At 63.1% G+C, this 86,704-nt stretch carries 75 protein-coding genes and 6 pseudogenes; 36 read left to right on the top strand and 45 right to left on the bottom strand.

Annotation, left to right across the window (positions count from 1 at the left end; genetic code table 11):
• The first annotated feature begins 139 nt into the window (after positions 1-139).
• The 13 genes and pseudogenes from rnz to O7A05_RS26775 all read left to right on the top strand — a co-directional run bounded on the left by rnz (position 140) and on the right by O7A05_RS26775 (position 14,906).
• Positions 140-1,044: pseudogene (gene rnz / locus O7A05_RS26835) on the top strand (ribonuclease Z).
• A 9-nt stretch (positions 1,045-1,053) separates the two neighbouring features.
• Complete coding sequence (locus O7A05_RS26830) at positions 1,054-1,521, top strand: metallophosphoesterase family protein (RefSeq protein WP_337096009.1); 468 nt, start codon at positions 1,054-1,056, stop codon at positions 1,519-1,521.
• Positions 1,522-1,875: 354 nt separating this feature from the next.
• Positions 1,876-2,785, top strand: a pseudogene (locus O7A05_RS26825) (tyrosine-type recombinase/integrase).
• A 2-nt stretch (positions 2,786-2,787) separates the two neighbouring features.
• Positions 2,788-3,981 (top strand): IS91 family transposase, encoded by a 1,194-nt coding sequence (locus tag O7A05_RS26820; protein ID WP_337096008.1) that lies wholly within the window; start codon positions 2,788-2,790, stop codon positions 3,979-3,981.
• A complete protein-coding gene (locus O7A05_RS26815; RefSeq protein ID WP_337096007.1) occupies positions 3,978-4,208 on the top strand; it encodes a hypothetical protein in 231 nt (76 codons plus the stop codon). The genes O7A05_RS26820 and O7A05_RS26815 overlap by 4 nt, the downstream gene beginning before the upstream one ends.
• A gap of 271 nt (positions 4,209-4,479) precedes the next feature.
• On the top strand, positions 4,480-6,270 hold the full coding sequence (locus O7A05_RS26810) for a DUF1963 domain-containing protein (protein ID WP_337096006.1): 1,791 nt from the start codon (positions 4,480-4,482) through the stop codon (positions 6,268-6,270).
• 256 nt (positions 6,271-6,526) lie between these two features.
• A complete protein-coding gene (locus O7A05_RS26805) occupies positions 6,527-8,164 on the top strand; it encodes a methyl-accepting chemotaxis protein (protein WP_337096005.1) in 1,638 nt (545 codons plus the stop codon).
• 23 nt (positions 8,165-8,187) lie between these two features.
• Entirely contained in the window at positions 8,188-8,652 is a 465-nt protein-coding gene (locus tag O7A05_RS26800) for a chemotaxis protein CheW (RefSeq protein WP_337096004.1), read from the top strand.
• Positions 8,652-9,878, top strand: a complete 1,227-nt coding sequence (locus tag O7A05_RS26795) for a CheR family methyltransferase (RefSeq protein ID WP_337096003.1) — start codon at positions 8,652-8,654, stop codon at positions 9,876-9,878. The genes O7A05_RS26800 and O7A05_RS26795 overlap by 1 nt, the downstream gene beginning before the upstream one ends.
• Positions 9,878-10,579, top strand: a complete 702-nt coding sequence (locus O7A05_RS26790; RefSeq protein WP_337096000.1) for a chemotaxis protein CheW — start codon at positions 9,878-9,880, stop codon at positions 10,577-10,579. The genes O7A05_RS26795 and O7A05_RS26790 overlap by 1 nt, the downstream gene beginning before the upstream one ends.
• Positions 10,576-12,843 carry a hybrid sensor histidine kinase/response regulator gene (locus O7A05_RS26785; RefSeq protein WP_337095999.1) on the top strand — a complete coding sequence of 756 codons (2,268 nt, stop codon included), beginning with the start codon at positions 10,576-10,578 and terminating at the stop codon, positions 12,841-12,843. Before O7A05_RS26790 ends, O7A05_RS26785 begins: the two co-directional genes overlap by 4 nt.
• A 22-nt stretch (positions 12,844-12,865) precedes the next feature.
• The gene (cheB, locus tag O7A05_RS26780) at positions 12,866-13,885 is read left to right on the top strand and encodes a chemotaxis response regulator protein-glutamate methylesterase (RefSeq protein WP_337095998.1); all 1,020 of its coding nucleotides are present in this window, start codon (positions 12,866-12,868) and stop codon (positions 13,883-13,885) included.
• Between the two features lie 13 nt (positions 13,886-13,898).
• Positions 13,899-14,906 (top strand): PleD family two-component system response regulator, encoded by a 1,008-nt coding sequence (locus O7A05_RS26775; RefSeq protein WP_337095996.1) that lies wholly within the window; start codon positions 13,899-13,901, stop codon positions 14,904-14,906.
• Between the two features lie 402 nt (positions 14,907-15,308).
• Here O7A05_RS26775 and O7A05_RS26770 read toward each other — a convergent pair whose 3' ends face one another.
• The 4 genes from O7A05_RS26770 to nanR form a co-directional block, all read right to left on the bottom strand.
• A complete protein-coding gene (locus tag O7A05_RS26770) occupies positions 15,309-16,151 on the bottom strand; it encodes a sugar phosphate isomerase/epimerase family protein (RefSeq protein ID WP_337095995.1) in 843 nt (280 codons plus the stop codon).
• Positions 16,152-16,211: 60 nt separating this feature from the next.
• Positions 16,212-17,057, bottom strand: coding sequence for a phosphogluconate dehydrogenase C-terminal domain-containing protein (locus tag O7A05_RS26765; RefSeq protein ID WP_337095994.1), 846 nt, complete (start codon positions 17,055-17,057; stop codon positions 16,212-16,214).
• A 37-nt stretch (positions 17,058-17,094) separates the two neighbouring features.
• The gene (locus O7A05_RS26760; RefSeq protein WP_337095993.1) at positions 17,095-18,360 is read right to left on the bottom strand and encodes a ribulose-bisphosphate carboxylase large subunit family protein; all 1,266 of its coding nucleotides are present in this window, start codon (positions 18,358-18,360) and stop codon (positions 17,095-17,097) included.
• Between the two features lie 103 nt (positions 18,361-18,463).
• Positions 18,464-19,177 (bottom strand): transcriptional regulator NanR, encoded by a 714-nt coding sequence (gene nanR / locus O7A05_RS26755; RefSeq protein ID WP_337095992.1) that lies wholly within the window; start codon positions 19,175-19,177, stop codon positions 18,464-18,466.
• Positions 19,178-19,504: 327 nt separating this feature from the next.
• Between nanR and O7A05_RS26750 the strand changes: the two genes are divergently transcribed.
• From O7A05_RS26750 to apnL, 10 genes are all read left to right on the top strand, one after another.
• Positions 19,505-20,527 carry an ABC transporter substrate-binding protein gene (locus O7A05_RS26750; RefSeq protein WP_337095991.1) on the top strand — a complete coding sequence of 341 codons (1,023 nt, stop codon included), beginning with the start codon at positions 19,505-19,507 and terminating at the stop codon, positions 20,525-20,527.
• 75 nt (positions 20,528-20,602) lie between these two features.
• Positions 20,603-23,083: an ATP-binding cassette domain-containing protein gene (locus O7A05_RS26745; protein WP_337095990.1), complete on the top strand. Its 2,481-nt coding sequence runs from the start codon at positions 20,603-20,605 to the stop codon at positions 23,081-23,083.
• Positions 23,080-24,111: an ABC transporter permease gene (locus O7A05_RS26740; protein ID WP_337095989.1), complete on the top strand. Its 1,032-nt coding sequence runs from the start codon at positions 23,080-23,082 to the stop codon at positions 24,109-24,111. The genes O7A05_RS26745 and O7A05_RS26740 overlap by 4 nt, the downstream gene beginning before the upstream one ends.
• 107 nt (positions 24,112-24,218) lie before the next feature.
• Positions 24,219-25,046, top strand: coding sequence for a phosphogluconate dehydrogenase C-terminal domain-containing protein (locus O7A05_RS26735; RefSeq protein ID WP_337095987.1), 828 nt, complete (start codon positions 24,219-24,221; stop codon positions 25,044-25,046).
• Between the two features lie 308 nt (positions 25,047-25,354).
• A complete protein-coding gene (locus O7A05_RS26730) occupies positions 25,355-26,296 on the top strand; it encodes a D-ribose ABC transporter substrate-binding protein (protein WP_337095986.1) in 942 nt (313 codons plus the stop codon).
• Positions 26,297-26,376: 80 nt separating this feature from the next.
• Positions 26,377-27,024, top strand: coding sequence for a DUF2291 family protein (locus tag O7A05_RS26725; RefSeq protein ID WP_337095985.1), 648 nt, complete (start codon positions 26,377-26,379; stop codon positions 27,022-27,024).
• On the top strand, positions 27,021-28,574 hold the full coding sequence (locus tag O7A05_RS26720) for a sugar ABC transporter ATP-binding protein (RefSeq protein WP_337095984.1): 1,554 nt from the start codon (positions 27,021-27,023) through the stop codon (positions 28,572-28,574). Before O7A05_RS26725 ends, O7A05_RS26720 begins: the two co-directional genes overlap by 4 nt.
• The gene (locus tag O7A05_RS26715; RefSeq protein WP_337095983.1) at positions 28,571-29,632 is read left to right on the top strand and encodes an ABC transporter permease; all 1,062 of its coding nucleotides are present in this window, start codon (positions 28,571-28,573) and stop codon (positions 29,630-29,632) included. Before O7A05_RS26720 ends, O7A05_RS26715 begins: the two co-directional genes overlap by 4 nt.
• A gap of 1 nt (position 29,633) precedes the next feature.
• Positions 29,634-30,668 carry a Gfo/Idh/MocA family protein gene (locus O7A05_RS26710; RefSeq protein WP_337095981.1) on the top strand — a complete coding sequence of 345 codons (1,035 nt, stop codon included), beginning with the start codon at positions 29,634-29,636 and terminating at the stop codon, positions 30,666-30,668.
• Positions 30,665-32,569: a D-apionate lactonase gene (gene apnL, locus O7A05_RS26705; RefSeq protein ID WP_337095978.1), complete on the top strand. Its 1,905-nt coding sequence runs from the start codon at positions 30,665-30,667 to the stop codon at positions 32,567-32,569. The genes O7A05_RS26710 and apnL overlap by 4 nt, the downstream gene beginning before the upstream one ends.
• 6 nt (positions 32,570-32,575) lie before the next feature.
• Here apnL and O7A05_RS26700 read toward each other — a convergent pair whose 3' ends face one another.
• Positions 32,576-33,289 (bottom strand): transcriptional regulator NanR, encoded by a 714-nt coding sequence (locus O7A05_RS26700; RefSeq protein ID WP_337095976.1) that lies wholly within the window; start codon positions 33,287-33,289, stop codon positions 32,576-32,578.
• 179 nt (positions 33,290-33,468) lie between these two features.
• Between O7A05_RS26700 and oiaX the strand changes: the two genes are divergently transcribed.
• From oiaX to dhaL, 6 genes and pseudogenes are all read left to right on the top strand, one after another.
• Positions 33,469-34,719, top strand: a complete 1,251-nt coding sequence (oiaX, locus tag O7A05_RS26695) for a 3-oxo-isoapionate-4-phosphate decarboxylase OiaX (RefSeq protein ID WP_337095974.1) — start codon at positions 33,469-33,471, stop codon at positions 34,717-34,719.
• A gap of 2 nt (positions 34,720-34,721) precedes the next feature.
• A complete protein-coding gene (locus O7A05_RS26690) occupies positions 34,722-36,053 on the top strand; it encodes a four-carbon acid sugar kinase family protein (RefSeq protein WP_337095973.1) in 1,332 nt (443 codons plus the stop codon).
• A gap of 55 nt (positions 36,054-36,108) precedes the next feature.
• Positions 36,109-36,875 (top strand): annotated as a pseudogene (locus O7A05_RS26685) (triose-phosphate isomerase).
• 11 nt (positions 36,876-36,886) lie between these two features.
• A complete protein-coding gene (gene derI / locus O7A05_RS26680) occupies positions 36,887-37,342 on the top strand; it encodes a D-erythrulose-4-phosphate isomerase (protein WP_337095972.1) in 456 nt (151 codons plus the stop codon).
• 120 nt (positions 37,343-37,462) lie between these two features.
• A pseudogene (locus O7A05_RS26675) lies at positions 37,463-38,469 on the top strand (dihydroxyacetone kinase subunit DhaK).
• A gap of 5 nt (positions 38,470-38,474) precedes the next feature.
• Positions 38,475-39,083 carry a dihydroxyacetone kinase subunit DhaL gene (dhaL, locus tag O7A05_RS26670; RefSeq protein WP_337095971.1) on the top strand — a complete coding sequence of 203 codons (609 nt, stop codon included), beginning with the start codon at positions 38,475-38,477 and terminating at the stop codon, positions 39,081-39,083.
• A gap of 59 nt (positions 39,084-39,142) precedes the next feature.
• Here dhaL and O7A05_RS26665 read toward each other — a convergent pair whose 3' ends face one another.
• The 14 genes from O7A05_RS26665 to O7A05_RS26600 form a co-directional block, all read right to left on the bottom strand.
• Entirely contained in the window at positions 39,143-39,994 is an 852-nt protein-coding gene (locus O7A05_RS26665) for a 3-methyl-2-oxobutanoate hydroxymethyltransferase (RefSeq protein ID WP_337095969.1), read from the bottom strand.
• Positions 39,995-40,031: 37 nt separating this feature from the next.
• A complete protein-coding gene (locus O7A05_RS26660) occupies positions 40,032-40,346 on the bottom strand; it encodes a MocE family 2Fe-2S type ferredoxin (protein ID WP_337095968.1) in 315 nt (104 codons plus the stop codon).
• Positions 40,347-40,375: 29 nt separating this feature from the next.
• Positions 40,376-41,461, bottom strand: a complete 1,086-nt coding sequence (locus O7A05_RS26655; RefSeq protein ID WP_337096015.1) for a fatty acid desaturase family protein — start codon at positions 41,459-41,461, stop codon at positions 40,376-40,378.
• A gap of 82 nt (positions 41,462-41,543) precedes the next feature.
• Positions 41,544-42,725 (bottom strand): aldose 1-epimerase family protein, encoded by a 1,182-nt coding sequence (locus O7A05_RS26650; protein ID WP_337095965.1) that lies wholly within the window; start codon positions 42,723-42,725, stop codon positions 41,544-41,546.
• A 4-nt stretch (positions 42,726-42,729) separates the two neighbouring features.
• Complete coding sequence (locus O7A05_RS26645; protein ID WP_337096013.1) at positions 42,730-43,506, bottom strand: ATP-binding cassette domain-containing protein; 777 nt, start codon at positions 43,504-43,506, stop codon at positions 42,730-42,732.
• A 2-nt stretch (positions 43,507-43,508) separates the two neighbouring features.
• Complete coding sequence (locus tag O7A05_RS26640) at positions 43,509-44,510, bottom strand: ABC transporter permease (protein WP_337096012.1); 1,002 nt, start codon at positions 44,508-44,510, stop codon at positions 43,509-43,511.
• Positions 44,511-44,572: 62 nt separating this feature from the next.
• Positions 44,573-45,514 carry a sugar ABC transporter substrate-binding protein gene (locus O7A05_RS26635; protein WP_337095963.1) on the bottom strand — a complete coding sequence of 314 codons (942 nt, stop codon included), beginning with the start codon at positions 45,512-45,514 and terminating at the stop codon, positions 44,573-44,575.
• A 66-nt stretch (positions 45,515-45,580) separates the two neighbouring features.
• A complete protein-coding gene (locus O7A05_RS26630) occupies positions 45,581-46,495 on the bottom strand; it encodes a sugar phosphate isomerase/epimerase family protein (protein WP_337095962.1) in 915 nt (304 codons plus the stop codon).
• Positions 46,496-46,540: 45 nt separating this feature from the next.
• Entirely contained in the window at positions 46,541-47,629 is a 1,089-nt protein-coding gene (locus O7A05_RS26625) for a Gfo/Idh/MocA family protein (protein WP_337095961.1), read from the bottom strand.
• Between the two features lie 35 nt (positions 47,630-47,664).
• A complete protein-coding gene (locus O7A05_RS26620) occupies positions 47,665-48,729 on the bottom strand; it encodes an ABC transporter ATP-binding protein (protein WP_337095960.1) in 1,065 nt (354 codons plus the stop codon).
• Positions 48,730-48,732: 3 nt separating this feature from the next.
• Complete coding sequence (locus O7A05_RS26615) at positions 48,733-49,818, bottom strand: ABC transporter ATP-binding protein (protein ID WP_337095958.1); 1,086 nt, start codon at positions 49,816-49,818, stop codon at positions 48,733-48,735.
• Entirely contained in the window at positions 49,815-50,771 is a 957-nt protein-coding gene (locus O7A05_RS26610; protein ID WP_337095957.1) for a carbohydrate ABC transporter permease, read from the bottom strand. Before O7A05_RS26610 ends, O7A05_RS26615 begins: the two co-directional genes overlap by 4 nt.
• Complete coding sequence (locus tag O7A05_RS26605; protein ID WP_337095955.1) at positions 50,768-51,628, bottom strand: carbohydrate ABC transporter permease; 861 nt, start codon at positions 51,626-51,628, stop codon at positions 50,768-50,770. The genes O7A05_RS26610 and O7A05_RS26605 overlap by 4 nt, the downstream gene beginning before the upstream one ends.
• 81 nt (positions 51,629-51,709) lie before the next feature.
• Positions 51,710-53,323: an extracellular solute-binding protein gene (locus tag O7A05_RS26600; RefSeq protein ID WP_337095954.1), complete on the bottom strand. Its 1,614-nt coding sequence runs from the start codon at positions 53,321-53,323 to the stop codon at positions 51,710-51,712.
• 352 nt (positions 53,324-53,675) lie between these two features.
• Between O7A05_RS26600 and O7A05_RS26595 the strand changes: the two genes are divergently transcribed.
• Positions 53,676-54,704 carry a LacI family DNA-binding transcriptional regulator gene (locus tag O7A05_RS26595; RefSeq protein ID WP_337095953.1) on the top strand — a complete coding sequence of 343 codons (1,029 nt, stop codon included), beginning with the start codon at positions 53,676-53,678 and terminating at the stop codon, positions 54,702-54,704.
• Here the strand turns inward: O7A05_RS26595 and O7A05_RS26590 are convergent.
• Positions 54,673-55,542, bottom strand: coding sequence for a LytS/YhcK type 5TM receptor domain-containing protein (locus O7A05_RS26590; RefSeq protein ID WP_337095952.1), 870 nt, complete (start codon positions 55,540-55,542; stop codon positions 54,673-54,675). The two genes, O7A05_RS26595 and O7A05_RS26590, sit on opposite strands and share 32 nt — an antisense overlap.
• Positions 55,543-55,710: 168 nt before the next feature.
• Positions 55,711-56,055 carry a response regulator gene (locus O7A05_RS26585; protein ID WP_337095951.1) on the bottom strand — a complete coding sequence of 115 codons (345 nt, stop codon included), beginning with the start codon at positions 56,053-56,055 and terminating at the stop codon, positions 55,711-55,713.
• Positions 56,056-56,303: 248 nt separating this feature from the next.
• Between O7A05_RS26585 and O7A05_RS26580 the strand changes: the two genes are divergently transcribed.
• Positions 56,304-56,675, top strand: a complete 372-nt coding sequence (locus O7A05_RS26580) for a hypothetical protein (RefSeq protein WP_337095950.1) — start codon at positions 56,304-56,306, stop codon at positions 56,673-56,675.
• A gap of 987 nt (positions 56,676-57,662) precedes the next feature.
• Here the strand turns inward: O7A05_RS26580 and O7A05_RS26575 are convergent.
• From O7A05_RS26575 to O7A05_RS26550, 6 genes are all read right to left on the bottom strand, one after another.
• On the bottom strand, positions 57,663-58,034 hold the full coding sequence (locus tag O7A05_RS26575) for a response regulator (protein ID WP_337095949.1): 372 nt from the start codon (positions 58,032-58,034) through the stop codon (positions 57,663-57,665).
• Complete coding sequence (locus O7A05_RS26570; protein ID WP_337095947.1) at positions 58,027-61,137, bottom strand: CheR family methyltransferase; 3,111 nt, start codon at positions 61,135-61,137, stop codon at positions 58,027-58,029. Before O7A05_RS26570 ends, O7A05_RS26575 begins: the two co-directional genes overlap by 8 nt.
• Positions 61,138-61,601: 464 nt before the next feature.
• Positions 61,602-61,829 carry a hypothetical protein gene (locus O7A05_RS26565; protein WP_337095946.1) on the bottom strand — a complete coding sequence of 76 codons (228 nt, stop codon included), beginning with the start codon at positions 61,827-61,829 and terminating at the stop codon, positions 61,602-61,604.
• Complete coding sequence (locus O7A05_RS26560) at positions 61,830-62,057, bottom strand: hypothetical protein (RefSeq protein ID WP_337095944.1); 228 nt, start codon at positions 62,055-62,057, stop codon at positions 61,830-61,832.
• 9 nt (positions 62,058-62,066) lie between these two features.
• Positions 62,067-62,312: a hypothetical protein gene (locus O7A05_RS26555; RefSeq protein ID WP_337095942.1), complete on the bottom strand. Its 246-nt coding sequence runs from the start codon at positions 62,310-62,312 to the stop codon at positions 62,067-62,069.
• A gap of 83 nt (positions 62,313-62,395) precedes the next feature.
• Positions 62,396-63,097, bottom strand: coding sequence for a Crp/Fnr family transcriptional regulator (locus O7A05_RS26550; protein WP_337095940.1), 702 nt, complete (start codon positions 63,095-63,097; stop codon positions 62,396-62,398).
• Positions 63,098-63,370: 273 nt separating this feature from the next.
• Between O7A05_RS26550 and O7A05_RS26545 the strand changes: the two genes are divergently transcribed.
• On the top strand, positions 63,371-63,547 hold the full coding sequence (locus O7A05_RS26545; RefSeq protein WP_337095938.1) for a hypothetical protein: 177 nt from the start codon (positions 63,371-63,373) through the stop codon (positions 63,545-63,547).
• A 249-nt stretch (positions 63,548-63,796) separates the two neighbouring features.
• Here the strand turns inward: O7A05_RS26545 and scpB are convergent.
• The 4 genes and pseudogenes from scpB to O7A05_RS26525 form a co-directional block, all read right to left on the bottom strand.
• A pseudogene (gene scpB, locus O7A05_RS26540) lies at positions 63,797-64,474 on the bottom strand (SMC-Scp complex subunit ScpB).
• A 2-nt stretch (positions 64,475-64,476) separates the two neighbouring features.
• Positions 64,477-65,558: pseudogene (locus tag O7A05_RS26535) on the bottom strand (DUF1403 family protein).
• A 32-nt stretch (positions 65,559-65,590) separates the two neighbouring features.
• Entirely contained in the window at positions 65,591-66,991 is a 1,401-nt protein-coding gene (locus O7A05_RS26530; protein WP_337095937.1) for a hypothetical protein, read from the bottom strand.
• 157 nt (positions 66,992-67,148) lie between these two features.
• Positions 67,149-67,874, bottom strand: coding sequence for a helix-turn-helix transcriptional regulator (locus O7A05_RS26525; protein ID WP_337096011.1), 726 nt, complete (start codon positions 67,872-67,874; stop codon positions 67,149-67,151).
• A 420-nt stretch (positions 67,875-68,294) separates the two neighbouring features.
• Between O7A05_RS26525 and O7A05_RS26520 the strand changes: the two genes are divergently transcribed.
• Both O7A05_RS26520 and O7A05_RS26515 read left to right on the top strand, forming a co-directional pair.
• Entirely contained in the window at positions 68,295-69,287 is a 993-nt protein-coding gene (locus tag O7A05_RS26520) for a class I SAM-dependent methyltransferase (protein WP_337095936.1), read from the top strand.
• Between the two features lie 60 nt (positions 69,288-69,347).
• Positions 69,348-70,316, top strand: coding sequence for a LysR family transcriptional regulator (locus O7A05_RS26515; RefSeq protein WP_337095935.1), 969 nt, complete (start codon positions 69,348-69,350; stop codon positions 70,314-70,316).
• A 15-nt stretch (positions 70,317-70,331) separates the two neighbouring features.
• Here O7A05_RS26515 and O7A05_RS26510 read toward each other — a convergent pair whose 3' ends face one another.
• From O7A05_RS26510 to trbB, 11 genes are all read right to left on the bottom strand, one after another.
• On the bottom strand, positions 70,332-70,556 hold the full coding sequence (locus O7A05_RS26510; RefSeq protein WP_337095934.1) for a DUF2274 domain-containing protein: 225 nt from the start codon (positions 70,554-70,556) through the stop codon (positions 70,332-70,334).
• 1 nt (position 70,557) lies between these two features.
• A complete protein-coding gene (locus O7A05_RS26505; RefSeq protein ID WP_337096010.1) occupies positions 70,558-71,760 on the bottom strand; it encodes a TraB/TrbI/VirB10 family type IV secretion system protein in 1,203 nt (400 codons plus the stop codon).
• A 68-nt stretch (positions 71,761-71,828) separates the two neighbouring features.
• Positions 71,829-72,968, bottom strand: a complete 1,140-nt coding sequence (gene trbG, locus O7A05_RS26500; protein WP_337095932.1) for a P-type conjugative transfer protein TrbG — start codon at positions 72,966-72,968, stop codon at positions 71,829-71,831.
• Entirely contained in the window at positions 72,965-73,648 is a 684-nt protein-coding gene (gene trbF, locus O7A05_RS26495; protein WP_337095931.1) for a conjugal transfer protein TrbF, read from the bottom strand. Before trbF ends, trbG begins: the two co-directional genes overlap by 4 nt.
• Before the next feature lie 2 nt (positions 73,649-73,650).
• Positions 73,651-75,015: a P-type conjugative transfer protein TrbL gene (trbL, locus tag O7A05_RS26490; RefSeq protein ID WP_337095930.1), complete on the bottom strand. Its 1,365-nt coding sequence runs from the start codon at positions 75,013-75,015 to the stop codon at positions 73,651-73,653.
• Positions 75,016-75,017: 2 nt separating this feature from the next.
• Positions 75,018-75,401 carry a putative entry exclusion protein TrbK-alt gene (gene trbK-alt, locus O7A05_RS26485; protein ID WP_337095929.1) on the bottom strand — a complete coding sequence of 128 codons (384 nt, stop codon included), beginning with the start codon at positions 75,399-75,401 and terminating at the stop codon, positions 75,018-75,020.
• Positions 75,402-75,423: 22 nt separating this feature from the next.
• On the bottom strand, positions 75,424-76,182 hold the full coding sequence (gene trbJ / locus O7A05_RS26480; RefSeq protein WP_337095927.1) for a P-type conjugative transfer protein TrbJ: 759 nt from the start codon (positions 76,180-76,182) through the stop codon (positions 75,424-75,426).
• Positions 76,179-78,677 (bottom strand): conjugal transfer protein TrbE, encoded by a 2,499-nt coding sequence (gene trbE, locus O7A05_RS26475; RefSeq protein ID WP_337095926.1) that lies wholly within the window; start codon positions 78,675-78,677, stop codon positions 76,179-76,181. The genes trbJ and trbE overlap by 4 nt, the downstream gene beginning before the upstream one ends.
• A 12-nt stretch (positions 78,678-78,689) precedes the next feature.
• Positions 78,690-78,956, bottom strand: a complete 267-nt coding sequence (locus O7A05_RS26470) for a VirB3 family type IV secretion system protein (protein WP_415927059.1) — start codon at positions 78,954-78,956, stop codon at positions 78,690-78,692.
• 29 nt (positions 78,957-78,985) lie between these two features.
• Entirely contained in the window at positions 78,986-79,318 is a 333-nt protein-coding gene (locus tag O7A05_RS26465; protein WP_337095924.1) for a TrbC/VirB2 family type IV secretion system protein, read from the bottom strand.
• Positions 79,315-80,331: a P-type conjugative transfer ATPase TrbB gene (gene trbB / locus O7A05_RS26460; RefSeq protein WP_337095923.1), complete on the bottom strand. Its 1,017-nt coding sequence runs from the start codon at positions 80,329-80,331 to the stop codon at positions 79,315-79,317. The genes O7A05_RS26465 and trbB overlap by 4 nt, the downstream gene beginning before the upstream one ends.
• Positions 80,332-80,704: 373 nt before the next feature.
• Between trbB and O7A05_RS26455 the strand changes: the two genes are divergently transcribed.
• Positions 80,705-81,289: a helix-turn-helix domain-containing protein gene (locus tag O7A05_RS26455; RefSeq protein ID WP_337095922.1), complete on the top strand. Its 585-nt coding sequence runs from the start codon at positions 80,705-80,707 to the stop codon at positions 81,287-81,289.
• A complete protein-coding gene (locus tag O7A05_RS26450; RefSeq protein ID WP_337095920.1) occupies positions 81,282-82,514 on the top strand; it encodes a type II toxin-antitoxin system HipA family toxin in 1,233 nt (410 codons plus the stop codon). The genes O7A05_RS26455 and O7A05_RS26450 overlap by 8 nt, the downstream gene beginning before the upstream one ends.
• A gap of 59 nt (positions 82,515-82,573) precedes the next feature.
• Here the strand turns inward: O7A05_RS26450 and O7A05_RS26445 are convergent, their stop codons facing one another.
• From O7A05_RS26445 to O7A05_RS26435, 3 genes are all read right to left on the bottom strand, one after another.
• Complete coding sequence (locus tag O7A05_RS26445) at positions 82,574-83,029, bottom strand: CopG family transcriptional regulator (RefSeq protein ID WP_337095919.1); 456 nt, start codon at positions 83,027-83,029, stop codon at positions 82,574-82,576.
• 5 nt (positions 83,030-83,034) lie between these two features.
• Positions 83,035-85,026 (bottom strand): conjugal transfer protein TraG, encoded by a 1,992-nt coding sequence (locus O7A05_RS26440; protein WP_337095918.1) that lies wholly within the window; start codon positions 85,024-85,026, stop codon positions 83,035-83,037.
• 23 nt (positions 85,027-85,049) lie between these two features.
• Positions 85,050-86,704 (bottom strand): relaxase/mobilization nuclease domain-containing protein (locus O7A05_RS26435; RefSeq protein ID WP_337095916.1); only part of this gene is annotated, 1,655 nt, incomplete at its 5' end.

Genomic DNA, 86,704 nt, shown 5'->3' with positions numbered 1-86,704 from the left:
AGTCTGATCAACCGTCGTCTCTGAGCTCCACCCCCAGCCCTGTGCAGCTTCGGCCGATCCGACTGCTTCGCAAACCTGCCAAGCAGGTGAGCCTTCTTGCCTTCAACCTTGACAGGGAACATGAGAGACTAGCTCCATGATTTTCAGACTGACGTTTCTTGGCACCTCGGCCAGCGTACCCTCTGCCGAGCGAAATCACCCTGCCCTGCTTGTCGAGGCCGGAGGCCAGCGAATTCTGGTCGACTGCGGGGAAGGCACGCAGCGCCAGCTGCTGCGCAGCGGCGCCGGCTTCGGCGGCTTCACCGCCTACTGCTCACGCATGCGCATTTCGACCATATCCTTGGGATCCCCGGACTGTTCTCGACACTCCGGTTGCGGCAAAGCGAGGATCTCCTGACCATCCATGGAGGCTCGGACACCCTCGACGTCGTTGTGCGTATGCTCGCTGGTCTGTGGGGTGAAGGACGAGCGCCGATCCCACTAACGCTTGAGCCGCTGAGGCCCGGCCGGTTATTCGACGCGGACGAATTCATGATTGACTGCTTTCAGGTTCGTCACCGCGACACAGATAGCTACGGCTTCGTGCTCGAGACACCACCGCGCCGCCACCTTCGCGCCGAGCACCTCACGTCTCTCGGTGTGCCCGACGGTCCAATCAGGAAGGAACTGGCAGAAGGCCGGTCTATCACCCTCGCGGATGGCCGAACAGTTGCTTCCGAAGACGTGTTGGGTCCGCTGGAAGCAGGCAAGAAGCTGGTCATCGTCGGCGACACGGAGTCGACTGATGATCTCGCGGAACATGTCCGCGGCGCCGACCTTCTGGTGATCGAGGCCACCTTCCTGGAACGGGATGCGGCCGTGGCGCGTGACTATGGTCATCTCACGGCTGCGCAGGCAGCATCTCTGGCAGCGACTTCCAATGTGAAGCAGCTCGTTCTTACGCATATCTCTGGCCGCTATGCCGATGAAGAAATCCTCGCGGAAGCCGTGCGGGCGTTTCCGAACAGCCGCATTGCGGCTGATCTCGATGTGCTCATCATATAACGGCCGACAATGACATTCAGGATAGGCATTATCTCTGACACCCACGGACTGTTGAGGCCTGAGGCGGAACGACGCCTGGCCGGGGCAAACCACATCATCCATGGCGGAGACATTGGCAGTCCTGACGTTATTTCCGCGCTTCAGCAGATCGCACCGGTTACCGCGATCAGAGGCAACGTGGATACGGCCGGGTGGGCTTCGACCTACGCCGACACGGTGTTGGTACGGCTGGCAGGCCGAACATTTTACGTCCTCCATGATCTGAACACACTGCAGGTCTCACCAGCGGCACTCGGTATCGACATGGTCGTGTCCGGCCACTCCCATGTGCCGAAACTCAAAACCGTTGACGGTGTGCTCTACCTCAATCCGGGGAGCGCCGGCCCCCGTCGTTTCAAGTTGTCGATTACGCTTGCGACGGTTGATATCACGCCTGTCGGTCTACAGCCGGTCATTCACGATCTCAGTAGCGGCTAAGGCGGGCTCAAGGCGATCGCATGTCGAGCCGGACGGCCGGCGTCGGCTCAATGAAGGCCCGCGACGACCAAGCACCTGAAATTGACTTCTTGCAACGCCCCGGGATGGAAAATTCGACATTCCTTTTATGCGACTTTTTGAGCACACAAGGCGAACATTGATGACATCAATAGGCCCGTCATTCCGTCAGTTCCGGTGATCAATAGCAATGGCTGGAACGGCCGAAGAACGAACCCGCTACGCGGGAGGGCGCCTGGGGTTGAGGTAGAGATCACGAGCCGGTCGTCGCGCTCGCATTGAGGGTGGTTCGGTAGCGGCAGAGCATCACGGGCTTCTTCAACAAGGAGCCCGACCATGCCCTATCCTGTTCTCGATGCACCTATCAGTCCACTGCGTCAGCGGCTGATCGACGACATGAACATGCGACGTTTCTCACAGGAGACGCAGCGCAACTATCTCCGCGACATCGGACGCCTGGCGACGTTCCTCGGCCGGTCGCCAGATACAGCGACCACCGACGACCTGCGCCGGTTCCAGATCGAGCAGCAGGACGACGGTGTTCCGGTGCCGACGATGAACAGCATCGTGTCGGCGCTGCGCTTCTTCTTCACGCATACGGTCGATCGTCCCGATCTGGCGCGCAAGCTCGTCCGGCTGGCGCACCCGCGCAAGCTGCCGGTGGTCTTGAGCCGCGACGATGGTTGCCCGGCTGCTCAACGCCACCACCTGCCTCAAGCACCAGGCCGCGCTGTCGGTCGCCTATGGCGCCGGCTTGCGCGTCGCCGAGGTCTCGGTACTGAAGGTCGCCGACATCGACAGCGAGCGCATGCTGCTCCGGGTGGAGCGCGGCAAGGGCGGGCGGTACCGGAACGCCATGCTGTCGCAAGACCTGCTCTTGTTGCTGCGCCAGTGGTGGAAGGTCGGACGCCAGCAGGGGGTGATGCATCGCGACGGCTGGCTGTTCCCGGGGCAGCATGCGATGAAGCCAATCAGCACCCGCCAGCTCTATCGCGTGGTCGTCGAGGCGGCACAGGCCGCCGGCATCGCCAAGCGGGTCGGACCGCACACGCTGCGTCACAGCTTCGCCACCCACCTGCTGGAGGACGGCACCGACATCCGGATCATCCAGGTCCTGCTCGGGCACGCCAAGCTCAATAGCACCGCCTTCTACACCAAGGTTGCCACCCGCACGGTGCGCACCGTCACGAGCCCGCTCGACAAGCTTGGCCTCTTCAAGCCGGAAGGGATCTCACCCGACGGCTGAGCGTGCGCGCCTCGATCGAGGTTGCCGACATCTTCCGCACTGCCGGGCCCGCCTACCGGGTCGCCCATGCCGGGCATCTGAGCCTCGCCGAGCTCAAGGTCATGTCGGCGATCGAGCACTGCCGCACCGCGGCCCTTGGCGGTCACGTCGAGGCCTGCGAGGACTGCGGCCAGTGGCGCATCGCCTACAACTCCTGCCGCAACCGGCACTGCCCGAAGTGTCAGGGTACGGCCGCACGGACATGGTTGGCCGAGCGCCAGGCCGACCTGCTGCCGGTCGGCTACTTCCACGTCGTGTTCACGCTGCCCGCCGAGGTCGCCGAGATCGCCTTCCATAACAAGGCGCTAGTCTACGACCTGCTGTTCCGCGCCGCGTCGGAGACGATGCTGACCATCGCGGCAGATCGGAAGCATCTCGGCGCGCGCATCGGCATCACCGCCGTCCTTCACACCTGGGGCTCGGCGATGACACACCATCCGCACGTGCACATGATCGTGCCGGGTGGCGGCATCGCGCTCGATGGGAAGCGCTGGGTATCGTCGCGTCCAGCATTCCTCCTTCCGGTGAGGGTACTCGGCAAGCTGTTCCGCCGCCTGTTCCTCACCCCTCTGGTCGCGCTGCGCGACGCCGGCCGGCTCGTCTTCTTCGGATCGATGGCGCACCTCACCGACCGGCGGGCATTCCTGCGCCACCTGTCGCCGGTCCGGAAGAAGCGCTGGGTGGTCTACGCCAAGGCACCGTTCGCCGGCCCGGAGGCGGTGCTCGCCTACCTGTCGCGCTACACGCACCGTGTCGCCATCTCGAACCGGCGCCTCATCCGTTTCGACGAGGACCGCGTCACTTTCCGCTACAAAGACTACCGCCGCGGTGGCGCAGACCGGCAGCAGCTCATGACGCTTGCCACCGACGAGTTCATCCGCCGCTTCCTGCTCCACGTCCTGCCGCGCGGCTTCCACCGCATCCGACACTATGGGTTGCTCGCAGGCTCCGCCCGCAAGGCCAGCCTCGCACTCGCGCGCGAGTTGCTTGCGGCCGCGCCTCCCACCATGAACGATCCATCGGAGGAAACGGACGACTTCCGCCCACCATGCCCCTGCTGTGGTGGCCGCATGATCATCATCGAGACCTTCGAACGATGGAGGCAGCCGCGCGGGCCGCCGGGCGCACGGACGACAAACCGGGAGACCGCCCCATGACCCGGCATGGCATGATCCAGTCTCAAGTCGTAGGCGCACAGCCTCCGGCACCGGATCCACGCCTGTCCAGGGTGATCATCAACGCCGACAGAGCCGCGGCCAGCCGCGTGCCGGGCCGACAACATCGCCTGGAGGCGCATCGAAGCGGCCTGTCGGCATCCATCTCCGCCCTCCTTGGCGAGGTCCCAGCCATCGCCGACATCAGCCGCAAATCGAAATCCCCATAGCCGTCGCCTGTGGCCCGCGGGTTCCTTCCTCGGGGACTTTCGTACGCCTGCCGGCGCCCGAAACTCTTCACGTGAGCAGACCGGCAGCTTCGGTCTCCTAATCTTGAAGAGCAGACATTAGGTTGGGCGGAGGCTTGGTCGTAACATGACCAACCCCCGTTTTGGGCGGCAACGAAGCCGGTCGAGTGCGATACGCTGGACTTGACGTCGCAGCCATACGATCTTCGGGGCGGGGTCGCTTTCGACGCGACAGCTCGTGGCGGGGACACAAATGCTCGATGCCATCCTTACCTTCGTCGCCACGTTGTTAGTCGCGGTATTCGCGATGATAATGCTGCTGGCCGGCGTCGAGACATGGAACGGCGCGATGATCGAGCCGTTTCTCCTGCGTCGAACGCTCCTGCTTCTCATCCCGATAGTAGGGATCGGCCTGGTGTTTCTTCGGGCTCGCCGTAGCCTGCGTAAAGCTCGAGCGAAACGCGAGGCGGGGGATTCCCGCGAGAATGCCCGCGCGGCCGGGCAGGCTCGCCCTGCCTTGGACCTCGCTCGCCGGCGCACCAAGGCTGCCGGCGGCGACGCCGCCGCAAAGATAGTGGCGGAGTCCCAGGCGCAGGCCAAACGCTCCGATGATGCCCACAGGGCGAAGATCCGCGCGCATGTCGAGCGCAAGGCACCGCCCGCCAGCGATGCCGACCGTGCGGCGATCGCCCTCGCCTCGCGGGCCTGCCTTGCCATCCGCCACGTCTTCCCGCCGCGCCACCCGCAGCGTTTGATGAGCTTTTTCGGCGGCGTGCCGCTGGCGCCCGACGATCTGGACTGGCCGATGATCCACAACCGCAAGGGGCTGCTCGAGCCGCTCACCTTCATGGGCCAAGTCGACCTCGGCGCGCTGCCCGACGGGCCGGCACGCTCGCTGCTCCCTGCCCACGGGTGTCTTTATTTCTTCGCGCCGATGTCGGGCAATTTCGACGGCGATGCGAGCCACTTCGTCGTCCGCTACGTCGAAGGCAAGGCCCGCAAGGACTGGGGTCCTCAGCACAATCCCGGATTTCTGGAGCCGATCGACGGCGCCGAGAACGCCCGCTACCGATATCCCTGGCTGACCTGGCACGACAAGCCGGAGAAGGTCTATCCACGCTTTTATCCGCGCATCGAGATCGAGCTCGGCTGGTTGGAGGACGTCGCCGAGGTGGAGGAAGGCGATCCCGATGCCGGCGACGGCTTCCCATGGGAGGTCGCCAAGCAGCGCCGCCGCCAGCAGCTCGTCGCGTTTCACGGCGAGCCAGTCTCCTGGAACGACGCGCTCTCCGCGCACGGCAAGCCCACGGACCGGCTCTGGATCCCGTTCGAGGGTTTTCCGACCAACCGTCGGACCGCCGAGGTTCTGCTCGGTTACCTGAAGTCATACATCAAGGAGGAGACCATCGGGATCAAGGCTCGGCTCGACACCCTGCCGGCGGGGTCCGAGGACCCGGAGCGGTCGGCGCTCTCCGCCCTGCTCGAACGCTTTGCGCAATTCGAAAAGGACCGCTGGCGGATTTTTCAGCTCGCAACGACCGGAGAGGCCCAGCGTGGCAAGGCGCTCGACGAGAACCAGCGGACCGAACTCCTTGCGCTACTCGAGGAATTGCGCGCCGGCGCGCTGCCGGAAGGTGTGCTCGAGCGCCACTATATGCACAAGCGCCTGCCTATGGTGCTGAACGACTGGATCGCGAGGGCGGCGGTCGAAGGCGCCGAAAGCGCGCTTGCCGATCCGGACGGGATCGCGCAGGTGCCCGACGCTGTCGTCGAGGCGCTCCGCTACCGGCACAGCGTGCTGCGCGATCCAGACTTCAGCAAGAACGGCTCATACGCACAGCACCAGATGCTGGGCCGCGGAGTCGCCATCCAGGACGCGGCCGAGTTGATGGCGCCCGAGCACATCCTTCTGCTCCAGCTTCGCTGGGACAATGCGCTCGACTGGCACATGGGCGACGCCGGCGCGGCGCAATACTGGATCCGTCCCACCGACCTGGCGGGGCGGCGCTTCGAGAACACCGTGCTCACCTTCGAGAGCCACTGAAGCGAGGGCGCCTCCCGCGGGCGCTGGTCGGCCCGCTGGATCGCGCGTCGTCCATCGGGCGTTTGCCGATCAACTGGCGGACACGGTGCCCGAGGCTCAGACAACCACTTCGTTTGGCGAGCCGATTAGCCGTCATCAGCGGTTGAACGGAAAAGAAACCATTCAGCATCAAACTACTGCTTTTTGATGAGCCTTTCCAACGTCGGAACGAGCGTTGTCGAGCCGACAAAGATGCCCCCATTGGTGAACCGGTTCTATGAAGAGTCTGACAATACGCCACCGCATCCTCGTCAGTTTCGCTGCCGTCCTGGTGGTCATGTCCGTGATAGCTGTCATCGCGTACGCCTGGTTTCTTCAGGCGGAGCAGGAGGCGACTGAGGTTGAGAAGGGTATCCTTCCAGACCTCTATCACAGCACCGAGATCATGATGGGCCAAATGACGGCTCATAGCCTGCTTCAGGAATACGCCCTCCAGGACAACCCTTCGGATAGACGCGCGCTTGAAAGCACGATCGCGACCAACCGCGACCAAGTGCAGCGTCAGATGGACGGCTATGAGGCGACAATTGTCTCCGATATCGACAAGGAGAATTTTGCTGTCGTCAAGGAGCTTGCCAACCAGTTTCGTCAAGCCGAAGCAACCGTGCTGGACGCTAGCCGGGCTGCCCTGTCGAAGGGTGAAACGCCCAATGAAGGCCCGGCCATCAAGAACACCGTGGAGCCGATCTTTCTGAAATTGCAGACCGCTCTGCAGGCCATGGTCGAGGATCATCGGGGCGAGGCAAACAGCGCGACACAGCGGATCGGTTCGATCGTCAGTACAGCAGAAGTGGGCTTGAGCGTTGGCTTGTTGGTCGCTCTCGGGCTGGCCCTCCTTTTGGGTTACCAGCTGTTTCGCGCCATCACGGGTCCGCTCACCCGCCTGATCGACGCGGTTCGTTTGATGCGGCAAGGCGACTTCAGCGAACGAATCGATCTCAGACGTCGAGACGAATTCAGCGTGCTTGCCGACGGCTTCAACGCGATGGCGGACGATCTCACCACCCTCATCGGTCAGGTTCAAAGGTCCAGCATACAGGTCAGCACGTCGATCACGGAGATCGCCGCCACCTCCAAGCAGCAGCAGGCCACCGCGACTGAAATCGCAGCGACCACCACGGAAATCCGCGCCACAGCCAAGGAAATCTCCGCCACGTCGAACGAGCTGGCGCGCACGATGAACGAAGTCTCGACGGTTGCCGAGCAGACGGCTGCCGTCGCCGGCGGAGGGCAAGCTGGTTTGACCCGCATGGAAGAAACCATGCATCAGGTCATGGAAGCGGCCGGCGCGATCAATTCCAAACTCGCGATCCTGAGCGAGAAGGCCGGCAGCATCAACCAGGTGGTGACGACCATCACCAAAGTCGCCGACCAGACGAACCTGTTGTCACTCAACGCATCCATCGAAGCAGAGAAGGCAGGCCAATACGGCCGGGGCTTTGCAGTGGTGGCGACCGAAATCCGAAGGCTCGCGGACCAGACGGCCGTCTCCACCTATGACATCGAGCAGATGGTCAAGGACATTCAGTCGGCGGTGGCGGCCGGGGTGATGGGCATGGACAAGTTTTCCGAGCAGGTCCGCCGGGGCATGCAGGAAGTCCAGCAGGTCGGCGGGCAGCTCTTCGAAATCATCCAGCAGGTTCAAGGCCTGGTGCCACGTTTCGAAGTCGCCAATGAAGGCATGCAGGCCCAGGCGACCGGCGCGGGACAGATTAGCGACACGTTGACCCAGCTGAGCGAGGCAGCTCAGCAAACAGTCGAATCTCTTCAGCAATCGACGCTTGCGATCGACGAGCTCAATCAAGTCTCAGGCGGGCTGCGAGGCAGCATTTCAAGGTTCAAGCTGAGAGCATAGCGAGCTGGCAGTCGGAGGTGACAATGCTATTCCTCGCCTTCAGCATGGGTACGGATCGCTACTTGCTCGATGCGCACCAAATTGAAGAGGTGTTGCCCTACATCGAGGTCAAAGCGCTGCCGGGAGCGCCCACCGGTGTGGTCGGTCTGGTCAGCTATGACGGAATACCCATCCCGCTTATCGACGTTACTCTTCTGGCGCTTGGCCGCCCATCCGAGCCGCGGTTGAGCACCCGCATCGTTGTTACGCGCTATCCAGCGCGAGATGGCGAGCCACGCCTGCTGGGGCTGATCGCGGAACGGGTGACGGACACGCTCGAGCGGGACCCTGCCGATTTCGCGCCGTTCGGACTCGAGCCGGGAACGCCGACCTATCTTGGTCCGGTGACTTCTGATGGCGCGGAGATCATCCAATGGGTCAAAGCGGAAGCGCTGCTTTCGGAGGAGATCCGTACCGCATTGCTCCGCCAGGCCGAGATGGGTGGTTGATGACGTTCGCAGTCGAAAAGCTCTTGACGGAAACCATCGGTCTGGACAGTGCCAGCATTGGTCCGACAGTGGTCCGCCAGGCGGTCAAAGAGCGGATGGCAGCATGCCGGATAACCGACACTCAGGCGTATTGGGAACATCTGACCGGTTCCGCGCAGGAGCTGCAGGAGCTGATTGATGCGGTGGTGATCCCGGAGACCTGGTTCTTTCGCGACCGGGAAGCGTTCACGATGCTGGTGCGACATGCGCGCAGCAGCAAGCGTGCTCAGCCGATAAGAGTCCTGAGCCTGCCATGTTCGACCGGCGAGGAGGCTTATTCAGTCGCCATGGCCATGTTCGATGCCGGCTTTGCGGCGCACGAGTTCAACATCGATGCTGTGGACGTCAGCAGCCGCAATGTCGCGATGGCTGAACGCGCCGTCTATAGGCGCAATTCCTTTCGCGGCAGCTATCTCGAATTCAAGGATCGCTATTTCGAAGCGACCGGGGGCGGATTGCGGCCGAATGCTGCGGTGCTGAAACAGGTTCGGTTCAGGGTCGGAAACCTGTTCGATCCTCGCGCGTCTTTCGGGCAAGAACTCTATGACATCCTGCTCTGCCGCAATCTGCTGATTTATTTCAATCGCGAGCTGCAGGATCGCGCAATGATCTGCCTGAAGGACCTCCTGGCCAAGGACGGACTTCTCTTGGTCGGTCCCGCGGAAGCAGCTCTTCCAAGGTTGCATGGCTTCATTTCCGCTGAATGGCCATTGGCCTTCGCCTTCCTCAAGTCGGAGCGCGTCAATACCGCGGCCCCGAGAGTTTCCGCCGGCATTCCGGTGCGGCCGCCCATCCCGAAGGTCAACCGGAGCAAGCCTGCTCTTCCCCGACCGGCAATCGGTGTGCAAGCTCCAACCAAGCCGCTTGATCAGGTCTCGGAAAGCCTGATCGCGGTTGAACGGATCGCCAATGCGGGACGGGTAAAGGAGGCACAGGAAGTCGCCCTGGCGCATCTCAAGACGTTTGGTCCTTCCGCAGAAATTTTCTACTTGCTGGGTCTCGTTCAGGATGCAGATGGCGCTGCGCCCGAAGCCGCGCAAAGCTATCGCAAGGCGCTGTATCTCGCGCCAAATCATCGGGAAGCTCTTGTCCATTTGGCTTTGCTGCTTCGCAAGCAAGGCGACCATAGCGGCGCCGAGGCATTGGCCGGCCGGCTGGATCGGGCTCAGAAAAGGAGCGGCACCTGATGGCGGCTTTGACAGGGATCGCCCAGCCAGTGGGGGAGATTGAAATCGACGACTGCTGGCGCCAGATCGGGGTGCGCGGTGACCGGTCATGTCCGCTACTGGACCAGCATCTCCATTGCCGCAATTGCCCGACCTACAAGAAGATTGCACGGCGCCTCCTCGACCGTGCGGCACCCTCGGCCTATCGCGGCGGATGGCCACACAAGCCTAGTGCCGAGTTCGGTTCGGCAGACGAGGAAGCGCTGCAGACTGTCGTTCTCTTTCGCGTGGGGGAGGAATGGCTGGCTCTTCCGGTCGGCATTTTTCATGAAGTGGCTGAATCTCGCCGCGTTCATTCGCTTCCGCACCGCAGGAACAGTGCGGTGCTCGGCATTGCCAATGTCCGCGGTGAATTGCTGATCTGCCTGTCGCTCTCTGAATTGCTCGGGATTGACGAGCGCAAAGAGGGGGGACAGGGCACACGAAGCAAGGCATTTCGCCGCTTGGTTATGGTAGGCGAGCGCGACAAGCGGGTTGCTTTCACGGTTGACGAGATCCATGGCCTGCATCGCTACCGGGAGCGCGACGCGCTCGCCGTGCCGGCCACGATCGGCAAGGCGCTGTCGGCCGCCACGGTTGCCGTGCTGCCGTGGCAGGGACGAGCCGTTGGCTGTCTCGACCCGGTACAATTGCTGACGATGCTGGATTGGAGCATCGCATGAGCGACGAGGACTTCAGCCAGGTTTCGATGCTGAGCCTCTTCCAAGCCGAACTGGAGACGCAGTCGCAGGCTCTGACCTCCGGCCTTCTGGCGTTGGAACGCGATCCTGTCGCCGCCGATGCCCTGGAAGCATGCATGCGCGCCGCGCATTCGCTGAAGGGAGCCGCCCGCATCATCGACCTGATGCCCGCAGTCAAAGTTGCAAATGCGATGGAAGATTGCCTGGTCGCCGCGCAACGTGGGCATCTGAGGGTGCGGCGAGAGCATATCGATGCGCTCCTGCAAGGCACCGACCTTCTGAAATTGATCGCATCGGCACCATCGAGCGAGAGCGTCACCTCTGAAGTTGAAACCTTTCTTGCCAAGCTCGAGGGATTGTCCCTCCCCGAGCCTGCGAACGTGTCCCGCAATTCCGCGGCTGATTTCGCAGATCATGCGCCGGAGGAGCTGGCGGCGACCCGTTCAGCGAGCCATCTCGTTGGGACGGAACCGCAAGCCTCCGCAAGCATCGGCTCCGACAGAATGGTTCGGGTGACGGCAGACAGCCTGAACCGATTGCTCGGGCTGGCCGGCGAGTCGCTGATGGAAGCGCGGCGGCTCAGGCCGTTCGCCGACGGGTTGCTGCGGCTAAAGCGGCTTCAATCGGACCTCGCTGGTGCATTCGACGATCTCCATGCAATGCTGCCGCCCGTTTCAAAGGACGAGGTGGTGGCGGAGGCGCTGGCCGAAGCGCAGCGAAAGCTTCGGCTGAGCCAGGCGTTTCTGGCGGAGCGCCTCGAAGAGCTGGATTCAGTCGATCGAAAAGCCACAGATCTTGCCAACAGATTGTACGACGAGACGTTGGCGAGTCGGATGCGGCCGTTTGAAGACAGCGTGCGGCACTATGCTAGAATGGTCCGCGACCTTGGTCGCACCCTCGGCAAGCGGGTGCGGCTAGAGATTGTAGGCGGCTCGACCGGCATCGACCGTGACATCCTCGAGCAACTCGATGCACCTCTCGGGCATTTGCTGCGTAATGCCGTTGATCACGGGCTTGAAACGCCCGAGGAGCGCCTCGCTTTAGGCAAAACCGAAGAGGGGCTCATTAGGCTCGAAGCGAGGCACTATGCCGGCCTGCTGCAAATAGCCGTGGTGGACGACGGCAGGGGGATCGAGCTCGCGAGGCTACGCGAGACGATCGTCGCCCGGCAGCTCGCAACCCGGGAAAGTGCCGAAACACTCAGCGAAACGGAATTGCTCGCCTTCCTGTTTCTGCCGGGCTTTTCGATGAAGCAGGGCGTTACCGACGTCTCCGGCCGTGGCGTGGGACTCGACGCCGTGCAGGCCATGACCAAGGAAGTTCGCGGCATCACCAGCGTCTCCTCGGAATTTGGGCACGGAACACGTTTTCAACTGCAATTGCCGCTGACGTTGTCGGTTCTGCGCACGCTGCTCGTCGATGTGGATGGGGAGCCTTATGCATTTCCGCTCGCTGGCATTTCCAAGACGATGAAATTGCAGCGAGCGCAGATCAACCTCCTGCAGGGCCGGCCGCATTTTCGTTTGAACGACCGACAAGTCGGGCTGGTCACGGCACGCGAGCTGCTGAACCGTGGCGAGCCCGCATCGGAGCCCGACGATCTTTCGGTTGTCGTCGTTGATGCCGGCCAGAGCGAAGCATACGGGCTGATCGTCGATCGCTTCCTCGGCGAACGCGAGCTAGTCATCCGGCCTCTCGATCCACGTTTTGCCAAGATCAAGGACATCAGCGCTGCCGCTCTGATGGAGGACGGTTCGCCAGTCCTCATCTTTGACGTCGACGACCTGCTACGGTCGGTGGAGAAGCTGGTGTCATCCGGCGGGTTGCGAACCCTTCGCCGCGCCGCAGGCGGTCCCGAGACTGGCAGGCGCAAGCGCGTGCTGGTGATTGACGATTCACTGACCGTTCGCGAACTCCAGCGCAAGATGCTGGGCAATCACGGGTATGAGGTCGAAGTGGCGATCGACGGCATGGACGGGTGGAATGCCATCCGCTCCGGCCCCTTCGATCTCGTGGTCACCGACATCGACATGCCGCGCATGGACGGCATCGAGCTGGTGAACCTGATCCGAAATGACGCTCATCTTAAGAACACGCCGATCATGATCGTTTCATACAAGGATCGGGAGGAAGACCGCTCGCGCGGGCTGGACGCCGGTGCCGACTACTATTTGACCAAGGGCAGCTTTCAGGACGAAGCGCTGATCCATGCCGTCGTGGACATGATTGGCGAGGCGACTGGATGAGATCGAAATTGGAAGCCAACGAATGAGAATCGGCATAGTCAACGACATGCCGATGGCGGTCGAGCTTCTGCGCCGGCTGGTCGTATCGACCCGCGAACATCAGGTCGCATGGATCGCGACCAATGGGAGTGAGGCAGTCGAGGCCTGCAGACGCGATCTGCCGGATCTGATACTCATGGACCTAGCAATGCCAGAGATGGACGGCGTGGAAGCGACCCGCAGAATCATGGCAGAGACCCCGTGCTCGATCCTGCTGGTGACCGCAAGCATTGAAGCCAACATCGCCGGGGTCTACGAAGCAATGGGTCACGGAGCGCTCGACGCAGTCGATATTCCCTCAGTGGGCATGGAAGGTAACGCGTCCTCGCAATCCGCCCGGCTTCTCACCAACAAGATAGCAACGATCGGTAAGCTAGTCCGCGATGCGCCATCCAAGGCAAACGGCCGGCTGTCGGCTGGGGACGAGAAATCCCCTCGACGCCTGGTTGCGATCGGCGCCTCGGCGGGCGGGCCGGCTGCTGTTGCAGCGGTGCTCAGCGCATTTCCCGTTGATTTCGCCGGCGCAATCGTGCTCGTCCAGCATCTCGACGCCCAGTTCATTCCGGGCCTTGCCGATTGGCTGGGGCAGCATACCCCGCTTCCGATCCGTGCGGCGCGGGAAAAGGACAAGCCTCAGGTGGGCACCGTTCTTATCGCCACTTCGGAAGATCATCTGGTTTTCAAGTCGGCCCAGCAACTTGGCTACACGCCCAGCCCCAGGGACAACGTCTATCGGCCGTCTGTCGATGTGTTTTTCGAAAGCGCGGCGCAATGGTGGCCGGGCCCGGTGATTGGCGTCCTGCTTACTGGCATGGGTAGAGATGGTGCGCGCGGGCTGAGACAGCTCCGCGACAAGGGGCATCTCACAATCGCGCAGGATGAAGCAACCAGTGCCGTTTATGGCATGCCGAAGGCCGCCGCTGCCATCGGTGCGGCTGTCGATATTCTGCCCTTGAGTGCGATCGGCCCACGCATAATCAACGCCTGCGAGCGCTCCACGTGAAAGGGCTCGTCCGATGACGCAAGAACTAGACCTGGTGCCGCCGCTGGCGGAAAATTATTCATCGATGGTTCTGCTCATCGACGATCAGGTCATGGTTTGCGAGGCGGTCAGGCGCGCCCTAGCGAACGAGCCTGACATCGCCCTGCACTTCTGCACCGATCCGCTGAAGGCGATGACGGTCGCGGAGGAGGTGAAGCCAACGGTTATTCTGCAGGACCTTGTCATGCCCGGAGTCGATGGGCTGCATCTGGTGAAGGAATACAGGAAGCACTCCTCGACACATGCGGTTCCAGTCATTGTGCTGTCGAGCAAGGAAGATCCAGCCACCAAAGGCGAAGCCTTCGCTTCTGGAGCCAACGACTATCTTGTCAAATTGCCGGATCGCATCGAGCTGATTGCACGCATTCGATATCACACGCGGGCCTATTTGGATCACGTCCAGCGAGACGCGGCCTACCGCGCGCTGAGGGAAAGCCAGCGGCAGCTGATCAGCGCCAACCTCGAGCTTGAGCGTTTGACGCGGATCGATGGCCTGACGGGTCTCGGCAACAGGCGCTATTTCGACGAATATCTGGCGGCCGAGTGGAACCGCGCTCTTCGCACGCAGTCTCCATTGTCGCTGTTGATGATCGATGCCGACAACTTCAAACGATACAACGATGCCTATGGCCATATGGCCGGCGATGAGGTGCTCAAGCACATCGCCCGGGTAATTCAGGGTGGTTCCGGCCGCTCCACCGATCTCGCAGCGCGCTACGGAGGCGAAGAGTTCGTCATCGTGCTGGTCGACACATTACTGGAACAATCGAGCGCGATCGCGGAGCGCCTTGTTCAGAGCGTGCGCGACTTGGACATACCGCACGGCGCGGGTCGCGTGACCATCAGCGTCGGTGTCGCGGCAACCGTGCCCGTTGAGAACGAGACGCCGAACGATTTCGTCAATGCTGCCGATCTTGCACTCTTCCGAGCTAAGGCGGAGGGGCGAGATCGTGTGGTGGTGCATCGCACGCCCCGCAAATAGAGAAGCTCGATGGACGTCCGAAGAACGGCATCCAGTTCGGTCTGCACGAAACACCTTGATGAATAGACGGCGGCTTTTGCGTCGTTGCCAGAAGCGCTGCTTTTGGGCGCATTGCTGCCCGGCAGCCAAGCGGTCTATCTGCTTGCAAGAGGAATTTGACGACGAACGGATCGTTCGGCTTCCGAGAGTGAGGAGAGGTCCGCATTTCTACTTTGCTGGGAGTGCGACATCCGAACTTGGTTGCAACATCGAAGCGGAAAAATGCGAACATGTAGTTGCGGGTTATTTGTTTTCGACGTTAACAGCTCTTACTCAGTTCGGTGACGCGCGGGCTCGTGAATGGGTCGGACGAGCGCGGGATCGGACCGGTAGCTTCTGGCCCGAAAAACGCGATAGCAGCCATTAGTCACGGCTAGGCTGCGTCGTTTGAACCAGACATTTTGGGTCAGCAGCGCTGTTTGACTTGGAATCTAGCATAGTTACGAAATGCAACGAGCGCTGCAAAGCGCTACGGATGGCGGTGATATCGACAGGGGTGTCTCGCCGTTGCGGATCGCGGCGCTGCGGGCGCACCAGTCGTAATGGCATTTCGATGCTGACCGGAAGCGCCGACGGCAGGGCGGCCCAGTACTTTTGGTAATCGACGGCGCCTTCGCCCAGGGCACAGAACGCCCATCCCCCATCGCGACTGACAAGGTCCTTGAGATGAGCGTGGCCAACCGCGTCAATGGCTGGCGCGATATCTTCCGCCGGCTGCGTTGCCTCATGGCTGTAGGTGAAAACATTTCCGGCGTCATGGTTCAGGCAGACGTGCCGCGATCTGATTTCGCGTATGAAGCCTGCCCCAGATCGAGCACTGCCCAACAGATCGTCCTTACCATGTCCCGGATTCTCGAGCGCCAGAGCGATATCGGCCTGCTCCAGTCTCGGCAGAACGGCATCGATCGTCCTTCGGACGTCCGCCCGATTCCTCATCGGGCCGGCATTGGTAATCAGGAAGGATGCGCCAAGGCCGGCAGCAAAGGCGACACGCCGGGATAACGCATCCACCGCGTCTCGCCCCGACAGGTCGAGATGAGCCGATATGGCCTTGATCCTGAGCCCGGCAGTTTCTGCTGCTACCCGCAGCTTCGAGGCGTTCGCGCTGGTGAATATGTCCTCATCGAAATCGACATATCCGCTAATGAAGGCCGGCTCGACATGCATGGCGCCGGCCCGCGCGATTTCTTCGACGGCCAGTTCCATCGAATAGCCATCGAAGAGCGCGGTCGATACCGATACGGTCCTGGGCATCGGAGGCAGCGCTCAAGCTCCTTTGCCGTAAACGATCAGCTCGGAGGCTTCCTTCACCTTGGCCGGAGTCAGGGCGTCGCGCCAATCGTCGCGGACCACCACGCCCTTGGCGAAGCGCATAAGGCGCAGCGCCGCATCCGACGGCACTTTCGGAGAGAAGCCGAACCACATGGCGATCTCGACATTCAGGTGGCCGATCAGGAAATCGAGAGCGGCCTTTCTGGGAATGCCATATTTGCGTTCGCATTCCTCGACGGCCTCGACCATCGTGTCGACAAATGGCATCGCGACCATTTCAGACAGACCCGGCTCGAGTATCGCCAGTTGCTCGACTGTGACCCGGTGGCATTCGATGATCGGCGACCACATCGCTTTGCACACTTCCTCGCCAAGCGCGTAGTGCTCCTCCGGGCCTTGCATCAGGGCGCAGACGATCGACTGCCTGGCTATGCCGCCGTGATAGTCGCGGCGAGCCGCCCACTCCGCCTCGTCGTTGAAGAGCGGAGGATGGCAGGGATGGCCGACAAAATAGGTCAGATCCGGCCGATCCTTCGGCAGATCGCCGGCGTAAGGAGCCGCCGCATCGAGAATGAGAAGCATGGTGCCTTTGGCCAGCATCGGGGAGAGCTGCCGCGCCACCTGACCGATGATATTGTCCGGCAAAGCCATCACCACGACCTTGGCCCCGGGAACGCCCTCTTCCATGGCGACGGCGCTGATGCCGGCCTCCGCCAGTCGCTTGCGGCCCGGCTCGCCGATTTCCACGGCGCGGACGCCGTAGCCCGCCTCGACCAGCTTGCGGGTCACGCGAAAGCCCATCTTCCCCCCTGCTCCAAGCACAGCTACGGATGTTGTCATTGGTTTTCTCCCATGATGGTGCGCCGACGGCGCGAATTCAGCCGAACGCTTGCAGCGCGGCCTCGAGCTCAGGATGCGTGGCTGCATAATCACGCGCGGAAATGCCTGCGGCCGCCGCGTCAAAAGCATCATGCAGGCTTCGCACACCCGCAGCCGGCCCGCCTGGATGCGCCATGATGCCGCCGCCGCAGCAATAGATGAAATCGTTCGAGCCAAGCCCGCCGAAGGTGTCGGCCGCCTGTACCGCGGTCTGCCCGGACGAAAACACCGGCATGACCGTATCGGGCCGGCCCGCCCGTTCGAACATCGGGGTCAGACAGGCATGGGCCGAGGCCATTACGGACTCATCCTGCTCGCAAAATTTGTTGGACAGCCCGTTGACATGCATGTGGTCGATCCCGGCCAGCCGCCAGAATTTCTGATAGGCGAGATAGCTCATGCCGATGTCAGGAGAGCGGCTGAAGAGACCCCAGCCAGCGCGATGGCCATGCAGGGCAACGGCGGAATGTCGGCGAATCTCGATCACGCCGGACAGACCGACGGAATTCAAGACGAGCATCGCGCAGGTCCCGCCGCGCCGGTCGATCAGGTCCAACTGACGCCTCATGACGTCGACATCTCCCGAGATGTTGGCCGCATACATGACCTTGCGGCCGGTTCTGTCCGCATGCCTGTCTATCACCGCCATGACCGCTTCAAACCGGCGCTCGAACGGCGAGTGCGGAGGGTTCCCCATCAGTTCATCGTCCTTGATGAAATCGAGGCCCGCGGCAATCAGCGTGTCGGCAAGGGCCGCCGTCTCTTCCGGTGTGAGACCAACGCTCGGCTTGATGATCGTCCCGATCAGGGGACGCCCCTCCACGCCTGTCAAATGGCGCGTTCCCCCGACGGCGAAGGCCGGCCCCGGATAGGCGTCCGCGAAAAAATCGGGAAAGGTGACGTCCAGCAACCGCATCGCCGAGAAATGGTGCAACTCGAACAGATTGCCGAGAACCGTTGACCAGACCGAAGCAAGCACGGTCCCGGTATTCTCGACACTCCAGGAAAGCCCGACCCTTGCCCGGCGCGGTTTTGTGGCTTTCGCCGCTTGCGGGGAACGCGAAAACGGCAGCGCCTCGTTTTCGACCTCCATGACGTCGTCGATGAATTCGACGCGTGCCCCAAATCTCTTCAGCAGCTCCGGCGTCTCTCCGGGAATGGCGCGGAAGGTCCCGCTGGATTGTTCACCCGCCATCGCGGCTGCCGCAACCTCCAGGGGGTAGCGGGTTTCGATGAGATAGGTGGCGAAGATTCGATCGGTCAATCGGGACTTCCCTGTGGGGCTGGCGCCGGAAGCGTTAGCAGCAAAAAGATATCATGTCATCATATGACCTTTAAGGCGCAAATTTTTTTTCGGGGTAGAAGTTTCAGCCGGCACGATCGGCGGAAAGTTTCGAATACAGCTCGTTCGCCCGACCAATATGCTCGGCCATGGCAACGCTCGCGCCTTCCGGATCGCCGCTGGCGATCGCCTTGTAGATCCGTTCGTGCTCCTCGATCGTCAGGCGCTCGGCACCTTTTACCGCCACAAGATCCCGTTTGAACCGAGACAACCATTCGAGCATTCCCTTCGACACCGCCGCAATCATCGAGTTGCCGCTCATTTCCGCAATGACCGCGTGGAACTCCATATCGGCAGCCACAAATCGGGGCTGATCGCCCTTTGCATCCCGCAACGTGCGCAGCGTCTCGGCAAGTCGTTCCAGGTTTTTGGCCGTGGCCCGGCGCGTAGCAATCCGCACTAGGCCGGTTTCCAGCAAGAGCCTGACTTCCTTGAGCTCTTCCAGACCACGAGAGTTAGTCGCCAACATCATGATCATCGCCGCGGAGACCTGGTCGACAATCACCTCAGGCGTCGGATTGATCACGCGCGCGCGTTCTCCGTGGGAGATCTTGATAAGTCCCATCTGCTGGAGCGTCAGCATCGCCTCCCGGATCGAAGGGCGCCCCACGCCGATCATCGTCATCAATTCCTTTTCCGACGGCAATTGAGAGCCGGGCGGAAACTCGGACGTGGAGATCGCCGCCATCAGGCGGTCAAGCACCTCCACATACAACTTCTTCTTCTGGACCGGCTCCATGCGTCCCTCCGCGATCATTCTTCGGCATATCGGCCCTGAGTCGTTGCCGGAAACAAGGCCAAGCCGTCGATTGACATGACATATATGATGACATATCGTTCGTCCATGGCCGCGCCGATAGTGAATGCGTGCGCCGGAGCAATTGGCCGCGCACGCCACTGAGCTTCGCTCCCGTTGATGCAAAGCGGCGAGATTCCGGGAACGGCTTGCGCATCAGAGGTATGCTGGTATAACATGTAGATGGTATGGTGTCCGCGGGAAGGCTCGCCGTAAAGAAAGTGCAAGCAGGCCGACCGTGTTGGCGGTACATTTTGGGAGGAAATAATCATGAAGTTTGCAATAGTGGCGGCGCTTGTCGGCGCCGCGCTGACCAGCGTTGCGGCGCTGCCGGCGATGGCGTCCGAGGATAAGCCGGTCATCGCGTTGGCGAACGCCTATTACGGCAACACCTGGCGGCATCAGATGGTGGAAGCCTTCGAGGCTTCGGCCAAGGAAGCGAAAGCCGCCGGCCAGATCGCCGACTACATCGTCATGAACGGCGATGGTTCGGTCGCACAGCAGAACAGCCAGATCGCGGAACTGATCCTGAAGAAGGTCGATGTGCTGGCCGTCGATGCTGCGTCTGAGACCGCCGTCAACGGCGTCATCGAGAAGGCCTGCAAGGCCGGCATCATCGTGATCTCCTTCGATTCCGTCGCTTCCGCGCCGTGCAACTACCAGCTCAATTTCGACTTCAAGGGCTACAAGGCGGCCCAGGCCGAAGCCGTCTTCAAGATGCTCGGCGGCAAGGGAAACGTCATTCAGGTGCGCGGCGTGAAGGGTTCGGCGCCCGACAACGACATGTTCAACGCACAGCAGTCGGTGCTGGCCAAGTATCCTGACATCAAGGTGGTGGCCACTGTCTACGGCCAGGCAACGGCCTCCGTGGCGCAGGCGGCAATCGCCAATGTCCTGCCCTCCCTGCCGCATGTCGATGCCGTGCTCGGCCAAGGCGGCAGCGACGATGTCGGCATCGCTCAGGCCTTCGTCCAGTATGGCGGCGAGTACAAGGACAAGATGCCGATCATTGAAGGCGGCGGCGGCACCGATTTCGTCAAATGGTGGGCCGAGGAAAATGCCAAGAACGGCTATCAGACCGTGTCGATGAACACCACGCCGGGCATTGGCGGCGCCGCGTTCTGGCTCGGCTACTCGTTGCTTAAAGGGGGCAAGGCACCCAAGCTGATGATCATGCCGGTGGCCACCGTCGACGCCAGCAACCTCAAGGAATATGCCAAGCTTCCGGGTGGCCAGATCATCAGCCCGAGCTATTCGCTGGACTGGGTCAAGCAGCACCTGCTCAGCAAGTAAGGCTGTCAGCCGATTTCGATCGGGCACTAGCGAAGGGCTATGCCCGATCGAGCCGTTGAAGAAAACGGAGGACGAATGTCCCACCTTGCCGTTGCCGATCAGGATGGCGCCGCATCGCCGACGCATGCGACTCCTGCCCGGCCAAGTGTCGTTTCGCTCAGCGGGATCACCAAGAGTTTTGGACCGACGCTCGCCAATGCAGGGATCGATCTTACCGTCCGCGCAGGCGACGTGATCGGGCTGGTCGGCGGCAATGGTGCCGGCAAATCGACGCTGATGCGCATCCTGTGCGGCGCGATGTGGCCGACGCTCGGCTCGATCTCCTTTGCCGGCGAGGAGGTGGCCTTCACCGGATACAACACCGGCGAAGCGCAGCGGCGCGGCATCCGCATGGTGCACCAGGAGCTGTCGCTCTGCGCCAACCTGTCCGTTGCCGAGAACTTTTTCCTGGAAACGCCCGGCGACTCGGCGAGCCGGCCTGGCTGGCGCGCGCTCTACCGCACCCGCGCCCGCGTGGCGCTCGATGCCGTTTTTCCCGGCAACGGCATCGACGCCGACGCCGAGGTCGGACACCTCACCATTGCCGAACGACAGATGGTCGAGATCGCGCGCGCAGCAGCGACACCGGGCGTCAAGCTGATCGTGCTCGACGAGCCGACCTCCTCGCTCGACCTCGACCGTTCCAAGCAGCTCAGGGCCTTCATCCGCGAACGAGCGAAGGCCGGTCTCGCCTTCATTTTCATCAGCCACAAGCTGCAGGAGATCATCGACATCGCCACCGAGGTGGCGGTGCTGCGCAACGGCCGCACCGCCTGGCAGGGTCATGCAGCCGACGCTTCGATCGGCAAGCTTGTGCAACTTATGGGCGGCGACGCCAATCCGGTCCACCAGCACACCGTGTCCGCCGCATCCTCAAAGGACGTTCTGGTTCGGCTCTCCGGGCGGCTGACAGCCGGGCTCGGCCGCGATATCGAGATCGTGCGCGGCGAGATCGTCGGGTTGGCCGGTCTCGAAGGCAGCGGCCAGAAGGAGTTGCTGCACGCCATCTTCAACCCGGACCGCAAGCAGCATGCGGTGGTCAGGCATGCGCAAGCCGGATTCATCGCTGGCGACCGGCAGAAGGAAGGCGTGTTCCCGCTGTGGAGCGTGCTCGGCAACATCGGCATCGGCGCGGTTGCCCGCCGCCCGGCGCTGGGCGTCGTTTCCGACCGTGCCAGCCACGATATCGCCAAGGGCGCTGCCGCCCGGCTGCGGCTCGACGACAAGCGCTTCCAGTCCAATATCACCGAGCTCAGCGGCGGCAACCAGCAGAAGGCGCTGGTCGCGCGCGCGCTGGTCGCGGACACGCCGATCATCCTGCTCGACGATCCGACGCGCGGCGTCGACATCGCCACCAAGCAGGATTTCTATCAGCTGTGCAACGAGGTGGCACGCAGCGGCCGCGCACTGGTCTGGCACACGACGGAGGACGCCGAACTGCTGGCCTGCGACCGGGTTCTGGTCTTTTCTGGGGGCCGGATCGTCAGCGAACTGGCTGGTGACGCGGTCACGGAATCGGCGATCGTCGGCGCCTCCTTCGCGCAGCCGGAAGACAAGGCCGCCGGCACCGGGCACAAACGGACCGCCATCGCCGGATTTGGGCGACGCTTGGTCAACGCGGCGCCTTTCATCGGGCTTGCCGCCGTGCTCGCCATCATGATCGCGATCAATGCGGCGGTCGCTTCGACGTTCGGGCTCGACCTCCTGCTGATGCCGGCGCTGTCGCTGGTGCTGGTAACGGCAGCGCAGATGTTCATCGTCGGCGGCTCAGAGATCGACCTCGGTGTCGGCGCCTTCGCCGGCCTGATCAGCGTGATCAGCGCCACGCTGCTCTACGACCAGCCATGGCTCGGCGCGCTGGCGCTGGTGGCCGCGCTCGCCGCCTATGCGGGGCTTGGCGGCGTCATCCAGGCCCGCAAGATCCCGGCCATCGTCGTCACGCTGGGCGCATCCTTCATCTGGGTTGGGATAGGCTATGCGCTGCAGCCGACGCCCGGCGGCGCCAGCCCCGATTGGCTGTCGAGCCTTTTCAACTGGTCGCTCGGCTTCATGCCGACCTCGGTCATCCTGATCGCCGCCGTGGCGCTGATCGTGCTCGTCATCGACCGGCTGCCGCTCGGCGTGGTGCTGCGCGGCTTCGGTAACAACCCGGCGGCGATGATCCGCTCGGGATGGTCGCCGACGCGTTACGCGCTGGTGCGCTATCTCATCGCTGGACTGTTCGCCGCCGCTGCCGGGCTGTCGCTGACGGCCATCAACACGGCAAGCGACATCAATTCCGGCAATTCATACACCTTGCTCAGCGTTGCCGCCGTGGTGATGGGCGGTTGCTCGCTTCTCGGCGGCATCATCTCGCCGATCGGCGCCGTCGCCGGCGCCGTGACGCTGTCGCTGATCGGCGCGCTGCTCGGCACGCTCAGCGTCAGCAGCGATTACAACGCTGCCACGCAAGGGTTGATCCTGATCGCGCTGCTCACACTGCGCAGCCTGACCGCAGATCGCAGGAGCGAGCAATGAACGCACTCGCCGGCTTCGGCATCTGGGCGCAGCGGAACCGCTGGATCTGGGCGGCGATCGGCGTGCTGCTTTTGTGGCTGGTGCTTTCCGTCGTCACCAACCGCTTCAGCCTGTCCAGCCTGTCCGGCGTCATTTTGTCGGCATCCTTCCTGACGGTCGTCGGCATCGGCCAGATGTTCGTGGTAACCACCGGGCGCGGCAACATCGACCTTTCGGTCGCCTCGGTGATCACGCTCAGCGCCTTCGTTGCGCTGCTTACCGTCAAGGGTCAGGACGCCAACCTCGCCATCGGCGTGGTCGCCGCCATCCTGCTTGGCCTTGCCGTCGGCGCGCTCAATTCGCTGCTCGTCGTCGGACTTGGCATCCCGGCGATCATCGCGACATTGGCAACCGGCTATGTGCTGGCGACGGCAACGCTGTTGTCGAACAAGGCGATACCAGGCTTCGCCGTCAGCCCGGCGCTGAAGGAACTGGCGACGGGGCGCGTTTCCGGCGTGCCGATCATGGCCATCATAGCCGTCATCGGTGTGACGGCGGCGTCCTTTGTGCTGCGCCGCACCGTGTTCGGGCAGTTGCTGTCGGCAGTCGGCCAGAACCGCGCCGCGGCACGGCTCGCCGGCATCCGCAACGGTCCGGTGATCGCATCGGCCTTCATCATTTCCTCGGTGCTGGCGTCGCTCGACGGGCTGCTGCTCGGCGCCTATATCGGCGGCGCATTTCTCGAAATGGGCCAGCCCTATCTCCTGCAGTCGATCGCCTCAGTGGTGCTTGGCGGAACGCTGATCTTCGGCGGTTCGGCGACGGCTTTGGGCACACTCTTCGCCAGCATCCTGCTCATCCTCATCGTCACCACCATGCAGATCGTCGGCCTGCCTCCGGGCGCGCAGGACATCGTGCAGGGGATCGTCGTCATCTTCGTGCTGGCGCTTGCCGGCCGTCAGGCCCTGGCGCGGCGTGCATCCGCCGACCTTGCGGACGCCGACAAGGAGACAACGGACGTCCAGGCGGCGCCAGCCCGGCCGAAATGACGGACCAACAACGATTTCTCTTGCCAAAGCCTTGGTAGAGTGATCATACCAGCATGTAAGATGACGATTGGAATAGTACCGTCGTCTGAACATCAGGAGCAGATTAGATGACAACGATCGCGCTATTCGGTGCCGGCGGCAAAATGGGCTACCGCCTGTCGACCAATTTCCGCGGTTCGCCCTACACGATCCGCCATGTCGAGATCAGCGAAGCCGGCAAGGAGCGGCTCAAGGCCGGTCTTGGCGTCGATACGATCGGTGTCGACGAGGCGCTCAAGGGTGCCGAGGTGGTGATCCTGGCAGTTCCCGACACGCATATCGGCAAGGTCGCGGCCGGCATCGAAAGCAAGCTCGCGCCGGGGACTATGGTGATCGTGCTCGATGCCGCGGCGCCCTTTGCCGGCCATCTGCCGAATCGTCCGGACCTGACCTACTTCGTCACGCATCCCTGCCATCCGCCGATCTTCAATGACGAAACCGATATGGCGGCCAAGAAGGACTTCTTTGGCGGCGTTAACGCCAAGCAGCATTTCGTCAGCGCCCTGATGCAAGGCCCGGAGGAAGACTACGCCAAGGGCGAAAAGATCGCCCAGATCATCTGGGCGCCGGTGATGCGCTCGCACCGCGTCACCGTCGAGCAGATGGCGCTGCTCGAGCCTGGCCTCTCCGAGACGGTCTGCGCTTCGCTGCTCGTCGTTATGAAGGAAGCGCTCGACGAGGTCGTGGCGCGCGGCGTCGACCGGCAGGCTGCGCTCGATTTCCTGCTCGGCCATATGAACGTGCTCGGTGCCGTCATCTTCGGCCAGACAAAGGGCGTGTTCTCGGACGCCTGCAACAAGGCAATCGAGTTCGGCAAGCCGGCGCTGATGCGCGACGACTGGAAGCGTGTCTTCGAGCCGGAGGAGATCGCCGCCAGCATCCAGCGCATTACCTGATCGCTGCCCCGCTTCCATCCATCCAACGGCGGAAGGCAATGGTGACGAGCACCAGTGCATAGATGTCACCTGAATTTGTGGTTGACTCATTATACCAGTTGGCTTTAGCTGTTCTCCGGCTCGGATCGATGACGCTTCGCTGAAAAACGAGGCCGGGACACGGGCGGTTGGCGGGGATGGCAGCGGGGTTCGGGGGGAAGCCGGCAAAGGGCTTTCGGTCCCGAGCAGCACGCGGCAAGCACTGCCTGGCGAATTCAGATGCAGACCTTTGTCTCGATCGAGGCAGAGCTTTTCAAGGGAGGACTTCAATGAAACTTACTCGCAGAATGACGCTCGCGGCTTTCGCCGGCATGCTGGCCATCGGCACGGCGATGCCCGCCTATGCGGCGGACCTGATCGCCATCATCACCCCCTCGCACGACAATCCGTTCTTCAAGGCGGAGGCGGTAGGCGCCGAAGCCAAAGCCAAGGAGCTTGGCTACGACGCTCTGGTGCTGGTCCATGACGACGATGCCAACAAGCAGTCGCAGCTGATCGATACGGCGATCGGCCGCGGCGCCAAGGCGATCATCCTCGACAACGCCGGTGCCGACGCGACCGTCGCCGCCGTTCAGAAGGCTAAGGACGCCGGCGTGCCCTCCTTCCTGATCGATCGCGAGATCAACGCGACGGGCGTCGCCGTGGCGCAGATCGTTTCCAACAACTACCAGGGCGCGCAACTCGGCGCGCAAGAATTCGTCAAGCTGATGGGCGAGAAGGGCAATTATGTCGAGCTAGTCGGCAAGGAGTCCGACACCAATGCCGGCATTCGCTCCAAGGGCTATCACGACGTGATCGACGACTATCCGGACCTGAAGATGGTCGCGCAGCAGTCTGCCAACTGGAGCCAGACGGAGGCCTATTCCAAGATGGAGTCGATCCTGCAGGCCAACCCCAACATCAAGGGCGTGATCTCCGGTAACGACACGATGGCCATGGGCGCCTATGCGGCACTCGCCGCCGCGGGCCGCAAGGACGTCATCGTCGTCGGTTTCGACGGCTCGAATGACGTGCGCGACTCCATCACCTCCGGGGGCATCAAGGCGACCGTGCTGCAGCCGGCTTTTGCCCAGGCCCAGATGGCCGTCGAACAGGCCAACGACTACATCAAGAACAAGAAGTCGCCAGAGAAGGAAAAGCAGCTCATGGACTGCGTCCTGATCAATGGCGACAATGCTCCCAAGCTGGAGACCTTCGCGCTCAAGAACTGAGCCGGCGCGATGCAAGCTGCGGGGGGCGAACGCTCGTTCGTCCCTCGCCTCCATTTCACTTTCGGGTATCCTTGATTGCCATGACTAAGCAGAGTTGGCTGATCCTTGCGCTCACCGCCGCCGTCGGCCTCAGCGCCTGCAAGATCCTGCCGACGCCGTCCGCGCAAGGTGGCGATAGCGCCAGCAGCTCCGCCTTCAACCCCGACAGGATGGTCGAAGAGATCTGGACCTCGAAGGTCAGTCCCTATCTGCAGCAGAAGGCAGGCCCGTTCGCCGAGGTCCATGCGCTGGCAAAGACCGACCCCGCCGCTGCCGGCGCGAAATACGGCAATCCGAAGAAACAGGCGAACTCGCCATGGACCTTCGCCGTGCGCGTCGAAGGCAAGATCGTTGCCGCCAACACGCAGTCGCGCGCGGCAAGCATCGATATCGACGTCGACGGCGACGGCAAGGCGGATGCGCGGGTGCAGATCGGGCCGGCGATGCGCGGAACGGCGCTGCGCGACAGTCTGGACTTTGTGCAGTTCAACGATTTCACGAACCAGATCGATTTCGCCCAGTTCGGCAAGGCCTTCAATGCCTATGCCGACAAGACGGTGCTATACAAGTTGCCGCGCGAAGGGCTAGAGGGCCGGACCGCGAAGGTGCTCGGCGCCTACACGATCGAAGGCGGGCAGGACCTGCCGCTGGTGACTCCGGCGGAGGCCGAGATCGGGCCGAAGCCATGAGTGCCTCACCCGACCACGACGTCATCCTCAAGCTCGAGGACATCTCGAAAGTCTATGCCGGCACCGTTGCGGTCAAGCATGCCAATTTCGAGGTGCGCATAGGCGCGGTCAACGTTCTGGTCGGCGAGAACGGTGCCGGAAAGTCAACGCTGATGAAGATCATCGCCGGCGTCGAACAGCCTACCGCCGGCCGCATACTGCTCGACGGCAATGAGGTCTCGTTCTCGTCTTCGGGAAATGCCGTGAGCCACGGCATCGGTATGGTATTCCAGGAACTGAACCTGTTCGGCAATCTCTCGGTCGCAGAGAACATCTTCGCCACGCGAGAGCTCACCAACCGCTTCTATAAGATCGACCACAAGAAACAGCAGCGACGCGCCGCTGAATTCCTCGAACAGCTTGAAGCCGGCATCCGGCCCGACATGCTCGTCGAGGACCTGCGCATCGGCCAGCAGCAGCTTGTCGAAATCGCCAAGGCGGTCTCGCTCGACGCCCGCATCCTGATCATGGACGAGCCGACCTCGGCGCTGAGCGCGGCCGAGGTCGAGATCCTGTTCAAGGTCGTTGCCGATCTCAAAGCGCGCGGCGTGGCAATCGTCTACATCTCGCACCGGCTGGAAGAGCTGATCCGCATCGGCGACTACATCACCGTGCTGCGTGATGGCCGCATCACCGGCCACGAAGAGATGAGACAAGTCGACACGCAGTGGATCGTGCGGCAGATGATCGGCTCCGATGCCAAGGACTTCGCCAAGGCTGATGGCCACAAACCCGGCGAGGAGGTCTTCCGGGCCGAGGAGATCACCCTGCCGCGCGTCACGGGCGGACTTGCGGTCGATCATGTCTCGCTCTCCCTGCGCGCCGGCGAAATCCTCGGCATCTACGGATTGATGGGGGCCGGACGCAGCGAGCTGTTCGACTGCATCATGGGTCGCCACGGCCAGGCTGGCGGCAGAATTTTCATCGACGGAAAGCAGGTCAAGGAGCGCGACACGACCCGGCGCATCCAGCGCGGCCTGGCGCTGATCCCCGAAGATCGGCAGCGCGAAGGGCTGGTGTCCATTCTCTCCGTCGCCAGCAACCTGACGCTGGCGAGCCTGTCGCGCTTCGTCAGCCTGTTCCACATCCGTGGCGGCGCCGAAAAGCAGGCCGTCGCGCAGATGGTGCGCGAGCTGGCGATTAAGGTCGCCGATCCGGCGCAGGAGGTGTCGTCGCTGTCGGGTGGCAACCAGCAGAAGGTGGTGATCGGCAAGGCGCTGCTCACCGGTCCGAAGGTGCTTCTGATGGACGAGCCTAGCCGCGGCATCGACGTCGGCGCCAAGGCCGATGTGTTCCGCACCATGCGCAAGCTTTCGCGCGATGGGCTGGGTATTCTCTTCGCCACCTCCGACCTCGATGAGGTGATGGCGCTGTCGGACCGCATCGCGGTGATGAGCAACGGAAAACTGGCGGGCATGTTCGATCGCGCCGAGGCGACGGAGGCGGCGATCGTCGCCGCATCGGCGCTTGGCCATGGACCCCAGCCCGAACACGGAGAAAAACGCCAATGACTGACGTTTCGGCCAAGGCGCCCGCCCCCTCCGCATCCGGCTCCGTTCTCCTGACGCTGATGAAGCTGCGGACCTTCATCGCGCTGATCGCTGTGCTGGTGTTCTTCTCGATCGCGGCGCCAAATTTTCTCTCGGCCGCCAATCTGATCCTGATGGCGAAGCACGTTGCGCTCAACGCCTTCCTTGCCATGGGCATGACCTTCGTCATCATCACCGGTGGCATCGATCTTTCAGTCGGATCGATCGTCGGCCTGTGCGGCATGGTCGCCGGCTACCTCGTGCTCAATGGCATAGACCTGCAGATCGGCTACACGGTCTATTTCAACGTCGTCGAGATCGCGGTCATCACGCTTTTGGTTGGCGTCGTGATCGGGGCCGTCAACGGGCTGCTGATAACAAGGCTGAATGTCGCGCCCTTCATCGCCACGCTCGGCACGCTCTATGTCGCGCGCGGCCTGGCGCTTTTGTCGTCGGACGGCCGCACCTTCCCCAACCTGGTCGGCAAGCCGGAGCTCGGCACCACTGGCTTCGGCTATCTCGGCGCCGGCAAATTGCTCGGCCTGCCGGTCTCGATCTGGATCCTGGTCGTGATGGCGCTGGGAGCCGCCTATCTCGCCCGCTTCACGCCGCTCGGCCGCCATATCTTCGCCGTCGGCGGCAATGAGCGCGCGGCACGGATCTCGGGCGTTCGCGTCAACATGGTCAAGATGTTCGTCTACATGTTCTCCGGCTTCTGCGCGGCCATCGTCGGCCTCATCATCTCGTCCGAGCTGATGGCATCGCACCCGGCGACGGGCGAGAGCTTCGAGCTCAATGCCATCGCGGCGGCGGTGCTCGGCGGCACCTCGATGTCGGGCGGGCGCGGCACGATCGGCGGCACCATCGTCGGCGCCTTCGTCATCGGCATTCTCTCCGACGGGCTGGTGATGATGGGGGTGAGCTCGTTCTGGCAGATGGTGATCAAGGGCCTCGTCATCATCGTCGCGGTGGTGGTCGACCAGGCGCAGCGCCGGCTGCAGAGCCGCGTGACGTTGATGCAGATGGCGAAGGTGGGCTGATATGGCGGAATTGCGTGGAGCGCTGATTGGCTGCGGCTTCTTCGCCGTCAACCAGATGCATGGCTGGCGCGACATCGACGGCGCCTCGATCGTCGCGATTTGCGACCGCGATCCGGAGCGGCTCAGGATCGTCGGCGACCAATTCGGCATCGCGCGGCGCTATAGCGATGCGGCTGAAATGTTTGCCGGCGAGACGCTCGACTTCGTCGACATCGCCACCACCGTCGGCAGTCATAGGCCGCTGGTCGAGATGGCCGCCGCCAACCGCGTGCCGGTGATCTGCCAGAAGCCGTTCGCGCCGACGCTTGCCGACGCCAAGGCCATGGTCAAAGCCTGCGCGGAGGCCGGCGTGCCGCTGATGGTGCATGAGAACTTCCGCTGGCAGTCGCCGATCCAGGCGGTGCGCGCAGTGCTCGACAGCGGCGAGATCGGCAAGCCGTTCTTCGGGCGCATCTCCTTCCGCTCGGGCTATGACGTATTTTCCGGCCAGCCCTATCTCGCGACGGGCAAGCGCTTCATCATCGAGGATCTCGGCATTCACATTGTCGACATCGCGCGCTTCCTGCTCGGCGACGTGTCGAGCCTCACCGCGCGTACCATGCGCGTCAACCCCAACATCGCCGGCGAGGACGTGGCGACGATGCTGATGGACCATGAAAGCGGCGTCACCTCCGTGGTCGATTGCAGCTATGCGACGAAGCTCGCCGCCGAGCCGTTTCCCGAAACGCTGATCGAAATCGATGGCAGCGAGGGCACGATCCGGCTGGCGCAAGGCTACCAGCTCACGGTCACCGGCAAGGGCGGAACCAGGATCGGCGATGTGTCGCCGCCGCTGCTCTCCTGGGCGTCGCGGCCGTGGCACAACATTCAGGAAAGCGTCGTGGCGATCCAGAAGCACTGGGTGGACTGCCTGACGAGGGCCAAGGAGCCGGCGACATCCGGCGCCGACAATCTCAAGACATTCGCCCTGGTCGAGGCCGCCTATGCCGGCGCCGCCAGCCGGCAGCCGGTGCGGATCGAAGACCTGCTCAAATGACCGTCGATCCGTTCCTCCTCTATGGCACGCGCGCGCTCGAAGCCGAGCCGGTCCGGCTTATAGCCGGGCCGCTCAGCGCCGATTTCGTCAACGGCAATCTGCGCACCATCCGCCATGGCGGCATCGAGGTGCTGCGCGCCATCGCCTACATCGTGCGCGATCGCGACTGGGGCACCTATGAGCCGGCGCTGGCGGACCTGATCGTCGAACAGGGCAGTGACGGTTTCTCCGTGCGCTACTCGGCAAGCTGCGAACGGCCGGGCGGAAGCCGGCTCGGCTTCAGCGCCAGGATCGAAGCGCACGCCGACGGCCGACTGATCTTCGATGTGAGCGCGCTGTCCGAAAGCGATTTCGAGACCAATCGCTGCGGCTTCTGCATCCTGCATCCAATCGCCGGTCTCGCCGGCAGTCCGGTCAAGGTCGAGCACACCGATGGCAAGGTGGTGGAGACGGAACTGCCGCTGCTGATCGACCCCTGGCAGCCCTTCAAGGACATGCGCGCCATCACTCATCAGGTCGCCCCCGGCGTCAGCGCCGAGTGCCGGATGGAAGGCGACGTTTTCGAGATGGAAGACCAGCGCAACTGGTCGGACGCTTCCTACAAAACCTATGTGCGGCCGCTGGCTCTGCCCTGGCCCTATGTGCTACCGGCCGGCCAGCCGGTGCGCCAGACCATCAGCCTGCGCATCACCGGCAGCGCTGAGGCGGCTGCGGCGACGACCGGCGCCGATCCGGTGCGCATCGAACTCGGCGAGGCCGGAGCGAAGCTGCCCGATGTCGGCGTGGTGATTTATCCGGAAGATGTCGAGGGAGCCTTGGGCAACCTTTCGCTGCTCAGCAAGCTTGGCCCGCAGCAGCTTCTCCTCCATTACGATCCGACGCGCGGCCATGGCCTGGACGCCTTGCAGGCTCATGCCAAACTCGCCTCCGCATTCCCCGCCAAGACGACGCTCGAATGCATCGTGGCCTGCACCGGCGATCTCGACGCTGAGCTCTCCGGCGTCGCCGACATGGTGCGCCAAGCCGGCCTGCGGCTCAACGCCATTGCGGTCTCGCCGTCGGTCGACCGCCAGTCGACGCCGCCCGGCAGCGCCTGGCCGGCCTGCCCGCCGCTGGAAGACGTCTACGCCGCGGCACGGCGCGCCTTTCCGGATATCCGTCTCGGCGGCGGCATGTTCAGCTATTTCACCGAGCTCAACCGCAAGCGCGTTCCGGCCGGCGCGCTCGACTTCATCACCCATTGCACCTGCCCGATCGTGCACGCGGCGGACGATCTCAGCGTCATGCAATCCCTGGAGGCGCTGCCTTTCATCACCCGCTCGACGCGCGCGATCTACGGGGCAAAGCCTTATCGCATCGGGCCCTCGACGATCGCCATGCGGCAGAACCCCTATGGCGGCGCGACCAAGGACAACCCAGACCACCAGCGCATCGCGATGGCCAACCGCGATCCGCGCCATGCCAGCCTGTTCGCCGCCGCTTGGACGATTGGCTATGCCGCGCGAGTGGCGCCGGCCGGGCTTGAGATGCTGACGCTCTCCGGCTTCACGGGACCGTTCGGCCTGCTGGCTGCCGCCGGCGAACCAGCCGAGGAAGGAACGCCGCGGCCGATCTTTCACGCGGTGCAGGGCCTCGCCGCCCTGGCCGGGCATACGCATCTGTCCGTCCGGGTCAGCGACGATCGCGTCGCCGTGCTGGCGGGCCGCTCGTCGGCTGGCGCCGTCACGGCCTGTCTGGCAAACCTCACGGCGCACGACGTGCCCGTCGACAGCTCGAAGCTGGTTGGCGAGGCCGCGAGTCCGGTTGCGATCTGGGACGGAGCGGGTGTGCGCGAGTCTGGTCCAGGCGCGGCTTCGGAGCGCTTGACTATGCCGGCCTACGGCATGGCCAGGATCGGCTGAACGAAGTTATTTCTCCGAGTTCATCACGTAGAGGGCGCGCGAGCGCTCGAGATGCTTGATCATCGCCTTCTCGGCGCCTTCGACGTCCTTCTTCTCGATGCGGCCGACGATCTCTTCGTGCTCGGTCAGCGTGAACTTTTCCTTGCCGGTCCAGATCAGCACTTCCGTGTGGTATTCCTTCAGCCAGCCGAGCATCGCCTCGCTGACCGCGACATAGATCGGATTGCCAGAGATCGCGGCGATCTGGGTGTGGAACCGCATGTCGGCGGAGATGAACGCCTCCGCATCGCCACGCGCGGCACGCTGCTCGGCGACCGTTGCCCTCAGCCGCTGCACGTCTTCGGGCGTGGCCCTCTCGGCCGCTTCCCTGACCATGCCGCGCTCGAAGAAGATGCGCGCGCTCTTTAAATGCTCCAGCGTGTCCTTCGACGACGACAGGATGATCTTGGCCGCGCCGTCCACCTGCTTGATGATCGATTTCGCGGTGAGCTGCAGCACCTTGGCGCGCTCGCCATGCGAGATGGCGACCAGGCCCATGTTGCTCAGCGCCTGCATCGCCTCGCGGATCGCCGGCCGGCCGACCTCGAAGCGCTCCATCAGCTCGCGCTCGGACGGCATGTCGTCGCCCGGCTGCAACTCGCCGCTGGTGATGAGGCGCTTCAGCCTGACAAAGACTTCATCGGAAAGCTTGCGCCGGACGATCGGCTCCGAACGGTTCATCGCCGCGAATCACTCCTTTGACCCAGTCCCAATCTAGCACTGCGGCCGCAATTCCCGGAATGCCCGTCGTCTTTGCCGTGGCGCTCATGGCGGATATTGCTTGCAATGCTCATGTACTCATTATACCAGATTTCGCGTGCAGGGAATTCATTTCCTGCTTCTCTACCAGGCGGCCGGCCATGATCATTCTCACCTATCGCATCGAGAGCTCTGGCAGCATAGAGGCCCTGGCCACCAAGATCGCCAGCGACCAGTCGACCGGTACCTTCGTGGCGTTGCCCGGCGAGACCGAGGAGCTGAAGGCGCGGGTGGCGGCGCGCGTGTTGGCGATCCGGCATTTGCCGGACGCGGCGCAACCTTCGATACCCGAGGCCGGCAGTGGTCCCTTCAAGCGCGCCGATGTCGACATCGCCTTTCCCTTCGGCGCGATCGGCACCGACCTCGCGGCGCTGATGACGATTGCGATCGGCGGCACCTATTCGATCAGGGGGTTGTCCGGCATCCGCGTCGTCGACATGAAGTTGCCGGAGCAATTCAGGGGCGCCCATCCCGGCCCGCAATTCGGTGTCGCGGGCAGCCGCAGGCTGACCGGGATCGAGGGCCGCCCGATCATCGGCACCATCGTCAAGCCGGCGCTCGGCCTCAGGCCCGAGGACACGGCCGCGATGGTGGGCGAACTGATCGAGGCCGGCGTCGACTTCATCAAGGATGACGAGAAGCTGATGAGCCCGGCCTATTCTCCGCTGGCGGAGCGGGTGAAGGCCATAATGCCGCTGATCCTCGACCACGAGCAGAAGACAGGCAAGAAGGTGATGTATGCCTTCGGCATCTCGCATGCCGATCCGGACGAAATGATGCGCAACCACGACATGGTGCTCAATGCCGGCGGCAATTGCGCCGTGGTCAACATCAACTCCATCGGTTTCGGCGGAATGGCATTCCTGCGCAAACGCAGCGGACTGGTGCTGCATGCGCATCGCAACGGCTGGGACATCCTGACCCGCCATCCCGGCCTCGGCATGGATTTCAGTGTCTGGCAGCAGTTCTGGCGGCTGCTCGGCGTTGACCAGTTCCAGATCAATGGCATCGCATCCAAATACTGGGAGCCGGACGACTCCTTCATCCGATCCTTCAAGGCGGTGACGACGCCGATGTTCTCGCCTGAGGATTGCGCGTTGCCTGTGGCCTGTTCCGGTCAATGGGGCGGACAGGCGCCGGAGACCTACCGGCGCACAGGGCGCACGGTCGACCTGCTTTACCTGTGCGGCGGCGGTATCGTCAGCCATCCGGACGGGCCAGGAGCGGGCGTGCGCGCCGTGACACAGGCCTGGCAGGCGGCAGTCGAGGGCATTCCGCTGACGGAGTTTGCCAAAGACCACGCCGAGCTCGCGCGCTCGATCGAAAAATTCGCTGACGGCAAGGCGGCTTGAACATGCAGAACTTGCTTCTCAGCTATTATGGCGACGACCTGACCGGCTCGACTGATGTCATGGAGGCGCTGGAACTCGGCGGCGTGCCGACCGTGCTTTTCATGCGCAAGCCGGATGCTGGACTGATGGCGCGCTTCGCGCATTGCCGCGCCGTCGGTCTTGCCGGCACCAGCCGAAGCGAATCCCCGCAATGGATGGACACGCACCTCAAGGAGGCGTTCACCTGGCTGAAGTCACTCGAAGGCGATATCTGCCACTATAAGGTCTGTTCTACCTTCGATTCCGGCCCCGCGATTGGCAGCATCGGCCGCGCGATCGAGATCGGCCGCGCAGTGTTCGAGCAAGACTGCGTCCCGCTGGTGGTCGGAGCACCGCAGCTCAAGCGCTACACTGCCTTCGGTCATCTGTTCGCCGCCTATCGCGACCGCTACTATCGCATCGACCGCCATCCGGTGATGAGCCGCCATCCGGCAACGCCGATGGACGAATCCGACCTCCTGGTGCATCTTTCACGGCAGACGGACCTTCCATCCGAATTGCTCGACCTTGCGACATTGCGCTCGCCCAACCGGCCTGCGGTCTTCGATAAGCTGGCTGGGAGTTCGGCGATCCTGCTCATCGACGTCGACAGTCCGGAGACCCAGGCGCTGGCCGGCAAGGAGATCTGGCGCGCCCGCACGCCAGGCGGATATTTCGCCGTCGGCTCGTCCGGCATCGAATATGCCCTGCTTGCCGAGTGGAAAGAGAGCGCGGCTTCCGGCGCGAGCACCCAGTTCGAGCCCCCAGGCTCCGCCGGGCGCGTCGCCGTGGTGTCGGGCAGTTGCTCGCCGACGACGGAACGGCAGATACGGCATGCGATGAGCGACGGCTTCGACGGCGTCGAGGTCGACCCGGTCGAGCTGGTCTCAGAGCGTTCCGACACGACGATCGCGCGCGCCGCGGCGGCTGGCAAGGCCAGCCTCGAGGCCGGGCGCAGCGTCATCCTCTATACAGCACTAGGCCCCGCAGCCGACCGCGGCGCGGAGATTGATCGCCAGGAAGGTGCCCGCCACAAGCTCGGTCGTAGCCTCGGCGAACTGCTTCGCGCATTGACAGTGGACCAGAAACTGGAGCGTGTGATCATCGCCGGCGGCGATACGTCCAGCCACGCACTTGGCCAGATGGGCGTCGACGCGCTGACCCTGCGCATGCCTCTGCCCGCATCGCCTGGCTCGCCGCTCTGCGTCGCCCATTCCAGCGTCGCGGCGATCGACGGGTTGGAAATCGCGCTGAAGGGCGGGCAGGTCGGAACCGACCGCTATTTCTCGGCCATCCGTGATGGTCTCGGCGATTGACAGCACCATGCCGCTCTCGCCTGCATTTGGCTCGCTGCCGCCAGGGAACTGACCAATGACACACAAGTCCCAAGTCTGGATCGGAACGAGCTGGAAGATGAATAAGACGCTCGCGGACGCGCGTGTCTACGCCAGGGGACTGCTTGCCGACGCCGACGGCGACCCGCGGGTCCAGCGCTTCGTCATCCCGCCCTTTACGGCCGCGCGTGAGGTCAAGACCATGCTGAAGGACACGTCCGTCAAGGTCGGAGCCCAGAACATGCACTGGGCCGACGAGGGTGCATGGACGGGCGAGATTTCGCCGGTGATGTTGAAGGACTGCAATCTGGATATCGTCGAGCTCGGCCATTTCGAGCGGCGCGAGCATTTCGGCGAGACGGACGAAACCGTCGGGCTCAAGACGGAGGCTGCCATTCGCCACGGCCTTACACCGTTGATCTGCATCGGCGAGACTCTGACCGAGCGACAGGCCGGCCGTGCCGGCGAGGTTCTTGACAGGCAGGTGCGCGGCGCGCTCTCCAGGCTCGACACAGCGCAGAAGCGCGCGCCGATCCTGTTCGCCTATGAGCCGCTCTGGGCAATCGGCGTCAACGGCATTCCGGCGACCTCGGACTATGCCGAGGCCCGTCAGGCAGGGACCATCGCTACTGCCCACGACGTGCTCGGGCGGCGTGTCCCCTGCCTCTATGGCGGCTCGGTCAACCGGGACAATTGCGCCGAACTCATCGCATGCCGCATATCGACGGGTTGTTCATCGGGCGCGCCGCATGGGAAGTCGGGGGTTACCTCGACATCCTGTCCAGATGCCGCGCCAAATTATGAAGGAGACGATCATGAAGCTCGCGATTGCAGGGGACAGTGCAGGCGAAGGCCTGGCCAGGGTTCTGGCCGACTATTTGAAGGACAAACACGAGGTGTCGGAGGTGTCGCGCACCGAAGCCGGCCCGGACCCCTTCTACGCCAATCTGTCCGACCGGGTCGCGAGCGATGTGCTGGCCGGCAAGTATGACCGTGCCATACTCATCTGCGGCACGGGGATCGGCGTCTGCATCTCGGCCAACAAGGTGCCTGGCATCCGCGCGGCGCTCACCCACGACACCTACTCCGCCGAGCGCGCCGCACTTTCGAACAACGCCCAGATCATCACCATGGGCGCGCGTGTGATCGGACCCGAGCTGGCAAAGTCGATCGCCGATGCCTTCCTCAAGGAGACGTTCGATCCCGAGGGCCGGTCGGCCGGCAACGTCGCCGCCATCGACCAGGTCGACGCCAAGTACAACGCACGTTGACCCTTCGGATTCGCTCCTTGCATCAGCTTTGATTTTACGCATGTCTTTGTCCCGAAATCGGTTCCCACTTTCGGGAGACATCTTTAGTCTCATGGCTGAGGACGATGCATGGAGATGCGAATGAGCCTGACGCAGAAGCTGATCAACGACGGCAACGCGGCGGTCGACGAAATGCTGGCCGGCATCATGGCCGCGCATCCCGAGCACCTTTGGCGTCCGGATAATGCACCGCGTGCGGTCGTCGCCAAACACGGTCCGCGGACCGGCAAGGTGGCGCTGGTAATCGGCGGCGGCTCAGGCCACGAACCCACCTTCCTCGGCTATGTCGGCAAAGGCCTGGCGGATGCCGCCGCGATCGGCAACGTCTTCGCCTCGCCTCCTCCGCAGCCGGCGGTCGACGCGGCCATGGCCGCGAGCGGCGGCGCCGGCGTCCTGTTCATGTATGGCAACTATGCCGGCGACGTGATGAACTTCGACATGGCAGCAGAACTGCTGGAGATGGAAGGGATCGAGCACGCACCGTGCTGACCACCGACGACATCGCGTCGGCGCCGCGCGACCAGCGGCAAAAGCGCCGGGGCGTGGCCGGCAACGTGTTCATCTTCAAGGCCGCGGGCGCGGCCGCCGACATGATGATGCCGCTGGACGAGGTCGAGCGGATCGCCCGTCACGCCAACGACCGCACCTTCACCATGGGCGTGGCGCTCTCGTCCTGCTCTCTGCCGCAGACCCGGCGGCCAAGCTTCGATCTGCCGGTTGGCGAGATGGAGATTGGCATGGGCATCCATGGCGAGCCAGGCGTGCGGCGCGGGCCGTTGCGTTCGGCCGACGATGTCGCCGACGAAATCATGGATGCGATCCTGGCGGAAATGAACGCGCCCGCCGGCGATCGCGTGGCGGTGCTGGTCAACTCGCTGGGCGCGACGCCGCTGATGGAACTCTACATCCTGAACGCCCGGATCGCGAACCGCCTGAAAGCTGTCGAGCTGGGCGTCCACAAGACGCTTGTCGGCCCTTATTGCACCTCGCTCGACATGGCTGGCGCGTCGATCACCGTCATGCATCTCGATGACGAATTGCAGCGCATGATCGACCATCCCTGCGATTGCGCAATGTTCCGGAGCTGAGCGCGATGGAGTTCACGGCCAAGGACTTGAGAGCCCTTTTTGGTGCCTTCGCGGAACGGATGTCAAATGAGCGTGACAGGCTCTGCGCGCTTGACGGAGTGATCGGCGATGCCGATCACGGCATTGCGATGGAACAAGGGATGAAGGCTGCGGCCGGCGCGGCCCGCACCACCGAGGGCACGCTGCAGGATATCTTCAATGCCGCCGCCAAGGGCTTTCTCAACGCGGTCGACGCCTCCTCGGGACCGCTCTACGCGACCGCGCTTCTGCGCGCCGGCAAGGCGGCGGGTCCGCGCGCGTCCATGCCGAGAGCCGAGTTGCGAACCGTCATTGCGGCCATGCGCGACGGCATCGCCCAGCGTGGCAAGGCGGAACCCGGCCAGAAGACAATGCTCGATGCCTGGGCTCCGGCCGCGGATGCGGCAATTGACGGCCAGAATGTCGATGCCATAGCCGCCGCCGCCTGCCGGGGAGCAGAAGCGACACGCGATATGGTCGCCACCGTCGGGCGCGCCGCGCGTCTCGGGGAGCGCTCACTTGGTCATCCGGACCCTGGGTCTATATCGGCGGCAATGTTGGTCGAAGAAATTTGCAACGAGATGAAGACTTCCTAGCCGGTGCTAAGGCAACTCGCAGTCACCGCCGCACCGACTCTCGGCCGGTCATTGCAAGATCAAAACAGACCCGATGCCGCCTCGCCCGTTGAAGCAATTGGTCTTGAACTTTCATCCTCGTCCATCTTCTTCATGAAGAGGGCAAGTTCGTCCGGGTCCATGTGCACGATATGCCTGTCTTCCGGGTAGGCGCCGCTGTTGACGTCGGCGACATATTCGGAAAACGCCGCGATGCGCTCCTGCTGCAGCCGGTCATATTCGGCGGCGAAATTGCGGTAGACTTTCGAGTGGCGCGGCATGTGACCGCGATTGGTGCCGAGAATATCTTCGGCAAACAGATATTGCGCGTCACACCCCGTGCCGGCTCCCATCGACAGCATGATCAGCTGGGTGCGCTCGGAGATCGCTTTCGCCACCTCGACCGGCACCACCTCGATCTCGGCGCCGATGGCGCCGGCGGCTTCCAATTGCTTGACCGCCTCGAACACCTGCATGGCGGTGTCCGCCGTCTTGCCGACGGCCTTGAAGCCGCCCGTCCAGGTGGCTCGCGACGGGATCAGGCCGACATGGCCGATGACGGGGATGGCGTCGTCGGCCATGCGCTTGATCGTGGCGTAGCCGGCACTGCAATAGACGGCGTCGGCGCCGGCCTTGTACAGCCGGAACGACCAACGCACGAAATCGTCGGCCGTGCCGATCTCGAAGAAGTTCTCGCCGGGCATGGTGAAGAGGCTGGGCGCCGCGTCGCGGTATTGCGGATTGAGCACCAGCGCCGGCGGCACCGAGACGATGTCTACCCCTGCCCGCTCGGCGGCCTCGGCTTCGTCCAGCGTCAGCACGCGCAGCATGGTCAATTGCCGCTTGCCCTTCATGGCGCGCAGGTCGGCGACGGTCGGTCTCTTTCGGCTCATCGGTGTATATCCCCCGTTTTTGTCTGCCTGACGGCTCTCAGCCGATCTCGATCATCACCTTGCCGGCTTCGACCTTGACCGGATAGGTCTTGAGATTGACGCAGACCGGCGCGCCCTTGGCCTGGCCGGTCTTGTAGTTGAAGCGGCCATTGTGCTTCGGGCATTCGATGATGTCGTCCATCACCAGCCCGTCGGCGAGATGTGCCTTCTCATGCGTGCAGAAGCCGTCTGTCGCGAAGAAGGCGTCCTCCGGCGAGCGGTAGATCGCGAAGCTGCGGCCGCCATGGTCGAAGCGGATCACATCCTCCTCGTCCACGTCGTCCACCGCGCAGGCTTCCACCCAGTCCGCCATCGTCTGTCTCCCGGATTTCTGTGCACAGCCTATTCGGCGGCTGCGGCCGTTATGTCGAGCTCGTGGAATTCGCCGCGATAAGGCTTGGCCGTCGGCGGCAATTCGCGCTTGAGATAATAGTCCTCGTATTTCAGCTGCCGGATCAGCACCGGCCAGACCTCGCGATAGGCATGCCACATAGACGGGTTCGGCAGCGGCAAATCGTGCTTGATCAGCTCATGCAGCTTCGGCAGCGCGTGATAAGGCACCATCGGGAACATGTGATGCTCCACATGGTAGTTCATGTTCCAGTAGATGAAGCGGCTGACCGGGTTCATGTAGACGGTGCGCGTGTTAAGCCGATGGTCGGTGACGTTGTCGGCGAGCCCGATATGCTGCAACAGCCCCGTCAATACCATGTGCCAGGTGCCGTAGAGGCGCGGCAGGCCGATCAGCGCCAGCGGTATCCATGATTGAAACGCGATCGCGACAGCGATCGTCGCGGCGTACACGACCATGTGCCAGCGCGCCGCGGTCACCGCTTTGTGCTGCTCCATCTCCGGAATGTAGCTCTTCTCGTCGTCCGACAATGTGCCGAAGGCCTGGCGCACCAGCGTCGGCAGCGAATAGCGGAAGTCGAGAATGCCGGTGAAGGCCAGTGCCGCCTTGAGCAAATCCGGCGGCCGCATCACCGCGATCTCGGCGTCGCGGCCGACGATGATGGTGTCGGTGTGATGGCGCGCATGGCTCCAGCGCCATTGCACCGGATTGCGCATCAGCATGAAGGAAGCGATGTGATAAACGACATCGTTCATCCAGCGCGTGCGGAAGGCGGTGCCGTGGCCGCATTCGTGCCAGCGCGAGTCGCTCGACGAGCCGTAGAGCACACCATATACGAACAGGAACGGCACCACCCACCACGTACCCCAGAACCAGACGATGCCAGCGGCCGAGCCCAGGATCGCGACAATCCAGATGATGGTGTCGCGGATCGCCGGCCCATCGGAGCGCTGCATCAGTTCCTTCATGGTCTTGCGTGGCACGTCGGTGTGATACCACTCGGCCGAGGCAAGCCCGGTCTCGATCGCAAGCCGAGTGCTTTCGCCGACAAGGCTGTAGTCGCGCTTCTTTGCCATCGTCACATCGGCCTCCAATCTTCATTGGGCGCTGGCAATCCGGTCCGCCGGCCGGAGGGCTTGCTATGGATAAATGTCGCGATCATGCCCTGCCCGCCAGTTTTGGGAACTTGCCGGAGGGCTGAGGATAATCCTGCTCGGGCTGGCGGGCGATGGCCGCGATCCTGCGTTCCGCATCGACGATCGCATCCTTGCCGTCGAGCACGCGGAACACCGCGTCATAGGCACAGGTTTCGCCGTGCTCCAGCCAGATCATCTCGCCACGCTCGCGCGCGGCAAGATTGCCGAGCACATGGTGCGTCGAAGGCTCGATGCCAAGCGCATACTGCCCGGCCTGGAAATTCTGCCATTCGTAGCAACAAGGCAACTGGTCCTTGCGGGTGACGACCTCGAAGCCCAGGCCAAGCCGATCGTTGACGACGGCCACCGGCACCTCGCCCTTGGCGTCGGCACCAAGCTCATGCTGCCAGACCTGTTCGCTGAAGCCGCGCAGCGGCTCCGGCGCGGCGCGGTAGCCGACCTCCTGCGCCTGATAGCGCTCGCCGGCATGCGCGGCCCAGACCACGTCGCGGATCGGTGCCAGATAGCGCGAGCCTTCGTCGAGCAGCGGATGCCCGACATTGACGTGGTAGAAATACATATGCGGCGTGCGGTGGAAGCCGTGATTGACGACGCGGTCCGAGAGCCGGATCTCGTTGCCACCGACATCAGCCTCTATGCGGCGGATAAGGTGCAGGTCCTCGCCGAACACGCTTGCCTGCTGGACGATGCCTTCCGCCCACAAAACGCACCGGTCGCCGTCCCAGCTTTCGCCATAACCAGTAAGCCGCGCGGGGATGGTGCCGACGCGCCCATGCAGCGAATGCGTCACCGTCTTGCGTCCAGGATAATTGTAGTTTTCGGCCGGCACCTCGTTGCGGCCGAGAATGTGGTCGAGACCGCAGGTGACCAGCAGCCCGGAGAAGGACCGTCCCCAGGCAAAGCCGTCCTCGCCCTCATAATCGTGCAGGCCGGGGTTGCGAAAGCCGCTCGGCGAATGCCAGCCGATCGCCTGGCCCTTGTATTCGCAATCGGCGATGTCGAGCGCGCGGTCGACGAGCGCGGTGAAGCGCAGGCCCGAGCCGGTTCGGAATTCGAGCATGCGGATGCCGCGTTCGACGCCGTCGCCGAGCGTCATGAGCCGCACGCCGGCGAATTGCGACAGCATGCCGGAGCGTTCGGCGACCTGCCGGCGCGAAAGCGTCTGTCCGTAGAGCTTCACCATGCCGTCACTGCGCCCTTTTCATCAGGGCCGACAAATCGGCGCCGGTTATCAGGCTTTCCACCGTCAGGAGGTCGGTGTCGGCGACCGTCTGCTCGGCGACGATCTCGCCGCGACGCATGACGATGATGCGGTCGGCAACCTCGAAGACATGGTGGATGTTGTGGGTGATCAAGAGCACCGAATGCCCGGCCTCGCGCATCTCCTTGACGAAGCGCAGCACGCCATGCGTTTCCTCGACGCCGAGATTGTTGGTCGGCTCGTCGAGGATGATCACCTTGGCGGCGAACTGCATGGCGCGCGAGATCGCGATCGACTGCCGCTCGCCGCCGGACACCGTCGAGACCAAGGCGTCGGCGTCGAGCTTCTTCGAGATGCCGACGCGCTTCAGCAGCGCCGAGGCGGCATCCCGCAATTTGGCGAGGTCGAGCGGCGCGAACACGCCGAGCCATTTCAGATTGACCGGCTCGCGGCCGAGGAACAGGTTGCGCGCGATGCTGAGATCGGGCGCAAGTGAAGTGTCCTGGTGGATGGTCTCGATGCCGAGGTCCATCGCCTCGCGCGTGGTGCGGATCGAGACCTTCTCGCCGCGCACATAGATGTCGCCGCGATCGATCGGGAAGACGCCCGAGATCGCCTTGATCAGCGTCGACTTGCCGGCCCCGTTGTCGCCGAGCAGCGCGACCACCTCGCCCTCCTTGAGCGTCAGCGAGGCATTCTTCAGCGCGCGCACGCTGCCGAAGGATTTTTGTAAGTTCTGCAGCCGGAGCACTTCCTGCATTATCGTCAGCTCCTTCCGGCGTTTTTCTGCAGCAAAGCGTGCAGAATGAGCATGGCGAGGATGATGACGCCGACGAAGATGTTGTAGGCGAGCCCGGGCACGCCGACGAGCACGATGCCGTTGCGGATCGCGCGCAGCATCAGCGCGCCGACGATGGTGCCGAGGATCGTGCCGCGGCCGCCCGTCAGCGCCGTGCCGCCGACCACCACCATGGCGATCACCTCAAGCTCATAGCCGGTTCCCGCCACCGGCGACGCCGCCGAGATGCGGAAGGCGCTGATCATGCCGGCGAGCCCTGCCAGCACCGACGTCAGGATGAACAGCCAGATCTTGACCGCGTCGGCCGGGACGCCGCGCGCCACCGCCGCGTTGCGGTTGGAGCCGATGGCGCTGATCCAGTTGCCGAGCTTGGCGTAGCGCAGCACATAGACCGCAAGCAGCGACAGGCCGATGAACCACCAGAGCGAGGTGTAGAAGCGGAACGCGCCGACATTGAAGCTGCCGGCGAGCAGCGTGACGAAGAAGCCCGGCTGGTCCCAGGATTTCAGCGGAAAGCCCTGCGTGATGTAGAGCGCAGCACCGCGCACGATCAAAAGCATCGACAGCGTCACCAGGAAGGACGAGATGCCGATCTTGGTGACGATCACGCCGTTGATCGCGCCGATCGCGATGCACAGCAGAAGCCCGGCCAGCAGCGCCAAGCCGATATCGACCCCGGCGTTCTGCGCCAAGAGCATCACCACCACCGGCGCCAGGCCGAACACCGCGCCGACCGACAGGTCGAATTCGCCGGCGGTCAGAAGCAGCGTCATGCCGAGCGCGATGATGCCGAGCTCCGGCAGGAACGCCATCATGTTGGAGATGTTGAGCGGCGACAGGAAATTGCTGTCGGCGACGCCGAACACGACAAGAAGCACGATGAGGATGACGAAGGACGAGAACTGTGGCGAGCGCATCAGGCTCGACCTGCTTTTCGCGCGCCCCGCGCCATCCGCTGTAACTGCCATCAGTTGCTGAACCATGCTTTTCTGCATGGCGTCCGCCTCTGGAACGGCGGGCGCCGATTTCCTTACTTCTTGTCGTAGAGCTTCAGGATCGGCTCGACGCTGGACGCGTCGTAGAGGCCGAATGTATGGATGTCGTAGCCGATCGGCTCGCCCGAGGCGGCAAGACCGAGCACCGCGACCGGCATGAAGCCTTGCGCCGAGGGATACTGCCAGGCGGCGGCGTTGACGAAACCGTCCTTGACCGCCTGCGCCGTCTCCTTGGAATTGCCCCAGCCGACGACCGGAATCTTGCCGGCCGGAATCCCGGCGCCGTCGAATACCCGCTTGACGCTGGCCGCCACGGAATCGCCCAGCGCGATGATCGCCGGCGGATCGTTGGCGACCATATAGTCGGTCATCTTGGCGATGATGCCGGCCGGATCGGTGCCGCAGTCGACCACGTCATATTTGATGCCGAGCGGATCGAAGACGCCGGCAATGCCTTCGGTCTCGAGCTGCTGGTAGCTGGCGCCGGGCACCTCGACTGGCAGGAACACCTTGTCGCCCTGCTTCACCATCTTGTGGTCGACGAGATACTTCGCCCAGATGGCGCCGGCTTCCTTGAGGTCTGCGCCGACATAGGCCTGGCGGCCGGTCGCCGGGTCGTCCGTGTTGAAGAACACGATCGGGATGCCGGCGGCCTTGGCCGCCTTCACTTCCTCGGTCCACAGTCCGGGCTGCGCCGAGGTCGTGGCGATGCCGTCCGGCTTGGCGGCGAGCGCCGAATTGAAGGCTTCTTTCTGCGCCGCCATGTCGCCGCCGCTGAAGGAGATCTTGCAGGTCACCTTGAGCTGGTCGCAGGCCTTGGTCGCGCCTGCATTCCAGTCGATCCAGAACGCATCCGACGGGCCGCCATGCGACAGAAGGTAGAACGTCTTCTGGCCGTCCTGCGCTTGCGCGGCCGGGCCGAAGGCGATGCCGGCAAGCACCGTCGCGGCCGCCAGCTTCAATCCAAACTTCAACATATCGTTTCCTCCACTGCGTATCTTTGCGTAGAGGCGCCGCTCAAAAACGGGCGGCGCCTCGCGATCTCACAGGCCGTTCTCGCGGAACTTGCCGTCGAGGAATTTCTTGGCGCGCGGCACGTCGTCTTCCGACAGATGCTCGATGATCATCGGGATATTGGGGTGCTTCTCGGCCAGACGCTTCAGGTAGAGGTCGTAGTTGAGCGAGCCGAGGCCCGGCGCCGGCAGTTCGATCTCGCCGACACCGCGGAAGGTGTGGCTTTCCATCGCATCGGCGTCGCCGATATCGGCGTGCTTTTCCGACTTGTCGTCGCCGGAACGCTTCACGTCCTTGGCATGCGCTATTCTGATCTTGTCGGTCAGCGTGTCGAAGACCTGGTTCAGGATCTGGTCCATCCGGTCAATGTTGTGGGTCTCGAAATAGTTGGTCGGGTCCATCAGCAGGCCGAGGCCGGGATGATCGACCTGGGCGAACATCTTCACCGTCTCTTCGACCGAGCCGACGACGTTGTTGACATAGGTTTCGAGCAGGAAGACCGCACCATGGTCGTAAGCCGTCTGGGCAAGGTCGGCGATCACCTTGCGGCATTCCTCGAAACCTTCCTCGGTCTTGTTCTTCGGGTGATGCACCCAGTCGGATTCGGTGTTGTAGGTGCCGGTTTCCGAGATCACGTAGGGCGAGCCGAAATGGCGGGCGTTGCGGATGATCTCCTTGAGATAGCCGACGCGCTTCTCGCGCTCGGCCTTGTCGGGATGGATGATGTTCGTATAGCCCGACACGCAGCAGACCGGCAGATTGTGGTCGCGGAAGGTGTCGCGCACCTTCTTCGCCTTGTCCTTGGTGATCTGCCCGGCCGAGAGATCGATGTCCTTGAAGTGCAGGTCGAGCTGCACCGTGTTGAAGCCGAGGCCGCGGATCTTCTTCGCCGTCTCTTCGAGGCCGTACGGGAAATAACCCGTGAAAATACCTGCCTGCATCATGATCTTGAATTCCTCCCTGTAAGCGATTCAGTTGATTAGGTTGATTCAGTTGATCCGGATTTCGGAGAGCTTGACCGTGCGGCCCGACGCGATGGAGCGGTAGCCCGCCTCGACCAGCGCCATGGTCTTGACGTTGTCGGCGACGGAGAGCGCCGGCGGCGTGCTGGTCTTCACCGCGTGCTGCAGCTGCTCCATCACGCCGATGAAGGCATGCGGGAACCACATCGTCTCCCAGCTCGGGCTCACCCATTCGCCGCCGGTCGTCTCGGCCGAAGCGTAGGTCAGTGTCGAGGCGGCACCTGTCGGCCAGCCGATCGTGCCCTTGGCGACGCCCTTGGTGCCGTCGACGCGCCAGTTGATGTGCTGGTCGTCTCGATAGCCTTCCTGGCGCGGGCCGGACCAGACGTCCTCGAGCGATACCGCGAGCACGCCCGATGGGAAGCGCAGCGTCGACACGGTGATGCCGTCGGAATGGTCGAACTGGGTGCGCGGGTCCTTGCGCGTCAGCGTCGTGATCTCGTCCGGATCGCCGAACAGGAAGCGCAGCACGTCGAGATGATGCACGCTCATATTGGCGAGCGTCAGCCGGTCATAGCCCTGGAGGAAGGTCTGCCAGTGCGGGATCGCATGCATGTCGATCTGCGCGAAGACGATGTCGCCGAGCGCGCCGCTGTCGATGATCTGCTTCAGAACGCGCATCGACTGGTCGTAGCGCATGTTCTGGTTGACCGAGAGGATCTTGCCGGCCTTCGCCGCCTCGTCACGCAGCTTGACGGCTTCCTCGACCGACAGCGCCAGCGGCTTCTGCGCGAGGATCGCCTTGATGTGCTTCTGCTTCAACGCATGGCGGATCAGCGCCGGCTGCTGGTCTGGCGGGAAAGCAAGATCGATGATCTCGACGTCAGCATCCTCGATCAGCTGTTCCGGCGTGTCGTGCACGGTCGCAATGCCCCAGCGGGTGGCGACCTTCTCAGCATTCGCCTTGGTGCGCGAGGCGATCGCCACCACCGGAAAGCCTGCTTCCTTGTAGGCGGCCAGATGGCACTCCGCCATGATCATGCCGGCGCCGACGCAGCCGATCCGGTAGTCCCTGGTGCGAACCTTGACGTCCGGCTCGAAGCCTTTTTCTGCCATCTCTTCCTCCCGAAATTCTGTCCTCGCGGTGGCCGTCACAGCGCGTCTCCGTCCTGGCCGAAATAATGCACTCTGGCCGGCTCGCAGGATATCGCCACCATCGCATCCGGCCTGATGTCAGGCTGCCCGCGCAGCAGTGCCCTGAGCCGCGCCTGCCCGGCAGCTAAAGTCACGACGGTATAGCCGCCGAGCGGCTCGACCTCGAACACGCGCGCCGGGCGGCTCCCTTCCGCCATCTCCTTGTCGTTCCAGGGCCGGACCTTGATGTCTTCCGGCCGCAGCCCAATCTCGATCGCTTCGGCCGGCGCCCTGGTATCGGCAATGCGGATTGTCCCTTCCGCGGCCTCGATCCCACCCGCGCCACGCACCGACGGCAGGATGTTCATCATCGGCGACCCCAGCATGCGCGCCACATAGGCGCTGGCCGGACGATCGTAGATTTCAGCCGGCGCGCCGATCTGCCTGATCCGGCCGTTCTCGAGGATGGCGATACGGTCGGCGACCGACATCGCCTCTTCCTGGTCATGCGTGACATAGATCAGCGTCTTGCCGAGCTCGCGCTGGATGCGCTTCAGCTCGACGCGTGTCTCCTCGCGCAGCCGCGCATCGAGCGCCGAGATCGGATCGTCCATCAGATAGGCCGCCGGGTCGCGCACCAGGGCGCGCGCGATCGCAACGCGCTGCCGCTCGCCGCCGGAAAGCTGCGCCGGCGGCTTGTGCAGGATGTGGCCGATGTGCAGCTTGGCCGCGACGTCGGCCAGCCGCTTTTCGATCTCGGCTTTCGCGACCTTCCGCTCGACCAGCGGGAAACGGACGTTGTCGCGCGCGCTCATATGCGGGAACAGCGCCAGGTTCTGAAACACCATGGCGACGTTGCGCTCTGCCGGCGAGACGCTGTTGACCGGCTTGCCGCCGATCAGGATCTCGCCTTGATCCGGCACTTCCAGGCCGAGCACAAGGCGCAGGATCGTCGACTTGCCCGACAGCGGCGGACCGAAAAAGCAGAAGAACTCGTTGTCGTTGACGGTGAACGAGGCATCGTCGACGGCAAGTGTGTTGCCGTAGCGCTTGGTGACATTGCGGAAAACGACATCGGCCATGGTTCAGCTCGCCTTCACTGCGAGGCCGGTGGAAGCATCGAAGACGCGCACCAACCAGGCCGGCGGCGCAACCACCGCCATCTGTCCGACCGACAGCCCGACATCGTTCTCGAACACCGCCTTCACCGCGCTCTCGCCATCACCAAGGTGGACGATGGTGCGCGCGCCGATCCGCTCGACGAAGCCCACTGGCATCGAGAGCCCGCGTTCGGCAAGCGTCGCCTGCTCCGGCCGGAACCCGTAAAGCACGTCGCCGCGCACCGCTCTCACAGCAAAAGCCAGTTCATCCGGCAACGGCGGCGTGACGCCGAGCGGACCGAGGTCAACCACCAGCCCGCGATCGCTTTCCGCCGGCCTGCCCTTGAGCAGGTTCATGCCCGGCGCGCCGATGAAGCGGGCGACGAAGACGTTTGCCGGATTGTTGTAGACCTCCAGCGGCGTGCCGACCTGCTGCAGCACGCCATGGTCCATCACCGCGATGCGGTCGGCCATGGTCATGGCTTCGAGCTGGTCATGCGTGACATAGACCATCGTCTGCCTGAACTGACGCTGCAGCTGCTTGAGCTCAGTGCGCATCACCGCGCGGAAGGCTGCATCGACATTCGACAGCGGCTCGTCGAGCAGGAAGATCGCCGGCTCCATGATCGCCGAGCGGCCGATCGCCACGCGCTGCAGGATATTGACCGAAAGCCGGTCAGCCTTGCGGTCGAGCAGCGACGTGAGTTGCAGCATCTCGGCGATGGCGCCGACACGGCGGTCGATCTCGGCCTTGGCGGCGCCGCGCATCCTCGGTCCGTAGCCAAGGTTCTGGCGCACCGTCATATGGGTGAAAATGGCGTAGTTCTGGAAGACGAAGCCGACGCCGCGCCGTCTCATCGGCACGCCGGCCATGTCGCGCTCGCCGAACAGGATCTTGCCGCTGGTCGGCTCCTCCATGCCGGCGATCATGTTCATCGTCGTCGACTTGCCGCAGCCGGACGGCCCGAGCAGCGCCATGAACTCGCCATCGGCGATTTCGAGGTCCATCGTCTTCAGCGCCGCGAAGTCGCCGAAGCTCTTGGTGAGGTTCTTGAGGTGGATGGCGCTCATAGCGGCACCTCCCGCGCCTTCGCTATCCGCTTCATGGCGCAGACCGCGACGATCGAAAGCACAATTAGGATGGCGAGAGCGATCGCCGCCACATAGCCCCAGATCAGGTCCTGGGTGGTGACCTTGTAGATGTAGACGGAGATCGTTTCGGTGGCGACGCCGGGCCCGCCGCCGGTCATGATGTAAAGCGTGTCGAAGATCTTGAAATCCTCGATTACCCTTATCGCCAGCGCGATGATGATGATCGTCTTCATCTTCGGCAGCACGATCGTCGTGAAGCGCTGCCATGCATTGGCGCCGAGCAGCGTCGCCGCCTTCATCTGGTCTTCCGGCACGCCGACCAGGCCGGCGAGCAGGATCAGGAACATCAGCGGCGTCCATTGCCAGATGTCGGCGATCATGACCGCGATCAGCGCCAGGTTCGGATCGGAAAGCCAGGCGATCGTCACCGGCGTGCCGATGATCCCCGACAGGATGTCGTTCACCGGACCGCCCGACTGGAACAGCATGAAGAACATGTAGCCGGCGACCGCGGGCACGACCATCATCGGCATCAACAGGATCGAATAGAAGATCCGCTTGCCGGGAAAGTCGTCCGCGAACAGCGTCGCCAGCGCCAAGCCGAGCAGGAACTCCGCCGGCACGCAGACCAGCATGACGATCGCCGTGCGCTCCAAGGCGCTCCAGAACCGGCTGTCGGCTGCGAGATCGGTATAGTTGGCAAAGCTGTTCCACATCTCCCAGGCGTTCCACCAGCCGACACCCGACAGCGGCGACCAGTCGGTGACGCTGATGTAGAGCTGCATCAAAAGCGGGAAGGCCGAGATGAACAGCACCAGGATCTGCGCCGGCAAGGTCAGGCGGAAGCCCAGCCGCGCGCCCTCGTCAGGCCTCGCGGGCTTTTTCCGCGCGTCCATCTCGCCCTCCGAAATCGTCGCCGTCACCGCGCTCATTGCTTGAGCGCTCCGAAGGTCAGCCCGCGCACCAGATGGCGCTGGATGGCGATGCCCATGATCACCGGCGGCACCGCCGCGATCAGGCCGAGCGCGGCCTTGGCGCCGTAGAGCTGCCCGGTCATCGAGGACGACAGCGACGCCATGTAGACGGGGATCGTCACCCATTCGCGCGTGGTGAGCAGCAGCGCGATGAGATAATCCGACCAGTTGAGGATGAAGACGAAGAGCGCGGCGCTCGCCAGCGGCGCGCGCATCATCGGCAGCGTGATGCGGGTGAAGACGCGCAGCCGCGAGCAGCCCTCGACGAGCGCCGCCTCCTCGATCTCGCGCGGCATGTCGTCGAAGAATGTCTTCATCAGCCAGAAGGCGAAGGGCAGCGTGACGATGCCGTAGATCAGCGCCAACCCCCACCACGTGTCGTTGAGATTGAGGAATGCCCACATGATCATCACCGGGATCATCACAGCCATCGGCGGAAACAGCCTGAGCTGGATCAGCGCCAGCGGCAGGTTCTGGCCGGAGCCGAAACGCGACAGGCCGTAGGCCGCGGCGGTGCCCGCCGACATGGCGATCGCCGTCCCGAACACCGCCGAGAGCAGCGACGACAGGATCGGCTTCAGCGCGGTGTGGTCGAGCGCGACGATCAGGTCGTTGGTGGAGTGGCCGAACACGAACTGGAAGTTGGCGAGCGTCGGCTGCTTCGGCCACCAGGTCAGGTCGGTGCCGGTCGCCGACCACTCGCCGATCGGCTTGAAGGCCATCGAAACCATCCACAGGATCGGCACCAGCGTCACCGCCACCGCCGCGAAAATCGCGGCGTAACGGAATATCTCGAAGGGAACGGAACGCTTCATCTGGCTGCTTTGCTGGTGGCGTTGCTGGCGAAGGGGAGGAGCAGCCGCCCCTCCCCTCCTTTTCTGATCCAGGGAGACGGATCAGCTGATCGGATCGAGAACGGTCGGCCAGGCCTCCTTGTTGGTCTTGATGGCTTCGTTGAGCTTGTCCTCGCCGATGCGCCGGGCGATCCTCTTCCACTCGCGCTCGGTGTCGGCCATCGCCTGCTCAGGCGTCTTGGCCTTGGTCAGCGAGGCCATAAGGTTCTCGTCGAGCGCGTTGTGGAAAGCCGTGGCGCCGGGATAGTTGATGGTCGGCACCGTGCGCGCCACCGTCTCGCGCACCACGTCCATGTGGTAGGCGTGATAGGTCTGGCGTACGAGCGGATCGGAGAAGTCCGAGAGCCGGAACGGATCGAGATAGCCGCCGGGATTGGCGCTCATCCAGGCATAGATGCGGGCCGAGCCCAGCCACTGCAGCAGAAGGTAAGCAGCCTCCGGATTCTTCGACTGCGACGACACCATGCCGGTCAGCGAGAACCACAGAACGGAACGGCTGATCAGCTTGCCGTCGATCTCGCGTCCCGGCGGCAGCATCGAGCCGACCTTGCCGGTGACGGCCGAATCCTTGTTGCCGGCATTGTCGAGGAATTTCGGCAGGTTGGAGAAGGCGCAGGTCATCGCCGCCCCGCCCTTGGCGAAATTGCCGTACTGCTCCGGCCAGCCCCACGAGATAGCATCCGGCGAATGATGCGCCAGCGAGTCGACATATTCCTTCGTCGCCGCGACGCCATGTTCAGAATTGATCAGCGGCTTGCCGTCGTCGCCGAACAGGAACTGGTTGGGCGACGCCATCGAGACATAGCGCTGGTACCAGTTGGTGTAGCCCCAGCCCTGATTGCGCAGGTCGGTCGAGCCGAACAGGCCCTTGTCCGGCCGCTGGAAGAAGGCCGCGACCTCTCTGTGCTGCTTCCAGGTTTTTGGCGGGGCAAGGTCGTAACCATACTTGTCCTTGAAGGCCTTTTGCTCGGCGGCGTCGCCGAACAGGTCCGTGCGGTAGACCCAGGTCTGGAAGTCGCCGTCGAGCGACACGCCATAGGTCGAACCGCGATACTGGTTGAGCAGCGACACGCCCTTGGCGCCGTTGACGTAACCCTGCTTGGGATCGTCCCATTCCGGTCTGTGCTTGGCAACGAAGTCGTCGAGCTTGGCGATGCCGCCGGTTTCGGCGAGATCGCCAAGCCGGTTCCACTCCGTCGAATAGATGTCGTAGGCCCCACCCTTGGTGGAGATGTCCTGCATCGTCTTGGTGAATTCCTGGCCGTTGGGCAGGCCGACGATCTCGATCTGGATGCCCGTATCTTTCTCCCACAGATCCTTGATCGATGGCGCACCGGCCGGGAAAGGCTTGGTCAGTTGGCCGATCGATCCGTCGGAGAGGCCGAGCACGATCTTCGCCGGCGCGTTGCCGGCCGCCTTCAGGGCCTTGGCCGCCTCGATGGCGCGCCCTTCCGGCGTGTCTGGGCCATACTGGTAGCGCTCCGCGCCGTCGAAGCCGGTCGGCCCGCCGATCATGCCGGGCGCCAGGGCATCCGCCGCGAAGGCGCGGCCGGGACGAATGAATTGCGGTGCAATACCTGTCGCGGCGACGAACACCGCGGCCTTTCCTCCGGACGCCAACAGGCGGCGCCGCGACATGCGGATCAAATGAGACATCGAATTCCTCCCTCGGGGCCTGTTCCTCCATGGCCCGCGTGAGGGATATTGACGCCAGCCTATGAAGCCTGTCAACATCATAAATAATCAAAATACTTCATAAGATCGCAAATGAGGGTGAAAATGCAGTCCACCGAACCCATCACGCCGCACCCATTGCTCGGATTTGAGGGGGTCTCGCCGCGATCCGAGCGGGTTGGCCCGACATTCGCTGCCTTATGTACCGGGCCGACTTGCGCGCAGACCAAGAGCGGTTACATCATTTCACATCAGAATCGCGGTCGCTGCTGAGGCGTTTTCCGGAACTGAGTGGAAGCTACGTGATTTTGATGCTTGCGATGAGGTGCTCGACGTGCGGTCAACCCTGACAGACATAGCCCGGGAAGCCGGTGTTTCTCCGGCCACGGTCGACCGCGTGCTCAACAACCGGCCGGGCGTGCGCGCCCGCACCCGCGAGATCGTCATCGAGATGGCGCAGCGTTTGGGCTACATCGCCGAAACGCCAGACGGTGCGCCGCAGCGAGCCGTGGCGGGCCAGACGATAAGGCTTGACTTCGCGCTGCCGGCCGGCACCAACTCCTTCATCAAGCTCCTGCACCGGCACATCGAGGCGCAGGCGCTGACGCGGCCCGATCTCGACATCCGCGTCACGACCATCGAAGGGTTCAATCCCGACCGGCTCGCCCGCCTGCTGCAGGACCTGCATGGCCAGACGCAGGGCGTCGGCGTCATCGCGCTCGACCATCCGACCGTGCGCGAGGCGATCCGCTCGCTGTCGGCCAGCGACATCAAGGTCGTGACCATCGCCTCCGACATCCTGCATGTGCCGCGCGTCGCCTATATCGGCATCGACAACCGCGCCGCCGGGCGGCTGGCCGGTTATCTGCTTAACCGCTTCATGGGCGCGGGACATCCGGGCAAGGTCGCGCTGTTCGCCGGCTCGCTCGCCTATCGCGGCCACGAGGAGCGCGAGATGGGCTTCCGCCATATCGTCGCCGAGGAATCTCCCAACCTCGAGATCGTCGAGATGCGTGAAATGCTCGACGACCGCGAAAAGGCCTATTCGGAAGCCTCCGCCTTGCTCGAGCGCCACCCCGACCTCGCCGCGATCTACAATGTCGGCGCCGGCAACACCGGCATCGCCCGCGCGCTGAAGGAACGCGGACGCGCGAAGGAGATCATCTTCCTCGGTCATGAGGTGACGGACGGAACTAAGGAACTGCTGCTCGACGGCACACTCGATGCGGTGATCGACCAGAACCCGCGAGTCGAAGCCAGGGAGGCGCTCAACATCCTCTCCCACTCCGTCAGGGGAATGCCCTACGAGCTCCACCAGCCGCGGCTGCAGGTCATCTTCCGCGAGAGTATCCCGGAGATTTGAAGGCTCCAGAGGGGAGAGCCGCGCGCGACGCCCAGCTGATTGCGAATTGTAGAACTGTGCAAGGACCCAGCGAACGTTCTGGCCGTGAGCGGACCGTGGAAAGCCGACCGTGATTTCCTTCGTTGAGCACCGCCAGTTCGTCCTCTCGAAATTGCTTGGCCAGGTCTGCCGGAAAGAAATCGAAATCTGTTTTGCCGAGGATCTCTTCCACGCTCGACGCTCGCAGCAAGTGGGCCGTTGCTGGATTTGCGGCAAGGAACCGACCTTCAACATCCTTGATGTTCAAACAGTCCGGCAGTGCCTCGACCATCGACCGAAAGAGCTTATTGACGTGGTAAAGCTCACGCTGCCTCTCCTCGTGCAGTAGTAACACGCTCAGGGAAAGGGTGGCGACGAATCCTAACAATGTCGACGCCCAGAGGTGCGGCAGTAGGATTGCCTGACTTGCCGCCGGCATAGTCAGAACGATCGACGAACCGCTCAATGCGACCACCACCGCGAGCAGGATAAGTTCGATATACCGAACCCGGCGCTGCTGGCGCAGAGAATAGCCGACCAACCCAATGACGGTTGCGAGCATGATGCCCAAGACGCCTGACAGTACGGCTCCCCCGAGATAGAGGCGGTAGATCAAAGCCGCACCGGCCGCCATGACAGCGGCAGGCACTCCACCAAAGAAGCCGGTGACAACTAACAATGGCCCACGAAGGTCGCTGTAAACGCCAGGAGACGCTTCTAACGCCATCATCGAGCCGATCGTGCCGGCGGTCATCACGACGCCGAACAGGAGCTGTTGGTAGCGTCCACTCAGCCGAGCGACGAAATCACTAACCGCCACCAAGGTACCTTTCCGCGTAAGCGATCCAAGGTATGGTGAAAGATCACGGCTTCCGAAGGGTTACGCCACTTTGGTTAATTAACGTAAAGGTTATCATACGGTGCTTCTTCCAGTCACCCGCTGCAGCCGCCCACGCTCATGGCGCATGTATATTCAGGCGCCACCACCTCACTTGGCCGAAGCATTCCAGGCATCTGATTGAGCAGGGTTGCGAGCCCGGTGATAATCTGGGGCATGAACGAACGGCTTTGCGATCATGAGGCTGTTTGGCACCCCGAGCGGAGGCCAATCGTCCGCCCCATCGCCGCTCATGCAGATCATGGGCAAAGCGGGTTTGACCGCTCCCATATGGTGGGCGATGTCCCAGCCGGTGGGGCCATCCCCGAGCCTTATGTCCGTCACGAGAGCCCCTGCGCCATCCGGGTCACGATCAAAGGCCGCCATGGCATCATCCCCTTTGTATACGGCGAGCACCTCAAATCCCGCCTCTTCGAGGGAATGTTCAACGTCCAAGAGGATGATGCTCTCATCCTCCACACCAGGACGACACCATAGAAAGTCAGCTTCGCTCGCAATTGCCCAACGAGCCGAACGGTCGGAGGCTGTGAAGGTCCCATGTCAACATCATTTGTTGGTCGGAGCAGGACGCGCTCCTAGATTTGTAGCCTGCCTAAGTACCTTCTAGCCTCCTGAGGTGTCGCGTTATTCTCAAGACCGTACCGCAGCGCATACCTTGTAGTTAGGGCCAACGGGGCTGCTGCTTGGTCTTCGCCGGACCGGTGGGCAATACAAGCTCACATGATGTTTCGTCGGGTGATCCGTCGCTTCATGTCCGACGCGTTGAGGATGATCACAAGGTCGGTCGCATTGGCCAATTCCAGGCCAATCGCAGGGTGACCCTCAGGTTCAGCAGGCTGTCCCGTGTGGCGGTCGACCACCGACCAGCCCTTTGCGTCTCGCTTGAGTTCGAACCTGTCGTGCGCCATGAGGAAGATTTAGAGCGTCTTCTTCGGGTCGACAGCGTGAAGCAGTTCTTGACCGCGAAACCCCGTTTGGTAGTGAGCTATCAGGTTTGCGGCCAGTTGTTCGGCAGCCTCGCTTTTGCGTTCGATGTGGTCCGCGCACATATTTGATCGAAGATATCCTGAAGGAGCGATAGCTCATCAGGTTCGAAGATGCCATAATCGGCAAGGCGTCTTATTGGCATTTGGCCCCTGCCCCCTCAGCAGGGATCATTCAAGGAGGATCAGGTCGTTGTCAACGCGACCAATGGTCGGAAATATTTCCAGAAGAATGTCCGGGCGCGGTCGGATAACCGGCACGCGCGAAATCCCCCTGTGCCGCCTCTCTCCGGCTGCGCGCGTTGCCTCAACGTCGAGCCAGCGCCGGTCGCTCAGCGGGTTCCTCGCTCGGCGCATCGAGCGCTTCAAGCAGAGAGGTGATTGACTCCGGCAGTGTCGGTTCCACGGTGAGATCGAGGAGCTTGTGCAAAAAAGTCCCGATTTGCCTTGGAACGAACGAGCTTCCGCAAGGTGCTGGCAGCAAGCCTCTCTTCTATTGTCGGACAGTCGGCCATGTGGGGGAGCCTTTGATTTCAACCCGAACGCCACGACGAGCGAGATGGTTCCGAGGGGATCTTCTCTTTCCGCGCCCTTCTGGAGCCTGGACCGCAAAATCGACGGCTGACCGCGGCAGCTGCCGGGCCTCATCATTTTAGACTGAGGAGCCTAAATTAACACCCGAGGAGCGCGCAGAAGGCCTCTATCTGGTCGGGTTTGCGGCTCCCGAGTTTGAAGCGGCGACATGCCATGTCGGCGAAACAGTCCCTCGTACGGTGTTTGCGGGCGCCGCCATCGGCGGACTTTACTTCATTGTCTTGCCGATTGGCTGGTTGGGTGCGTCGGGTCTCAGTCGCTGAGCACGGACCTGGCTGTCGCTCTCGGCCTGCTTTTGCTCCCCTGCTTGGCAGTTTTGGGAAGGGCAGCCGCCATCTGGTTCATGATGCTCAACTGTTCCATGGAAGATGCTGCCGCTGGCGGGCGCCTCTCGAACCTTGGCGCTTAGTGAGGGCCGGCTCGCCACATTCGGGTCCTCGAGAAAAATAAAAGCCCCGCTAGCGATCAACCGAACTCTTGTTCGTCTTGGCCGAGCATCTTGTTCAAAGCCGAAACAAGAGCCGTGGCAACGACTGGTTTCGCCAGAAACGGATACGCGCGAAGCATTTCAGGGACGTCGGAAGGCGTGTAGCCGCTGACGAAGACGAACGGTATCTTGCGGTGCTGTAAATGTGGGACCAGCGGCGCGCTTGTCTCGCCGTTGAGACCGATATCGAGGACCGCGGCGGAAATGGCTTCGGTTTCGATCAGTTTGATCGCGAGCTTCACCGACGGGACAGGCCCGACAATCCCGAAACCGGCTTCCTCAAGCACATAACGGTGTTCCTCCGCGACGAGCCATTCGTCCTCTACTACCAGGACCCTGAATTCAGCCATTCAAATCCTCCCGACGGACGACCGGAAATGAAAGGTGCAGGCTAAAACCATCCGGGAGAAAGGCTGTTTCGACCTTCCCACCCAGCCGATATTCGATTTCCCCCTTCACCAGGGTAAGACCGAAGCCATCGCCATTTGGCGGGGTCGTGGGAGGTCCGCCAGTTTCTTTCCAGGACAGCTGGAACTGATCTTCTGAAGCTGACCAGTGGACCGAAATTTTCCCGCCGGTTTCGGAAAATGCGCCGTATTTTGCCGCGTTCGTCGCCAGCTCATGCAACACCATGCCAAGGGATAAACCCTGTTGCGGCCTGAGCCTTGTATCGGGTCCTGACCATCTGACACGGTCGAGACCAAACGGCTCCGTCTCCTGTTGGATTATCTCTTTGACCGATGCATCCTTCCAGTTGTCACGGGAAAGAATGCCATAGGCGCGGGCCATGGCGTGCAGGCGTCCGATCAACGATTCGTTGAATGCCTCGGGCGAGGTCGCATGCCTCCGGGTTTGCCCGGCAATGCTTATCGCCACCGCAATCATGTTTTTTACGCGGTGGTTGAGTTCGGAAATCAGGACACGCTGATGGCTCTCCGCTTCTGCAATCGTGGTGACATCGACAAACGTCACGACAACGCCTTGGATCTTGCCAACGCCATCGCGATAAGGAATCAGGCGCACAAGGTAATGAAAGCCATCGCTATCTCGCGATAGCTGATGCTCGATCATTTGCCCGGTCTGAAAAACCTTGCCGATGTGGTTCTTGAGCTGCGGATAGTCGAGGCGGCTGGCAAGATCCGTCAGCGGCCGACCGACGTCCGATGGCAAGAGATTGAAGAAGGAAGAAGCCGCCGGCGTAAAGCTTCGGATCACCAGTTGGGTGTCGAGAAACACCGTGGCAATCTGCGTGCTTTCGAAGAGGTTCTTCAGGTCGCTGTTGGCACGGTCGAGGTCTTCGACCTTGGAGATCAGCTCGGCATTAATGGTGTTCAATTCCTCGTTGAGGGATTGCATCTCCTCCTTCGACGCTTCCAGCTCCTCATTGGAGGATTGCGCCTCTTCATTGACTGACACCAATTCCTCGTTGGAGGATTTCAGCTCCTCGAGCGCGGTCTCATATTCCTCGATCGTTGACTGCAGCCGTTCGCGCATATCGCGCAATTCCCGCTCCAGATCGGCGGCACCGGCGTCGTCACCGTCTCCAGTTTTAAATGTCTCCAGCCGGGGGTGCGATGGTCCGATCGGCTCGAACAGCACCAAGAAAAGCGGCTCGCTGTTGCCACGCTCTGCAAGCGGTTCGATGGTCAGCTTAACGAACTGGACGCGGTCTTCGTCTTCTTCCACGGCAATGGAGTCGCGGCTGACCGTACGCCTGGTTTCTGCCGATTCGTGCAACGCGGCCCGCAATTCCAGGCGCAAGCCGCTCCGAGCCATGGTCAGCAACTGCCTGCTCGGTATACCCTGCGGCGGTTCCAGATATTTGCCGGTCCGCGCGGAATAGTAGACCACGTCGCCGTCGCCGTTGGCCACCACGTGCGCTGGCGCAAACCGCTCGAGGACCTGCGCTTCGACCGTTTGCCTCAACGAGTACGAAATACCAGGGCGCGGACGTGTGTCGGAGCCAGGGAAGTTGCCAACTGACGCGGTATTCAGCAGGATCGGCAGCCGCATGGGGGCGGAATGTTCGCGCGCCTTGAAGATACGCTGTTTCTTGTCGACGGGCGTGAAAAGATCGCCATGCTGGCTGGCACTCTCGGACGTGCCGAGGAATAGATAGCCCCCGGGTTTCAAAGAGTAATGAAACATGGGGATGACTTGCTTCTGGATATCGGGTCCCAAATAGATCAGCAGATTGCGGCAGGACACGAGGTCCATGCGCGAAAATGGTGGGTCACGGATGACGCTGTGCGCTGAAAAGATGCAGAGATCGCGGACCGCCTTGCCCAGCACATAGCTTGCACCGTCATAGCTGAAAAAGCGTTCGCGCCGTTCGGCGGATACGCCGGCAAGCAGCGCTTCGGGGAAACGGGCCGAACGTGCGACGCCAAGAGCGGCTTCGTCGATATCGGTCGCAAATATCTGCACGCGCGGCACAGGCGCCCGATCCTCCATGTACTCACGCATCAGCATGCCGATGGAAAATACCTCCTCGCCGGTGGCGCAGCCGGGTACCCAGATCCGGATGTTATCGTTGGCATCACGGCCCTTGAACAATTCGGGGATTACCAAGTCTTCGAGAACTTTGAACGCATCCTCATCACGGAAGAAATTGGTGACGTTGATCAGAAGATCGCGAAACAGCGCCCGGACCTCATCCGGATTCGACCGGAGAAGCTGCACGTAGTCGTCGATCGAAGCGTTCTGGGTTATTTGCATGCGACGCTTCACACGGCGCAGGAAGGTCTTGACTTTGTAGCCGGAGAAATCATGCCCGGAATGGCTGCTCAGGATTGCGTAAATGTCGCGTTGTGCTTCGCGCAGGCTGCGCTCCACAGACTCCCCGTCCTCCTCAATCTTGGCAACCAATTCGAAGCTGTGAACAAATTCGATGAGTTTTTCACCCATAGCGTCCGCTGGCACCGCGATGTCGATCAATCCCGAGCCGATCGCGCTTTGCGGCATGTCCGGATTGCGGGGTCCCGACCCGTCCGGGGCCTGGGCCAAGGTTAGCCCGCCATGTTCCTTGATCGCCTTGACACCAAGTGTGCCGTCGGAATCACCGCCCGACAGGATGATGCCGACAGCATATTCGCCATGAGCTTCGGCGAGCGCACTTAAGAAGATGTCTATGGGCTTGCGTTCGCGTGAAATTGAATTCGGCTGGCGAAGCTTGAGCTTCATGCCTTCGATGGCAAGGATTGCGTTGTGCGGCATCACATAGATGACGTCAGGCCGTACCTCCAAATCATCCTCGGCGATGATAACCGGCATATCGGTATAGCGCGCGATCACCTCGTGAAGCAGGCTCTCCCGTTCCGGGCTCAGGTGGGTAACAATCACAAAGGCCACGCCGCATTTGTCTGGCATACCGCGGAAAAGCCCCTCCATCGCCGGAATGCCACCGGCTGACGCGCCGACGCCGACGATCGGGAATTTTTTCTGCCGAGGCATTCGATCCCACCCCTAACCTTCAACAACGTCGCCGCGCCGAAAACGATCCATGAATTCTATGCGGAGCGAATGGCTTCTGCGAGCGCCATGAGCTGCCATATCAAGTCGCTAACTCTTACGTTCCGTAAACTCGAACCGGAAAGTCCAGCCGCGTTGTTAGTATGGCACGGCAAACCTGGAGATCGAAACTGCGAGAACCACGCGTAGGCGCTGCCAGAACCGAACGAAGGTCCTGACGTTAGGATCAGCAAGCACAGTGCGAGGCAGAGAAACCGGAGCTAGACGTTGAATCGCGAAATCCGCGAACAACTTTGGCAGGGTGCAGGCCGTTTCAGACCCGCGTAATCGATCAACACGGGCTTGTCGGCCGCGTAAGTACATGCGCGGAGAAATGGATCTGCTTGAAGCACCGTAGCAGGATTTCCGCGACTCACTGGGTCAGCGAGTTGAGGGAAGAAAAAGGGCTAGTCGAGCTTGAGGATGCGCCCCTTATCGAGGCGGAATATTCCGTCGTTGCCCCCCTGCTTCTCAAAATCAGTCTGCAGATCGTCCCATGTTCCGAGATATTTCCCGCAATCGGCGCAGGTGATAGGCGTTGAAGGTTGGGCGTCGGCCGGGATCTGAAGGCGGATCGTCCCGCAAAAGGGGCACTCCAAACGGTGATCCAGATATTCACCGACCATTGTCTTCATTCAGGGAACCTCGGCGTCGAAATCAACTGCAAACCCCGCGTCGATGGCGGCTCGTGCAATGAGATCGCCAAGTTGCCAATCCGTCAACTCGCAAAGCGGGAACATCTCTCTCATAATTTGGACGCCCTCGGCGATCGAAATGCAGGGATTGTCAACATTGTCAAGCAGGTAGCGGACAATCGCCTGCCGAACGTCCGACGAAATGGTTCTCTGCGTAACCGTGAGCATCTCCAGACCCTACGAATGGAGCCGCATTTCCTTGACCTCGGTCATCGTTGCGTCGAAGGCCACGGGAATGCCGTGGACGATGCAGGCCGCCGCCAACAAACCCTCCAACTCATGGTCGCTGGTTCTGCAGGCAGGCATAAGTGTTCGGATGGCGCGGATTGCCTGTGCGATGGAAAGGAACCGGGCTCGACCCCTGGAAAGGACATAGGCCTCGGTCGCTTTTTCAACTGTGACGCCGTGAAAAGCGTTGGTCATTGCGAGCTCCTCCCTGACCCAAAAACCAACGTGATTTACGCCCAATTTTCAGCGACCATCAAGCTATGTACGATTCCGGACAATCAGTCGGTGACGATGCCGAAATGGCGTTGCTCCTCCTCGCCGTAGGCGCCGTGCGTGAGCTTTATCAGCCCACTGCGATCGACGATCGTGATCTCGCCACGTCTGGCTTGGATCAGTCCCCGATATTCAAGCATTTGGAGGGCCGTGGTGACTCCGGGGCGCCGGGCGCCGAGCATCGTCGCCAGAAATTCATGCGTCAGGTAAATCCTGCTGCCTAAAGAGCGATCGTGGACCATGAGCAGCCACCGAGCCAGTCGCTCCTCGATCTTCGAGTGGCCGTTCACGAGCGCGGTCCGGGAAGCCTGGACGAGGAATGCGTTGGCATAGCGAAGCAACGATCCGCGAAGAGTCGGGCTTTTTGCGAGAGCCGTACGAAGATTCTCCACCGCCAGGCACCAGCCTTGGCCCGCGATCTGAATATAGGTCTCGTTGGGAGAGCTCTCTTGGCCGAGAATGACCGTAACACCTGTCATGCCATCGTGGCCGATGATGCCGACTTCGCTTTGTCGCCCTCCGGTCATGACAGCGACTACCGAAGCGATCCCCGTCTCGGGAAAATACACCTGCTCTATCGCCCGATATGGGATTTCTAACTGTTCTTTGATGCCCAGTTCGACGTGACGCATCGAGGGCTGCAAGAGGGCGAAGTCATCGGGGGCGAGGGATTTCAGAATATGATTGCGAAAAGCGGATTGAGGCATGGCTCTTCTCCCGTTTCGGGCAAGAGCACTTTCCTCTCACTGTCGGCTGCATCCGTAGGTGACTGGCGGCCGATATCGAAAGCATAAGCTTCGGACGGACCATTAGCAACGAAGGCTCACTTTCCTTGCATGCCGGATTTCGCATCGATGATTTGGCCCCCTCTGGCCAATGCGGAACGCCAGTAGATACGCCGGGAACCTGGAATATTAGGCGACTAAAGGCGTGCGGAACAAAATCGCTCCCACCGTGTTACGCCATGTTGGGGACGCATCATGGCCGAGGATAGTAGCGAGCTTCGCGCGAAGGCGCTCAGAGACCTTCACGTCGAATGGCTGGTAAAGGAAGCTGGTATAACGACGGCGCAGGCCAACGAGCTGATCGAATTGATCGGCATGGGCAATCTGCCATCCCTGCGGCGCGAAGCTTTCTTGCTGAAAAAGTCACTCTGACCGCGCGGCGTCGCCATCCGTAGGGTCCTTCCGCAACAACAGGTGATCAATCGGGCACAGGCCGAAAAGCGCTTCCTGCCGGCCACACCGAGGCGCCGGGACGAGGGAGAACGCTTCGGCGGTGTAGAGCAGCGCGGCGGCTGCGGGGAAAACCGGCCTGTTGGTGCGCCGTGAGGACGGCACCTCGCTCAAGCAACGGAGGTACCTTGAAGTCCAGCGGCCGTCAGAGGCCGCAGCCCGCAATCAACTCTACCCGAGGTCATTTTGGCCGCTGGCAAACTCGGGCATGATGTCGCCGGCGAGCAGCTTCTCCTTCGACAGGAGTCCGGCATCCTCAAGCGCCTCGAAATCCGGCAGCTGGCGCAGCGTGTCGAGCCCGAACTGCGACAGGAGGTCTTGGTCGTCATAGGTGTACGGCGCGCCCGGCTGCGGACTGCGCGGCCCCGAGGCGATGAGGTCCTGCGCGCGCAGCACGCCGATCAGGTCACGCTACACCTCCTTGCCGAAGAAGGAAGACAGCTCGCCACGCGTGATCGGCTGGAAATAGGCGATGCACATCGGCACGAGAGCCTCCGACCGCGACAGCTCTTTTTCGCCCTTGCCGCCTTGCTGGCCGAAGGCAGCGTGGATGACGTCACCAAAAACCTTTTTGGTCCGGTGCTGCCAGCCGCCAGCGACCGCGACCAGCTCGTAGGGGCGGCTGGCGAGCTCGGTGCGGATATCGTCGATGATCAGCTCGATGTTACAATTCTTCCCCACCACCCGCGCGAGGACACTACGTGTCACCGGTTCGCTAGCGGCAAAGATCACCGCTTCGACGCGGCCCATCCATTCGCGCCAGCGCAGTTCCGCCGGCAGATGTTCCAGCTCGGTGTCCAGCAACGCCGGCTGATCGTTTGGCTTGCGGCGGGCGGACGCTTCGCTCATTGCTAGAGGCCAAACAGCCGGAAAGAGGAACGGCCGGAGAGCTCGCGGACGACCTCGAGTTGTTGCAGGCGCTCGAACAGACGTCGCGCCGCAAACCGCGACAGGTTTTTGGTCGTGAGCGATCCGGAGACAGCGTCTTCAGTGAGCAGCAAAAAGATCACGTCACTGGCGCCCTTCGCGCGCAGTTTTGGCGCGACGGCGAGAAGCTTTTCGGCGCGGCGCGACAACTCGCCGGCCAGCCGGCAGGCCTCCGCCGCCCCTTGAACCAGCGCCAGGCAAACCGCGCGCTCAAAATTCTTGCCCCGGTTCGGATGTGCTTGCCGCCGCGGCCGTCGGCGCGGAAAGCCGGGCCAAAAGCCTGGGCCATCAACAGCGGCAGCGGCCGCGGCCAGCGCAGGCTTCGCGCCAGCACCAGGCCGGCCAGCCACCAGGCCAAAAGCTCGGCACCGGGCCGCATGGCGACGACGTGAGCGGCGATCGCGGCGGCGGCGAATGGCGCCGGCCGCTGCGACGCCGCCAGTTTTTCGATCTCCGTGCAGAGGTCGGTGAGCTCCGCGCCGTCCCAATGGAGGCCAAGCTGGTCCACAATCTTTTCGAGCCGTTCGGGGGTGGCGGCGGGCGGCTGCAGCGCCAGCTGCCGCCAGGCGCTATAGATGGCGCCGGCGAGACCAGGATTGGCGCCGGCCGGGCGCAAGTGCCAGGCATCGCGCAGGGCGGCTTGGTCCGCGGCACGGCCGGCGAGCCGCATGCTGGCGACGGCGCAGTTGAGCGCCAGCCGCTGGTGCCAGGCGCCGGCCCAGCTGGGTTGCGCTCGGGTGAGGCTGTCGAGCGTGCCTAAGGCGGCGCCGGCCTGGAAGGCGGCGTCGGCGTCGCTGGTGTCGCGGCCGGGCGCGAGCGCCCAGGCCGGGAGGTCGGCACCGGGGCGGGGCTGGCGGCAGCGGGATCGAGGCGAATCATGATTTGCGAGGGTAAAGCGGCCGTGCGCTTTGCGCCATCGATTTCGGCCAAAAACGCACAGCCTGTCGGAGACATAAGACGAACGATAATGTTGCCATATCAGTCGTTTAGTCAGGCTTGCCGCCACGGCGCGCGAGCATCCGACAACCGAAAAGCCTGTCAGTTAACAGCCCATTCGTCATCGGCGGCAGTGATCGTGCCCCGCCCCAATCGTCTATGAAGCTCCATCCACGACGGATCGGACACGAAGCCTTTCAAACTGCCACATGCCTCAGCCAACGGAGCGGCGCCAAGGCGGCCCACAACAGCATCGGCGTCACTGATCGGGTTAGCCAGACATCGCTCCAACGGGTCATCGCCGCACTCGATTACTCGATGTCCCCAAGCCCCCGAAACGTCGTCGGTCTCGAGAGCCTGCCGAAGCTCCGGAGCCATACCCGTAACCTCGAGTGCCCTGTGAACCACATGGCGCATCAATGGATAGAAGACTGGTTGGTGGCTGCCTCCGAGGACCCGCACCCCGGGCAGCATGGACACGACCAACATGGTCGTAAAAAAATTCGGAATAAGGGTACGGTCCGACAGCCGCGCCCCAATGTCTGAAGGGTTGAAGCCGGCGACCTTCACACCGCTCGAGGGATCGATCAAATCTCCCGCGGCAAGGCGCAGCGGAAGACGCTTGCCATTATGGTAGAACCAGAAGAAATCGGTAGACCGCGTGAGCCATCCACTCCAGGGGCCCATAGCCAGCCGGTCGATTTCGGCAAGGATATTCAAAGCGAGCGCCGGCTCTTCCAGCAGCGACGTGCGAAGCCATGAACCTGCGCCTGACAGATGGTCCGCCACCAGGTCTGCGATATCCTCATCATCGATCTGCAGAAACGCGCAACGGCTTCCGAAGAGTTTTGGCCAAAGTGCCTGATTGGCAGCCTTGATCGCATGCGCAGGCCGCTGAAATGGCGTGCTCGGCAGGAGATCGCGCAGTTGCGCCAACACATCGCCTCGCGCGCCGGTGTCCGCAGGCACCATCTCAAACCGGTAGGATCCAGGCCCACTCAAGAGATTGTAACCGACCATCTGGCTTCGGCTGAGGCCGAAGACGTTGCTGGGCCTGCCGTCGACGGGGAGCCAGCCTGGTCCTTTGCGTGATCTCTCAACAAGGCTCACCGTTGAGACCGCATAGGACACATAGGTGGAGCAGCCATGCGCGGCGAGACCAAGCAAACTGAAGATGTGCGTGTAATATGCTTCCGGGTCGAGGAGCAGAAGCAGATGTGGCCCTGTCTGCAGCACGCGCCGGCGCTCCAGATCACGGCAGATTTCTGCGGCAGTATCGGCGGAGAGCCCCGAGCGCACCGCCGCCTTCCTGATGACGCCCAACAATTTGTCGAGTGCCTGCCTCCGGACTACGGGTACTAACCCCGAAGCGGGCGCCTCAAAGAGGCGAGACGCGTAATCGCGCACCGGCCGGGAGCGAAACTGCTTAATCCAGGGATAAAGTGCCTCCAGCGCCTCGAGGACCGCCCATTTCGCATCTATGTCTGCAGATAGCTCGTCCACCTCACGATCCGCCCTCTTCTTCCGTTGCCCCTACCGACTCGAGGTCGATGTCAGCGCCTCCTGAACGCCGATCGCACATGCATATCATCGGACGCCAAACCATGCTTTGCGGCTGCGTCGCGATTTTCAAATACTTGCTGCCAATGAAATTGTCCGCCTAGATTCTGCATCTGCGGCGAAATTCCGTGGGTGACACGCCGAATGCCTGGCGAAAGGCAATGGCAAAATGACTCGAGCTTCCGAACCCGCACTCCAACGCGATTTCGGTTGCCGACAGATTGGTGGATCGCAACATGCCGGAGGACTTCTCCAAGCGCCGCTCAGCGATGAATGCATGCGGCGTCTTGCCTGTCGACTGCTTGAACGCCCTGCAGAAATGGAACCGGCTGACGCCAAGCTCCTGCGCCAGGGCCGCAAGCGTAAGCGTATCGCCCGACAGCGACCCTATCATCTCCAGGGCACGCTTGAGATCGAACGAAGACAGACCACCTTTCATAGGTTCACGATAGGCGCCATTCAGCCTGACCATCTGCACGAGCAGTTGCTTCGCCTGGCTCTCAACCATCGCGGCGCTGAACGGATCAGGCTGCTTGAGCTCGATCGCGATCCTCTGCAACGCCATTTCGACGAGACCGTCTCGAAATCCGATCGAGGGCGGCAAAACCGTTCGGCGATGTCGCGCCGCTTCCCCGAACATCTCCTCCGCGAACTCCTGTTCAATCGAGACAAGGAGGAAGGAACCTGTGTCGTCGCCCTCGTCCCAACCGGTCCAATCATTGCCCGCGGGCACGAAGACCACCGAGCCGGCGCGGCGCGGCGAAAAGGAGATCCGGCGCCCGTCGACAAAGTCCTCGCCGTTGCGCGCCGCGCCGTGAAGGTTCATCAGGAACACATGGCCCGGACAAAAGATCTTTGTCTCTTGCCGCTTGAGGCCGGTCCTTTTGACCATGTCGACCCGCACCTGGCCCCAGCATTCATACTGATGCGCAAGCGTCCGGTGCTGCGAAGGACGCATGTCGTTCGGATCAAAGCCAAGACTATGCACGACTCGAAGCGATTCCCGTACTTACGTTACGTCAGTTCTGTTGTTTTGCCGAACCTTCGGTTGCCAAACAAATCACAAATAACTCCAGATTGGTAGAAGATGTGGCTTTATCGAAAAAACCGCAATCAATGGAAAGCTGTCACTACCTAGCCTTCCTACGACTTGCCTCAGTCAATGCCCACCCGACAGAATATTAGACTATTCTTAACTCTGTCGGCACCGCTCCCTAGGCGCATTGGCACCTCACCATCTCGATGGGTGCAGAGCCATACTGCGATGCGTGGACTCGATGACTTCCTGGCTGAATGCGACCGCGCCCCACGCATCAACGAACTTGCCGGCTTCTTTGCCGCGACAGCCGCGGGCAAGACCGGGGTTCCTGTGCGCAAACCCGTGGCTGACAATCGCCTGCTGCCGCGTGACAAACTTCTGCGCGACCTGGTCAGCCTGCACGCAGCGCGGCAAGGCTTTTTCGACCAGCATTATCACGGCAGCATTCCTTACAGACTGGAGGAAGAGTGCCGGATGGCCTATGCGGTCCTGAAGTACGCACGTGATCGCGACCGACCGCTCTCGCTGTACAGCCTTGGAACGGCGGAAGGCACAATGGCAAGGACGCTGTCGGAGCTGTCCGAGGGGCAGATACGCACCTTGTCGTGCAGCCCGAACCCGGAGAACTACGAGTGCTACATGGCGTATGGCGAGCCGCCGCATGCCGACTTCTTCATTGGCCCATTCCACAGGCTGACCAAGGACGTTCTCGCCTCCACTCCGCGGCTGGCAGATTTCAGCTCCGGCTTCGATATGATCCTGGAGGATACCACATTTCAAATGTACTCACCGAACCGGCCTGACCAGGTCGAGTTCGTGAGCCAGCACCTCAAGCAGGACGGGATCTTCGTCTTCGTCGAGAAGTTCCGGGCGATCGACGAGACGGACTACAGGCTGCGTGAGTACCAGAAGGATTTCGGCTTCAAGGCGCGCTATTTTCCTCCCGAGGAGATCGAAAAGAAGAAGGCCGCCGTCCTGAACACGATGTTTGGCAATGAGGTGACGGTGGCGGACATGGGTGAGGCCATACACAAGCATTTCAGCCACTGCGCGCTGACATGGAACAGCGGAAATTTCTACTGCCTTGCCGCGAGCAACAGCCAGGAAAACCTGAACCGCTATGTCTCCCAGATGGCCAGCCCGGCCATACCACACGAATATGTTTACGAAACCAGCGTCCATGGCGGCTCGTCGGATTGACGCTGCCGCAACATCGAGCCGATGGGCCCAGACAAGCTCTGTCGACGAGACGTCTGAGCCTTGAGACAGGCCAGCAACACTTTGCGCCGCCTGGACCATGTGTTCGCAGCCGTCGACCATGGCAGCCTCAGGCAGGCGGCAAGAGTTCTCAGGGTGCGGGAATCCTCCGTCAGCCGCAACATCGTTGCCATAGAGCAGTTGCTCAACATGCAGCTGTTCGATCGCGACGTGCATGGCGTGCGGCTGACGGAAGCAGGCCGCGCCTGGACCGACCTCGTGCGGGTTCATTATGAGGGCTTGCAGGACGCGCTGGCGCGCGGTGATCGCGGCAATCAGGACGCCAGGACGATCCGGATCGGATTGTGCGCCCAGATGGGGCGCGCATTCGTGGCTCGCCTCGTGGAGCGCTTCCACCATCTGCATCCGGACGTCACCGTCGTCATCGAGGACGTTGGACATGAAGAATGCCTGGCGGCGGTACGCCGGCGGCGCCTCGACATCGTCTTTGCGCACGGGCTTCAGAACACCGCCACATGCCGAAGCGAAATATTCGCCCAGGAGCGCTTGTTCGTTCTCCTTCCCCGCGGCCATCCGCTCGCGGACAGGCCTGGCGTGAGTTGGCGGGATCTCGCGGGAACCAGTCTGCTGGTTTCGTCCCCATCGCAGGGGGACCTCGCCTTGCTGGAGCATGTCGCTGCCAATGGAGGGCCTGCCATTGAGACATGTCGCGCCAGCGAAGCTACGGTCATGCTCAAGGTCCAGCTCGGTCACGGTGTGACCCTGGCGAGCGAAGGCTTCGCGAAAGCAGTGGCCATAGAGTCTGCGGTCTGGAAGCCCATGCAGGGTCAGGGGAGCAGCAGGTCCATACAGGCGATGTGGCTGGAATCGAACCCCAAGCGCGCTCTGCTGCGGCTCGTGGGGACTGCACGGAATATCACCGCTGCCAAGCCGCTCGAGCCTGCCATCGACGGGCGCATGAAACCAGCGCCACCGGTTACCAGCAAATCAGCCGATACCAAACAGGCGTGACTGAGCGCCGAGACCTCAGCGGCTCGCCGAGCGCCTGGCGCTGGCAAAGCCGCGATCCGTCGCAATGAACCGCTCCAGCATCGCAACGATCAGCCGCGGTGGCTCGGCAGGCGCTTGTCCCGCCTCGCGTCCGAGGATCTCGGCATAAGCGGTCAGGTCGCGATGCAGCGCGGCCGGCAACTCCACCGTGACCTTGACGGGCTTGTCGTCGGCGATCGGTCCGAGTTTCAGTTTTGCCATTTCAGCCTCCATAAGGTTCAAGCACGAGATCGCGCGTGACGATGACGCGCACCGGAAAACCAGGCCGGATGGTGAGCGTCGGCGCTATGTTGAGCTGCCGCTGGACGATCTGCTGGCCGGTCTGGCTGATGCTGTCGGAGGCGCCTTGGCGCAGGGCGCGCACAATATCGCTTTCCTCGCCCGAGGAGCCTGCCTGAGCGCCGATGCTCAAAACCGTGGAGAGCGCCGCCGCCTTGAACAGATCGCCCCAATGGTAGTTCACACCATCCTCCAGACCGGCATAGCCTTCGGTGTCGGCACCCGGCTCACGTTCCAGAACGATTGAGCGCCCGTCAGGAAAGATCATCCTGGTCCACACCAGCAAGACGCGTCGCTGGCCGAAGCCGACGCCATTGTCGTATTGGCCTATAAGCCGCGTCCCCTGCGGCACAAGGAGTATCCGTCCGGTGGGACTGTCATAGACGTTCTCCGTCACCTGGGCGGTGATCTGGCCTGGCAGGTCGGAGCGGATGCCCGTAATGAGGGCGGCAGCAATCACGGCACCGGCCTGAAGAACGTTTTTCGACGCCGGCGCTTCCACACGATCGGGCGAGACAGTGCGCTTGTCAGGCGGCTGATCGAGGAAGGCGCGCTGCCGGTCCTGCGCCGACGGCGTCGCGGGCTGGGGCGATAGACCAAGGCCCGCGAGATCGGGCTGGGGCCTGGAGTCGGCACTGGTTTCAACGGCAACAGGGCCGCTGGCGGGCCGGGATTGGGTGGATGCAAAAAGCCGCGCGGTCCTGGCTGCCTCCAGCTCCTGCTGCCTTCGTTGCTCTTCGGGATCGGGCCCGACCGCTTGCGGTGACGGAACGGTGCCGGCATTTTGCGCGTTGAGGATCGGCCGGCCGAGATCGCCAGGAAGCGGCGGACCTAGCTTCGGAACACCCGCATAGTCCTTTGGAAGGGCCGCGAGCCCGTCCGGGGTCTGGCGATTGTCCGTCGAATAGAGTTCCTGGCCCTGACCCTGCTGTCGTATCTGGAGCGCGTAAATCAGCGCCCCGCCGACAGCCAGGCTGGCGCCCAGTCCTAACCCTGCCAGAACCTTGCGCGACAGGCGCGTCACGCGCGGCGGCTCGGCGCGCAGCCGCATGGCCGCGGCCGGCCCGTCAGTCACAGGTCGGCTATCATCCTGGTCTGGCGGCTCCGGCCATTCGTTCTCACCCACAGGGCGTTTCGAGCGGGCCTCGTTCTCCGCGCCCCAAGCTTGATCGCTGGAGGGATCGAATTTGTCGGTCACGATGCCGGCCCTCCGCGGTCGCCGCGGGCGCTGGTCGAACGCCAGGATTCGCCAGAACCTCGCATCCAGGACAATGCGCCGGCGCGTTGCCCATCGGTTCGAGAGACACGGACCCGGGTCTGGGTCTTGCCGGCGCCGAAGCGCAGCTCGGCGGCGGCAAACAGCCGATCGACAATCATGTAGTTGCCGCGCACGCGATAGTTCACCAGCTCGGACGTGTCACCTTGCGGCCCCACTACGAACAGCGGCGGCATCTCGCCTTGCCCAATGCCGCGCGGGAACTCGATGAACACCTGCCTGCCATCGTCGAAGGCGCGAAGCGGGCGCCATGGCGCGCGATCGCCAGTCACCTCGTAGCGGAAATTGACGCGGGACAGGTCGATCCCCGCCGACACCGGCTGTGCGGCCTCAGCCTGTTGGTTCTGGCGGTGCAGGGCGACGAGCTGGTCCTGTGGATATTGCCACGAGACCGAGGCCATATAGGTCGAGGGCGTCGAGCGGAGTTCCATGTGATAGGTGCGCCGGTCTGTATTGATGACGAGGTTGGTGAGAAGGTCGGCGCGGGTCGGCTTCACCAGGATGTGTACCTGCTTGGTCGCGCCGGCGCCGCTCTCGGTATCGCCGATGATCCAGCGTACTGTGTCGCCGGCGGCGACCGGACCGGAGCCGACAAGCTGCTCGCCGGTTTGAAGCGCGATGTCGGTGATCTGCCCCGGCGAGGCATAGACCTGGTAGAGCGCGCCCTCGACAAACGGATAGGCCTGCATCGAGTTGATGAAGCCGTCGCGGACGGGCTGGACGCGCGCGGCCTGGTTGGCAAGGTTCACGCGGGCGGCGGGATCGCTTGGCTCCGGCCCGGGCCCCACGCTCTTGCCGACCGGCTTTAACTGGCCAGGCAGCGGCAATGGCTTCGGAAGCTCCACCACCCTCACGAGTGGGGGCGGGTCGACGGCTCGCACAGCCGGGATCGGATCGTCATAGGAGATCTCAGGCGGCTTCTGCCGGGTGGCGCATCCCACGAGGGCCGAAGTGCAAAGCAGAAATGCTGGTAACGCCATCTTGCGCAAGGCCGGCATCGCGCGGCGCGGGAGCGGCGGGCGCGCCGAAGGGGCGGATTTGCAGGGTGCGGGCGTCATTGGCCAAGCTCCTTCGACCAGTTGATGGCGTTGATGTAAATGCCAAGCGGGTTCTTCCTCAGCGTGTCAGCGTCGCGCGGGGGCTGGACGACGATGGTGACGATGGCGGACCAGCGCTCGGTTGAGGCAAGCGAGCCGTCCTGGTAGCGGCGCTCGACCCAGGCGATGCGGAAGCTCGCCGGAGAGGCGCGGATGACCGACGATACCTCGACGGCGACCTGCTGCTCGCCGATCCTGGTGAACGGGTCGTTGGCGCGCGCATAGTCGTTGAGCGCCAGCGCGCCGCCCTGCGTCGTGAAATCGTAGGCGCGCAGCCAATTCTGCCGCAGCACGACCGGATCGGCGGGAATGGACCTCACCTGTTCGATGACGTGGGCCAGGTAGAACGCAATCTGGGGATCGCTCGGCTGATAATCGGCGTCCGCCGGTCCCACGGCATCGGCCTGGCCGAGCCGGTCGACCTGCACCACCCAGGGCACGATCGAGCCGCTGGCGGACTGCCAGACGAGCGCGCCCGACATACCTGCGGCCAGCGCCAGCGAGCCGAAGGCCATGTAGCGCCAGTTGCGGGCCTGCTGGCGGGCGGAGCCAATGCGCTCATCCCACACCTGGGCGGCGCGCTGGTACGGCGTCTCCGGTCGAGGCGATTTTCCGTAGTGCGTTGACGGGCGTTTGAACATGCTCAGTCGCTTTCAGACAGGTTGATCGAGGAGCCGCCGCCATGGCTGTCGCCACTGCGGACGGCGTGAGCGGCGGCCTGGACGCCATGGGTCATCTGTTGCGAGCGCTTCATGCGCTTTGCCCAGGCGGGCTGGCTTTCGGCCGCGCGGTACGCCACGCCAGCGGCGACGCCGCTGCTTGCGGCATTCCCGCTGACCGTGCCGGCGCTGGACGATCCGCCGGTCATCTCGAAGGCGGCGCGAGTGCCGGCGCGGTGGCTCTCTTTCGTTGCGCCAGCGGCATGATTGGCCGCGCGCTTGAGCGGCGAGACGAGAGCCTTGGCGCCAGCGGCGGCGACGCCACCCAATCCGGATGCCATGGCGGAGAAGCCGGACCCTCCGGCGGCGCCCAGCTGGTAGGCCGTGGATGCGCCGCCCGCGGCCGCGGCGCCACCGCGGGCCGTCGCGCCAGCGGCGCTGGACAACGCTGAGCCTGCCGCCGCTGCGGCGCCGGCGGCCGCGGTCCCTGCCGCGACCATTCCGCCGGCGGCGAGACCTGCGCCGACTGCCGCGCCGGCGCCGAGCTGCGGGCCGCCGGAGACAAGGCCGTTGGCGATGCCCGGGCCGAATATGCCGAGACCAAGCAGCGACAGCGCCGCGAGCACGATCGCCATGGCGTCGTCGATCGACGGCGTGTCGCCGTTGAACCCGGAGGTGAATTCGGAAAAGAGCGTCGAGCCGATGCCGATGACGACGGCGAGCACCAGGACCTTGGTGCCGGACGAAATGACGTTGCCGAGCACGCGCTCGGCCATGAAGGCGGATTTGCCGAACAGACCGAACGGAATCAGCACAAAACCGGCAAGCGTCGTCAACTTGAACTCGATCAGCGTGACGAAGAGTTGCACCGCGAGGATGAAGAAGGCGAGCAGCACCAGCGCCCAGGCGAAGAACATGCAGGCGATCTGGATGAAATTCTCGAAGAAGGACCAATAACCCATCAGATTGGAGATCGAGTCCAGCAGGGGCCGACCTGCATCGAGCCCGGTCTGCGCCACCTTGCCCGGGCGCATCAGATCGTCGACGGCAAAACCGGTGCCCGATGCCTTCAGGCCAAGCCCCGCGAAGCTTTCGAAGACGATGCGAGCGAGGTTGTTCCAGTTGGAGATGAGATAGGCGAAGACGCCGACGAACAGCGTCTTCTTGACCAGGCGCGCCAGGATGTCGTCATCGGCGCCCCAGGACCAGAAGAGCGCCGCCAGCGTCACGTCGATGACGATCAGGGTTGTGGCGATGAAGCCCACCTCGCCGCCAAGCAGGCCGAAGCCGCCGTCGATGTAGCGCGTGAAGACCTCGAGGAAATGGTCGATGACGCCGGTGCCGCCCATTGTCAGCGAACCTTTGCGCCAGTGGGCGCGGTCTGCATTGGCGGCGTGCTCGGCCCCTCGCCTTCCTTCCGCTCGGGATCGGCCGATGCCGGTACCTTCGGGAACAGCGTCGCCGGCTGAGCGGGAGCGGGCGTGATGGCCCCTTCCCGCTGGCGCAGAAACCGGCGCCGGCTTTCAGCCCACGCCCTCAGACAGCCGGGATCGCGGGGGCCGGTCTCGCCGATCCCCGAGCAGCGCAGTAATTCGGCCGCGACCGGATCTTGCGGTGCTATGGCACGGTCGCGCAGCGCGAGGGGCTCGGATTGCTTGTGGGCGCTCCTCGTCGCAATCACGGCCGCCGCGACAGCGGTTGCAACGAAGACCACCGCGACGAGGCGGGCGAACATCCTGGTGTCCATCGCCCGGGCCTCAGTTCTTGCCATAAAACATCTGCGCGTTGCCGGGCTGGTAACCCGCGCCCTGGGCCAGGAAACGGCGGCGCTGCTCCCTGCCCTGGTCGGCGGCCGTGGCCTGCTCGGCCGCTTGCAAGGCCTGAGCCCGGCCGTTCGCGGCGACGACCGCGGTGAGATCGGCGAGTTGCTGCGCCTGCAGCGCAAGGAGCTGGTTGCCGGCTTGCGTTGCCTGGAGCGCGCCCGTCGCGCCCTGGCTTTGGCCGACCAGCGCCGACATCTCGGAGCGATTGGCGTCTATATTGCCGACGACGCCGGCCTGCACGCGCATGGCGTCCTGAAGGCCACCGACCGTGTTTTGCCAGCGCGAGCGCGCGTCGCTGACGAGTTGCTGATCCGATGCCGACAGTGCGACCGCGCCGTATTTCTGCTGGAAGGCCTGATCGATCTGCTGGACGTCATAGGCAATGTTCTGCGCCTGGCCGAGCAATTGCTGGGTACGCTGCACCGACTGCTGAAGCTGCTGCAGCGATGAAAACGGCAGGCTTGCGAGATTGCGGGCCTGGTTGATCAGCATCTGCGCCTGGTTCTGAAGCGAGGTGATCTGGTTGGTGATCTGCTGAAGCGAGCGCGCTGCCGTCAGGACGTTCTGTGAATAGTTGGAAGGATCGAAGACGATGAATGCGTTTGCCGGAGCGACCGCCATCGACGCGACGCTGACGGGAGCGAGAGCCAGAGCGGCGGCGAACCGCATGGCACCGGAACGATGGAATTTCATGAGGACTTCTCCTTGCTGGTGATGGCGGCGCTGGTGAAGGCGGAGCTGGTGAGAGCGGGGCTGGTGGGGGCGGAGCTGGCGAGGCCCGGGACGAGCTCGGCCGCCCAGCCGAGGCCGCAGTGGCTAAGCCAGGCCGCCAGGAAGGCGTCGCGGCCGTGTTCGGCGATGATGCGGGCGATCGCGGCCTGATCGGTTCTTGCGGATGCGCCGCAGAGCGCGAGGGCGACATCCGACAGTCCGAGCTCGAACAGCCGGTTGCCGCGGCGCGACTGGCAGTAGTAATCGCGCTTGGGCATTGCCCTCGCGATGATCTCGATCTGCCGGTCGTTAAGGCCGAAGCGACGGTATATCGCCGTGATCTGCGGCTCGATGGCGCGCTCGTTCGGCAAAAGAATCCGGGTCAGGCAGCTCTCGATGATCGCAGGCGCGATCGCCGAGGCGTCGATGTCACTGAGCGACTGCGTTGCGAAGACGACGCTGGCGTTCTTCTTGCGCAGCGTTTTCAGCCATTCGCGCAGCTGGCCGGCAAAGCCCTCGTCGTCCAGGGCAAGCCAGCCTTCGTCGATGATCAGCAAGGCTGGCGAGCCGTCAAGACGTTCCTCGATGCGGTGGAACAGGTAGGAAAGGACCGCCGGCGCGGCGCCCGTTCCGATCAGCCCTTCGGTCTCGAATGCCTGGACCGAAGCCGAGCCGAGCTGTTCGCGCTCGGCATCGAGCAACCGGCCGTAGGGACCGCCGACACAGTACGGACGGAGCGCCTGCTTGAGATCGTTCGATTGCAGCAGCACCGCCAGGCCCGTGATCGTGCGCTCTCCGACAGGCGCGGAGGCCAGCGAGGTGAGCGCCGTCCAGACGTGCTCCTTCACCTCAGGCGTGATTGCCACACCCTCGCGAGTGAGAAGCGCCACGATCCAGTCCGCCGCCCAGGCGCGCTCTGGAACATCGTGGATGCGAGCGAAAGGCTGCAGGCTGACGCTGTCGGTCGCCCCTTCGCTGAGATCGCCGCCGAGATCGTGCCAGTCGCCGCCCATGGCGAGCGCCGCCGCGCGGATCGAGCCGCCGAAATCGAACGCGAAAACTTGCGAGCCAGCGTAACGCCGGAACTGCAGCGCCATCAGCGCCAGAAGCACGGACTTGCCGGCGCCCGTCGGCCCGACGACCAGCGTGTGGCCGACGTCGCCGACGTGAAGGGAAAACCGGAACGGGGTCGAGCCTTCGGTCTTGCCGAACAGCAGGGGAGGCGCTGCCAGATGCCCGTCCCGTTCCGGCCCCGCCCACACCGCGGACAGCGGGATGATGTGGGCGAGATTGAGGGTGGAGATGGGTGGTTGACGGACATTCGCGTAAACGTGGCCCGGCAGGCTGCCGAGCCAGGCGTCGACGGCGTTGATGGTTTCGATGATCGCGATGAAGTCCCGTCCCTGGATCACCTTCTCAACCAGGCGCAGTTTTTCATCGGCGGCGGCCGCATCATCATCCCACACGGTCACCGTCGCGGTGACGTAGGCCATGCCGGCATAGTCAGCGCCGAGTTCCTGCAGCGCTAAATCCGCGTCGGCTGCCTTGTTGGCGGCATCGGTGTCGACGAGAACGGATGCCTCGTTGGTCATCACCTCCTTCAGGATCGCGGCAATGGACTTGCGCTTGGCGAACCACTGACGGCGAATTTTGGTGAGCAGCCTGGTCGCGTCCGTCTTGTCGAGTAGGATCGCGCGCGTCGACCAGCGGTATGGGAAGGCCAGCCGGTTGAGCTCGTCGAGCAAACCGGGCGTGGTCGCGGTCGGAAAGCCGGTGACCGTCAGGATCCGCAGATGCGATGCACCGAGCCGCGGCTCGAGGCCGCCGGTCAGCGGCTGATCGGCAAGCACCGCGTCGAGATACATGGGCGTCTCTGGAACGCGCACACGATGACGATTGGTCGAGACGCAGCCATGCAGATAGGTCAGCGTCTCGACGTCATCGAGCCAGCGGCACTCCGGCATGAAGGCTTCGACAAGGCGAAGAACCCGATCGCTGCGGTCCGCAAAACCGGTCAGCGCTTCATGAGCGTCAAGCCCCTTTTTCTGGCGCCCTTCGTAGAGCCAGCTCTCCGCACGTGCCGCGTCCTCGGGAGGCGCGAGATAGGTGAAGGTCAGGAAATAGCTCGACTCGAAATGCGCGCCGATCTCCTCAAAGCCCGCTCTGCGCTCGGCGTCGACCAGCGCGGAGGCCGCATCCGGAAAATGACTATCGGGATAGCGGGTCGACGGGTGACGTTGGGCCTCGGCGAAGATCGCCCAGCCGGAACCGAGACGGCGCAAGGCATTGTTGATCCGGCCGGCCACCGCGACGAGTTCCGCGGGGACGGCGCTGTCGAGATCGGGACCGCGAAAGCGCGCGGTCCGCTGGAAGCTGCCGTCCTTGTTGAGGACGATGCCTTCTCGGACCAGGGCCGCCCAAGGCAGGAAGTCGGCAAGCCGGCTGTTTCGATTTTGGTATTCCGCAAGGTTCATCATCGGAGCGGCCCTTCAAACGGTGAGATGCGCCGGGATGCGCAGATGCCGGCGCACGACATCGACGAAGAGCGGGTCGCGCCTGGCAGCCCATGCGGCGGCGAGATGGCCGATCGCCCAGATGGCGATGCCGGCAAGCCAAAGACGCAGCCCCAACCCGACGGCGCCGGCGAGCGTCCCGTTCATGATGGCAATGGCCCGTGGTGCGCCGCCGAGCAGGATCGGCTCGGTCAGGGCCCGATGAACAGGGACCGCGTACCCCGGCACTGGATCCTCATGCATCGACCCGCTTAGCTGCACAGTGTTCGTCATCAGACGAGCGCTCCGCCGGCAAACGAGAAGAAGGACAGGAAGAAGCTCGAGGCCGCGAAGGCGATCGAGAGGCCGAACACGATCTGGATCAGCCGGCGGAATCCGCCCGAGGTATCGCCGAAGGCGAGTGTCAGGCCGGTGACGATGATGATGATCACCGCCATGATCTTGGCGACCGGGCCCTCGACCGACTGCAGTATCTGTTGCAATGGCTGTTCCCACGGCATCGACGACCCGGAGGCAAAAGCGGGCGCCGCCGTCACCAGCGAAAGCGATGCGGCCGAAGTGGTGATGGCGAGACGATGGCTTGCGAGGCTCAGGCGTTGGATCACGGACGTACTCCTTCTGGGTCTTGGTTGAGGGCAGTTTGCTTGCCGGTGTCCTCGATGACGGCTGGGGCGACGCGGTAGTCACCGTCCGGGCCAAGGCCCTCGATCCGGGCGAGTTCGGTCAGGCGCCGCGCGGAGCCGCGGCCGGAAAGGACGGCAACGAGGTTGATCGTCTCGGCGATCAGCGCGCGGGGCACTGTGACGACCGCTTCCTGGATGAGCTGCTCCATTCGCCGCAGCGCGCCAATGGCGCTTCCGGCGTGGATCGTGCCGAGGCCGCCCGGATGCCCCGTGCCCCAGGCCTTGAGCAGTTCGAGCGCCTCGGCGCCGCGCACCTCGCCGACCGGAATGCGGTCGGGGCGCAGGCGCAGCGAGGAGCGGACGAGATCGGAGAGCGAAGCAATGCCGTCCTTCGTGCGCATCGCCACGAGATTGCGCGCTGCGCATTGCAGCTCACGCGTATCCTCGATGATGACGATGCGATCGTCGGTCTTGGCCACTTCGGCCAGCAGCGCGTTGATCAGCGTTGTCTTGCCGGTGGAGGTGCCGCCGGCGACCAGGATGTTGGCGCGGCCGGCAACGCCGTGGCGCAGGATGTCCGACTGGCGCGCCGACACGATGCCGGCCGCCACATAGTCGTCCAGTGTGAAGATGGCGCCGGCGGGCTTGCGGATCGCGAAAGCCGGTGCCGCGACCACCGGCGGAAGCAGCCCCTCGAACCGCTCACCTGTCTCGGGCAGCTCGGCGGATAAGCGCGGAGCGGAAGCATGCACCTCGGCGCCTACGTGGTGCGCAACCAAGCGGATTATGCGTTCGCCGTCAGCCGCCGACAGACGCTCGCCGCTGTCGGCCAGGCCCTCGGACAACCGATCGATCCAAAGCCGCCCATCGGGGTTCAGCATCACCTCGACAATGCTCGCGTCGTCGAGATAGCGCGCGATCGCCGGTCCGAGCGCCGTGCGCAGCATGCGCGCGCCACGCGCAAGTTCTTCCGAATTGTGATGCGAAGCTGTCATCCCAGTCCCCGTTCGATCCGGGGACATGGACTGGCCCCAGGACGGGGATGATTAAGAAGACCCGATCTCGACGCGATTCAACAGCTATGTCGAGGCGTAGTAGCCTGGCGTGCAATGACAGGAGATTGGCGGTGCCGTCTTTCGGCGCAGGCCATCAATGTCCAGATCGGCGTGGTAGGATTAAGCGATTGCGATTCTTGCGGTCCCGTTGCAGCGGTTCGGCCCGCCCTACCCTGCTGGCGAGTTTTGATCTGATATGACATATCAAGCTTACTATTTGATATGTTTTTACCGATCGAATCTTGCACACTCACCGCACATGTGATATGTCTAAGCATATCACTGCTGACAAATGATATGCAGAGACATATCGATGACCTATTCCACCGAAAGCATCCTGCAGACGTTGCGAAGCGCCCGCGAGCAAAGCGGCTTGAGCCAGCGCGACCTCAGCGCACGCATTGGCGTTCCGCAAAGCCACATCTCGAAAATCGAAAGCGGGGCAACCGATCTCAGGCTATCGAGCCTGGTCGAACTGGCGCGCGCGTTGGATCACGAATTGGTTCTGGTGCCGCGCAAGGCGCTCGCCGCGGTCGAGGCCATCGTCAGCAACGCCCACGCGACACAGGGCGGCGAGGACCGCCGGCGCTCCGCGACGTTCAATCGGGCCGAGGCGGCGCTTGCAAAGCTGCGCCGCGACAACCCCGACGCTTTCGACTTCACGCGGCTTGATCAGACGTTGCGCGAGCTCGCGAACTTCCGGCTGGGCAAAGCCGATCTCGATACGCTGCGCGCCGTCACCGACAGGCTGATGAAGCTCCCGGATGGCCCTGGCGCGACGCCGGCCATCGAGCGGGCATCAAAGACGCTCAGGGCGCTGCGCAACCGGATTGCCCATGCAACGCCGGAAGCGCCGCGGCCTGCCTACGCGCTCGACGACGAGGACGACGATGCCTGAGGTTTCGGTCCTCGATGTCCGCCTTTACGGCGAGAAGATCGCAACGCTGACGCTCATCCCGGGCGAGCGCACGCTGTTCGCCTTCGACAAGCCCTATATCGACAATCCCGAACGGCCGACGCTCAGCCTGTCGTTTGAAGATCAGTACGGGCAGCTCCTGACTGATTTCAGGCCGGTCAGCGTCAGGGTGCCGCCCTTCTTCGCCAATCTCCTGCCGGAAGGACCGCTGCGGACCTACCTTGCCGAACGGGCGGGCGTGAGCGATCGGCGCGAGTACTTTCTGCTGTGGGTTCTGGGTCGCGATTTGCCCGGCGCGCTGGCGATTGCCCCGGCGGACGGAGAGGCATGGCCCGCCCTGAACGACGAGGACAACGAGGAAGCGCGCCGGAAGCGTCGGACCAACACGCTCCGATTTTCTCTGGCCGGAGTGCAGCTGAAATTCTCCGCGATCAATAATCCCGGAAAGGGCGGCGGGCTGACGATCCCCGCAGATGGGGTCGGCGGATCGTGGATCGTCAAGCTTCCTTCCCAGCTCTATGACGGCGTGCCCGAGAACGAATTCTCGATGATGAGCCTTGCAGCCAGGATCGGCATGGAGGTGCCTGACGTCCAGTTGCTCGACATGGACGCGATCGACGGCTTGCCCGAGGGTATGCGGACTTTGAAGGGACAGTCGCTGGCCGTGAGGCGTTTCGACCGCAGCGAGATCGGCCCCGTGCATATCGAGGATTTTGCCCAGGTATTCGGCGTCTGGCCGGAGGACAAATACAAGCGCGCCAGCGCGCGCAATATCGCGACCGTGCTTGGCGTCGAGGCTGGCGACGAGGGCGTGCGCGAGTTCATCCGCAGGCTCGTCTTCAACACGCTGATCGGCAATGCCGACATGCACCTCAAGAACTGGTCGGTCATCTATCGCGACCGGCGCAAGGCGACGCTAGCACCGGCCTATGATTTCGTGTCGACGATCGCCTATATCGAGGATGAGTTCGCCGCCATCAAATATGCCCGCACCAAGCGCATGCGCGACTTTTCGCTGGACGAGCTTCGCTATCTGGCCGCGAAGGCGCATCTGCCTGAGAAGCCGGTCGTCGATACGGCGCGCGAAACCGTGGCCCGCTTCCGCGACGACTGGCCGGAGGCGAAAAAGACGCTTCCCATCGCGCCCGAGGTCGCCAGCGCAATCGATGCTCATCTCAAAAAGCTCGCGCTTGTCTCGGAGGCCTGAACAACGGGGCTTGCAGCCGACGATCAGTGAACATGCCCGGCCAGCATCTTGCTGTCCAACTATTGTCCCGCCACGCCAGACTGATTTGTGCCCGGACCGCTCTCGATGTCTTCGCTGATCTCTTGCCGCAGCTTCGGCCCCTTTGCCAGACGACGGCCAAGCGCGCTGAGGAAGGCGTCGTAGCGTTCGGCAGCCTTGGCGCGTGCGGCCTGCGCGGCAGGCTCGGGCAAGGCAGGCGTTGTCGCGAGCCAGAAGCGGACGAACACCGCCAACGTCTCGACGGCGATTCCGACATCTCGCTCCTGCCGGGCAAGACGACGGTCGACCAGGTCGAGGCGCTTGGCGATCGCCGCCTCGCGACGCTCGTCGGCGTCGGGCGACAGGAACGAAGCGATCGCAGCCTCGGCGATCATGGACTGAGATTGATCGCGCCGCGCCGCGTAGTCGGCGAGCATCGCCATGATCGCCTGATCGAGATAAACGGAAATCTGGGCCTTTTTCTTGCGGCTGGTCATCGCGGCTATAACTCCATGCCATCATCGGGGTCAAGCGATACCTGCCGTGCCACGCCCTGCATCAGCCGCGTCAGGCGTCGATTGCGGACTGCGTCATCGTCGCCGGCATCGTCGGCCGAGTTGATCTCGAACTCGTTCTCGACCGGGATCGTTTGCTCCACCGGCCGCACTCGATTGAGCTCGGGTTGCAGGCGCCGCTCCGACTCGGTTGGATCTTCTTCGTCGTCCTGGCGAGGCGCGCCTGAACCCGCGGCGGCCGCATGGCGAACCGGGGTCGGCAGGTGGCTCCAATCGTCGGTGCCGGTCTGTCCGGATGTGGTCAGTTCGGGCGGCGGCAGGATGCGATCGCGAAAGCGCGCATCCTCGTAGTAGCGCGCCTTCTTCGCCCTGATGGGTGGGGTCCCCGCAACCATCACGATTTCGTCGGTCGGAGGAAGCTGCATGATCTCGCCAGGAGTCAGCAACTGGCGGGCCGTCTCTTGCCGCGACACCATGAGATGTCCGAGCCATGGCGAGAGCCGGTGCCCGGCATAGTTCTTCATTGCCCGCATCTCGGTCGCGGTGCCCAGCGCATCGGACACACGTTTGGCGGTCCTTTCGTCGTTGGTGGCGAAGCTGACGCGCACATGACAATTGTCGAGGATCGAGTTGTTCGGCCCGTAAGCCTTCTCGATCTGGTTCAGCGATTGGGCGATGAGAAAGCTTTTCAGCCCGTAACCCGCCATGAAGGCGAGCGCGCTCTCGAAGAAGTCGAGGCGGCCGAGCGCCGGAAATTCGTCGAGCATCAGCAACAGCCGATGGCGGCGCGTCTTCCTACGCAGATCCTCTGTCAGACGGCGGCCGATCTGGTTGAGGATGAGGCGGATGAGCGGCTTGGTCCTGTTGATGTCGGATGGGGGGACGACCAGGTAGAGCGTCGCTGGGTCCTTGCCCCCGACAATGTCGCCGATGCGCCAATCGCATCTTCGGGTCACCTGGGCGACGACGGGATCCCGATAAAGGCCAAGAAAGGACATTGCCGTTGAAAGCACGCCCGATCGTTCGTTGTCGGATTTGTTGAGCAACTCTCGGGCCGCACTGGCTATAACCGGATGCGGACCGGCTTCGCCAAGATGGGCGGTCTTCATCATGGCGGCGAGCGTCGACTCGATCGGTCGCCTCGGATCGGAGAGGAAGGCGCCGACGCCCGCCAGCGTCTTGTCTTTCTCGGCATAGAGGACATGCAGGATCGCACCGACCAGGAGCGCGTGGCTGGTCTTTTCCCAGTGGTTGCGCTTCTCAAGGCTTCCTTCCGGATCCACGAGGATGTCGGCGATGTTCTGCACGTCGCGCACCTCCCATTCGCCGCGGCGCACCTCGAGCAAGGGATTGTAGGCCGAGGATTTCGAATTGGTCGGATCGAACAGCAGGACCCGCCCGTGCAGAGCGCGGAAGCCAGCGGTCAGTTGCCAGTTCTCGCCCTTGATGTCGTGGACGATCGCCGAGCCGGGCCAGGTCAGCAGCGAAGGCACCACCAGGCCGACGCCCTTGCCGGACCGGGTCGGAGCGAAGCACAGCACATGCTCGGGGCCATCATGACGCAGGTAATGGCGATCATAGCGCCCGAGCACCACGCCGTCGGCGCCGAGCAGGCCGGCAGCCTTCATCTCCGTCTTCCCGGCCCAACGCGCAGAACCGTAGGTGTAGACGTTCTTGATTTCGCGCGCCCGCCAAACCGACATGCCGATCGCAACGACGATGGAAAGGAAGCCGCCCGACACGGCGATCAACCCACCTTCTACGAAGATCGACGGGGCGTAGGCGTCGTAGAAATACCACCACCAGAACAGTGCCGGCGGATAGTAGACCGGCAGGCCGGCGAGCTCGAACCAGTGCGGCCCGAGCTGCGGCTGAAAGCCAAGCCTCCATGCTGTCCATTCTGTCGCCGTCCAGGTCGTCAACACAACGATCAGGAAGACCGTAAGGATCTGACCCCAGAGGATTTTCGTGGCGGACATCGCCGGATCCTTTCGTTCTACGCCTAGAGACCAAGCCCGCGCTTGCGGGCAAAGCTCCAGTCGACGCCGCCGTCGCCGCGAGCGACGCCGCTGACATGCTGGCCGAGATGGTTTTCGAGCGCGGGCGTCCAGGGAACAAGCTGGAAGCCGAGGCCGTCGTCAATCATGGCGAAACGACCGGAGGCGAGAGACAGGCGCTGGCGATACGTGCCAGCGACATGCTCGCCGCCGGCGGCACGGTTGAAGGTCCGTCCGCTGTCGTCCGCGAGCTTCTCGCCGATCATCTCCAGCTCGCGACGGCGCAGCGTATCGAGCAGGTTGCTGGTGAACTTGATGCGATTGCCTTGCCGCTCTGCGAGCCCTTGACCCAGAAGATGTCGGGCTCGGCGATCCAAGGCGTGACGAACATCGGCGCCGAATCCCGATTCGGCCAGTTCCGTTGGCTTGCGGGTGATGGCTTGGCGATCAAGCCAGGTCGCACCTGGCGCCCCGACTTGCTCATCCACGGTGAGATCGGAGCGAACCGCGAGCGCAACGCGACGTCGGCCACGCGCATCGTCGAATTTGCGCAACTCGACAATCGATCCGGCCGCGCCATCGCCGGTTGCTTCAAGGCTGGGAAGCCTGATGTGGTGGGTGCGCCCATCCACGCCATCGACAACGGCATAGGCCGTGCCACCCAGCTCATCGTCGAGCCCGCGATCGATGAGCCGGCCGACGATGGGTGCATCGAGATTTTCGGAAGCGAGAACATAACTGCCCGAGCCACGCTCGATGCCCTGCTCGGTCAGCGCGCGATGCATGCGCTTGATGATGTCGCCGCGCTCGCCGAGCTCCCGCAGTGTGGCCTCGGCCTTGTCGTCGATGATCCATTGGCCTGGACCGACCTGGCTGGCCAGACCCAGAACCTCAAGCTTGCGCAGGCGACCGATCTTCAGCGCGTGATATTCATCGGGCTGGGTATGAGACCGCGGAGCCAGATCGATGACACCGGTCCTGCGGCCGTCGCGAAGCAACTGGCGATCGAGTTGCGTCCAGCGTTCTGACTGGACCTGGCTTTCGAGCGATCGCCGAATGTCCAGGTCGGTTCGCGGCCCCAGCTCCTGGGTGATCAGGTCGCGAGCCCGGTCGCGCATTCCTTCCTTGATGTAGTCGCGCGAGATGACCAGATCCTCGCCGTCCTCGCGCACCCCGCGAACGATGAGGTGAACATGGGGATGTTGCGTGTTCCAGTGATCGACGGCCACCCAGTCGAGCCGTGTGCCAAGGTCCTTTTCCATCTGGCGGGCTAGGTCGCGGGTGAAAGATCTCAGATCCGCCATGTCGAGGGCATCGTCCGGCGATACGATGAACCGGAAGTGGTGCCGGTCTTCCGCCGCGCGCGTGGCGAAGGCCGCGCCGTTGGCATCCTCCGTCTGCGGCCCGAACAACCGTGCCTTCTCGCCGTCGCGGGTGACACCCTCTCGACGCAGATAATTGATATGCGTCGCAAGCGGAGTGCCGCGCGCGGAATGACGCACGACCCGAGCTTTGACGACGGCGCCGCGCGAGCGCGAGGTGATGAGGCGGTTGGCCTGGATGCTGGCGCGCTGTCCGTGACCAAACCTGGAGCGGTTGCCGTAAACGACTTTTCCCGAGCGAGAGACGCCACCGCCAGCTTTTTTCGCCGCCGCCAGCG

This window comes from Mesorhizobium argentiipisi (SeqCode) (assembly GCF_037179585.1).
GTDB lineage: Bacteria > Pseudomonadota > Alphaproteobacteria > Rhizobiales > Rhizobiaceae > Mesorhizobium > Mesorhizobium argentiipisi.
The sequence above is the reverse complement of the archived record's forward strand: the minus strand, read 5'-3'. Positions and strand labels throughout refer to the sequence as shown.

Bases quoted from the DNA above. Each gene is read 5' to 3' on its own strand.
- O7A05_RS26830 (WP_337096009.1), top strand. From the start codon at position 1,054: ATGACATTCAGGATAGGCATTATCTCTGACACCCACGGACTGTTGAGG.
- O7A05_RS26815 (WP_337096007.1), top strand. From the start codon at position 3,978: ATGACCCGGCATGGCATGATCCAGTCTCAAGTCGTAGGCGCACAGCCT.
- O7A05_RS26810 (WP_337096006.1), top strand. From the start codon at position 4,480: ATGCTCGATGCCATCCTTACCTTCGTCGCCACGTTGTTAGTCGCGGTA.
- O7A05_RS26805 (WP_337096005.1), top strand. From the start codon at position 6,527: ATGAAGAGTCTGACAATACGCCACCGCATCCTCGTCAGTTTCGCTGCC.
- O7A05_RS26800 (WP_337096004.1), top strand. From the start codon at position 8,188: ATGCTATTCCTCGCCTTCAGCATGGGTACGGATCGCTACTTGCTCGAT.
- O7A05_RS26795 (WP_337096003.1), top strand. From the start codon at position 8,652: ATGACGTTCGCAGTCGAAAAGCTCTTGACGGAAACCATCGGTCTGGAC.
- O7A05_RS26790 (WP_337096000.1), top strand. From the start codon at position 9,878: ATGGCGGCTTTGACAGGGATCGCCCAGCCAGTGGGGGAGATTGAAATC.
- O7A05_RS26785 (WP_337095999.1), top strand. From the start codon at position 10,576: ATGAGCGACGAGGACTTCAGCCAGGTTTCGATGCTGAGCCTCTTCCAA.
- cheB (WP_337095998.1), top strand. From the start codon at position 12,866: ATGAGAATCGGCATAGTCAACGACATGCCGATGGCGGTCGAGCTTCTG.
- O7A05_RS26775 (WP_337095996.1), top strand. From the start codon at position 13,899: ATGACGCAAGAACTAGACCTGGTGCCGCCGCTGGCGGAAAATTATTCA.
- O7A05_RS26770 (WP_337095995.1), bottom strand. From the start codon at position 16,151: ATGGAACTGGCCGTCGAAGAAATCGCGCGGGCCGGCGCCATGCATGTC.
- O7A05_RS26765 (WP_337095994.1), bottom strand. From the start codon at position 17,057: ATGACAACATCCGTAGCTGTGCTTGGAGCAGGGGGGAAGATGGGCTTT.
- nanR (WP_337095992.1), bottom strand. From the start codon at position 19,177: ATGGAGCCGGTCCAGAAGAAGAAGTTGTATGTGGAGGTGCTTGACCGC.
- O7A05_RS26750 (WP_337095991.1), top strand. From the start codon at position 19,505: ATGAAGTTTGCAATAGTGGCGGCGCTTGTCGGCGCCGCGCTGACCAGC.
- O7A05_RS26745 (WP_337095990.1), top strand. From the start codon at position 20,603: ATGTCCCACCTTGCCGTTGCCGATCAGGATGGCGCCGCATCGCCGACG.
- O7A05_RS26740 (WP_337095989.1), top strand. From the start codon at position 23,080: ATGAACGCACTCGCCGGCTTCGGCATCTGGGCGCAGCGGAACCGCTGG.
- O7A05_RS26735 (WP_337095987.1), top strand. From the start codon at position 24,219: ATGACAACGATCGCGCTATTCGGTGCCGGCGGCAAAATGGGCTACCGC.
- O7A05_RS26730 (WP_337095986.1), top strand. From the start codon at position 25,355: ATGAAACTTACTCGCAGAATGACGCTCGCGGCTTTCGCCGGCATGCTG.
- O7A05_RS26725 (WP_337095985.1), top strand. From the start codon at position 26,377: ATGACTAAGCAGAGTTGGCTGATCCTTGCGCTCACCGCCGCCGTCGGC.
- O7A05_RS26720 (WP_337095984.1), top strand. From the start codon at position 27,021: ATGAGTGCCTCACCCGACCACGACGTCATCCTCAAGCTCGAGGACATC.
- O7A05_RS26715 (WP_337095983.1), top strand. From the start codon at position 28,571: ATGACTGACGTTTCGGCCAAGGCGCCCGCCCCCTCCGCATCCGGCTCC.
- O7A05_RS26710 (WP_337095981.1), top strand. From the start codon at position 29,634: ATGGCGGAATTGCGTGGAGCGCTGATTGGCTGCGGCTTCTTCGCCGTC.
- apnL (WP_337095978.1), top strand. From the start codon at position 30,665: ATGACCGTCGATCCGTTCCTCCTCTATGGCACGCGCGCGCTCGAAGCC.
- O7A05_RS26700 (WP_337095976.1), bottom strand. From the start codon at position 33,289: ATGAACCGTTCGGAGCCGATCGTCCGGCGCAAGCTTTCCGATGAAGTC.
- oiaX (WP_337095974.1), top strand. From the start codon at position 33,469: ATGATCATTCTCACCTATCGCATCGAGAGCTCTGGCAGCATAGAGGCC.
- O7A05_RS26690 (WP_337095973.1), top strand. From the start codon at position 34,722: ATGCAGAACTTGCTTCTCAGCTATTATGGCGACGACCTGACCGGCTCG.
- derI (WP_337095972.1), top strand. From the start codon at position 36,887: ATGAAGCTCGCGATTGCAGGGGACAGTGCAGGCGAAGGCCTGGCCAGG.
- dhaL (WP_337095971.1), top strand. From the start codon at position 38,475: ATGGAGTTCACGGCCAAGGACTTGAGAGCCCTTTTTGGTGCCTTCGCG.
- O7A05_RS26665 (WP_337095969.1), bottom strand. From the start codon at position 39,994: ATGAGCCGAAAGAGACCGACCGTCGCCGACCTGCGCGCCATGAAGGGC.
- O7A05_RS26660 (WP_337095968.1), bottom strand. From the start codon at position 40,346: ATGGCGGACTGGGTGGAAGCCTGCGCGGTGGACGACGTGGACGAGGAG.
- O7A05_RS26655 (WP_337096015.1), bottom strand. From the start codon at position 41,461: ATGGCAAAGAAGCGCGACTACAGCCTTGTCGGCGAAAGCACTCGGCTT.
- O7A05_RS26650 (WP_337095965.1), bottom strand. From the start codon at position 42,725: ATGGTGAAGCTCTACGGACAGACGCTTTCGCGCCGGCAGGTCGCCGAA.
- O7A05_RS26640 (WP_337096012.1), bottom strand. From the start codon at position 44,510: ATGGCAGTTACAGCGGATGGCGCGGGGCGCGCGAAAAGCAGGTCGAGC.
- O7A05_RS26635 (WP_337095963.1), bottom strand. From the start codon at position 45,514: ATGTTGAAGTTTGGATTGAAGCTGGCGGCCGCGACGGTGCTTGCCGGC.
- O7A05_RS26630 (WP_337095962.1), bottom strand. From the start codon at position 46,495: ATGATGCAGGCAGGTATTTTCACGGGTTATTTCCCGTACGGCCTCGAA.
- O7A05_RS26625 (WP_337095961.1), bottom strand. From the start codon at position 47,629: ATGGCAGAAAAAGGCTTCGAGCCGGACGTCAAGGTTCGCACCAGGGAC.
- O7A05_RS26620 (WP_337095960.1), bottom strand. From the start codon at position 48,729: ATGGCCGATGTCGTTTTCCGCAATGTCACCAAGCGCTACGGCAACACA.
- O7A05_RS26615 (WP_337095958.1), bottom strand. From the start codon at position 49,818: ATGAGCGCCATCCACCTCAAGAACCTCACCAAGAGCTTCGGCGACTTC.
- O7A05_RS26610 (WP_337095957.1), bottom strand. From the start codon at position 50,771: ATGAGCGCGGTGACGGCGACGATTTCGGAGGGCGAGATGGACGCGCGG.
- O7A05_RS26605 (WP_337095955.1), bottom strand. From the start codon at position 51,628: ATGAAGCGTTCCGTTCCCTTCGAGATATTCCGTTACGCCGCGATTTTC.
- O7A05_RS26600 (WP_337095954.1), bottom strand. From the start codon at position 53,323: ATGTCTCATTTGATCCGCATGTCGCGGCGCCGCCTGTTGGCGTCCGGA.
- O7A05_RS26575 (WP_337095949.1), bottom strand. From the start codon at position 58,034: ATGGCTGAATTCAGGGTCCTGGTAGTAGAGGACGAATGGCTCGTCGCG.
- O7A05_RS26570 (WP_337095947.1), bottom strand. From the start codon at position 61,137: ATGCCTCGGCAGAAAAAATTCCCGATCGTCGGCGTCGGCGCGTCAGCC.
- O7A05_RS26565 (WP_337095946.1), bottom strand. From the start codon at position 61,829: ATGAAGACAATGGTCGGTGAATATCTGGATCACCGTTTGGAGTGCCCC.
- O7A05_RS26560 (WP_337095944.1), bottom strand. From the start codon at position 62,057: ATGCTCACGGTTACGCAGAGAACCATTTCGTCGGACGTTCGGCAGGCG.
- O7A05_RS26555 (WP_337095942.1), bottom strand. From the start codon at position 62,312: ATGACCAACGCTTTTCACGGCGTCACAGTTGAAAAAGCGACCGAGGCC.
- O7A05_RS26550 (WP_337095940.1), bottom strand. From the start codon at position 63,097: ATGCCTCAATCCGCTTTTCGCAATCATATTCTGAAATCCCTCGCCCCC.
- O7A05_RS26545 (WP_337095938.1), top strand. From the start codon at position 63,371: ATGGCCGAGGATAGTAGCGAGCTTCGCGCGAAGGCGCTCAGAGACCTT.
- O7A05_RS26525 (WP_337096011.1), bottom strand. From the start codon at position 67,874: ATGAACCTTCACGGCGCGGCGCGCAACGGCGAGGACTTTGTCGACGGG.
- O7A05_RS26510 (WP_337095934.1), bottom strand. From the start codon at position 70,556: ATGGCAAAACTGAAACTCGGACCGATCGCCGACGACAAGCCCGTCAAG.
- trbG (WP_337095932.1), bottom strand. From the start codon at position 72,968: ATGACGCCCGCACCCTGCAAATCCGCCCCTTCGGCGCGCCCGCCGCTC.
- trbF (WP_337095931.1), bottom strand. From the start codon at position 73,648: ATGTTCAAACGCCCGTCAACGCACTACGGAAAATCGCCTCGACCGGAG.
- trbL (WP_337095930.1), bottom strand. From the start codon at position 75,015: ATGGGCGGCACCGGCGTCATCGACCATTTCCTCGAGGTCTTCACGCGC.
- trbK-alt (WP_337095929.1), bottom strand. From the start codon at position 75,401: ATGTTCGCCCGCCTCGTCGCGGTGGTCTTCGTTGCAACCGCTGTCGCG.
- trbJ (WP_337095927.1), bottom strand. From the start codon at position 76,182: ATGAAATTCCATCGTTCCGGTGCCATGCGGTTCGCCGCCGCTCTGGCT.
- trbE (WP_337095926.1), bottom strand. From the start codon at position 78,677: ATGATGAACCTTGCGGAATACCAAAATCGAAACAGCCGGCTTGCCGAC.
- O7A05_RS26470 (WP_415927059.1), bottom strand. From the start codon at position 78,956: ATGCATGAGGATCCAGTGCCGGGGTACGCGGTCCCTGTTCATCGGGCC.
- trbB (WP_337095923.1), bottom strand. From the start codon at position 80,331: ATGACAGCTTCGCATCACAATTCGGAAGAACTTGCGCGTGGCGCGCGC.
- O7A05_RS26455 (WP_337095922.1), top strand. From the start codon at position 80,705: ATGACCTATTCCACCGAAAGCATCCTGCAGACGTTGCGAAGCGCCCGC.
- O7A05_RS26450 (WP_337095920.1), top strand. From the start codon at position 81,282: ATGCCTGAGGTTTCGGTCCTCGATGTCCGCCTTTACGGCGAGAAGATC.
- O7A05_RS26445 (WP_337095919.1), bottom strand. From the start codon at position 83,029: ATGACCAGCCGCAAGAAAAAGGCCCAGATTTCCGTTTATCTCGATCAG.
- O7A05_RS26440 (WP_337095918.1), bottom strand. From the start codon at position 85,026: ATGTCCGCCACGAAAATCCTCTGGGGTCAGATCCTTACGGTCTTCCTG.